The following is a 115,343-nucleotide window of genomic DNA, read 5'->3' as shown; positions in this document are numbered from 1 at the left end:
TCATTTCCTACAACAAATGGCAGGAATACAAGGCCAAGAAGAGTGTTGAGCGGGCGTTTTCCGGATCGCATGATGATGTCCTGATGAAGGCGCCTCCTGACAAGGAAAGCGTTGAAGCACCGGCGCGTCATGAGCCGAAACTGTTCGAATCTGACTCTGATGCCGAGTTTGACGCCAAGATGGCGGCATTGCCGCATGATGACATTGAGCAAAGCGCCGAGCAGAACGCGCTGGAGCCGCAGCTGAGTAATCCGGTGGCGGCGGCTCATGTTGCGAGTCCGGTCCAGCAGCCTGCTGCCGCAGTACACAGGGATTTGCCGGTCGACGAACTGATCGATTGCGCCATTCCACTTGCATTGGACGCACCGGTGCGCGGAGATAAGGTATTGCCAGCGTTGCAAAGCCTGCGTCATGTCGGCAACAAGCCGATTCATTTTATCGGCGAAGACGCGAACGGCGATTGGGAGCCGGTGGCGCATGGCGGCATCTACAGCACGCTGCTGGCCGGAGTACAGTTGGCTAACCGCACCAATCCGTTGAATGAAATCGAATATTCCGAACTGGTCAGCCGTTTGCGACAGATCGCCGACGACATAGGCGCCGAGCCGGATCTGCCTGACATGATGGAAGTGATGCACAGCGCGCGCTCCCTGCATCAATTTGTCATCGAGCACGATGCGCAGTTGGGCGTGAACATCCAGTCGAATGGCGCACCATGGGCGATCAGCACCTTGCAAGCGGCATTGACGCGGCAAGGCTTCGACGCCCGGCCGGAAGGCCGCATGGTGATGTCGGATGGCGAGGGCGGCCTGCTGTTCTCCTTGTCGACCAACGCCAGCGCAGTTGCAGAAACCACCAGCCGCCTGACCTTGCTGCTCGACGTTCCGCGCGTCGCTCCTGATCGTGACGGTTATGGCGCGATGGTAGCTTGCGGACGTTCGCTGGCTGCACGCCTTGGCGGCGTGCTGGTCGATGACAGCAACCAGCCTCTGGCAGATGTCCAACTGGCAGAAATTGCCGGCCAGGTAGATGCCTTCTACCATGAAATGGATGCCGCCGAAATCCCGGCCGGCTCAGTACGGGCCTTGCGTTTATTTAGTTAACTATGTCATCACAATCATCACATGCAGGCGGCACGGGAAGCGTTCCCGATGCCGCCGAATGGCGCTTGCGCGCGGCCTGGCTAGCGACCGAGCTGAATCGCCATAATCATTCCTACTACGTGCTGGATAATCCCTCGATTCCGGATGCGGAATACGATCTGCTGTTTCGAGAACTGCAGGCGTTGGAACAAGCGCATCCAGAGCTGAATACGCCCGATTCTCCGACCCAGCGCGTCGGTGCGGCGCCGTTGCCGCAATTTGAGCAAGTGACGCATTCGATACCGATGCTGTCCTTGGGCAATGGCTTTGAAGACAACGATATCGTTGAATTCGACCGCCGCGTCAGGGATGGCCTCGACACCCAGGTCGATAGCGAGATCGAATATGCCGCCGAACTGAAATTCGACGGCCTTGCCATCAACCTGCGCTACGAAGACGGCGTGCTGGTGCAGGCCGCCACGCGCGGCGACGGCACCACCGGAGAAAACGTCACCAGCAACATCCGCACCGTGCGCGCGATTCCCTTGCGCTTGCATACAAAGCAACCGCCGAAGGTGCTGGACGTGCGCGGCGAAGTGCTGATGTTCAAGGAGGATTTTGCCAGGCTCAACGCGCGTCAGCGCGAAGCGGAAATGAAAGAATTCGCCAATCCGCGCAACGCCGCCGCCGGCAGCTTGCGGCAACTGGATTCACGGATTACGGCGCAACGTATCTTGCGCTTCTTCGCCTACGGGATAGGGACGCTGGAAGGCGCGGCCATGCCGGCCTCGCATTCCGCATTGCTGGATTGGTACAGCGAACTAGGGCTGCCGGTATGCAAAGAGCGCAGTGTGGTCAAGGGCGCTGCCGGCTTGCTGGAATTTTTCCGCGGCATTGGCAGCAAGCGCCCGCAGCTGCCTTACGAAATCGATGGCGTGGTGTACAAAGTCAATCGCTTGCTGCAGCAACAGACCCTCGGCTTTGTGTCGCGGGCGCCGCGTTTTGCGCTGGCGCATAAATTCCCGGCGGAAGAAGCCACCACCCAGGTTCTCGGCATAGAAGTGCAGATTGGTCGGACCGGCGCGGTGACGCCGGTGGCGCGCCTGGCGCCGGTGTTTGTCGGCGGCGTCACGGTGACCAACGCTACCTTGCATAACGAAGACGAGGTGCGGCGCAAGGATATCCAGATCGGCGATACGGTCATCGTGCGCCGCGCCGGCGACGTGATTCCGGAAGTGGTGTCGTTCGTGCCGGATTTACGGCCGGCGAATGCGCAAGCGTTCGTCATGCCTAGCGCATGTCCGATTTGCGGCTCGACCATCGTCAAGCTGGAAGATGAAGCGATCGCGCGCTGCTCCGGCGGCTGGGTCAAGTGCGCCGCGCAACGCAAGGGCGGTTTGCAACATTTTGCATCGCGTCGTGCGATGGATATCGAAGGTCTGGGCGATCAGTTGATTGAGCAGATGGTCGATCGCAATATCATCACCACTGCCGCCGATCTGTATAAATTGGGCCTGTTGAAACTGGCCGAGCTGGACCGCATGGCCGACAAGTCTGCGCAAAATGTCTTGTCCGCCCTCGAAAAATCGAAGTCAACCACCTTGGGCCGCTTCATTTACGCGTTAGGCATCCGTCATGTCGGTGAGGCCACGGCAAAAGAGCTGGCGACGCATTTCGGCAGCATTGACGGCGTCATGCAAGCCTCTGAGGAACAATTGCTGGGCGTTGCCGATATCGGCCCGGTGGTGGCGCGTTCTTTGCTTGTTTTCTTTGCGGATCCGTTGAATCGGGAGTTGGTGGAGCAGTTGCGTGCAGCCGGTATTCACTGGCCGGAGAACTTGCCGGCGGAAAGCGCGTCGAAGCTCTTTGCAGGTAAGACCTTCGTGCTGACAGGCAGCTTGCCTACGCTCACACGTGATGCCGCTGCGGCTATGATTGAAGCTGCCGGCGGCAAGGTGACCGGCTCGGTTTCGAAAAAGACTAGTTATGTAGTTGCTGGCGCCGAGGCCGGTAGTAAGCTAACCAAGGCGGAAGAGCTCAGCATCCCGATCCTGGATGAAATGGCGTTCCGTACTCTTTTAGAAAACGAACAAGGAAACACAAATGGTCAAGATTAGAAAAGCTGTATTTCCTGTTGCCGGCCTGGGTAGCCGCTTTCTTCCGGCCACCAAGGCCCAGCCAAAAGAAATGCTGCCGATCGTCGATAAGCCGTTGATTCAGTATGCGGTGGAAGAAGCCGTTGCGGCGGGCATCACCGATATGGTGTTCATCACAGGCCGCAACAAGCGTGCCATCGAAGATCATTTCGACAAAGCCTACGAACTGGAAACCGAGCTGGAAGCTGCCGGCAAGGAACGTCTGCTGGATCTGGTGCAAAACGTCATCCCAAAACACATCAACTGCATTTTTATCCGCCAGTCGGAAATGCTGGGACTGGGGCATGCCGTTCTGTGCGCGCGGCCGGTGGTAGGCAACGAACCTTTTGCCGTTTTGCTGGCAGACGATTTCATGGACGTGGCTACCGGGCAGCAGCCGGTGCTGGCGCAAATGACCGATATTTTTGCGCTTGAAGGTTCCAGCATGTTGGCGGTTCAGGATGTGCCGCGCGCGGATACCAAGCAATACGGTATCGTTAGCATCGATTCGTATAAAGCCAATCTGGAAAAGGTCAACAGCATCGTTGAAAAACCGCATCCGGACCAGGCGCCGTCGACTCTGGCAGTGGTGGGGCGCTATATCCTGACCAACAAGATATTCGACCATCTGGAAGGCCTGGGTAAAGGCGCCGGCGGCGAAATCCAGCTGACCGACGGCATCGCCGCATTGATGAAAAATGAACGGGTGCTGGCTTACCGCTATGCCGGCCAGCGCTATGATTGCGGTTCCAAGCTGGGTTATCTGAAGGCGACCCTGGCAATGGGACTGAAGCATCACGAAACTGGTGCGGAATTTGCTGAGTACCTGAAGCAATTTAAATAAACTGCTTAGAGGCTGTTGCGAACACAGATGGCTAGGCGCGGATGGCCGCTCCGACGTAACAACGCCAGGTTAATTTTGCAACAGCCTCTTAAATAGACTAGATAAACCAGAGGCCAAGACCATGACCGTTCGTGAGATCCTGAAGATGGGCGATCCGCGCCTGCTGCGGCAAGCCGAGCCCGTGACAGCTTTCGGCACGCCGGAACTGGAGAACCTGATCGCCGACATGTTCGACACTATGCACGCCGTCAACGGCGCCGGTCTGGCGGCGCCGCAGATAGGCGTCAATCTGCAACTGGTGATCTTCGGTTTCAAGAACAACGTTCGCTATCCGGAGGCACCGGCGGTGCCGGAGACTGTCCTGATCAATCCGGTCCTGCGCCCCTTGTCGGAAGAGCTTGAGGACGGCTGGGAAGGTTGTTTGTCAGTACCCGGCCTGCGTGGCGTGGTGCCGCGCTGGACCCAGCTGCACTACGAGGGTGTCGACCAGCTTGGCGTGCCTATCAGCCGTGACGTCGATGGTTTTCACGCGCGCGTGGTGCAGCACGAGTGCGATCACCTGAACGGCATCTTGTATCCGATGCGTATCAAGGACTTCACGCGTTTCGGCTACACCGAAGTCCTGTTCCCGGAGCTGGATCCTAATCACGACGATTGAGCGGCTCGCGATCGAGCGGCTCACGACCGCGCGACTCACGTTGAGCAGCGCCACATCGTTTCACATCACGGCATAAAATTATTATGCTATTGAAAATAAATATTCGATAGCATATAGTGTTGCAAGAAAACCAAGCGCGAAAATTGTCGCGCTGTTTGTCATGCCGTATCCCTCACTGCCTTGCATGGCGGCGCTGCAAGCGTCGCTTCTGTTTGTGCGCCTCCCTAATAGCTGCCTCTTCTATTCGGAAAGCTTGCCCATGCACCACGCAGTAGAAACCTTCATTCAAGACCTTGCCGTGATCATGCTGATCGCCGGCGTTGTGACGGTGCTGTTCAACCGTTTCAAGCAACCGGTCGTGCTCGGCTACGTTGTCGCCGGCGTCATCATCGGGCCGCATACGCCGCCGTTTTCCCTGATTACCGATGAGCGCACGATCCAGATCCTGGCGGAGCTTGGCGTCATCTTCCTGTTGTTTTCGCTAGGGCTTGAATTCAGCCTGAAGAAGCTGGCCAAAGTCGGCGCTACCGCGTTCGTTGCGGCGCTGGCGGAGATTACGCTGATGCTGTGGGTGGGCTACGAAATCGGCATCTATTTTGGCTGGAAGCAAATGGATGCGGTATTCCTCGGCGCCATGCTGTCGGTGTCTTCCACCACCATCATCGTCAAAGCGCTCGATGAACTGGGCATGAAGCGCGAGAAGTTTGCGCAACTGATTTTCGGCATCCTGATCGTCGAAGACGTGCTGGCGATCGGCATGATCGCCTTGCTGTCGGGCGTGGCGACCAGCGGTTCGGTAGATGCCGGCGACGCCATGGTCACGATCGGCAAACTGGTCTTGTTCATGATCGTATCGCTGGTGGCCGGGATCCTGATCGTGCCGCGCCTGCTGGATTATGTGGCCCGCTTCAAGAGTAAGGAAATGCTGCTGGTGACTGTGCTCGGCCTGTGTTTCGGGTTTTGCCTGCTAGTCATGAAAATGGAATACAGCGTGGCGCTCGGCGCTTTCCTGATCGGTGCGGTGATGGCGGAGTCGCGCCACTTGCATCAGATCGAGCGCCTGATCGAGCCGGTTCGGGATATGTTCAGCGCGATTTTCTTCGTAGCGATCGGCTTGCTGTTCAATCCATCCATCCTGGCGCAGTACTGGCTGCCGATTGCAGTGATCACGATTGCGGTGGTGCTTGGCAAGGTCTTCAGCTGCGGTCTCGCCAGCTTTTTGTCCGGACAGGACGGCCGTACCTCGATGCGGGTCGGCATGGGTCTGTCGCAGATTGGCGAGTTTTCATTCATCATCGCCGCGCTGGGCGTCAGCCTCAAGGTGACTAGCGATTTTCTGTATCCGACGGTCGTAGCGGTATCGGCAGTAACCACCTTGCTGACACCTTATCTGATCAAGCTGGCCGACCCCCTTTCCAGCCGCCTGGCGCAAGCCATGCCAGAAAAATTATCGGCAGTCTTCGGCATGTACTCGACTTGGCTCGCCAGCTTGCAACCGCAGGGCGACCGCGCCGAATTGTCGCGGATAATCCGCCGTATCCTGCTACAGGTCGTGGTGAACCTCGCGCTGGTCGCCGCGATCTTCATTGTCGGCGGCTATTTTGCCGAGACGCTGGGCGGCAGCATGTCGGCCTGGGTGGCGGATCCGCAGATTCAGGATGCGATCGTGTGGGGCGGGGCGCTCCTGTTGTCGCTGCCTTTCCTGATTGCGACTTATCGCAAATTGCACGCGCTGAGCATGCTGCTGGCGGAAATCAGCGTCAAGCCGGAATGGGCCGGCTCCTACAATCATGCAGTGCGGCGCGTGATTGCGGAAGTGATTCCGGTGGTGTCGATCATCGGCATCATACTGATGATCACAGCGCTCAGCAGCCGTATCCTGCCGCCGACCAATCTGCTGATTCTGGTTCTGGTGGTCGCCGCCATACTGGTGGTGGTGCTATGGCAGCGCTTTGTCAAACTGCACTCCAGGCTGCAGATTGCTTTGCGCGAAACGCTGGAAGAGCAGCCTGACGAAAAGCACTGACAAGCTGGAAGCGGTGATTGATTTGGGAGAGTGGGCCGTCGATTGGTTAAAATAGCGGTTTTCTCTCTTTCAAGACATCGCCATGACTGCCATGACCCAGGATCAACTTAAACAAGCTGTTGCCCGCGAAGCAATTAAATACGTGGTCGACGGCCAGATTGTCGGCGTCGGCACCGGCTCCACCGCCAATTTCTTCATTGATGAGCTGGCCAAGATCAAGCACCGCATCAAGGGTGCTGTGGCGTCCTCCGAAGCGACCGCTGCCCGCCTGCGCGCGCATGACATCGAAGTGTATGACCTGAATCAGGTCGCGACCATGCCGGTCTACGTTGACGGCGCCGATGAAATCACAGCCCAAGGAGCGATGATCAAGGGCGGCGGCGCGGCGTTGACGCGCGAAAAAATCGTTGCCTCGGTGGCCGAGAAATTCATTTGTATCGCCGATGGTTCCAAGCTGGTCAAAGTGCTGGGCAAGTTTCCGCTGCCGATTGAAGTGATCCCAATGGCGCAGGCAGTCGTGGCGCGCAAGCTGATCAAGTTTGGCGGCGAGCCGCGCCTGCGTTTCAAGGATGGAATTCCGCTGATTACCGACAATGGCAATGTGATTATCGATCTAGTCGACCTGAAGATTACCGATCCGGTGGAGCTGGAGCGGCAAATCAACCAGATCACCGGCGTGGTGACGGTCGGCCTGTTTGCGCAGCAGGGCGCTAACGTCTGTTTGCTGGGCACGCCTGACGGTGTGAAGACGCTTACGTTCTAAGCGCAGCCAGGATTCTTAAAAGAAAAAGGGGAAACAATGTTTCCCCTTTTTTTATTCCTGCAGGTAACTACTGTCTACCCGTCAGGACATCAGAACTTGTGACGCAGGCCGACGCGCAAGACGTTCTGGCTGCTGTCGTCCGCCGGCGCATTGCTGTATGCGCCATTGATCACGCCTGGATTGTTGATGTCGTTGGCGCGCTGGTTGCTGTACATGGCGTACAGATCGGTGCGCTTCGACAGGAAGTAGTCGACGCCCAGGTTCAGCTGGGTTGTCTTGCCCTTGGTCGAGCCGGTGGTCTTGCGGCTGATGTCGGCGCGGTCATAGATCACGCTGGCCAGCAGGTGCAGGTTACCCGACAGGGAATAATCCACGCCCAGATCGAAGATGTTGGCTTTGGTAGCAGTAGTGATGTTGACCAGGCCGGTTGCTGTCTGTGCAGTCGCCAGCGGACGTTTGGTTTGCGACCATGCGCCGTAGATCTTGGCCGGGCCGGCTTGATAGCTGGCGCCCAGAGTGAATGTCTTGAGGTCGGTATCGCCAGCCTTGCTTGGCAGGGCGTCAGCCGCCAGCTTGGTCTGGAAATAAGCCAGGCCGATGCCGAACGGGCCGTTGGCGTAGTTGCCGCCGAGACCAAAGGCCTGGCCTGCGGAAGTCTGGCCGGCCACTTCGCCAAAGCCATAGAACAGGCTGCCGGTAAAGCCGCTCAGATTGCTGCTGTCGTAGCGGATCGAATTGTTGGTGCGCGAGCCCGAGATGCGGTCCAGGTTGTTGAAGTGGCCGCCTTTGACGCCGTTGCCGCCGAAGGTTTGCACCGAGGTGTACTTGTTGCCGATATCTTCCAGGAAATCGGTTTGACGACCGATGGTGACGGTGCCGAATCCGCCTGACAGGCCAACTACCGATTTACGGTCAAACAGGGTGCTGGCAGTGCCGAAAGAGCCGTCGTCCGCATTGAAGCCGTTTTCCAGTTGGAAAATCGCTTTCAAGCCGCCGCCCAAGTCTTCTACGCCCTTGAATCCGATACGGGAGGTCGAGAGGTCGCCGGAATCAACGCTGAAGCGGCTATTGTTCTTCGGGCCGACCTTGCTGGTGTAGGTGAGGCTGGTGTCGATCACGCCATAGATCGTGACATTGCTTTGAGCGTGTGCATTGGCGCCGATCAGGCCGAGGGCGACTAGTGCGAATACGGTCTTTTTCATTTCTTCCCTTTGATATTTATAAGTAATTTATCCTGGTGTCCGGCTAGAAGCGGATAGAAATAATTAGTTACTATTGTTACTAATTGTTACTGTCTGGACGGGCTAGATATTACCAAGCAATAAGAAAAATGCACTTATTTTTTGGAAGTTTTTTGAAAATATTTTGAAATTGAATGACGTTGGTCACTTATGTTGTTTTTTGACAGTGGTTTATGACATTTATGACTAAACATATGATTTATTCGTGTTGGCGTATAGTGGTATCTCGCTGCTGACATTGATCGCGCCGCTTTGGTACATCCGTTGCTGCCAGCAAAGCTTTGCTGGGCGCGATAACATCAGGTACTGAGCGCCTCTGCAGCGATTTCCAAGCGTTCCAGAATTGCCGTCCCACATATGAAAAAGGAAATGTCATGCTGAAAGCCGTAGGATATGCCGCGCATAATGCGCACACGCCTTTGACGCCGTTCGCCTTTGACCGCCGTTCGCCGGGGCCCCATGATGTTCAGATCGAAATCCTGTTTTGCGGAGTCTGCCACTCCGATTTGCATACTGCGCGCAACGAATGGCACAACACCGTCTATCCGGCAGTGCCAGGCCATGAAATAGTCGGCCGCGTGATCAAGGTCGGCGACCAGGTCACGCAGTTCAAGGCAGGCGACCTGGCCGGCGTCGGCTGTATGGTCGATTCTTGCCAGCACTGTCCGAGCTGCGCCGAAGGGTTGGAGCAATATTGCGAAAACGGTTTTGTCGGCACTTACAATGCGGGCGATAAACATAGCGGTGGCGTCACTTTCGGTGGCTACGCCAGTAATATCGTGGTCGACCAGAAATTTGTCCTGCACATCTCGGACAAGCTCGATCCGGCGGCAGCGGCGCCGTTGCTGTGCGCTGGGATCACCACCTTCTCGCCGTTGCGCCATTGGAAAGTCGGCAAGGGCCACAAGGTTGGCATCGTCGGGCTCGGCGGCCTCGGCCACATGGGCGTCAAGATCGCCCACGCGATGGGCGCGCATGTGGTGTTGTTTACTACTTCGCCCGGCAAGATTGACGATGCCTTGAGGCTTGGGGCCGACGAAGTGGTGATTTCGAAAGATGACGCGCAGATGGCGCAGCACGCCAACAGTTTCGATTTCATCCTCAATACCGTCGCAGCCCCGCACAATCTGGACGCGTTTTTGAATCTGCTGAAACGCGATGGCGCCATGACGCTGGTAGGCGCTCCCGCAGAGGCGCATCCGTCGCCGAATGTCTTCAACCTGATCATGAAACGGCGCACGTTGGCCGGTTCCCTGATCGGCGGCATCAAGGAAACGCAGGAAATGCTGGATTTCTGCGCCGAACACGGCATTGTCTCGGATATCGAAATGATCGCTATCCAGGATATCAATCAGGCCTACGAGAGAATGCTGAAGAGCGACGTCAAATATCGCTTTGTGATTGATATGGCGTCATTGCCTAAAGAGGCGGCAGCCGCCTGATTGAACGAACGGCCCGGCAGGGAGTTTCCTTGCCGGGCCGTTCGGATGTTGTTTCTGCAGATCAGGCAAACAGGCGTAGCACCACAGTGTTGATGGCCGCACCAGCTACGATCAGCCAGCCGAACAGGCAAGCGGCAAACAACAGGGGTTTAATGCCCGCGGTGCGTATCGATGAAAAATGGGTTGAGATGCCCAGCGCAGCCATCGCCATTGCCAGCAATACGTTATCTGCATCGTTGACCTGTGCTACCAGCGTGTGGGGCAGCAGGGCCAGTGAATTGAGCGCCACCACCGCGACAAAACCGAATGCAAACCAGGGAATCGCCAGGCGGCCGGCGCCATGTTTTTCTGCGCCGCCGGCATTCTTCGCGCCTGCCGATTTTTTTGCCACATAAGCCGACAACAACATCAGGAACGGCGCCAGCATCATCACCCGCACCATCTTTGTGATGACTGCGGTGTTGGCGGCATCGGGGCTGATGGCGCGGGCGGCAGCGACTACCTGGGCCACTTCATGTACCGTCGAGCCGGTATATATACCGTATGCCAGCGGCGACGACGCCAGGAACTGCCAATGCAGATTCAATTGATACAACAGCGGATAGAGGAAGATCGCCAGCGAACCGAATACCACCACGGTCGCCACAGCCACCGTCACCTGTGCCGGCTGGGCGCGCAGTACCGGTTCGGTTGCCATGACCGCCGCCGCGCCGCAGATGGAACTACCGGCGCCGATCAGCATGGCGGTATTGCGATCGAGCTTGAACAGGCGGGTGCCTAGCAGCAGCGCCATGCCAAAAGTCGAGCACAGTACCAACGCATCAATCAGGACGCCGCTCAGGCCGACATGGCCGATATCCTGGAAAGTCAGGCGGAAGCCATACAGGATGATGCCCAGGCGTAGCAGGTTTTGTTTGGAAAAATTGACGCCCGGCCCGCAGGCCGGCGCTATCCGCCGATAGCCTAGATTGCCGACTAGCATGCCGATGATGATCGCCAGCGTCAGGGCGCTGAAGCCATGCGCCTGCAGCCAGTCGATTTTGGCTGCAGCGATGGCGGCCGCTGCGATCATGGCGCTCAGGGTTATGCCTGCCAAGTTGGCTGGCAGTGGTGAACCTGTTTTGGGAATTTGGGCTGTGCTTGCCAGAGTCGAGGTGCTCACTATGGGCTCCAATCTTGATGCGGCGTTGAAATGCGTCGCTATGGAAACCACTATATTTAACTGAGGTTTAAAAGAAAAACAGATTAATTTTGTATAATCAACCTGTTTTGTGGGTAGGTCGCATTCTGCGATTAAAACCCATGCTCTGTCTCCTTAACCTAAGCCAAACTACGATGCGTCTTACCATCCGACAACTACAAATATTCCTGGCGGTAGCCCAATCCGGCAGCACTACTGCAGCAGCCGATCAGGTCGCGTTATCGCAATCCGCCACCAGCGCCGCATTGAATGAGCTGGAGAATTTGCTTGATTGCCGTTTGTTCGACCGTGTCGGCAAGCGTCTGATCCTTAACGACAACGGCCGTTTATTGTTGCCGCAGGCGGCGCAGGTAGTGGATGCCGCCAAGACCATCGAGCAGCAATTCCTGCTGCCAGGCATGGCGCAGGGTGGCGGTTTGCAGATTGGCTCCAGCACCACCATCGGCAGCTATCTGCTGCCATCGCTGATCGCATCCTATCGCGGGCAGCATAGCGAGTTGCAAGTGCGGGTGACGATCGCCAATACCGCCGATATCGTTGCCGCCGTGGTCAACTTTGAAGTTGATGTCGGCCTGATTGAAGGGCCTTGTCACGCGCCTGGTCTGCAGGTTGAACCATGGATACTGGATGAACTGCTGATCGTCAGTTCGCCAGAGCATCCGATCGTAAAAGATATCCGCGGCGACAAGAAGATTGGCGTGGCGCAATTGCGTGAAGCTGAATGGCTGCTGCGTGAACCTGGTTCCGGCACCCGCGAAGCAGTTGAGCAAGCCTTGCTGCCGCACCTGCATCACCTGCGGCAAAGCTGCGAATTCGGTAATTCAGAAGCGATCAAGCATGCGACTGCCGCCGGACTCGGCCTCAGTTGCCTGTCGCAGGCAGTTGTCGCCGATTTCCTGCAAAGCGGACGGCTGGTGGCCTTGAACACCACGTTACCCAGATTGCACCGGCATTTTTACCTGATCCATAGCAAACACAAAATCCTCTCGCTACGATTGATGCAATTCCTGGCTTTTTGCCGCGGCTGGTCCTGAATCGCTGGCGCTACTTCACCAAAATGCATGTTTGTATCTCATGACTGATATTGAAATGGATATCAGTTGTGCTAAAAAAGTGATTAGTAAGCTTGGCCAAGTGTTTTTACACTGGCTTCGGTATTTATTCTCTTATGAATAGCGGCGAAAGGCTGTTCGGATTAATCATCCTTTCTATTTATCAATATCTAAATAAGTATCGAAATAGCTAAATAATTCATTTGTTCGGTATCGGTAATGTTCGTAAGATAGCGAGGAAATCCACCAGGAAAGGTCTATATTTATAGTTTCTGAATTGCTGTCTGGAAAATGCGTACCCATATGTGCTTTTTTCTGCTGGCAGCCGGACTTTCCATGCAGTAGCAGTCGCTTCACCAGGTTCTGACAGAAGATCAAAATAACTAAATAACTAAAGGAGACAAGCTGTGAAAATGATTAAAACGACGATTGTTGGATTGATGATTGGCATGTTCGGCCTGGTGACACAGGCCAGCGCACAAGAGAAGGGCCTGATCGGTATCTCGATGCCAACCAAATCTTCGGCGCGCTGGATCGCCGATGGCGACAACATGGTCAAGGTGTTCAAGGAAAAGGGGTACAAGACCGATCTGCAATACGCCGAAGACGACATCCCGAACCAGCTGGCGCAGATTGAAAACATGGTGACCAAGGGCGTGAAAGTCCTGGTGATTGCGGCGATCGACGGCACCACGCTGACCAATGCCCTGCAAAAAGCCTCCGACAAAGGCGTCAAGGTCATCGCCTATGATCGCCTGATCCGCAATTCCAAGAACGTTGACTACTACGCTACCTTCGACAACTTCCAGGTTGGCGTGCTGCAGGCCAGCTACATTGAAAAAGCGCTGGGCCTGAAGGACGGCAAAGGCCCGTTCAACATCGAACTATTCGGTGGTTCGGCCGACGATAACAACGCTTTCTTTTTCTACAACGGCGCGATGTCAGTACTGCAGCCTTACATCGATAAAGGCAAGCTGGTAGTGCGCAGCAAGCAGACCGGCATGGACAAGGTTTCCACCTTGCGCTGGGATGGCGCAGTAGCACAGGCGCGCATGGACAACCTGCTCAGCGCCTATTACGGCAACGCCCATGTCGACGCGGTGCTGTCGCCGTATGACGGTATCAGTATCGGTATTTTGTCATCGCTCAAGGGCGTCGGCTACGGTACGCCTAAGCAGCCGATGCCGATCGTGACTGGCCAGGATGCAGAGGTTCCCTCGGTAAAATCGATTGTCCGCGGCGAGCAGCGCCAGACGGTATTCAAGGACACGCGCGAACTCGCCAAGGTCACCGTCGGCATGGTCGATGCGGTGCTGAGCAATAAAACGCCAACCATTAACGATACCAAGACCTATAACAATGGCGTCAAGATCGTGCCTTCTTATTTGTTGAAACCGGTCAGCGTCGATGTGTCGAACTGGAAGCCTGTACTGATCGGCAGCGGTTATTACACAGAAAGCCAGATTAAATAGTGTTGCCGCAGGGTGGGCAAACCAAGCCCGCCCTGCGAATCCGGCAATTTGCGTAAGTCCTGTTGAATAGTGGTAAGCGAGGTCATAGCAGATGGAAACCATCCTGGAAATGCGCGGGATCGGGAAGACATTCCCGGGAGTCAAAGCATTAGATAATGTGAATCTGGTAGTGCGCAGCGGGGAAATCCACGCTGTAGTAGGCGAAAACGGTGCCGGTAAATCAACCTTGATGAAAGTGCTGAGCGGGGTATATCCGCATGGTTCCTACACCGGCGATATCCACTATCAAGGCCAGACAAGACAATTCGAAGGCATCGCCGACAGCGAAGAATGCGGCATCATCATCATCCACCAAGAATTGGCCCTGGTGCCTTTGCTGTCGATAACTGAGAATATTTTCCTCGGCAATGAACAGGCCAGACATGGCGTCATCGACTGGGCCGGTTCGTATGCGAAGACTAAGGAGCTGCTGGCGAAAGTCGGCCTCAAGGAATCTCCTAGCACCCTGATCACCAACCTCGGTGTCGGCAAACAGCAACTGATTGAAATCGCCAAGGCGTTGTCCAAGGAGGTCAAGCTGCTGATACTGGATGAGCCGACCGCCAGCCTGAATGAAAGTGATAGCGACGCGCTGCTGGAGTTGTTGCTGGGGCTTAAGGCGCAAGGTATTTCCTCGATCCTGATTTCGCACAAGCTCAACGAAATTTCCAAAGTCGCCGATTCGATCACGATCCTGCGCGACGGCAGCACGGTCGACACGCTGGACTGCCACAAGGAAGCGATCAGCGAAGACCGTATCATCCAGAACATGGTGGGTCGCGAGATGGCCGACCGTTACCCCAAACGCAGTCCGCAGATCGGTGAGACCATTTTCGAGGTCAAGCAGTGGTACGTGCATCACCCGATCCATCCGGACCGGCAGGTGATCAAGGGCGTCGATTTTCATGTCAAAAAGGGCGAGATCGTTGGTATCGCCGGCCTGATGGGCGCCGGCCGCACCGAACTGGCGATGAGCATCTTCGGCCGCGCTTACGGCCAGCGCATCAGCGGCAAGGTTTTCTTGCGCGGCAAGGAAATCGATGTCAGCACTGTGCAGAAAGCCATCGACAACGGCATTGCCTATGTCACCGAGGACCGCAAAGGCTACGGCCTGATCCTCGACCAGGACATCAAGAAAAATATCACGTTGGCCAACCTCGAAGGCGTGGCAGACAAGACTGTGATCGACGAAGGACGGGAATATTCGGTCGCGGCCGATTATCGCCGCCAGCTCAAAATCCGCTGCTCGAACGTATTCCAGAAAGTATTGAACCTGTCGGGTGGCAACCAGCAAAAGGTGGTGCTCAGCAAATGGCTGTTTTCCAACCCGGATGTGCTGATATTGGATGAACCGACGCGCGGTATCGACGTCGGCGCCAAGTACGAGATCTACACCATCATCAGGCAGCTGGCGAGCGAAGGAAAGTGCATCATCATGATTTCATCGGAAATGCCGGAACTGCTAGGCATGTGCGATCGCGTCTATGTCATGAACGAAGGGAAATTCGTCGGCGAACTGACGGCTGCCGAAGCATCCCAGGAAAAAATCATGCGCGCGATTGTGCGGAATGTGAAGAACGGAGACAACTGAAATGAATAACGAAATTGCAGCGCCGGCAGCCAGCGAGAACCGGGCTCAGCCTGTGCAGGATAAAAAAGAATATGCCGGCTTCCTGAAAAACAACATGCGCGAATACGGCATGCTGATTTCCCTGGTCGTGATCATGGGATTTTTCCAGTACATGACCGACGGCACCCTGATGGAGCCGTTGAACCTGACCAACCTGGTGCTGCAGAACAGTTACATCGTCATCATGGCGCTTGGCATGCTGATGGTCATCGTGGCTGGCCATATCGATTTGTCGGTAGGCTCGGTGGTTGGCTTCATCGGCGCGCTGGCGGCGGTGCTGATCGTCAATCTGCATGTGAACTTTGTACTGGCCAGTATCCTGTGTATCCTGGCCGGTGGCGTAATCGGTGCGGCGCAGGGTTATTGGGTGGCGTTCTTCAAGATTCCTTCGTTCATCGTCACGCTGGCCGGCATGCTGGTGTTCAAGGGACTGACTCTTGCGCTGCTACAGGGGCAGTCGATCGGTCCGTTTCCCGATGATTTCCAGATGCTCAGCTCTGGCTTCATTCCAGATATGTTCAATGGCGCAAACTTGCGCGTCACCTCCTTGCTGCTGGGCGTGGTGGTCGCCGCGATCCTGATTTTCGTCAAAGTGCGGGCGCGCGCCAAGCAAATCAAGCACGGCATGGAAGATGAGCCTTATGTGTTCTTTATCATCAAAAATGCCATATTTGCTGCTGTGATCATTTTCTTCAGCTACTTGCTGGCGTCCTATAAAGGCATGCCGAATGTCCTGATCATCATGTTCCTGCTGATGGTGGTGTACACCTTCGTGGCCAACCGCACGACGATCGGACGCCGCATCTACGCGGTCGGCGGCAACGAGAAGGCAGCAAAACTGTCTGGCATCAAGACTTCCCGCGTATCGTTCTATACCTTCATCAACATGGGCATGCTGGCGGCATTGGCCGGCCTGATTTTTGCGGCTCGCCTGAATACCGCCACACCGAAAGCCGGCACCGGCTTTGAACTGGACGTGATCGCGGCTTGCTTCATTGGCGGCGCATCGGCCTCGGGCGGCGTCGGCAAGGTCATGGGCGCCGTGATCGGCGCTTTCGTGATGGGCGTGATGAACAACGGCATGTCGATCATGGGCATCGGCATCGACTATCAACAGGTGATCAAGGGCCTGGTCTTGCTGGCCGCGGTATTTGTCGACGTTTATAACAAGAATAAATAAAAGATCAAATAAAAGATTAAGTAAGCAGAGCGGCGTCCAGCGGTAAGCGGTCTGCAAGCAACGCTTTGTCATTACACAAGCAGGCATCTGTCCTGATGCGGCCGGATGTCGCCTGAATTTCAGAATTTCAAGAGGAAGCCAAAGATGACTGTCGATAAAAAGCGCCCGTTGCGTTCCGCCGAATGGTTTGGCAGCAATGACAAGAACGGCATGATGTACCGCAGCTGGATGAAAAACCAGGGTATCCCGGATCACGAGTTCCAGGGCAAGCCGATCATCGGCATCTGCAATACCTGGTCGGAGCTGACGCCTTGCAACGCCCATTTCAGAAAAATCGCCGAACACGTCAAACGCGGCATTTCCGAGGCTGGCGGCTTCCCGGTTGAATTCCCGGTATTTTCCAACGGCGAATCGAATCTGCGACCTACCGCCATGCTGACGCGCAACCTGGCCAGCATGGATGTGGAAGAATCGATCCGCGGCAATCCGATGGATGCGGTGGTGTTGCTGGTCGGCTGCGACAAGACCACGCCGGCGCTGTTGATGGGCGCGGCCAGTTGCGATGTGCCGGCGATCGTGGTGACCGGCGGCCCGATGCTCAACGGTAAGCATGAAGGCAAGGACCTCGGTTCCGGCACTGCCGTCTGGCAGCTGAGCGAAGCGGTCAAGGGCGGCCAGATCAGCATGCATCAATTCCTGGCGGCCGAAGCCGGCATGTCGCGCTCGGCCGGCACCTGCAACACCATGGGCACGGCTTCCACCATGGCTTGCATGGCCGAAGCGCTGGGCACATCGTTGCCGCATAACGCGGCGATTCCGGCAGTCGATGCACGCCGCTATGTATTGGCGCACATGTCCGGCATGCGGATTGTCGACATGGTGTGGGAAGACTTGCGGCTGTCCAAAGTCCTCACGCGCGAAGCATTTGAAAACGCCATCCGGGTCAATGCCGCGATTGGCGGTTCCACCAACGCCGTGATTCATCTGAAAGCCATCGCCGCGCGCATCGGCGTGCCGCTCGAACTTGAAGACTGGACCCGCATCGGTCGCGGCACACCGACCCTGGTCGATCTGCAGCCGTCGGGCCGTTTCCTGATGGAAGAGTTTTACTACGCCGGCGGCTTGCCGGGTGTATTGCGTCGTCTCGGCGAAGCCGGCTTGTTGCCGCACAAGGATGCGTTGACGGTCAACGGCAAATCGCTGTGGGAAAACAATCAGGACGCGCCGATCTACAACGATGAAGTGATCCGCGTCATCGACAAACCGCTGATCGCCGACGGTGGCATCTGCATCTTGCGCGGCAACCTGGCGCCGCGCGGCGCGGTGCTCAAGCCATCGGCCGCCACGCCGGAGCTGATGAAGCATCGCGGCAAGGCAGTGGTGTTCGAAGACTTCGCACACTACAAGGAACGTATCAACGATCCTGAGCTCGACGTCGACGCCAGTTCGGTACTGGTGATGAAGAACTGCGGTCCCAAGGGCTACCCCGGCATGGCGGAGGTCGGCAACATGGGTTTGCCGCCGAAATTGCTGGCGCAAGGCATCAAGGACATGGTGCGCATTTCCGATGCTCGCATGAGCGGCACAGCCTACGGCACTGTGGTCTTGCACGTAGCGCCGGAAGCGGCCGCGGGCGGTCCGCTGGGGGTTGTGGAAGACGGCGACTGGATCGAACTCGATTGCGAAGCGGGACGCTTGCATCTGGATATCAGCGATGCCGAAATGGCGCAACGCCAGATCGCCAGAACGGCGCTCAACGCGGAAACGGTGACGGCCCACAGCGGTTATCAACGGCTGTACATCGACCGTGTATTGCAAGCCGATGAAGGTTGCGATTTCGACTTCCTGGTCGGCTGCCGCGGCTCTGCCGTACCTAAACATTCTCACTGAACCGGTAGTCAGATTGGAGAAGCACATGTTGTTGGTTCAATTCAAGCAAGCCGACGGCCAGCGTCGGATCGGGGTTCTGGAGGATGAGTGCCGGAAGATCCGCGTGGTTGAGGGCTACAACTCGACCTACGGACTGGCGCAAGCGGCGATTGCCGCCGACAGTACGTTAAAAGCGCTCGCAGCAGCAGGATTGGGCGATACCGTACTGGACTACGACACAGTGGCGCAAGCCAGGCAGTTGTTGCCGCCGCTGGAGCACGGCGACAGCGCGCATTGCTACGTAACCGGCACCGGCCTCACGCATCTGGGCAGCGCCGACGGCCGCGATGCCATGCATAAGAAAATCAGCGATGTCGATACGCTGACCGACAGCATGAAAATGTTCCGGATGGGTCTGGAAGGTGGCAAGCCGGCTGCTGGTGAAGCCGGCGTCCAGCCTGAATGGTTTTACAAAGGCGATGGCAGTATCGTGCGCGCCGCCGAGCAGCCGTTGACGATGCCGCATTTTGCGCTGGATGGGGGCGAAGAACCGGAGATTGCAGCGCTGTATGTGATCGGCCCTGACGGCGATCCTTACCGGCTCGGTTTCGCCATCGGCAATGAGTTTTCCGACCACGTGACCGAACGCCAGAACTATCTGTATCTGGCGCATTCCAAACTGCGCGTATGCGCCGTCGGGCCAGCCTTGCTGGTGGGCGATTTGCCGGCGCATGTGGCCGGCATGTCGCGCATTCGCGACAGCCAGGGCCAGGTGCGTTGGGAAAAGCCGTTTGTCAGCGGCGAGGAGAATATGTCGCATACGGTCGCCAACCTGGAATATCACCATTTCAAGTATCCGCTGTTTCGCCGGCCGGGCGATGTGCATATCCATTTTTTCGGCACCGCCACCCTGAGCTGTTCCGATGGTATTCAGGTAGCGCACGGCGAAACGTTTGAGATAGACGTTGCCGCTTTTGGTCCGCCGTTGCGCAATCGCCTGGCGGTCGAGACCTTGGCTGCGCCACGGATTCATCAGTTGTAATTTTTCGATAATCATTGCCAGGAAAGCCATGAACATTACAGGCGAGTCGCTGATCGGCGCATCGAGCATCAAAGGTGGCGGCGCGGATTTCTTTGCGCTTAATCCGGCTACCGGTGCCAATCTGGAGCCGGCATTCCATACCGCAGGCAAAGCCGAAATAGATTGCGCCTGCGATCTGGCGCGGATTGCGTTCGATCCATATCGCGCGACAGATCCAGAGACGCGTGCCCGTTTCCTGGAAAGCATCGCGCACAACATCATCGAACTTGGCGACCAGCTGATTGAACGCGCCATGCAAGAAAGCGGATTGCCCAGGGCGAGGCTGGAAGGCGAGCGTGGGCGCACTGTCGGCCAGCTCAGATTGTTTGCCGAAGTACTGCGCGAAGGTTCATGGCTGGATGCCCGCATTGATCCTGCGTTGCCGGATCGCCATCCGCCGCGCGTCGATTTGCGCCTGCGCATGATTGCGCTGGGGCCGGTAGCGGTATTTGGCGCAAGTAATTTCCCCTTGGCGTTCTCGGTGGCGGGTGGCGATACCGCGTCAGTCCTGGCCGCAGGTTGCCCGGCCGTCGTCAAAGCCCATCCTGCCCATCCCGGCACCTCGGAGCTGGTTGGCAGGGCGATTCAGAAGGCGGTTGCCGCTGCGGGTTTGCCGGAAGGCGTGTTCTCGCTGCTGACGGGCATCGGCAATCAGCTTGGCGTCGCGCTGGTGCGTCATCCGGCGATCCAGGCGGTCGGTTTTACCGGCTCGCGCCAGGGCGGTTTGGCGCTGATGGCCGCCGCCGCAGCTCGCCCGCAACCAATTCCGGTCTACGCGGAAATGAGCAGCATCAATCCGGTTTTCCTGTTGCCGCATGCGCTGGCCGAGAAGACCGATGCGCTCGCCACAGGTTTTGTCGATTCCCTGGTGCTTGGCGTCGGCCAGTTCTGCACTAATCCGGGTTTGGTACTGGCGGTGGAGGGGGCTGATCTGGGACGTTTTCGCGCTGCAGCGGCGCTGCAGCTGGCGCAACGCGGTGCCGGCACCATGCTGAGCGCCGGTATTCATCACGCCTATGAACAAGGAGTCGGCCGCCTTGCCGGCAACCCACGGGCACGGCAGCTAAGCCACGGCGTGGCCACTGATGGCGCTGGCAAGGGTGTGCCGGCGTTGTTTGCCGCCAGCGGCGAGGATTTCCTGGCCGACCCTACATTGTCGGAAGAAGTATTCGGTCCGGCTTCGCTGCTGGTCGCCTGCAAGGATCTCGCCGAGATGCGGGAAGTGGCCGAGCATCTGGAAGGCCAGCTGACGGCGACCTTGCAGATGACGGACGGCGACCATGAAACCGTACGTGGTTTGCTGCCAATCCTGGAACGTAAAGTCGGGCGCATCCTGGCCAACGGCTTTCCTACCGGCGTTGAAGTTTCCTATTCGATGGTGCACGGCGGGCCGTTCCCGGCGACCTCCGACAGCCGCAGCACTTCAGTCGGCACTGCTGCGATCGCACGGTTTTTGCGACCCGTTTCGTATCAGAATATTCCGCAGGACCTGTTGCCAGTGGCAGTACAGGACGCCAATCCGCTGGCAATCTGGCAGCGTGTTAACGGGCAGCTGAAAAAATAAGCGGACGCGTTCCGCATCACATTGAACAGGAGTTGTCATGTCGGCAGTAAAGCATGTTGGAATTGAACAGCTGGCGCATTTTCCCAGCCTGAAAGGCAGGAACGTATTCGTCACCGGCGGCGGTAGCGGCATCGGCGAGGCGATTGTCAGCGCCTTTGCGGCGCAGGGCGCGCGCGTGGCTTTTGTCGATATTGAAACGGCTGCAAGCGAAGCCTTGTGCCAACGCCTGGCAGACGCGGGTCTGGTCAAGCCGCTATTCAGGCATTGCGACATCCGTGACATTCCGGCGCTGCAGGCCACCATACAGGCCTTGGCGCAAGAACTGGGGGATTTTGATGTGCTGGTCAACAATGCGGCCAATGACCAGCGTCATCAGTTGGAAGAGGTCACGCTTGAATACTGGAATGATCGCATCGCCATCAATCAGCGGCCCATGTTTTTTACCTGCCAGGCAGTCGCTCCCGGCATGCAGAAAAAGGGCGGCGGTTCGATCATCAATCTGAGCTCCATCAGCTGGCATTTGTCCAATGGCGGTTATCCGGTTTACACCACCGCCAAGGCCGCCGTGGTCGGCTTAACCCGTGGGTTGGCGCGTGATCTCGGGCCGCACAATATCCGCGTCAATACAGTCTCGCCTGGCTGGGTGATGACGGAACGGCAGATCGCCTTGTGGCTCGATGCGGCAGGCGAGGAAGACATCAAGCGCAACCAGTGCCTGCCAGGTAAATTGCAACCCTGGCATCTGGCGCGCATGGTACTGTTCCTGGCGGCGGATGACAGCGCGATGTGTACTGCGCAGGAATTCATTGTTGACGCCGGCTGGGCTTGACCGGCTCTAGGCCGTCATGTCAGATCTGGTGTCGGGTCTGGTGTCAGGTCTTGCGTTACTGATTTGAACAAGGCTTGACTCCGACGGCGCGTTAGTAAATTTGCGCCGCCACGTCACGGATCGTCTGTTGCAAGATCTTCGCGCCCGGGGACAGGATCTGCAAACGACGGGTAATAATGCCGAAGCCATCCATCTTGCATGGCAGTTCGATCGGCAGTATCGCCAGCACATTGACCTGCACATAAAAGCGCGCCACCTCCGCTGGCATCACGTGCAGGAAATCGGTCTGTTGCAGCAGGCTGCTGATCACCAGGATGGCAGTAGTGTCCACTACGTTGGACGGCGGCGCCAGGCCATCCTTGTGGAACATCATGTCGACCCGATGGCGCAGGATGCTGCCCTTGGGCGGCAGGATCCAGCCGCTATCGGCGATATCCTTCAACTGCAGGTTCGAGACATGGCGCAGAGGGTGGTCGACTCGCGCCACCGCGCATACCGGCTCATCGGACAACTCTTCATATTCAAGGTTGCGGTTGTCGTCCTGGTCCATGATGCGCGCCACCAGGAAATCCAGCGAGCCGCGCTGCAAACGTTCCAGCAGGATATTGCTGCTCTCGACCTCGACCCCGATTCTCAGCATCGGCGCCTGTTGCTTGAGCCGTGCAATCGCCGGCGGCAGCAGAACCATGCCGGGTGACAGGATCGCGCCGACATTGACCTGGCCGGACAGGCCGGATTTCAATGCGGTGATGTCGTCATGGGCATGCGACAAACTGGTCAGCGCCATCCGCGAATGGCGGATCATGGCCTCGCCGTAGATGGTCGGCCGCATGCCGCGCGGCAGTCGCTCGAACAGCAGCACATCCAGCATGTCTTCCAGGTCCTTGAGCTGCTTGGAGGCTGCCGGCTGCGTCATATTGAGCGCTTCCGCCGCGCGATGGATGTTGCGTTCTTCGTCCAGGGCAATCAGCAACAACAGCTGACGGGTTTTCAGTCGGGCACGCAGAAACCAGTTGGTGTCGTTAGTGGACATGGTCGTCTCTTTAGTTAATTTTTATATGCCGCCCTATCAGTCTTGCCGTGGTGCAGCTCGCAAAATGATACCAAACATAGTATCGATGTGGCGTAAAAATTCATTGGATGGATATCAATCGAATCCTTACTATGAGTCCAGCCTGATTCTGGTGATCGGGCGCACACATAAGAAAATAAACTCAAGGAGACGTAACATGCTTTTTGCTAAACCTACAGGCGCGCCATTCAAGGCGCTGGCTACAACGGCAGTATTCGGCTTGCTCGGCCTTGGCGCTGTATCGACCCAGGCACAGACCAATGTCACCATCTACGGCCGGGTCGATGCCGGTGTCGATTATCAAAATAACGTGGCACTCAAAGACGCCAACGGCAATTTGACCGGCGCTACCGGCAGCAAACTCGCGGCCTCCGGCAATCAGTGGGGAACCAGTATGATCGGTTTCAAGGGCAATGAAGATCTGGGCGGCGGACTCAGCGCCTTCTTCTTGCTGGAATCGGGTTTTGACGCCACCAATGGCACCACCAACGGCACCGCTTTGTTCAATCGCCGTTCGTATGTTGGCTTGAGCGGCAGCGCCGGTTCGATCAAACTGGGTAAAAACCTGTTCATCGTCAATGACGTCTGGTCTCTCGATCCTACCGGACAACAATTCATGAGTACTCAGAGCCTGGTCAACGGCCGTAGCTGGCCTGGTGCGAACAACGTGATTGAGTATCAGACGCCGACCTGGGGCGGCTTCAACGCCACGCTGCAAACCAGTCTGGGCGAACAGGCCGGTTCCACAAAAGCTGGCCGTAAAGACGGTATTTCCCTGGTCTACACGACCGGCGGCCTCGAGTTGCGCGGTATTTATGACGTGATTCGTGACGCCAACGGGCTTTACACCAATCTTTATACGGCGTCCAAGGATCTGATCGTCGGCGGCACCTACACAGCAGACAAACTGAAACTGTTTGCCGGCTACGAGAATATTTCTGCTCCTGATACCGTAGCGGCTACCGATCCGGACAAGCTCAATCACTACTGGCTCGGCGTCAACTACGCGGTGACACCAGCACTGACCTTGATCGGCGCGGCTTACCACAGCAAGCTCAATCATGACGCCGGTAGCGCCAACCTGTTTGTGCTGGGTGGTAACTACAATCTGTCGAAACGTACCTTGCTGTATGCAAGCGTCGGTACTGTGCAAAACAAGGGCAAAGCCGATTTCGCCACCGAATTCGACAACCCGCTGCCGGGACATGCACAAAGCGGCGCCTATGCGGGCATCAGTCATACTTTCTGACGATTTGCTTTAAACTGACAAGCAATACAATAACGAGGCCGGAAGGCCTCGTTATTATTTTTTTCGAGGATGTGTAATGACCATTGCAACCGCTACCGCAAGCCTGGTATTCGACGGCAAACATCAGTTGGGGGAGGGCGTGCTCTGGTGCCAGCGCACGCAATGCTTGCTGTGGACGGACATTATCGGCGCCACCTTGTGGCGGCATCATCCCGCCACCTCTGTCACGCAGAGCTGGCCGATGCCGGAACGGCTGGCGACTTTTGCGCTGACCAATGACGACGACCGGTTGTTACTGGGGCTGGCGTCGCAACTTGCCTGGTTCAATTTTTCCAGTAACGTTGTCACGCCGATTTGCGCGGTTGAAGCAGAGCTGCCGCATACCCGGGTCAATGATGGCCGTTGCGACCGCGCCGGCCGTTTTGTCTTCGGCACCAAGAATGACGCTGCCGACATGGCCGCCTGCGCCGGGTTCTATCGCCTCAATCAGGATTTGACGTTGGAACGGCTCGCGCTGCCGCCGGTAGCTATCAGCAACAGCATTTGCTTCAGTCCCGACGGCCGCGTCATGTATTACTGCGATTCGCTGAGCAAGAAGATCCACTGCTGCGACTACGATAGCGCCGCCGGCGCGGTTAGCAAGCCGCGTCTGTTTGCCGATTTGTCGGCGCAGCCTGGCGAGCCTGACGGTTCGGCCATCGATAGCGATGGTTATCTATGGAATGCACAATGGGGCGGTCACCGGGTAGTGCGTTTCGCACCCGACGGCAGCATTGAGCGCATGGTCGATGTGCCGGTGGCGCAACCTAGCTGCGTTGCTTTCGGCGGCGATAACCTGGATATTTTATATGTGACCAGCGCCCGCGAATCGATGTCGGCCGCCGCCTTGCTGGCCGAACCCGCTGCGGGCGGGGTGTTCCGCCATCAACTGGCGGACGTGCGCGGTTTGCCGGAAGCCCGGTTTGGTGGCGTGCCGGGATAGCCCGCCGCCACCCGTCCGGGGCCTACAGATAGCTGATAGTCATGATGACCGGGCTGAGCTCGGCGCCTGCGGCCGGCTTTTTGGCAAGCAAGCCCAATTGCACATCGCCCTGAAGCGCCATGCGGTAGGCGGCGGCTTCCTTGACGTCCAGCGTTTTGCCATCGCGCGTCAAGGTAATCGTTGTGTTGGCTGCGCTGGCGTTAGGACCTACACGCTGGAATGCGACATCGAAGGCGCTGCGGGAGGGACAATGGATGCCGACCTTGCCGCCATCGAAGTTGCCAGTGCTGCAAGGGGGTTCGACGATACTTCCGGTGAAATGAATGATGCCGCTGTTGGCGCCAGCCATGGCGAAGGATGAAGCTGACAGCAGGGCAGATAAAGCTGCGAGTTTTAAAATAGTGGCGTTCATTATTACCCTTTCCGTGATTGTAAAACCCGCACATGCGTTTCCACGTAGAAATAGTACTATATGGAAACTACAAGCGCCAGTGTTTCACTGTTCTTGGCAAGGGAAAACAATTTGCTTTTATGTCGAGAAAAATCCTTTTTTTATTTGTGCCGGGAGCTTCATGCCGCCAGAATGCGTCCGATCGCGGCGCTGTTGACGGCAATCTTTTCACTATCCTCATACAGCAATTCCACCCGCTGTTGCAGCGGATGCCAGGCTGGCCAGTTCTCCGGTTTTGCCTGGATGTCGCCTTCCTGTTGAACTGGAGCGGACGGCGAGGCTGCCGGCGCGTCGGGCGCAGGCACCGGCGCAGCCGGATCGAGCACAAGTTCCGCCAGTCCCAGCGTCTTGCAGACATGTGTGGTGGCGGCGTCGAGCTCCAGATTTACCGCAGCCTGCGGCATGCCTTCGGCGTTGCGTCGCAGCAGCATGCGTAGCGCGGCGACGTGCGCCATGACCAGGTAATTCTGGACGATGAACTGGTTCAGGTTTTCCACGGCGCGATGCTTGCTGACTGGCTCGTCGAGCATGCGCACCAGTGTCGATACCAGTTCCGACATGCTGTCCAGGAAGCGCTTGCGGCTAAGGCGGTAGATAAAGTCATCCAGCGCCTTGCCTTGCATTAGCTTGTTGCTGGCGTCGAGAAAGCGCTGGTTGCTTTTCAGGACGTTCTTGATCAGCTGTGGCAGCGTCCGGTATTCCCAGCTCGGCAGCACGAAACTGAAGGCGGTAGCGATCACCGCGCCGATCAGCGTATCGATCAGCCGCTCGCCGATGACCTGGCTACTGCTGGGAATGACCAGGTTGATTTGCAGCAGGATCTGCATGCTGGCGGCAATCGCAGTGTAGCGGTATTTGACATAGATGAAAGCCGGCGCCGCCACGGTGGCCATGAATAGTATCCCGAGCAAGGCTACCGGTTCATGTACGAAACGCAGGATCAGCGCGGTCGCCACGCAGCCGATCAGGGTGCCGATCAGGCGATCGCTGCGGCGTTGCTTGGTCTGGCTGAAACTGGGTTTGAGGATGATGGCGATCGTCAGCACGATCCAGTAGCCATGGCCGGCATAGGGCAGGGCGTCGGCCGCCAGTAGCCCGCAGGAAATCGCCAGCGCCGCCCGCACTGCAAAGCGGAAAGTCGGCGAATGCCAGCGCAGGTTGGCTACCAGCACGCCCAGCTGGTATTTTTGCTGAGTCAGGAACGGCGTCATGTCCTTGCCCAGCAATACCGGCAACGGTCCCTGCACGCTTTGGGTCGCGTGATGCAATTGCTGGATCATGTCGATCGCATCGACAATCTTGCCGTAGGCGGCGCGCAGGATATCCAGCGCCTCTTCCGACACCTTGCCTGCCAGGCAATCTTGCTGCAACTGCTGCAATTCGGCGTCGATCGAACGCATTTCGGCCTTGTAGCTGACGCTGGCGAAGGAGGCGCGCTTGCGTGTAACGGCGTAGGCGATCGATTCGATATCCTTGGCGGCCTTGTTGACCAGGTCGCGGAGGTAGGTCAGGACTTCAGCGTCGGCCAGGTGCTGGCGCAGGATGGCGTAATCGGTATGGGTCGACAGGATGTGTTCATACAGGTCGAACATGCCGAAGTGGACTTGCACCAGAATCGCATCTTGCTGGTTGCGCGGATCGCGCAGGATCAGGTCGCGCGATGCCTGCTGTTTCTCCGCCAGTACGATCTGCTGGCGCACCAAGGTGTTGAACTGGCTGTTGAGGTCGACATGCATGTCGTAGAAATCAGCCTTGATGTTGATATAGCGCGCCAGCTCGAACAGGGCTTCGGCCAGCACCTGCTGCTTGATGCGGCTGCGCAGGAACCATGACACTGCCATCGAATACGCCAGGTAGGCCAGGCCGCCGGCGAGGAACTGGCCGGCGTGGAAGAAGGATTGTTCCACATTGGTTGTGTTTTCCATGGCCAGGGTCATCACGAACAAGGCGGAAAACTGCAAAGGCATGGCTTTTTTGCCATACACCACCATCATGCAGGCGAGAAAAGTGACGATCACCAGCATGACGCTCAACAGCCAGTGGAAGGGGGCGCACAGGCTGATGATCAGCGTCACCACGGTACCCAGCAGTACGCTGGACAGCATCTCGTTGAATTTATGGCGCAGGGTGCTTGGCAAATCCATCAAGCTGGTCGACAAGGCGCCGATACAGACGGTCATCGCTGTCGGCAAGTCGCTGAACTGCAGCACCAGCAAAGTCAGCCCCACCACCCCGGTGGCGATACGCAAGCCCGTATAAAAATAATGACTGAATATAAAGGTGCGCAGGTCTAGGGCGTAGTGCATATGGGAGTTTTTGCGATAGCTGCCGAGGCTGAAAGTGTACCGCGTTTGCCAGGAAAATTTGAGATGGACGTGGCAAAAAAAGCATGAAATGAATTTGCGGCGCGCGTGAATGAGATTCCATCAGGATTTTTACGGCTTTTTTACACTTTGTTTACACCCACGTCCCGTCTCTTTACGACATTTTTAGAAACTTTTCTATAGCCTGTCACTACCGAAACTAACCTGTAATGAGGGTAATGATGGACCTGGTAATGGATGGAATGTATGTCGGCGCGATCGTGGCGATGTTTGTCGTCACCTGGGCGCTGGCTGTGGGCTGCAAAAAGCTGGAGGATGGTCAATGAACCCGTTTTATGTACTCGGCGCGGTAGTCACCGTCGCGCTGCTGGTGTATTTGGTCGTGGCGCTGATCAAAGCGGAGGAATTCTGACATGACCTCCCAATCCATCATGTTGTTGATTGCTTTCCTGGGGGTGCTGCTGGTATTGAGCTACCCGCTGGGGAAGTATATCGTGCAGGTCGCCGCAGGCTCCTCCGATCACGCTCCGGTCACCGGTTTCGGCTGGCTTAGTACAATTTTTAGCCGGATCGAACAATGGCTGTACCGTTGCGCCGGCATCCGCGCCAAGTCGGAAATGAACTGGAAGACTTATGCGTTGGCGCTGCTGATATTCAATACTATCGGCGCACTGGCGACTTATGGCTTGCAGCGCTTTCAGCTTTGGCTGCCGCTGAACCCGCAGCACTTTGCTAATCTTAGCCCTGACTCAGCCTTCAACACAGCTGTCAGTTTTATCAGTAACACCAACTGGCAAGGTTATTCGGGCGAAAGCGCGATGAGCTACCTGACCCAGATGCTGGTGCTGGCAGTGCAGAACTTCTTCTCTGCCGCTACCGGTATCGCGGTTGCCTTTGCCTTGATCCGCGGCTTCTCGCGTCACTCGACACAGTCGATCGGTAATTTCTGGACCGACATTACGCGTTCTACCGTATACATATTGCTGCCGCTGGCAGTGATTTTCTCGGTGTTCCTGATCAGCCAGGGCGTGATCCAGAATTTCGATTCCTACAAAGATGCAACCATCGTCCAGCCCTTGACCTATCAGCAACCGAAAGTCGGCGCCGACGGTCAACCGGTCAACGATGCAGCCGGCAAGCCGGTGCTGGAAACCATGAACACCAAGGTGCAGACCTTGCCTATGGGTCCGGTGGCATCGCAGGAAGCGATCAAGATGATCGGCACCAACGGTGGCGGCTTCTTCAACGCCAATTCAGCCCACCCCTATGAAAATCCGACGCCGTTGTCGAATTTCATGCAAATGCTGGCGATTTTCCTGATCCCTGCCGCGCTGTGCTTCACCTTCGGCTTCATGGTGGGTGATATCCGCCAGGGCTGGGCGGTGCTGGCGGCAATGACGCTCATCTTCGTCGTCATGACTTCGGTAGTGATGTATGCCGAGCAGCAATCGCACCCCGGCATGACCGCGATGGGGATCGACCAGGCGCATAGCTTGCTGCAGTCCGGCGGCAACATGGAAGGCAAGGAAAGCCGTTTCGGCATCAGCGCTTCAGCTCTGTTTGCCGCGGTAACGACAGCGGCCTCTTGCGGTGCAGTGAACGCCATGCACGATTCGTTCACCGCACTCGGCGGCCTGGTGCCTATGGCCCTGATCCAGATGGGCGAAGTAGTGTTCGGCGGCGTCGGCTCCGGCCTGTACGGCATGCTGGTGTTCGCCATCATGGCGGTGTTTATTGCCGGCCTGATGATTGGCCGTACCCCGGAATACCTGGGCAAGAAGATCCAGTCGTTTGAAATGAAAATGACGTCGATTGCCATCCTGGCGACGCCGATCCTGGTGTTGGGCGGCACCGCAATTGCGGTCATGGCGACTGCCGGCGTGGCCGGTATCTTGAATCCTGGTGCGCATGGCTTCAGTGAAATCCTGTACGCCTTCTCGTCGGCCGCCAACAACAACGGCAGCGCCTTCGGCGGCCTGTCAGCCAACACACCGTTCTATAACGTGATGCTGGCGATAGCGATGTGGTTCGGACGTTTCATCATCATCGTCACGATCCTGGCAATGGCCGGTTCGTTCGCTGCCAAGAAGCGGCTCGAGCCGAACTCCGGCACGATGCCGACCCATGGTCCGCTGTTCATTGTGCTGCTGATCGGTGTGGTGGTGCTGGTGGGCGTGTTGAACTATGTTCCGGCCTTAGCGCTTGGTCCGGTGGTTGAGCATCTGCAAATGTTTGCAAAATAAAATCATTGCGGGACAGAGGCGGCCGGCGTGGCTTTATGAGGCGCCGCAGCGCGACGAATTACCCTATCCGGGCGACTCTGTTCCCAACCAATTAAGAAGAAAGAACATCATGTCTCGCACCAATCTGACGCTCTTCGATTCCGCGCTGATGGGCCCGGCCATCGTCGCATCGTTCAAAAAACTGGCGCCGCAAACGCAATTGCGCAACCCGGTCATGTTCGTGGTTTATGTCGGCAGTATCCTGACCACGCTATTGTATTTCCAAGCCTTGGTAGGCAAGGGCGAGGCCAGTGCCGGCTTCATCCTGGCGATCTCGGTCTGGCTCTGGTTCACGGTCCTGTTCGCCAATTTCGCCGAAGCGCTGGCAGAAGGCCGCAGCAAGGCGCAAGCTGAATCGCTGCGCGCACTGAAGCAAACCGTTTCAGCTAAAAAGCTGGAAGCCGGCAGCAAGTCCAGGGGCGCGACGAGCAACTGGTCGGCCACGCCTGCCAGCAACCTGCGCAAGGGCGACGTGGTGCTGGTGGAAGCCGGCGACGTGATCCCGGTCGACGGTGAAGTCATCGAGGGTGTAGCCTCGGTCGACGAAAGCGCGATTACCGGCGAATCTGCGCCCGTGATCCGTGAATCTGGCGGCGATTTTTCCGCTGTGACCGGCGGTACCCGGATCTTGTCCGACTGGCTGGTGGTGCGGGTTACCGTCAATCCGGGTGAAGCGTTCCTGGACCGCATGATTTCGATGGTGGAAAGCGCCAAGCGCCAAAAGACGCCTAACGAAATCGCCTTGACCATCTTGCTGGTGGCGCTGACCATCGTGTTCCTGCTTGTGACGGTCACCTTGCTGCCATTCTCCTTGTTCAGCGTGACTGCCGCCAAGTTCGGGACGCCGATCACCATCACCGTATTGGTGGCTTTGCTGGTGTGTCTGATTCCAACCACCATCGGCGCTTTGTTATCCGCCATCGGTGTGGCCGGCATGAGCCGCATGATGCAAGCCAACGTAATCGCTACTTCCGGCCGTGCAGTGGAAGCTGCCGGCGACGTCGACGTGTTGTTGCTGGACAAGACCGGCACCATCACGCTGGGTAACCGCCAAGCATCGGCATTCATCCCAGCGCCTGGCATCACCGAGCAGCAACTGGCCGATGTCGCCCAGTTGGCGTCGCTGGCTGACGAAACGCCGGAAGGCCGCAGTATCGTGGTGCTGGCCAAACAGCGCTTCAATATCCGTGAACGCGAGATGACTTCCTTGCACGCCAGTTTCGTGCCGTTCACAGCGCAAACGCGGATGAGCGGTATCGATATCGGCGACGCTGGAAAAATCCGTGCAATCCGCAAGGGTTCGTCTGAAGCCTTGAAGAACTACATGACCGAACTCGGCCAGCCGTTCCCGGTGGAAGTTGCGCATAACGTCGACGACGTCGCTCGCCGCGGCAGCACGCCGCTGGTGGTGGTGGACGATGGCGTGGTGATGGGTGTGGTCGAGCTGAAGGATATCGTCAAGGGTGGCATCAAGGAGCGTTTCGCCGAGCTGCGCCGGATGGGTATCAAGACCGTCATGATCACTGGCGATAATCGCCTGACTGCCGCCTCGATTGCAGCCGAAGCCGGGGTCGACGACTTCCTGGCCGAAGCGACGCCGGAAGACAAGCTGAAACTGATTCGCAGCTATCAGTCCGAAGGCCGGTTGGTGGCGATGACCGGAGACGGCACCAACGATGCACCGGCGCTGGCGCAAGCCGACGTGGCCGTTGCCATGAACAGCGGCACGCAGGCGGCGAAGGAAGCCGGCAACATGGTCGACCTGGATTCCAATCCGACCAAGCTGCTGGAGATCGTCGAAATCGGCAAGCAGATGCTGATGACCCGCGGCGCCTTGTCGACTTTCTCGATCGCCAACGATATCGCCAAGTATTTCGCGATTATCCCGGCCGCCTTCATCACGACCTATCCGCAACTGGCGGCCTTGAATGTGATGAAACTCGCCAGCCCGTCGTCAGCGATCATGTCCGCGGTTATTTTTAACGCGCTGATTATTGTTGTATTGATCCCGCTGGCATTGAAGGGCGTGCGTTACCGTGCCGTCGGCGCTGCTTCGCTGTTGCGTCGCAACCTGCTGATCTACGGCCTGGGCGGCATCATCTTGCCCTTTATCGGTATCAAACTGATCGACATGATTCTGTCGGTCATGCATCTGGTGTAATTGGGAGTATTGAAAATGAAAACCGCATTGTCATCAACAAAATCGACAACCTCGGCAACACTGCCGCCGGCAAAACTGGCGGTCAATTCGAAAGCAACTGTGCAGGGCGGCATACTGCGTCCGGCGCTGGTGCTGTTCGTCGGACTGACCGTCCTTTGTGGCGTGATCTACCCGCTGGCCGTCACCGGCATCGGCAAGGTGGCGTTTCCTGACCAGGCCGCCGGCAGCCTGATCATGTACAACGGCACTTTGATCGGCTCGCGCCTGATTGGCCAGGAGTTCTCCGCGCCTAACTACTTCTGGGGCCGCTTGTCGGCGACCAGCCCGCAGCCGTACAATTCCCAGGCTTCCGGCGGCTCGAATTTCGGTCCGAGCAATCCGGCGCTGCTTGATGCCGTCAAGGGCCGGATCGACGCCCTCAAAGCAGCCGATCCGACCAACACGCTGCCGATCCCGGTGGATCTGGTGACGGCCTCAGGTAGTGGTCTTGACCCTGAAATCAGCCTGGCCGCCGCCAATTACCAGGCCGGACGGGTCGCACGTGAGCGCAAGCTCGACGTCGATACCGTGCATAGCCTGATCACCAGCTTGCAAAAGATGCCTAGCCTGGGCTTCCTGGGTGAGCCGCGTGTCAATGTCTTGGCATTGAATCTTGCACTGGACCGGCAACATCCAGCTGCAAACTAAGTTTTCCACCATTTCATCTTAGAGCGTTATCTGCTGGCAGGACTGACCGTACAACGTACGGTCAGCTTTGCCACGCCTGTATCTCTCCGATTTGAAATACATAACTGCAACACACCTTTGTTTTACTTGGAAATTTCATGAAGAAAATTATCTATTTTGCTGGCCTGATGACTGTTATCGGCGTTACCGCTTTGGCTGCGAATTGCTCGCAGGCTGAAGACGCTATTACCGCGGACGCTGCTGCTCCGGCGGCTACCCCAACGCCTGACAACTCGCTGACTTTCAATGCCAGCCTGGTGTCCGACTATCGTTTCCGCGGCATTTCCCAAACGCGTTTGAAACCGGCATTGCAAGGCGGCGCCGACTATAGCAACAATCCAACCGGCATCTATGTCGGCACCTGGTTGTCGACGTTGAAATGGGTCAAGGACAGCGGCGGCGACGGCAATATCGAGTGGGACATCTATGCCGGTAAAAAAGGTAATTTCACGCAAGACCTGAGCTACGATTTTGGCGTGCTGACCTACGTATATCCATCGAACGATCTGCATCCGAATGTAGACACCACGGAACTCTATGGCCAGCTCGGCTACGGTCCTGCCTACATCAAGTACTCGCAATCGGTGACCAACCTGTTCGGCGCCGCCAACAGCAAGAGCAGCGGCTACCTGGATATCGGCGCCAATATCGATGTGACCAACGGCTATACCGTCAACCTGCACGCCGGTCACCAGACCGTCAAAAACAATTCAGCTTTGAGCTATAACGACTGGAAAGTCGGTTTGACCAAGGATTTCGGCTTCCTGTCCGGCAGCGTTGCGGTGATCGGCACCGACACCAAAAACTATGTCGGACCGTCGCCTGACAGTAAAAACCTGGGCAAAACCGCGCTGGTGATATCTGCAACCAAGACCTTCTAGGAAATCGCGCTTGATGGAATTGCTTATTTGTTTACAAAACGAGCCATTAAAAGCATGAAATACACGCACAGCGCGGAAAAGCACATTGGTGATTTTTTCGTGCTGTTCGTGTTTTTCATGGACAATATATAAATATAGGTAATTTCTATCCCAGCCTTAACCAGCACTCAAAATACACCCATGTCTTCACCCAATTCAAACGGCGACTTGCGCCCTGATCCGGATGCTCTGCTAGCCCAGTTGCAGGAGCAGGAGAGCCTGGCCGGGCGCGGCAAGCTGCGCATCTATTTCGGCGCATCGGCCGGCGTGGGCAAGACATACGCCATGCTCGGCGCCGCGCATAAATTGCATAGCGAAGGGCGCGAGGTGCTGGCCGGTGTGATCGAGAGTCACGGCCGGGCAGAGACTGCGGCCATGCTGAACGGCCTGGAACTACTGCCACTGAAGCAGATCGCCTATCGCGACAAGCAATTGTCTGAGTTTGACCTGGACGCCGCATTGCAGCGCAAGCCGTCGCTGATATTGGTGGACGAACTGGCGCATTCGAATGCTTCGGGCTCGCGTCATCCGAAACGCTGGCAAGACGTCGAAGAATTGCTGAATGCCGGCATCGATGTCTTCACCACGCTGAATGTCCAGCATCTGGAAAGCCTGAACGATGTGGTGGGCGGCATCACCGGTATCCGGGTTGCGGAAACCTTGCCGGATACGGTCTTCGATGCGGCCGATGAAGTGGTGCTGGTGGATTTGCCTGCCGATGAATTGCTTAATCGCCTGAAGCTCGGCAAGGTGTACAAGCTGCCGCAAGCCGAGCGTGCTTCCCGTAATTTTTTCCGCAAAGGCAACCTGATCGCGCTGCGCGAACTGGCCTTGCGCCGCACCGCAGACCGCTTGCAGGGCGATGTCCAGGCCTACCGTATAGAAAAATCGATCGGCGCGGTGTGGCAAACCGATGCCGCGCTGCTGGCTTGTATCGGCCCTTCTCCAAGCGCGGAACATGTGGTCCGCAGCACGGCGCGGCTGGCGACCCAGCTGAATGCCGAATGGCATGCGATCTATGTCGAGACACCGAAATTGCAGCGACTCACCTCGGTCAAGCGTGAACGCATCCTGAAGACGCTCAAGCTGGCGCAGGATCTGGGCGCGACCACGGCGGTGCTGGCCGGTAACGACGTTGCAGAAGTCATGGCCAGCTATGCGCGCAGCCACAATTTTTCCAAGATCATCATCGGCCGCAGCCAGCGCCAGTTTTTCTGGCAGCCGAATCACGCCGGTCGTATCGCGGCCCAGGCCAACGATATCGACCTGATCGAAATCGGCGTGCCGCCGCCAAGCACCTGGCCCAAGGAAGAGGATGCGGCAGGGAAGAGTTTGCCGCGTTACTTGCCCAAGCAAAGCCGGATCGAATGGTGGGGTTACGGTTGGGCGTTCGGCGTATGCGTGCTGGTGACATTGCTGGCGACGCCGATCTTGCCGTTCTTCGACCTTGCCAACATCGTCATGCTGTACCTGCTGGCGGAGGTGTTGATTGCCATCCGCTTTGGCCGCGGGCCGGCGATTTTCGTGGCGCTGCTGAGCATCGCCTCTTTCGATTTTTTTTTCGTGCCGCCGCGGTTTTCTTTCGCGGTCAGCGATTTTCAATATTTGCTGACTTTCGGGGTCATGCTGGCGGTTGGTTTGACGATTACCCATTTGACCACCGGCTTGCGCTATCAGGCTCGGATCGCCTCCAACCGTGAAGCGCGCTCGCGCGCCTTGTTCGAATTCGCCAGGGCGTTGTCCGGTGTCTTGCAAACAGAGCAGATATTCGAGATCAGCCGGCAATTCCTGCAGCGCAGTTTCCAAGCCAAGACCTTGCTGTTGATCCCGGACGATGCAGGTCGCCTGCAGTTGCCACCGGTAGTGCCGGAAGATGTCGCCAATGTCGCGGCAACGCTGGACATGGGCATCGCCCAATGGGCCTTCGATAACGCCAGCAGCGCCGGCATCGGCACCGATACGCTACCGGCCAGCAATTACCTGTATCTGCCTCTGGTGGCGCCGATGCGCACTCGCGGTGTGCTGGCGATTCTGCCGCACAATCGGCGCTGGATCCTGATCCCGGAACAGCAGCAACAACTGTATACCTTCGCCACCTTGACCGCGATTGCGCTGGAGCGGGTGCACTATGTCGAAGTGGCGCAAGACGCCCTCGTGCGGATGGAGTCCGAACGTTTGCGCAATTCCTTGTTGTCAGCCTTGTCGCACGACCTGCGCACGCCGCTGACTGCTTTGATCGGCTTGTCTGAATCGCTGGTGCGCTCAAAACCGCCGTTACAGGATAACCAGCAGGTGATGGCGAGTGCATTGCATAGCGAGATGTTGCGCATGAGTGCGCTGGTCACCAATCTGCTGGACATGGCGCGTATCCAGAGCGGCGAGGTCAAACTGAATTTGCAATGGCAGCCGTTTGAAGAAGTGGTCGGCAGCGCGCTGCGCGCCAGCGGTTCTGCGCTGCTGGGACACAAGATAGAAATCAAGGTGGCGCATGAGTTGCCGTTGATCCGCTTCGATGCGGTACTGATCGAACGCGTGTTGTGCAACCTGCTGGAAAATGCCGCCAAGTACACGCCTCAGGGTTCGTATATCGTGCTGGCGGCGCTGGTCAACGGCCGCTTTCTGTCAGTCACGGTAACCGATGATGGGCCTGGGCTGCCGGCCGGAATGGAAGACGCCATATTCGAGAAGTTTACGCGCGGCGAGCGGGAATCCGCCAAGCCCGGCGTCGGTTTGGGGCTGGCGATCTGCCGCGCAATTGTGGAAGCGCATGGCGGCACCATCCGCGCCCGTAGCGGCACCGCCAGTACCGGCAGCGGCGCCGAATTCATTTTTACCATTCCACTTGGAACGCCACCCAGCATGCCCGACCCGGAAGAGCATGATCTGAGAGTAAATGCTACCGGTGACCATGCCGGCAGCGCTGGCAACATGGAGAAAGCATGACAATGCAACCGACCCCAATCGCGCTGCTGGTCGAAGACGAGCCGCAGATCCGCCGTTTTGTACGTGCTGCCCTGGAAGATGAAGGCTGGCAGATTTTTGAAGCGCCAACCATGCAGCGCGGCCTGATCGATTGCGGCACCCGCAAGCCGAACCTGGTGATTCTCGATCTCGGCCTGCCGGATGGCGACGGCATCGATTTCATCGCGGACGTGAGGAAATGGTCGCGCGTGCCTATCATCGTGCTGTCCGCACGCGTCAACGAAGCCGACAAGATCAAGGCGTTGGACGCCGGCGCCGACGATTACCTGAGCAAGCCGTTCGGCGTTGGCGAACTGCTGGCGCGGGTGCGTGCCACCTTGCGCCGCCAGCATCAGCCGCTGGCCGGCGACGATGGCTTGATCCGCTTCGGCGACGTCACGCTGGACTTGCAGGCGAGGCTGGTCACCAAGGCGCAGCAGCAGGTGCACCTGACGCCGACCGAGTACCGTTTGTTGACGGTGCTGGTAGCGAATGCGGGCAGGGTGGTGACCAACCCGCAATTGCTGAAAGAAGTATGGGGACCATCGCATTCCGAGAGCGGCCACTACTTGCGGATTTATATGGGGCACTTGCGGCAGAAACTTGAGGACGATCCGGCCCAGCCCAAGCATTTGCTGACTGAGACTGCAGTGGGGTACCGGATTCTGCTTTCCCAATAAAACCGACCTAGGCAAGCAGATCCAGACAAGCGGAGACGAAAATGACACGACCGGAATGTATAAAGAACTGGCAAGAGATTCGCGGTGCGGACGATTCGCATTATCCGGACAGCGCCGAGCTGATGTCGATCGGCTCTCCTTTCGGTAAAACTTTCGGCCTGCGGCGGCTCGGGATTCATCATGAATTGCTGCAGCCCGGACGCCGTACCTCATGGCCGCATGCGGAGAAAACCGAAGAGGAATTCGTCTACGTCATTGAAGGAACGCCTGACGTCTGGCTGGACGGCCATCTGCACCGGCTGGCGCCGGGGGACGGCGTCGGTTTCGCCACCGGCACCGGGCTGGCGCATACCTTTATCAACAATACCGAGAGCGACGTTCGGTTGCTGGTGGTGGGTGAATGCTTCCGCGCCGACAACCAGGTGATCTATCCTTTGCACCCGGAGCGCAATGCATCCATCGGCGCACAGTACTGGAGCGATGCGCCGCAAGAATCGCTAGGTCCGCATGACGGCTTGCCGGATAAATTGCGGCAATCAAACGGTCCTTTCTGAAGTGTGTATAGTTCTCAGACCACACACCATCACAGGATCATTTCATGCCAAATCGAGAACGTGTTGAAAGTTTTATAAAACTGGTTGTGCAAGGAGAGTACGTCGAGGCGATCGAGAAGTTTTACACCGAGGATGCCTCCATGCAGGAAAACCAGGAACCGCCGCGCAAAGGTATCCGCCTGCTGGTGGCGGGTGAAGAAAAGGCGCTTTCCAGTGTCAAGGAAATTCGGACGCTGGCAGCCAAGTCGTTCCTGATCGATGGCGACAGGGTCGCCATCAACTGGCTGTTTCAGATCACGGTGCCGGACGGCCGCAGCTTCCAGCAAGACGAAATCGCTTACCAGGTATGGCGCGGCGACAAGATCGTGGAAGAACAGTTTTATTACGACCCGGGCCAGCGCAAACCGGCTTAACCCGGCGATGAATGATGCAAGCTCCTGCCGGTTTTCATAATTAGGTGTAAACTACCCCCAGACAGATGCAACGCTGCTTGCATCTGTCTTTTTGTTTACCCTACGGTTATCGGCAGTGCAACGTACTCTCCTCATCCCGCTGATTGTTGCTTGTGCGCTGTTCATGGAAAACATGGACGCGACGGTGATTGCTACCTCCTTGCCAGTGCTGGCGCGCGACCTCGGACAAGATCCGCTTACCCTGAAACTTGCTTTGACCTCGTATGTGGTCGGTCTTGGCGTGTTTATTCCGATCAGCGGCTGGGTTGCCGACCGTTTCGGCGCACGCACGGTGTTCCGCTCGGCGATCCTGGTATTCCTTTGCGGCTCGCTGATGTGCGCTGTTTCCAGTTCCCTGGCCGCATTTGTCGCGGCGCGTTTCTTGCAAGGGATAGGCGGCGCCATGATGGTGCCGGTTGGCCGCATTGTGATTTTCCGCGCGGTGCCGCGTACCGAGCTGGTCAAGGCCATCAGCTACCTGACGATTCCGTCGCAACTGGGACCTGTGATCGGACCTCCGCTGGGCGGCTTCATCACTACCTATTTCCATTGGCGCTGGATTTTCCTGATCAATGTGCCGATCAGCATTCTCGGCATGTACCTCGCCAGCAAATACATCGAGAACTACCGCTCTGACGATGTGCAGCCGCTCGACATGAAGGGCTTCGTGCTGTCGGCGGTCGGCAGTACCTTGCTGATGCTGGGCTTGTCCATGATCGACGGCGAGTTGCTGGCGTCTGAATGGGCATTCGCCATGTGCGTGTTGGGCGGATTGACTCTGTATGTGTATCTGCAGCACGCCCGGCGCGAACCGTTTCCGCTACTCGATTTGCGCCTGTTGCGCATACCGACGTTCCGCGCCAGCGTGCTGGGCGGCTCGCTGTTTCGTATCGGTCTTGGGGCCGTACCATTTTTGCTGCCGTTGGCGCTGCAGGTCGGTTTCGGCATGAATGCATTTCATGCGGGAACCATTACCTGCGCCTCGGCGTTTGGCGCCATCTTCATGAAAGCAATCGGCACTTCGGTGCTGCGCCGCTACGGCTTCCGTTCCGTGTTGATCTGGAATGCGGTGCTGGCGGGCCTGGCGTTGGCCTCATACGGCCTGTTCACGCCGACCACGCCTTACCTGGTGATGATGGTAGTGGTCCTGCTGGGCGGCTTTTTTCCATCGATGCAATTTACCTGCCTCAACACCATGGCCTATGCCGATCTGGACAGTGCCGACGTCAGCCGCGCTACCAGCCTGGCCAGCGTGGTGCAGCAGATTTCCTTGGGGCTGGGAGTGACTATCGGCGGGCTGGCGGTGCATTTCTCCAGTCGCCTGCAGGGGCATTCGACTATCGTGGCCGGCGATTTCTGGCCGGCTTTCATTGTCATCGGTTTGTTCTCGATGGCATCGATTCCGGTAACCCGGCGCTTGCCGTTGAATGCCGGCGCTGCCTTGACCGGACACAAACCGGTGAACGCGTAGGTCTCTCCCGATAGAATCGTTCGAGACCTACGAAACCTGCTTAGACTTCCGCTATGCGCTTGGCGATATGTTCCAGCGCCTCTTCTACCTGGTCAACCAGAATCAGGCAAAGATCTCCCGGCGACAAATGCGACAACGCAGTATCAATGGCGATAAACTCGCCATTGATTTCTTCCGTAGCGGTGGTGCGACGGGCATTTTTCAAGCCCTCGCGCAACAAGCCCAGCACTTCGCCATCGGCACGGCCGCGCTGGCACTGGTCCTGGTACAGGATTACTTCGTCGAAGGCATCGCCAAGAATTTCAGTCTGGTGACGGATGTCGATGTCGCGGCGGTCGCCGGCGCCGCTGATGACTACTGAGCGGCGTTTGGCCGGCATGCTGTCAATCGCCTTGACCAGCGCCTGGATAGCATCCGGATTGTGGCCGTAGTCGGCGATCAGGGTGGCGCCGCGATAGTCGAAGACGTTGAAACGGCCGGGCGCAGTGGCGGCATCGTTGATAAAGCTGGCAAGACCGGCGTGTATGACATCCCAGTCCAGGTTCAAGGCCCAGGCGGCGGCGATCGCTGCCATGGCGTTTTCAATCTGGAAGCCGATTGTGCCATTGCGCGTGAGCGGAATTTCTTGCAGGAGGAACCGATGCTCTTGCTTGCCTTTGGCGGCGACAATAGCGTTACCGTCCTGGTACACCACACGATGACCTTGTGCGCGATGCGTGGTCATCAACGGATGATGAAAATCGTGCGCGAAAAAGGTGACTGAGCCGGGGCAGGACTTGGCCATGCTGGCGACCATCGGGTCGGCTGCGTTCAAGACGGCATGGCCGCCAGGTGCGACGTTTTCAACGATGACGCGTTTGACGACGCTCAGGTCTTCGACCGTGCTGATAAAACTCAGGCCGAGATGGTCGCCCATGCCGATATTGGTTACCACGGCGACGTCGCAGCGGTCGAAACCCAAGCCTTCGCGCAAGATGCCGCCGCGTGCCGTTTCAAATACGGCTGCGTCAACATCCGGATGCATCAGGACATTGCGGGCGCTGCGCGGGCCGCTGCAGTCGCCGGTGTCGATGCGTTGTTTTTCGATGTAAACGCCATCGGAATTGGTCATCCCGACGCGCAGGCCTTTACGGCCCAGCAGATGAGCGATCAGGCGCACGGTGGTCGTCTTGCCGTTGGTGCCGGCGACCGCGACCAGCGGAATGCGGCCGTTGTCACCCTCGGCAAACATGGTGGACATGATGGCGGCGCCGACCGGACGGCCTTTGCCGTAGGACGGGCTGATATGCATGCGCAGGCCGGGTGCGGCGTTGACTTCGACCACGCCGCCTTCTTGTTCTTCCAGCGGCTGGTGGACATTGTTGCAGACCACATCCACGCCGCAGATATCCAGTCCGACCATTTGAGCCGCAGCGACGGCGCGTGCGGCCATCTCAGGATGTACGTCTTCGGTGACGTCGGTGGCGGTGCCGCCGGTGCTCAGGTTGGCGTTGTTACGTAATACCACGCGTACGCCTTGCGGCGGAATCGAATCGGCGGAGTAATTCTGTTTTGCCAGCGTCGCCAGGGCGATCGCATCGAAGCGGATCTTGGTCAGCGAAGTGGCGTGGCCTTCGCCGCGCAGCGGATCGCTGTTGACCTGGTTCACCAGTTGGCTGATGGTATGCACGCCGTCGCCGATGACTTGCGGTGGATCGCGGCGGGCGGCGGCCACCAGATGATTGCCGACTACCAGCAGGCGGAAATCATGGCCGGGCAGGTAACGCTCGACGATCACTTCCGAACAAATTTTGGAGGCCACGGCAAACGCCGCAATGACCTGTTCGCGGGCAGTGATGTTGACTGCGACGCCTTTGCCTTGATTGCCATCGCGCGGTTTGAGCACTACCGGGCTGGCGATTTCCTGCGCCGCGGCCCATGCTTCTTCCGCAGTAGAGACGACGCGGCCCATCGGCACCGGCACGCCGGCGGCGTTCAACAGTTTCTTGGTCAGGTCTTTGTCTTGCGCGATGGATTCGGCGATCGCGCTGGTGTAGTTGGTTTCCGCAGCCTGGATACGGCGCTGGCGGCTGCCCCAGCCGAATTGCACCATGCTGCCGCCAGTCAGGCGACGGAACGGGATGCCGCGTGTCACCGCTGCATGGACGATGGAGCCTGTGCTTGGTCCGAGGCGGATATCTTCATCCAGTTCTTGCAGGCGCGCCAGTGCGCCGGCCAGATCGAAAGGCTGGTCAGTCAACGCCGCCAGGCACAGTTGTTGCGCCAGTTCAAACGCCAGCTGGCCGACTTCTTCTTCGCTGTATTCGACGATGACCTGATAGACGCCGGCATCCAGCGTCGGCACGGTACGGCTGAAGGTGACCGGGCAGCCCGCTTCCGATTGCAGGCCGAGCGCGGCGATTTCCAGGGCGTGCGCCATCGACACCACGCCGTTCTTGCCGGTCGCCTCCAGGAAACCCATCTGTGGGAAACGCTCACGCAGCTTGGCTTCGAAGCCGGCGATGCCTGCGATGGCGCGCTCGGCTTCGGTGCAGGACACAATGGCTTCAATAGCGGTATGTCGACTCCACAGATTGGGGCCGCGAAGTACTCGGATACGTGATACGTCCATTAACAGGATTTCCTAATTGTCTAATTATTTGCTGAAAATTTACAACTACGCCATGTCGAAAGTTTCGATCCCTGCACGTATCAGATCGTGAGAGATGTCCAGTGCCCATGCCGCCGCAACCGCTGCGAGCACGTTTTCAATCTGGAAGCTATCTTTGCTGCGGGCGATCAGCGGCACGGTCGTGATGTCAGCCAGCAGCATTTCATCCTTGCCGATGGCGAGCATGATCTGGTCATTGCGGACAAACACTGCGCGCTTTTTCTTTTCAAGGTGTTCTGCAATCACCGGCAGGGCAGGATTGATGCCAAAGAAAATCACTTCGCCGTCGCATAGCGAAGCCATGTCTGCCACCAGCTTGTCGGCGGCGTTCAGCACTGCGACGCCGGTCGGCAAGACGACATCGACCTGGGTCCGGGTGACTTTCACCATTTCCTCGGCATCGCCGATGTAATACTGCGGCAGGCTGTCGTTGGCGGCGATATTAGTGACCACACCGACCTGGCAGCGATCGTAGACCAGTCCTTCGGACAGGATCGTATCGTGGCTATTTTCAAATACCGCCGCTTCCACTGCACGGTTGATCAGCACACGTTGCGCCGATTCCCAATTTGCGCAATCGCCTTTTTCAACCTGGCGCTGAGCGAAATACAAGCCATCGCCGCAAGCCAGCCCGACGTGATTGCCGCTCAAGTGCAATTGCCATGCGATCAGGCGCGAGACGGTGGTTTTGCCGTGGGTGCCGGAGACGCCGACAATCGGAATGCGGCCATTGTCGCCGGCGGCGAACAGGTGTTCGATAATTGCTCGTCCCACCGGACGCGGCCGGCCTTCGGCCGGTTTCAGATGCATCAGCAAACCGGGGCCGGCGTTGACTTCAACAATAGCGCCGCGCTGTTCTTCCAGCGGCCGGGAAATGTCTCCCGCCACCAGGTCGACGCCTGCAATGTCCAGACCGACAACGCGCGCCGCCAGCGACGCAGCGGCGGCGACGCTTGGATGCACCAGATCGGTGACATCGATCGAGACGTTGCCGTTGCGTTGAATCAGTATTTGTTTACCGGCAGGAGGGATCGAGGCGCCGGTAAAGCCCTGGCGTTCCAGTTCTACCCGTACTACCGGTTCCTGATCCAGCAGCACTAGGCTCAGCGGACATTCTTCCAGCTCGCCGCGGCGCGGATCGGAATTGATCTGACTATTGATCAACTGCTCAATGGTTGAAGTGCCGTCGGCAATTACCGATAGCGGCTCGCCGCGCGCGGCTGCTGCAAGGCGGCCGCCGACGATCAGCAGGCGATGTTCATTGCCCGGGATGAAACGTTCGACAATCACGCTGCTGCCTTCTTCCAACGCCAGCTTGTAGGCGGTTTCGATTTCAGCGCGGGTGTTGAGGTCGATGAAAACGCCGCGGCCATGATTGGCGTCGGACGGTTTCACCACGACAGGCAGGCCGATGTCTTCGGCGGCTTCCCAGGCTTCTTCGGGACTTTCCACCAGTTGGCCTTCAGGTACAGGCACGCCGCAAGCTTGCAGCAGTGTCTTGGTCAGGTCCTTGTCGCTGGAGATGCTTTCGGCGATGGCGCTGGTCTGATCGGTTTCAGCCGTCCAGATGCGGCGCTGGCGAATGCCGTGGCCGAGTTGCACCAAGTTGCCGTCGGTCAGACGGAAAGAGGGGATGCGGCGTTCATCCGCAGCTTCGACGATGCAGGCGGTGCTGGGCCCCAGGCAGCGCGAATCGACCATCGCACGCAGTGTGGCGATAGAGGCGGGAACGTCGAACGGTTTATCTTCAATCGCCGCCATGACCAGGTCGCGGGCGGCATGCAGGGCGGCGCGGGTGACTTCTTCGTGGCGCGCGCGCACCGCTACTTTATAGACGCCGCGCACTGAGGTGCTGCGGGCTTTGCCGAAACCGCCGGGCATTCCGGCCAGGTTTTGCAATTCCAGGGTAACGTGTTCGAGAATGTGGCCGGGCCAGGTGCCGTCCTGCAGCCGTTGTACAAAGCCGCCGCGTTCGCCATAACTGCAACGGTGTTCAATCAGGGATGGTAGCCAGCCGGTCAGGCGCTGGTTAAAGCCGGGTAGTGTGTTGGAGGGGAAGTCTTCCAGTTCTCCGATGTCGATCCACGCCTCAAGGGTTGATCTATACGTCCATATATTTGGTCCGCGGAGGGACATGATACGGAGAATTTCAATGTTTTTCATGAGTCAGCAATGAGACTATAGGTGTTGGCCAAAATGGCCATGAGTTGATTCGGAACGATTGCGCGTGCCGATTTCAACACCCTGCAACAACTTCTAACGCGCTGAAGCGCGATTCGGTTTACATCGAATTACTAAAAAACAAATACTAAAAAAGATAGTGTTATTTAGTAACGAAGAGTAACGTTTCCAGAAAACCCGATAGGATATAATACTTGCGGCAGACGATGTGCGCCATTTAAGGCGATTTCACACAAAATTCCATCCGGTCCGCAAGCCTTTGTGCAGGCGGACACACCATGCCGTTTAGATGAAAAGCAACCATTTATCCCCTGTTTCCAGCACCGCTAATTATTTACTCAATAATTTGCCAGCCACTTTGCGTGCCGAAGTGATAACTCAGCTAGCTCCCGCCGAGGAAGTTCTCGCGTCTTTGGCAATCGATCTTAACGCTACCTTGCATTTTGCGCATGGACTGGTGCTGGTCACCAGCCAGCGCGTGCTGGCCAAGATGGCCGACGACAGCAACTGGCGCGAATGGCGTTACCAGCCCGGCATGAAGCTTGGCCATTACGATCATGCCGGCGTCGGCACCCTGGAGTTGCATGATGATCAACAGCAGCTGGCCAGCTGGCGGTATACGCTCGGCCTCAATCTGGAAGCGCTGCGACTGATCAAGGTATTTGATCAACAGCGCGACGACCATCTGGCAGGGCTCACGGCGCTGCGTGAAGAACAAGCGCTTTGTCCGCAATGTAAAGCGCCTTTGCCGGCCGGCAGCGACGAATGCTTGATTTGTCCGGAAAAGGGCGATGCGCCGTCCTCGACCTGGGCCTTGTTCCGGCTGGGGCGTTTTGCCAAGCCATACAAGGGTATGCTGTTGCTGGGTTTCGTGCTGATGTTGATTTCTACCGCTGCCACCTTGGTGCCGCCGTACCTGATGGGGCCGCTGATGGACAATGTGCTGATCCCTTATCAGAACGGCAAACCGATCAATGTCGACCTGGTCAAACTCTACTTGTCGGGCCTGCTGGCATCGGCGTTGGTGGCCTGGAGCCTGGGCTGGGCCCGTACTTATATATTGGCCTTGGTCAGCGAGCGCATCGGCGCCAATTTGCGCACCACTACGTACGAACATCTGTTGCGCCTGTCGCAAGAATATTTCGGCGGCAAGCGCACAGGCGATCTGATGGCGCGTATCGGTTCTGAAAGTGACCGCATTTGCGTGTTCCTGTCCTTGCATCTGCTGGACTTCGCCATTGACGTCCTGATGATCATCATGACTGCGGTGATTCTGTTCTCGATCAATCCGTGGCTGGCCTTGGTGACTCTGGTGCCGCTGCCGTTCATCGCATGGATGATCCATCTGGTGCGCGACCGCCTCAAGCACGGTTTTGAAAAGATCGACCGTATCTGGGCCGAGGTCACTAATGTCCTGGCCGACACTATTCCAGGCATCCGCGTGGTCAAGGCCTTTGCCCAGGAAAAGCGCGAAGCCACGCGTTTCCGCGACGCCAACCAGCACAACTTGCTGGTTAATGACAAGGTCAACAAGATATGGTCGCTGTTTTCGCCGACAGTGACTTTGCTGACAGAAATCGGGTTGCTGGTGGTATGGATATTCGGTATCTGGGAAGTATCCAAGAATGAGATCACGGTCGGTGTGCTGGCTTCGTTCCTGGCGTATATCAGCCGTTTCTATACCCGTCTTGATTCGATGAGCCGGATCGTCTCGGTGACGCAAAAGGCTGCAGTCGGCGCCAAGCGCATCTTTGAAATCCTCGACCATGTTTCCAGCGTTCCCGAGCCGGCCAATCCGGTCCATCTGGAAAAAGTGGAAGGCGCCATTGCGTTGCGCGATATCGGTTTCCGTTACGGCAATCGGGCGGTGATGCGCGGCGTCAACCTGGACATCAGGCCGGGTGAGATGATCGGTCTGGTCGGTCACAGCGGCTCGGGCAAGAGCACGCTGGTGAACCTGATTTGCCGTTTCTACGATGTCTCGGAAGGATCGATACGCATCGATGGTGTTGATATCCGCTCAATGCCGATTTCGGAATACCGCCGTAATATCGGGTTGGTGCTGCAAGAGCCGTTCTTGTTCTTCGGTACGATTGCCGAGAATATCTGTTACGGCAAACCGGAAGCGACGAGGGAGGAAATCGTTGCCGCAGCACGCGCCGCGCACGCCCATGAATTCATCTTGCGCCTGCCGCAGGGCTACGACTCGCTGGTCGGTGAACGCGGCCAGGCGTTGTCGGGCGGCGAACGTCAGCGTATTTCGATCGCACGCGCGCTGCTGATCGATCCGCGTATCCTGATCATGGACGAAGCCACTTCATCGGTAGATACCACGACTGAAAAAGAAATCCAGAAAGCACTCGACAACCTGGTGCAAGGCCGAACCACGATTGCTATTGCCCATCGTCTGTCGACCCTGCGCAAGGCTGACCGCTTGGTGGTGCTGGACCGTGGCCAGATCGTTGAAGTCGGCAGCCATGACGAATTGATGCTGGCTGAGGGCGCTTACTATCGCCTGTACCAGGCGCAGTTGCGCAATGCCGATGGTGAGGGCGAGCCGCAACTGGTAGACGAAGACAGCGAAGAGAATGACGAGAGCGTGGCGTAACCTATGACAACACATGATTTCACACTAAGCCACAACGCTTTTGGCCGCCTGGTCTACACCGCCGCCGATGGCGAGATGCACGAAGGCGTTGTGCCGGTACGCGCCTTTCCGATCGGCGCGCCGGATGACGGACTATCGCTGGTGAACGCGGACGGCCACGAACTGGCCTGGATCAGCCGCTTGTCGGATTTGCCGGATGACACCAGGGAGATTGTCGAAAAGGAATTGGCAAGCCGCGAGTTCATGCCGGAAATCAAGCGCATACAAAGGGTTTCCAGCTACACCTCTCCCAGCACCTGGTACGTGGAAACCAATCGCGGCGATGCTTCTTTTACGCTCAAGGGCGAAGAAGATATTCGCCGTATCGTATCGACCAGCTTGCTGATCGCCGACAGTCATGGCGTGCAATTTTTGATTCGGGATACGCTGGCGCTGGATAAGGTCAGCCGCAAGATCCTGGACCGGTTTTTGTAGAAATAGCGCGCCTCGGGTTGACGTCGCTCAACTCGAGGCGCGTTCAAATTAGAACTGCTCGTCAGCGCCCAGATAACGCCATTGTCCTTCAGGTAAATTCCCCAGCTTCACTCCGCCAATCCGCACCCGTTTCAATCCCAGTACTTTCAACCCGACCATATCGCACATGCGGCGGATCTGGCGTTTTTTACCTTCGCGCAAAGTGAAGCTCAACTGATCCTCGTTCTGCCATTTGACGATCGCTGGCTTGAGTTTTTTGCCGTCCAGCGTCAGGCCGAAATTGAGACGGCGCAGGTCGCTGTCGGGCAGTTTGTCACCCTTGGTATAGCGCACTCGCACCAGGTATTCCTTGTCGACGCTGGTTTCTTCGCCGATCAGATGCTTGGCGATACGGCCATCCTGAGTCAGTACGAGCAAACCGACCGAGTCGATGTCGAGGCGTCCGGCCGGGACCAGGCTACGTAGCTGGGTCGGATGGAACAGGGTCGGTGAGCTGTCTTCGCTCCAGCGGTTGGCTTCCTTGATCAATGCCACCGCCGGCTGGTAGCCGTCTTCGGCCTGGCCGCTGACGAAGCCTACCGGCTTGTTGATCAGAATGGTGACGCGCTTCGATTGCTCGGCGGCGGCCTGGCGTTCTACGCTAATGCGTTGGCTGGGAAGTACCTTGCTGCCGAGTTCGGAGACGACGATACCGTCGACCCGCACCCAGCCGCGCGCGATCCATTCATCGGCCTCGCGGCGCGAGCATAGCCCGAGTTCAGACATGCGTTTGGAAAGGCGTAGTGGTTCAGTCATGGGCTGCTAAAAAAATAAAATTAAAAATATCGTATATGTCGTCAGGTCAGACATGCAAGGCGTCCAGCAAATCCGTCTCTAGCTGGATTTGCAGGCGCGCATGGCTGAGTGCGTTGCCGTCGACCAGGAATACGTCTTCGACGCGCTCGCCGAGCGTCATGATCTTGGCGGTGTGCAAGTTGATCTTGTGTTTGGCCAGCACGCTGGCGACCGAGTAGAGCAGGCCGGTGCGGTCGTTTGCGGTAATCGACAGCAGGTAATAATGGCCGCGGTCGTCCGGCCGCAGATCGACTGTCGGCGTCAGCGGGAAGGTGCGCGACAGGCGCGAGAGGCGTCCGCGCGAGGCGCGGGGCAACGCGCTGTCGGCTTGCAGCAGGGCAGTCAGCTCATGTTCGATCAGGTTGATGATGTCGCGATAATGCTTGGCGAACAGCGGTGCGCTGATCAGGAAAGAGTCGAGCGCATAGCCATGCCGCGTGGTCTGGATCTTGGCATCCAGGATGCTGAAATTCTTGCTGTCGAAATAACTGCAGATGCGGATGAACAGGTCGCTTCGGTCTTTAGTGTAGACCGCAACTTGCAGCCCTTCGCCGATCGGCGCCAGGCGGCACTTGACGATCGGTATCTGGCTGTCGATCTGGTTATAGAAGGAGCGCGTTTGCCAGGCGATATCGGAAGAATCGTGACGCAGGAAATAGGCGACGTCGAGTTGCTGCCACAGGGCTTCATGGGCATCTTGCGGCAAGCCGTACAAGCGCAGGGTTTTCAGCGCTTCTTCCTGGCGGTTCTTCAGCTCGCGGTCGGCCGAAGGCGTTTCACCGCCGAGCACCCGCAAGGTCATGCGGTACAGATCTTCCAGCAGCTTGCCTTTCCAGGCATTCCATACTTTGGGGCTGGTGCCGCGGATGTCGGCCACGGTCAGCAGATAGAGGGCCGTCAGATGGCGTTCATCCTTGACGGTATCGGCAAAATGCAGGATTACGTCAGGGTCCGACAAATCCTGCTTTTGCGCCACTTGCGACATCGTCAGGTGGTGTTCGACCAGGAAAACCACCAGCGCAGTGTCTTCGGCGGCCAGTCCGTGATGCTGGCAGAAATGCAGGGCGTCTGTCATGCCCAGTTTGGAGTGATCGCCGCCACGGCCCTTGGCGATATCGTGGAACAAGGCGGCCACATACAATAGCCAGGGACGCGGGAAATTGGCGATCAGCTGGCTGCAAAACGGATATTCATGTGCGTGTTCGCTCATCGTGAAGCGGCGCACATTGCGCACCACCATCAGGATGTGCTGGTCGACGGTATAGACGTGAAACAGGTCGTGCTGCATCTGGCCGACGATGCGCCGGAAATTAGGCAGGTAGCGGCCCAGGATGCTGGTCTGGTTCATGCCGCGCAGCGCGTGGGTAATTCCTTGCGGCGCCTGGATGATCTGGATGAACAGAGAGCGGTTGACCGGATCGCGGCGGAAAGCGTTGTCGATCTTGACCCGCGCATGCCACAGCGCGCGCCGGGTGCGTGCGGTCATGTCGCGCAATTCACTGTGCTGGGCCAGCAACAGAAACAGTTCCAGCATGGCCGACGGCGTGGTCTTGAACAGGTCGTCGTAGGCAATATCGATCAGGCGGTTCAGATGGTTGAAGCGATCATTGATACGCTGCGGCACCATCGGTTGGGGAAACAGTTGTACTTCGATGTTCTGCAGCAGAATGGTGTTGAGCTGGGTCACCGCTTTGGCCGCCCAGTAATAGCGCTGCATGAGGTATTCGCTGGCGCGCCGCGTCTCGGTAGTCTGGAAACCCAGCGCTTCGGCGATCGGGGTCTGGACGTCGAACACCAGGCGATCTTCACGCCGGTTGGTATAGATGTGCAGGCGGATCCGGATATCCTTGAAGGCGCGCTCCTGGCGCGACAGCTGGCGCGCTTCGGCGGCCGTGATCAGGCCGTGCTTGGCAAGCTTGGCCCAGGATTCGCCGAGACCTGCAGCCTTGGCCACCCACAAGATCACCTGTAAGTCGCGCAGGCCGCCCGGGCTTTCCTTGCAGTTGGGCTCCAGGCTGTATGGCGTGTCTTCATACTTGACATGGCGCTGGCGCATTTCCAGAATTTTTTCCTGGAAGAATGCGCAAGGATCCATCGCCGCACTGCAACGTTCCTGTAATTGAGAGAACAGTGGTTGATTGCCGGTCACCAGCCGTGCTTCAAGCAGGCTGGTCTGCACCGTAATGTCAGCGGCGGATTCGCTCAGGCACTCGTCGACGGTGCGGATGCTGTGGCCGATTTCCAGGCCGATGTCCCAGAACAGCTGGACCAGTTGCTCCAGTCGTGGCTTCAATTCCGCATCGGGTGCTGCACCGAGCAAGATCAATACGTCGACGTCGGAGTGCGGAAACAACTCGCCGCGGCCATAACCGCCGACCGCTACCAGCGCCGTCGAGGGCGGCATGCCCAGCATTTTCCAGGCCTGGGTGAGGGCGATGTCGACGCTGCGACGCAATGCAGTCAGCAATTCGCCGGGTTTGCCGTCGGCGAGAAATGCAGAGATGATGACTTGCCGCTCGGTTCTAAGCTGCTGTTTCAGGGTCGCGGCAAGTGTCGTCATGTACGGCTTTTAAGTTTTACTGGGTGTTATCAGGCAGTGGCAGTTGCTTGCTGGATGAAGGCAGGCGGAGGTGGCGTACCTGCGGATACGGTCAGCACCTCGTAACCGGTTTCGGTCACCAGCACGGTATGTTCCCACTGTGCGGACAGGCTGCGATCCTTGGTTTTGATGGTCCAGCCGTCGCCCATTTCGCGGATATCGCGGCGGCCGGCGTTGATCATCGGCTCCACCGTGAAAATCATGCCGGCTTCCAACCGCTCGAGCGTACCCGGACGGCCATAATGCAAGACTTGCGGCTCTTCATGGAATACCTTGCCGATACCGTGGCCGCAGAATTCGCGTACGACGCTGTAGCCGGCTTTCTCGGCGTGCTGCTGAATGACGAAGCCGATATCGCCCAGATGTGCGCCCGGTTTGATCTTGGCGATGCCCAGCCACATGCATTCATAGGTGATGTCGCCCAGGCGCTTGGCCATGATCGACGGTTCGCCGACATAGAACATGCGGCTAGTGTCGCCGTGGTAGCCGTTTTTGATGATGGTAATGTCGAGATTTACGACGTCGCCGGTTTTCAATACCTTGTCGCCTGGAATGCCGTGGCAGATAACATCGTTGACCGAGGTGCAAATTGCCTTCGGGTAGGGCGTGTAGCCAGGCGGGCAATAATTGAGCGGGGCGGGAATTGAATCTTGCACGTTTGTCATGAATTCATGGCACAAGCGATCCAGCTCCCCGGTCGTCACGCCGGCCTTGACGAAAGGCGTAATGTAGTCGAGCACCTCGGAGGCAAGTTTGCCTGCGATGCGCATGCCCGCGATGTCTTCGGCGGTTTTAATGGAGATAGAAGTCATATAAAAAAAGAGATGCGAAAGAGAAATTCGAAGAAAGAATCGAAAAATAAAGGCAAATCCGCTGGCGATACCCTAAAACAGCCGGAAAAACGGGCAAAAGGGATGGGATTCATTCAGGTAACGATTATAAACGAGCAGCACAAGATGCGCTTAAAGATATGGCTCCTGGTACTTGAAGAAGTCTGTGGTTTTGGGTTACAATCTTGGGTTAGCTCGAATTGTTATCGGGTTATGTTGAAGTGCAAGTAGTTAAATTTAATGTTTTTGAATCGCGAATCCGCTCGAAAAGGGTGCTGTTTTTCCTGATGGAAAGACGGTGACTGAGCTGGTTCCAGACCCAACCCTGGAGAAAATTATGTCCGTAACAATGCGTGAAATGCTGGAAGCCGGTGTCCATTTCGGTCACCAAACCCGTTTCTGGAACCCAAAGATGGCGCCGTTCATCTTCGGTCACCGCAACAAGATTCACATCGTCAACCTGGAAAAAACCCTGGGCATGTACCAGGAGGCGATGAAGTACATCCGCCAATTGTCGTCCAATCGTGGCAACATCCTGTTTGTCGGCACCAAGCGTCAAGCGCGCGAAATCGTGGCTGCTGAAGCTGCACGTTCGGGTTCGCCTTTCGTTGACCAACGCTGGTTGGGCGGCATGCTGACCAACTTCAAGACCATCAAGACTTCTATCAAGCGCCTGAAGGAAATGGAAGCTTCGATCGAAGACGGTTCGGTTGAAAAGCTGAGCAAAAAAGAAGGCCTGATGTTCCAGCGTGAACTGATCAAGCTGCAAAAAGCCATCGGCGGCATCAAGGACATGGGCGGCATTCCTGACGCAATTTTCGTGATCGACGTTGGTTACCACAAAGGCGCGATCACTGAAGCGGCCAAGCTGGGCATCCCGGTTATCGGCGTGGTTGATACCAACCACTCGCCAGACGGCGTGACATACGTCATTCCAGGTAACGATGACTCATCCAAGGCAATCGCTTTGTACGCTCGTGGCGTTGCTGATGCAATCCTCGAAGGCCGCGCCAATGCAGTAAACGACGTAGTTGAAGCCATCAAGGGCGCAGCTGGCGACGAATTCGTTGAAGTTAACGACCAAGCTTAAGTCTTCCAAGCTTGAATTCTGATACGTCAGAATAAAAAAGGGGGCGAGGTTGCTCCCTTTTTTGTATCACCTGCATTTGTATTACCCGATTTTTACCCGAATATATTTTGAATGATGGCGCTGGAATCCCGATCGCTGGGCGCACTGCAAGGCAGTGACCGGATCGGTGAACCAGGCCAAGAGCTAGGAGAATAGTATGGCGGCAATTACAGCAGCAATGGTAGGCGAACTGCGCGCAAAGACTGATGCGCCAATGATGGAATGCAAGAAGGCGTTGACCGAAGCCAGCGGCGACATGGACAAAGCGGAAGAAATCCTGCGCGTCAAACTGGGCGGCAAGGCTTCCAAGGCTGCTTCCCGCGTGACAGCTGAAGGCGTTGTTGCAGCATACATCGCCGGCGGCGTTGGCGCCCTGGTGGAAGTCAACTGCGAAACCGACTTCGTCACCAAGAACGACGCTTTCCTGGCCTTGGCTAATGATTGCGCCAAACTGGTTGCGGAAAAGAATCCGGCTGATGTTGCTGCCTTGTCGGCTCTGCCGCTGGGCGACAGCACTGTTGATGCAACCCGCGCTGCGTTGATCGGTCTGATCGGCGAAAACATGTCGATCCGTCGTTTCACCCGTTTTGATACTACTGCCAAGCTGGTTTCCTACCTGCACGGCACACGTATTGGCGTGATGGTTGAATTTGACGGCGCTGACGACCAAGTCGGTAAAGACGTGGCGATGCACATCGCTGCGATGAAGCCGGTTTCCCTGTCTGCGGATCAGGTGCCAGCAGAACTGATCGAAAAAGAGCGTTCGGTAGCGACGTTGAAGGCGGCCGAATCCGGCAAGCCTGCCGATATCGCTGCCAAGATGATCGACGGTTCCGTGCAGAAATTCCTGAAGGAAGTTTCCTTGCTGAACCAGACTTTCGTCAAGAACGACAAGCAAACTGTTGAACAAATGCTGAAGGCAACCAATTCCAGCGTCAAATCGTTCACCATGTTTGTGGTTGGTGAAGGCATCGAGAAGAAGCAGGATGACTTCGCTGCAGAAGTTGCAGCGATGACTGCTGCGGCCAAGCAGGCGTAAGCAAGAATACGGGCCGAAAGGCCCGTTTTTTTGGCTCTGAGGAATTTTCTTCCCAGACCATGGACTAAGGATTGCCTTGCTGGACCCCCGCTCCCCAAACGGAGCGGGGAAACACAGGAAACGGCTCCGGGTAGTCTAAAAAAGAGCCTGATAGTAGATTTTGCTGCAGTTTGGCCTGACAATGGCGCTGCAGTGCTTCAGCTAGGCGTGACCATACACAATATCAATCGGAAAGCCACAAGGGGCCCAGACCATGACAAAACCAGCTTACAAGCGTGTTCTCCTGAAACTCTCCGGTGAAGCCCTGATGGGCGATGACGCCTATGGCATCAATCGGGCAACTATCGAACGCATGGTGGCAGACGTCGCCGAAGTGGCCAAATTAGGCGTAGAACTAGCGATTGTCATCGGCGGCGGCAACATTTTCCGCGGTGTGGCGCCAGGCGCGCAGGGCATGGACCGCGCTACTGCGGATTACATGGGAATGCTGGCGACGGTGATGAACTCCCTGGCGCTGGCAGATGCCATGCGTCAGATCGGCCTCACTGCACGCGTGATGTCGGCCATCAGCATCGAACAGGTAGTAGAACCATATGTGCGTCCTAAGGCGTTGCAATACCTGGAAGAAGACAAGGTTGTCATTTTTGCAGCAGGTACCGGCAATCCGTTTTTCACCACCGATACTGCAGCGGCATTGCGCGGTTCGGAGATTGGCGCGGAAATCGTCTTGAAGGCGACCAAGGTCGATGGCGTCTACAGCGCAGATCCAAACAAGGATCCAACTGCAACCCGTTATTCGCATATCACGTTTGACGAAGCCATCACCAAGCACCTGCAAGTCATGGATGCCACTGCATTTGCGCTGTGCCGTGACCAGAAGTTGCCAATCAAGGTGTTTTCGATCATCAAGCCGGGTGCGCTCAAGCGCGTCATCCTGGGTGAAGATGAAGGTACCTTGGTTCACGTATAAAATATTTGCGTAATCCGTAGTGTTTACTTTGAAAATATTGTTTAGTTAATAAAGAAAGGGGGGAGTTCTGCAAACCGTAGCGAGTGATTCACTGTTTGGTCGAGAAGCGCAGCTGTACTTTAAAGTACCGTGAGCATCGCAGACCGGACAGTGGGCCGCGCAGTAGGTTTGTAGAGCTCCCCCGATAACTCGTTTTAGAAGAGGAGAGCAGCATGAGTATTGCTGACGTGAAGAAGAACACTGATGAAAGAATGAAAAAGTCGATCGAGACTTTACGCGCCGATCTAGCCAAGGTACGCACCGGCCGTGCTCATACCGGCATTCTCGACCATATCATGGTCGATTATTATGGCAGCCCTGCCAATTTGAGCCAGGTTGCCAACGTGACTTTGATCGATGCGCGTACCATCGGTGTACAGCCGTTCGAAAAGAAAATGATTGCAGTGGTTGAAAAGGCGATCCGCGAATCCGATCTGGGCCTGAATCCATCGACCCAGGGCGAACTGGTCCGGGTGCCGACGCCGGCACTGACGGAAGAGCGCCGCAAGGAAATGGTCAAGCTGGTCAAGGGTGAAGCTGAGGATGCTAAAATTGCAATCCGCAACATCCGCCGCGATGCCAATGAGAGCTTCAAGAAGCTGGTCAAGGACAAGGAATGTTCGGAAGACGACGAGCGCCGTGCGCAGGATGACATCCAGAAGCTGACTGACAAATTCGTTGCAGAAATTGACAAGCAAGTGGTCGACAAAGAAAAAGAGATCCTGACAGTTTAACTTTTTGCGGGACAGTGCTTGATCGCCGCCAGGACTACCCTGGCGGCGATTTGCTCTATACGAGCGGCCCTTTCCCCGGTTGACTAGAGATGCTGCCTTTTATCTCTATTTTTCTCATTTCATTATTTATGGCCCATTCAAGTTCCACGCAATCGCTGCCAGCCAGCCCAACCGTACCGCGGCACGTCGCCATTATCATGGACGGCAATGGCCGCTGGGCTACCAGCCGCTTTTTACCGCGCGTTGCCGGTCACGGCAAAGGCGTTGAAGCAGTGCGGGCGGCAGTTGAAGCCTGTGCCACGCGTGGCGTCGAATACCTGACGCTGTTCGCCTTCAGTTCAGAGAACTGGCGCAGGCCTGCCGACGAAGTCTCATTGCTGATGCGTTTGTTCATGGTGGCGCTGGAGCGCGAAGTCGGCAAGATGCACGCCAATGGCATCCGCCTGAAGGTAGTTGGCGATCTGAGCCGCTTTGACGACAAATTGCAGCAGATGATTGATAACGCCGAGCGTAAAACCGCTGGCAACACGGCCATGACGGTCACAATCTGCGCCAACTATGGCGGTCGCTGGGACGTAATGCAGGCAGTGCAAAAGATGCTGGCAGCGCGCGCCGCAAGCGGTACTTCTGCAACCACAGGACAAGAAGCGGGCGAGTTTTCCGAAGGCGAACTGGCGCAGTACTTGGCGATGGCCTATGCGCCGGAGCCTGACCTGTTCATCCGCACTGGCGGCGAGCAGCGCATTTCCAATTTCCTGCTTTGGCAACTGGCCTACAGCGAACTTTACTTCACAGATACCTACTGGCCTGATTTCGGCGCAGATGAGCTGGATAAGGCGATTGCTTCTTATCAGCAGCGGGAGCGGCGTTTCGGACGCACCAGCGCGCAACTGCTTGAACAGGCTTCCTGATGTTAAGAACTCGTGTTATCACGGCCTTATTGTTGTTGGCAGTTTTGCTGCCAATTTTGTATTTCAATTATTTTCCAGCGTTCGCCGTAGTCTCGGGGCTGTTTTTCGCCGCCGCGATCTGGGAGAGCGCCAGGATATTCGGTGGCTCCGCTAAGGTTGCCTTGGGTTGGGGGCTGGCGGCGCTGGTGTTGTTTGCGACAGTGATGTATTTTGATGGCGGCCCGAATATACGGCTGCTGTTCACACTGTGCGTGGCGATCTGGTGCTTCCGTTTTGTGCCGTCCCTGGCGCTTGGGCTGCCGTCCTTGCCTAGCCTTGGCAACCGCTTGATTGCAGCGACCTACGCTATCGCCATTTTCGGCTGTTTCCTGGCGATTGTTGTATTGTTTCATTATTCGCCTTTGTATCTGTTGTCGGTACTGGTGATCGTCTGGGCCGCCGATATCGGGGCTTATTTTTCTGGCAAGGCCTTTGGCCGCCACAAGCTTGCGCCGTCCATATCTCCCGGAAAATCCTGGGAAGGCGCGATCGGCGGCTGGATCCTCGTGCTGCTGATGACAGCCGGTTTTAGCCTGACGCCAGCGTTGGCGAATACCTTTCCAATGCGCCTGCTTGCAACCTGGGGCTGGGCCGGATTGCTGGCAGTCATGACGGTCATTGTGGCCGCCAGCGTCGCCGGTGATTTGTTCGAATCGATGCTCAAGCGCCGTGCCGGCATCAAGGACAGCAGCAATCTGCTGCCTGGTCATGGCGGTGTGCTGGATCGCGTCGATGCGCTGATCCCAGTGCTGCCGTTGGCTGCTCTATTGAGTTTCTGGTTTTAGGTCGGGTATGCAAAATATTACTATTCTCGGCTCCACCGGTTCGATCGGTGTGTCGACGCTGGATGTACTGGCGCGCCATCCCGAACGCTATTCGGTGTATGCCTTGACCGCCCACAGCCGCGTGGAGCAGTTGGCGGAACAATGTCTGAAATTCATGCCTAAGGTCGCTGTGGTCGGCAGCGCGGCAGCGGCACAGCAGCTGAGTCGCTTATTGCATGCAGAGGCCCCGCATATCGAGGTGCTGTATGGTGCTGCTGCCTTGTGTCAGGTCGCTAGCGCTGACGCGTGCGATGCGGTGATGGCGGCAATCGTTGGCGCTGCGGGCCTCGAATCGACATTGGCTGCAGCCAAGGCCGGCAAAAAGGTACTGTTGGCGAACAAGGAAGCGTTGGTCATGTCAGGCCAGTTGTTCATTGACGCCATTAAGCACAGCGGCGCTGTCTTGCTGCCAATTGATAGCGAGCATAATGCGATTTTCCAGTGTCTGCCGCATAATTATCAGCGCCAGCCGTCCGCGCTTGGGGTGGAAAAAATCCTGTTGACTGCGTCCGGTGGCCCGTTCCTGACCCGGGCGGTGGATACCTTGGACACAGTAACGCCGGCAGAAGCGGTCGCCCATCCGAAATGGGTCATGGGCCGCAAGATTTCGGTCGATTCCGCCACCATGATGAACAAGGGGCTGGAAGTGATTGAGGCGCACTGGCTGTTCGGCGCCTCGGCCAGCCAGATCGAAGTGCTGATCCATCCGCAAAGCGTGATTCATTCGATGGTTTCTTATGTCGATGGCTCGGTGCTGGCGCAATTGGGCAATCCCGATATGCGGACCCCGATCGCTCACGCGTTGGCCTATCCGGAGCGGATCGCGTCCGGCGTCGGCCCGCTCGATCTGGCCATGATCGGGCAATTGCAGTTCGGCAAGCCTGACCTGCAACGTTTTCCATGCCTTAAACTCGCGTATGATGCATTAGAGGCGGGTGGTTCGGCCGCAACTATATTGAACGCCGCGAACGAAGTCGCGGTCCAAGCTTTCCTGGACGAGAAAATTGGATTTCGCATGATTGATCAGTTGATAGCGCGCACCATGGACAGCCTGCCGCTGTGCGCCGTGACGGATATTGAAATGCTGCTGGAGCAAGACCGGCTGGCGCGCGAGACCGTCGAATCTCTGATTTCCTGATCGTTCTCACCGCTCTCATCGGATAAATACATACGGCAATGGCCTTCCTGCAAACTATCCTCGCATTTGTTGTCGCACTCGGCTCCCTGGTCATCATCCACGAGCTTGGCCACTATTGGGTCGCGCGTTTGTGCGGCGTCAAGGTGCTGCGGTTTTCGGTCGGCATGGGCAAGATTGTCTACTCACGCCGTTTCGGCCCCGACCAGACCGAATGGGCTGTTTCCATCTTGCCATTGGGCGGCTACGTAAAGATGCTGGATGCCCGGGAGCAAGACGTATCGGCCATATCGCCGCAAGACATGAAGCGGGAATTTACCAGCCAGTCAGTGTGGAAACGGATGGCGATTGTTGCTGCCGGTCCTTTGGCGAATTTCCTTCTTGCTATTTTGTTATTTGCAGGTCTCTACAGCTATGGCGAGATGGAGCCGACGCCGCGAGTCCGCGCGGTGGCTGAGCAGACTGCAGCCTATCAGGCCGGTTTGCGCGGCGATGAATTGATTACCGCTGTGAACGGCGAGCCGGTCCAGACCTGGAATGAATTGCGTTGGAAAGTGATACAGGCCGTAGTCGACAAAGCGCCGGTCAAGCTCGACGTGCGGCGTTCTACGACCGGCACGGCAAGCGGCAATTTGCTGGATACCGTTACTTTGCCGATCGATAGCCTGGCTGCCAAGGACTTGGAAGGTGATTATCTCGGCAAGCTGGGCATTAAGCTGGCGCTGGGCAAAGCCGTTCTCGGGCGGGTCCTGCCCGACGGGCCGGCTATGAAGGCTGGTCTGCATGATGGCGACCTGATCACCAGCATCAATGGCGAGCCGGTGGCCGACGGGACGGCCTTGATCGCCAAGGTAAGCGCTTCGCCGGGCAAATTATTAAGTCTTGCTGGATTGCGAAATGGCAATAATTTTACTGTGGATGTCACGCCGGAAGCGCAGTCGTCAAAAAGCGGAACGATTGGCGTGATTAAAGTCGAATTGCCGATGATGCCGGAAATGGTGTTATCCAGCAGCCCGCCGCTGCAAGCGCTTGTCAAAGGTGCAAAACGGACTTGGGACAGTAGCATTCTGACCCTGAAAATGCTGGGTAAAATGATTGTCGGCGAGCTTTCCTGGAAGAATATCACCGGTCCGATCACCATTGCAGACTACGCTGGCAAGACCGCAAGTATCGGCGCTTTCAGCTATTTGAGCTTTATTGCCTTTATCAGCATCAGTCTGGGCGTCATGAATTTGCTCCCCATTCCGGTTCTAGATGGTGGTCTTTTGCTGTATTATTCGCTGGAAGTTTTGACCGGACGCCCCATTCCTGAACGGGTTGGTGCAATTGCACAACGCGCTGGCATCGGTATTTTGATGACGTTGATGATGGTCGCTATGTTTAACGACATCGTTCGGCTCCTATTTTAAACTCCTTTAAGTTCGGCTCTCTTGTCTGACAATCGTGGCGGACAAGGACATTGATAAAAAACGATCGCTAATGAAATTACATTCCGAGCATTTCCCTTTGTCGATTCTTCCCCGTCGTTTGATTGCTGCCGCCGCCTTTGCCCTGTGTTCGGGCCAAGTGATGGCGGTGCAGCCGTTTGTGGTCAAGGATATTCGCATAGAAGGTATTCAACGCACCGAGGCAGGCACTGTGTTCAGCTACCTGCCAGTGCGCGTCGGCGAAACCTTCACCGATGAAAAAGGTACCGACGCGATCAAGGCTTTGTACGCCACCGGCTTTTTCAAGGATGTCCGGATCGAAGCTGAAGGCAATGTGCTGGTGGTGATGGTGGAAGAGCGGCCGTCGATTGCCGGCGTCGACTTTTCCGGTATCAAGGAATTCGATAAAGACCAGCTGACCAAGGCGCTGAAAGAAATCGGCGTTGGCGAATCGCGTATTTTCGACAAGGCCCAGGTTGACCGCGCTGAGCAGGAACTGAAGAAACAGTACCTGTCGCGTGGACTGTATGGCATGAAAGTGACGACCACTGTCACGCCTATCGAACGCAATCGCGTCAATGTCACGTTTGCAGTGGATGAGGGTGAAGTCTCGCGGATCAAGGAAATCCGCTTTGTCGGCAATAAGGCATTTTCCGACGGCGATCTGCGCGACCAGATCAAGCTGCGTTCGCCAGGCTGGTTCACCTGGTACACCAAGGCCGACCAGTATGCAAAAGAAAAACTGCAGGCCGATATCGAAACCCTGCGCTCGTATTATCTGAATCGCGGTTATATCGAGATGCAGGTCGAATCGACCCAGGTCTCGATCACACCCGATAAGAAAGATATCTACATCACCGTCAATATCAACGAAGGTGAGAAGTACAAGGTTTCCGACATCAAGATGGAAGGCGAGATGTTTGGCCGTGAAGATGAACTCAAGGCATTGCTGGAGTTGAAAAAAGGCGATGTGTTCAACGGCGAAAAACTCAATAACAGCACCAAGAAGATGTCCGAGCGCCTGGGCAATTTCGGCTATGCGTTCGCCAACGTCAACGCCAATCCGGAACTGAACCGCGAAACCAAGGAAGTGGCATTTACCATCTTGGTTGATCCAGGCAAGCGCGTCTATGTACGCCACATCAACGTCGCCGGCAATACGAAGACTCGCGATGAAGTGGTGCGCCGTGAATTCCGTCAGTTTGAAGATTCCTGGTACGACGGTTCGAAAATCAAGTTGTCGCGTGATCGCGTTGATCGCCTTGGCTATTTCAAGGATGTCGCCATTGAAACGCCGGAAGTGCCAAACACCTCCGACCAGGTCGACATTAACATGTCGGTCACTGAAAAGCCTACCGGTAATATCCAGGTCGGCGCCGGTTTCTCGCAGACAGATAAACTGAGCCTGTCCGGTTCGATCCAGCAGCAGAATGCTTTCGGTAGCGGCAACACCATTGGTCTCGATATCAATACCAGCAGCTACTCGCGGGTGATCGCGCTGTCCCAGACCAATCCTTACTTTACCGACGACGGTATCAGTCGTACCTATGACCTGTACTATCGTACTGTGCGTCCGTCACCGTACACGACTGGTGACTACAAGGTGCGAACCATCGGTAGCGACATCAAGTTCGGCGTACCGTTTTCTGAGCTGGATACGGTATTTTTCGGCGTAGGCGTGGAGAACACCAACGTTCAGGCCGACGCGTCTAGCCCATTGCTGTATCAGCAGTATGTCAGCGATTTCGGTAACGGCGTCCTGGTGCCAAGCGGCCAGACCCTGCCTAACGGCGCCAGCTATAACATTTTGCAAAATCCGGCGACGGCAACTACCAACAGTTTCCCGCTAACCGCAGCCTGGCAGCGCGATAGCCGCGACAGCGCACTGGTGCCTACCAAGGGACGTTACCAGCGTGCCAGCCTTGAAGTATCTGCCGTTGGTACCTTGCGCTACTATCGCGCAAGCTATCAGCACCAGTACTTCCAGCCATTCTGGGGCAATGCGGCAACGCTGGCCTTGAACGGTGAAATCGACTATGGCCGCGGTATCGGCGGCAAGCCGTATCCTGTGTTCAAAAACTACTACGCGGGTGGCATCGGCACCGTGCGCGGCTTTGAGGGTTCGACCCTGGGCGTTGGCACCAACGTCGACCAGTACGGCGACTCGATGGGTGGCGCCTCGCGCTTGTTTGGCAACATGGAATTGCAATTCCCGTTCCCAGGCTCCGGCAGTGACCGCACCTTGCGCTGGTTTACCTTCCTGGACGGTGGCCAGGTTTATGCAGACAAGGCGCCGATGCAGTTGAGCGAGTTGCGTTACTCTACCGGTCTGGGTTTGAGCTGGGTGTCGCCTATCGGTCCTTTGAAGATCAGTTACGGCCATCCTTTGAACGCCAAGCCGACCGACAAGACCCAGTCATTCCAGTTCCAGTTGGGTACAGGCTTCTAAGCTCGCTGGGGTTTGCTCCGTGCAGATTCCGGCAAGAGTGGCATAATGTGCAAGTTGTATCATTTGAACTACGGAGAATAGTGTTGAAATCTCTAATTAAATCATTTACGTCATCAACATCGGCCAGTGTATTGGCGGTGTGCTTTTTGTCGGCATTGTCGGTAGCGCAGGCGCATGCGGATGAAGGCTCGAAAATAGCATTCGTCAGCAGCGAACGCATTTTGCGCGAAGCTAATCCGGCCAAGGCGGCGCAAGTCAAGATTGAAGCCGAGTTTTCCAAGCGCGACAAGGATCTGCAGGATCAAGCTGCGACCTTGAAAGCCAAGGCGGATAAGCTGGACAAGGATTCGGCAGTTATTTCTGAATCCGAGCGGGTCAAGCGTCAGCGCGAGCTGAGCGACCTGGACAAGGATTTTCAGCGCAAACAGCGTGAATTCCGTGAAGACTTGAACCAACGCCGCAATGAAGAGCTGGCGATTGTTCTTGAACGTTCCACCAAGGCTATCAAGCAGATTGCCGAAGCGGAGAAATACGATATGGTGTTTCAAGAAGGCGGTGTGTATGTAAGCCCACGTATTGATATCACCGATAAAGTATTGAAAATCCTCAATAAATAAATACATTCTGTTAAGGCCACTATGAGCATTCGGCTAAAAGAATTGGTCGAAAGCTTAGGTGGCCAATTGACAGGCGATGCGGATATCCTGATATCCGGCATTGCTCCATTGAGCGATGCCATTGCGTCGCAGATCACCTTCCTCTCGAATCCGAAATTCCGGCCTCAAGTGTCGCAGACGCAAGCTGCGGCGGTCATCTTGTCTGCGGCTGACGATGCAGCGATTGGCGCTGATTATCACGGTGCGCGCATCGTGGTTGTCAATCCCTATGCCTATTTTGCCAGGGCGGCGCAGCTTTTTGCCGTCAAAAACGCCATTCCTGTGATTCCCGGTATTCATCCAGCCGCCAGCGTCGATGCAACTGCAGTTGTCGCGGCTAGCGCATGCATTGGTCCTAATGTAGTGATCGGCAGCGGTGCAGTGATCGGCGAGCATGTCCGTATAGAGGCAGGTTGCGTGATTGGCGCGGGTGTAAGCATTGGTGCGGAAAGTTGTCTTTATCCCAATGTCACGGTCTATCACGGCTGCGAGATTGGCCGGCGTGCGATCATTCATTCTGGTGTGGTCATTGGCGCCGATGGTTTCGGTTTTGCCAACGATGGTGGGAAATGGGTCAAGATTCCGCAAACCGGCCGGGTCTTGATTGGCGACGACGTTGAAATCGGCGCCAATACCACGATAGATCGTGGCGCTCTGGCGGATACCGTGATTGAAGAAGGGGTCAAGCTGGACAACCAGATCCAGATCGCTCACAACTGCCATATTGGCGCGCATACTGCCATTGCAGCATGTGCAGGGATCGCCGGCAGCGCCAAAATCGGAAAATATTGCTCGATAGGCGGGGCTGCCATGATCCACGGCCACATCACTATCGCCGATCACGTGCATGTCTCAGCGGGGACGCTAGCCTTGCGCTCGATTTCGGAGCCGGGGCAATATACCGGCTTTTATCCGATTGCCAAGCACGGCGACTGGGAAAAATCTGCCGCCCTGGTGCGCAATCTGAATACAATGCGTGAGAAAATCCGGTCTCTGGAAAAATCCGTCAAACAGCTTAACGTACAAGATAGTCAAAAAGATAATGAATAGTCCAAACCAAACGCTAGATATCAATCAGATCAAAACCTACCTGCCGCACCGTTACCCGCTGTTGCTGGTTGATCGCGTATTGAATTGGGAAAGCGGCAAATCGATCACAGCGATCAAGAATGTCACGATCAATGAAGAGTTTTTCAACGGACATTTCCCCAACAAGCCGGTCATGCCGGGCGTGTTGACGATTGAGGCGCTGGCGCAAACCGCTGCGTTGCTGTCGTTTTTGACCGAAGGCCGCAAGCCGGATGAAAATACCGTCGTGTATTTCCTAGGCATCGACAAGGCGCGTTTCCGCCGCCCGGTCGAACCAGGCGACCAGATCAAGCTACAAGTCGAGATTGTGCGCGTGGTGCGCGGCATCTGGAAGTACAAGGCAGTCGCCAGCGTCGATGGCGAGCTCGCAGTCGAAGCCGAATTCATGTGTACTATGCGTGACGCTGTCACTCCAGGCGCCCCGGCAGACGCTAGCCCATCTGCGTGATCCGATGACGCGCATTCATCCAACGGCCGTCATCGATCCCAAGGCGGCCCTCGACAGTTCAGTGGAAGTCGGCGCTTACACGGTCATCGGACCGCATGTCGCGATTGGCGCCAACAGCAAGATCGGCCCGCATGTCGTGATTGAAGGCCACACCACAATTGGTCGCGATAATTCGATTTTCCAGTTCGGTTCGATTGGCGGCGTACCGCAAGACAAGAAATATGCCGGTGAACCGACGAGGCTGGAAATCGGCGACCGCAACACTATCCGCGAATTCGTCACCTTGAATCTCGGTACCGTGCAGGATGGCGGCGTTACGCGTATCGGTGACGATAATTGGGTCATGGCCTATGTACACGTCGCGCATGATTGCCAGATCGGCAGCAATACCACGATCGCGAATAACGCCACGCTGGCCGGACATGTGTATATTGGCGACTGGGTCTTGCTCGGCGGATTTACCACTGTGCACCAGTTTTGCCGTATCGGCGCCCATGCGATGACCGCGTTCACCGCCGCCGTCAGCCAGGATGTTCCTCCATTCGTGACCGCAGCCGGCAATCGTGCCGTACCTGCCGGCATCAATAGCGAAGGTCTGCGCCGTCGCGGTTTTAGCGGCGAGCAGATCATGGCGATCAAGCGTGCTTACCGGACCATTTATCGTTCTGGTTTGCCTTTGGAAGAGGCGATGGCGGCTTTGGCGCTGGAAGAGTCCAAGGTGCCGGATTCTGCTGAATACATCAAGCAGTTGCGTGAATTTATCGCGTCGTCTGCGCGTGGCATTATCCGCTGACATGGCGGATACCAATTCCAACGTAGCTATTGCCATGGTCGCCGGAGAATCCTCCGGCGATTTGCTGGCGAGCCGTCTTTTGTCCGGATTGCGTCCGCATCTGCCTGATGCGCGCATGTATGGCATCGGAGGTCCCAAGATGGCTGAGTATGGTTTTGTCAGCGATTGGCCGATGGAAAAATTGTCGGTCAATGGCTTGTTCGAAGTACTTGCTCACTATCGCGAACTAAAAGGCATCCAGAATTCCCTGCGCGATCGTCTTCTGGCGCAAAAGCCCAATGTCTTTATCGGCGTCGATGCACCCGACTTCAATTTCGGCCTGGAAGAGCAGTTGCGCCGTGGCGGCATCCCTACAGTTCATTTTATCGGTCCGTCGATCTGGGCCTGGCGCGGCGGTCGTATCAAGAAGATCGCGCGTGCAGCCTCGCACATGCTGGTCATTTTCCCGTTCGAAGCCGAGATTTATCGCAAGGCCGGAATACCGGTCACCTATGTCGGCCATCCGTTGGCGCAGGTGATTCCGATGGTACCGGACGTTGCGGCGGCGCGTAGCGCGCTCTGTCTGCCGTCCGACGGCAGGGTAGTGGCTATCATGCCCGGCAGCCGCATGGGCGAGCTCAAGCACAACACCATCGCCTTTGTGCAAGCCGCCAGGATATTGGCGCAACGTGATCCCGGTATGCGCTTCATCGCGCCGATGGCGGGTCAGAAGCAGCGCGCATTCTTTAGCGAGCTGATCACCCAGGCCGGTTTGCAGGACCTGCCGATCCAGATTCTGGATGGCCAGTCGCATACGGCCATGGCCGCCGCCGATGCGGTCCTTGTAGCCTCCGGCACCGCGTCGTTGGAAGTCGCCCTGTATAAAAAGCCCATGGTGATCGCTTATAAAATGATGCGCGCCAGCTGGGAAATCATGCGGCACATGAGTTACCAGCCGTGGATCGGTTTGCCGAATATACTGGCGCGAGAATTCCTTGTGCCCGAGCTGTTGCAGCACAATGCCACGCCGCAGGCGCTGGCGGATGCGCTTTGGAAGCAACTGGATGACCCGGCTCATCAGGCGATGCTGCGCCAGCGCTTTACCGACATGCATCACACTTTGCTGCGCGATACCGCCAGCGAAAGTGCGCAAGCTGTGTTGCAAGTGATTGAACAGCATAAACGTACAGCTGGATTTTCGCCGGCCCGAGCCTGATCTGCCCCTCTATTTTGAATTGCTTTGCCGTGACCTTATCCGATCCCAATCTCTCTCTCTTTTCCTACGACGGCGAAACCATTTGCGGCGTCGATGAAGCCGGTCGCGGTCCTTTGGCGGGCCCGGTATTTGCTGCTGCCGTCATTCTCGATCCGGCGCGGCCGATTACCGGTCTGCGTGATTCCAAGAAGCTCACCGCAGAACGGCGCGAGTTGCTGGCGGAGCAAATTAAAGGCAACGCGCTTGCATGGGCGATTGCCGAATGTTCCGAAGCCGAAATCGATAGCCTCAACATCTTGCAGGCAACGATGCTGGCGATGAAGCGCGCCGTGGAAGGCTTGGCGATGCTGCCGACGTTGGCGCTGATCGACGGTAATCGCTGCCCGGCGCTGAGCATTCGCTCCGAAGCCATCGTCAAGGGCGACGACAAAGTACAGGCCATATCAGCCGCATCGATTTTGGCAAAGACCGCGCGCGACGCCGCGCTGCAAGTGTTGCACGAACAATACCCACACTATGCTTTCGACCAGCACAAAGGTTATCCGACGGCGTTGCACATGGAGCGTTTGCGGCTGCACGGCGTCTCGCCTGTGCACCGTAAGTCGTATGCGCCGGTGAGGGCTTTGTTGGTTGCGGGTTCAGGCACAATGAAAGCATGAGCCAGATGAAAAGCATCACCTCCGACGCCAATCCTTTGTATAAAGAACTGAAGCAGCTTGCTACCAGTGCGCAGGCGCGCCGTAAAGCAGGACGTACCTTGCTGGACGGGATCCATCTGGCGGAAGCGTATCTGCAGCATGCCGGCAAACCGGCCTTATGCGTCGCCAGTGAAACGGCGCTGGGGCATGACGAAGCGGCAGTGCTGATCAGGCAATGCCAGGCCGAGGGTGTTCAATGCATCGTGCTGCCGGACGGGCAGTATCGGGCGCTGAGCCAGGTCGAGCACGGTGTCGGCCTGCTGTTCGTGATTGAAACGCCGAAGACAACTGTTCCGGCGGCACTGACGCAGTCCGCGGTGTTGCTCGACAATCTGCAGGATCCGGGAAATCTGGGCTCCGTCTTGCGCAGTGCCGCTGCTGCCGGCATCAAGCAAATCTATTGTTCGGAAGGTAGTGCATCTGCCTGGTCACCCAAGGTTCTGCGCGCTGGCATGGGCGCGCATTTCATCGTGGATATTTTTGAGGGCGTCGATCTGGCGGCCTTGATCGCGACGGCGCAGATACCGGTGCTGGCCACCAGTTCGTATGCGACGCAAAGCATCTACCAGGCCGATCTCAGCGGATCGCTGGCCTGGCTGTTCGGCCATGAAGGGCAGGGTGTTGCGGAGGATTTGCTGCAGCTGGCAAGCCAGCAAGTAGTGATCCCACATCGCGGTCAGATGGAATCGTTAAACGTCGCTGCTGCGGCGGCGGTCTGTTTCTTTGAGCAATTGCGCCAGACTAAATAGCCTGAATTGTAAAATTCCGAATTGACTCGAAGGTATTGCTTGGCTTGGTCGGTTGGGGACCGAGCCGCCCGGATAGGGTAATTCGTCGCAAAATTCACCTAGGCGACTCTTAAAGCCAACGCCGGCCGCCTCTGTCCCGCAAATCGTCAAAAGGTCCGTATATCCGGCTTGATATCCTGCAAAATCGTCGCCGCAATTTCTTCAATCGATTTGGTGGTCGACGACATCCAGCGAATCCCCTCGCGCCGCATGATTTTTTCCGCTTCATTCACTTCATAACGACAATTCGTCAGCGCAGCGTATTTGCTGCCCGGACGGCGCTCGTTGCGAATTTCCGATAAGCGGTCGGCGGCAATCGTCAGGCCGAAAATCTTTTGCTTGAACGGCAACAGGCCGCTTGGCAATTTATCTCGTTCAAAATCTTCCGGAATCAAAGGGTAGTTCGCTGCCTTGACGCCAAACTGCATCGCCAGGTAGAGGCTGGTTGGAGTTTTACCCGAGCGGGACACGCCCACCAGGATCACATCGGCATCTGCAAGGTTCTTGTGCGATTGGCCGTCATCATGCGCCAGTGAAAAATTAATGGCCTCGATCCGGTTCTTGTATTCGTCAGTGTTGGCGGTGTTGTGGCTGCGGCCGATGGTGTGGGTCGACTTCACGCCCAATTCTTTTTCCAGTGGCTCGACAAACGTCTGGATCAAATCCATATGCATGGCTTTGGCGTGCTGGATCACTTTCGACAGGTCGGCTTTCACCAGCGTCGAAAAAACGATGGGCAGCTTGCCATCCGCAACAAATGCCTCATTAATCTTGCGGGTTGCTTCATACGCCTTGTCCAAAGTATCGATGAAAGGCAGGCGCACCTGTTTGAAGCGCAGCTCGAACTGGGTTAGTACCGAATGGCCGAACGTCTCGGCGGTAATGCCGGTGCCGTCAGAGACAAAGAATACGGTGCGATTGGCAGGGACCAGCGGCGCAGGAGCAGCATCATGCATAATATTGTTGATAATAAAATAAGGGAGGCGAAAGCAGCAACGGCTATAGCCCGGCACGAAACCGGGACTGTATGCGCCATGGTACAGAAACTTTTAACAGAGCAGGCACTCTAGCTTGCAGTATGTAGCTTTCTGCCTTGTACGCCTTTCGGCGCTAAATTGGCATAAAATGGCAGCCAACTGAATATTTAAAGCTACCTGACGAAGAATAACAAAAAGCCAAGGGCGGCGAAGGCAATTGTGAAAATTTCTTATCATCAAACTAGAGGTTGTTATGTCCAATGCAATACAGATGGGTGCTACCCAGGGGGCGGCTTACGTCATCTCCTTTGAAAATCTGCGGATGACGGATGTCGAATCCGTCGGCGGTAAAAACGCATCACTGGGTGAAATGATCAGCCAGCTGGCCGGCGCCGGAGTTCGGGTGCCGGGTGGCTTCGCTACCACTGCGCAGGCATTCCGCGACTTCTTGTCGCATAGTGTCGACGGTGGGCCGGCTTTGGCCGACCGCATTGCCGAACGCCTGGCAACGCTGAATATTGAAGACGTACGGGCCTTGGCGCAAGCCGGTGCCGAGATCCGTCAATGGATCGTGGAAACGCCGTTCCAGCCCCGTCTGGAGCAGGAAATCAACGAGTTTTACAAGCGTCTGGTGGCTGATTCCGCCAGCGAGATGTCGTTTGCCGTGCGTTCTTCGGCGACTGCTGAGGATTTGCCGGATGCGTCATTTGCCGGGCAGCAAGAAACTTTCCTTAACGTGGTCGGCATCGACAACGTGCTGGAAGCGATGAAGCACGTGTTCGCATCCTTGTATAACGACCGCGCTATTTCCTATCGCGTGCACAAGGGTTTCACCCACGCTGAAGTGGCGTTGTCGGCTGGCGTGCAACGCATGGTCCGCTCCGATGTCGGTGCCGCCGGCGTCATGTTCACCCTGGATACCGAATCCGGCTTCAAGGATGTCGTGTTCATCACATCGAGCTATGGCCTGGGCGAAACAGTGGTGCAGGGTGCAGTCAATCCGGACGAATTCTATGTCCACAAGCCAATGCTGGAACAAGGCAAGCTGCCGATCATCCGCCGCAATATCGGCTCCAAGCTGATCAAGATGGAATTCACCGGCGAAGCCAAGGCTGGCCGCTCGGTCAAGACTGTTGATGTGCCAATCGAGTTGCGCAACCGCTATTCCCTGGACGATACCGAAATCGTCGAGCTGGCTAAATACGCCACCATCATCGAGAAGCACTATGAGCGTCCGATGGACATCGAGTGGGGTAAAGACGGCCGTGACGGCAAGTTATACATTTTGCAAGCACGTCCGGAAACAGTGAAGTCGCAGGAAAAATCGAGCGATGCGCAGCAGCGTTTCAAACTCAAGGGTATCGGCAATGTGTTGACGCACGGCCGCGCCATTGGTCAGAAAATCGGCGCCGGCCCGGTACGTGTTATTCACGATGCATCCGAAATGGAAAGAGTGCAGCCAGGCGACGTGCTGGTAGCCGATATGACCGATCCTAATTGGGAACCGGTGATGAAGCGGGCTTCGGCGATTGTCACCAACCGTGGCGGCCGTACTTGCCACGCTGCGATTATTGCGCGTGAACTTGGTGTGCCGGCAGTGGTCGGTTGCGGCGACGCGACTGATGTCCTGAAAGACGGCACGCTGGTGACTGTATCTTGCGCTGAAGGCGACGAAGGCAAGATTTACGATGGCCTGCTGGAAACCGAAGTCTCCGAAGTGGCTCGCGGTGAATTACCTGCGTTGCCGCTGAAAATCATGATGAACGTCGGTAACCCGCAACTGGCTTTCGATTTCCAGTCGATTCCAAACGGCGGCGTTGGTCTGGCGCGTCTGGAGTTTATTATCAATAACAATATTGGTGTGCACCCCCGTGCGATCCTGGAATACCCGAACATCGACGCCGACCTGAAGAAGGCGGTCGAGTCGGTCGCCCGCGGCCATGCGTCGCCGAAGGCATTCTATGTCGACAAGCTGGCTGAAGGGATTGCGACCATCGCCGCTGCGTTCTGGCCGAAAAAAGTCATCGTGCGTTTGTCTGACTTCAAGTCGAACGAATACAAGAAGCTGATCGGCGGTTCGCGCTACGAGCCGGATGAAGAAAATCCGATGCTCGGTTTCCGTGGCGCAGCGCGTTACCTGGCCAGCGATTTCGCCGAGGCATTCGAAATGGAATGCCAGGCCATGAAGCGGGTGCGTAACGACATGGGGTTGACCAACGTCGAGATCATGGTGCCTTTCGTGCGCACGCTGGGGCAAGCGGAGAAGGTCATCGGTTTGTTGGGCAAGAACGGCCTGGTGCGCGGCGAGAACGGCTTGCGCGTAATCATGATGTGCGAAGTGCCATCGAATGCGATCTTGGCCGAGCAGTTCCTGGAGTTCTTCGACGGTTTCTCGATCGGCTCCAACGATCTGACTCAGTTGACTCTGGGACTGGACCGTGATTCCGGCATGGAATTGCTGGCAGCCGATTTCGACGAACGCGATCCGGCTATCCTGGCGTTGCTGGAAAAAGTCATCGCCACCTGTATCGCCAAGGGCAAGTACGTCGGCATTTGCGGTCAGGGCCCTTCGGACCATCCGGATTTTGCCGAATGGCTGATGAAGCAGGGGATTGAATCGATTTCCCTGAATCCTGACTCGGTGATCGATACTTGGCAGAAGCTGGCGGCAGCGCAATAAATCCTGCGTCGGTTGTACGCAGCTTCTTGCTGTTGCAACCTGAATAGAAAATCCTCCCTGCTTGACTTCAAGCAGGGAGGATTTTTTTTGTTGGAGCTGGATGGAAAATTGCCAAGTAATTATTTCATCTTGGATTGATTCCAGGCAGAGAATCGAGAAAACCATCCAATGCTTCGGTGACCCGCGTAATGACACCTTCCCAGTTCCCGACCTCATCCTGCCTGAACAGTCTGGCACTCGGATACCAAGGGCTGTCTTCACGATCCAGCAGCCAGCGCCAGTCCGGCGCCCACGGCAAGAGAATCCAGACCGGCACGCCGAGGGCGCCGCTCAGGTGCGCGATGGAGGTGTCTACACTGATCACCAGGTCAAGATTGGCGACGATGGCGGCGGTATCGTCAAAGCCGTCGATGTCGGTAGCCGGCAGCCGCAGGCTTGGGGTTTGCTGCAGGAATGCGAGGTCGCTTTCCCTGACTTCTTTCTGGATGAGGAAAAAATCGGCAATGCCGGATTGCAGTATCGGAGCGAAATCCTGTAACGGCATGGAGCGTCTTTGATCGTTGGTATTGCCTGGATTCCCGGAGCAAACCAGGCCGACTTTCAATTTGCCGTTGGTGAAATCCTGCCTGCTTTTCCAGTTTTCTTTCTTCCGGCTATCTGCGCTGAGATAGGCTGGCTTGGCCGGGATAGTTGCGAGATCGGTTTTGAAGACCAGCGGCAGACTCATCAATGGTGTCTGGTAGTCGACTTCCGGTACATGCTCGCCGATGGCGATGACCTGGAAATTTCCCATGGTCTGAGCGATGTTTTTCAGGGCGGGATCGACTTCAAGAATGACCTTGGCTCCCAGTGCGGCGACGAGCGAGGCATAGCGGCAAAACTGGATGGTGTCGCCCAAGCCCTGTTCCGACCACAGCAAAATCCGCTTGCCGCTGATCGCCAGCTGTCCCAGCCACAGCGGTATCTGCGTATGGCGCGGATGGTCGGCATTCCCTTTTTTCCAGCGGTATTCGTAACTTAGCCAGCCAGCCTCGAATTGCCCCAGCACCAGTTGCGATAGCGACTGGTTAGAGAGTACGTCGGCGTAGCCGCTTTGAATGCTGAGCGCACGGCTGTAGCTAACGAGCGCCTGCTCATGGCGCTTCATGCGACTCAGGGTCAGGCCGTGATCGCCCCAGGCTTCGGCGTTGTCCGGCGCCTGCGACAGTCCTATTTCATGGTCGCTCAACGCTTCTGCATAGCGCCCCAGTTTGTGCAGGATCACAGCACGGTCCAGGCGGTATGCCGCGTTGTCCGGCGCCAGGGTTATGGCACGGTCAGCGCAAACCAGTGCATCCGGATAGCGTTCCAATTTATCCAGCGCCAGGCTTTTCTTGTACCAACCGTCTGCCATGGATGGTTGCAGCGCAAGCGCCCTTGAGCAGCAAACCAGTGCGTCTTCATAGTGCTGCAACTGGTACCACACAGCGCCCTTATGAGCCCAGCCTTCAGCGTAATCCGGCCATTGCGCCAGCGCCTGGTCGAGGCAATCCAAGGCCTCTTGATAGCGCAGCAGATTGACCAAAGCCGCTGTCTTGGCCAGCAAGATTTCCGGCTTGACATAGCCTAGGGAAAGGATGCGCTCATAAGCACCCAGAGCTGCTTCGAACTGGCCTGACTCGAATTGCGCCCGGGCCAGTTTGTAGTGCAGCGAGACATTGTCCGGGGCCACCGCCAAGGCGCGCTGGAACAGGTCAATCGCCTGCGGACGCTGGCCGGTGGCGGTGCAAATCACGCCGAGGATATGCAAAGCGTCAAAGTTCGCCGGCTGGCTTTGCAGAATGTTTTTCAGGGAACGTTCGGCATGTGCGACGTTTCCATTTTGAAAATCCTTATACGCCTGTTGAATGAGATTGATCGTGTTCATGTTTGTCGACTGAAAGCGGTTCGGCTGAAGTGTTCTGCCGATGAGCGAGATCGGAGCATAGCATTTCGTTAAATGGATGGCAGTTTTTGCCGCTGCAAATCCGCTTAAGATTAATCCCAAGTAATTACGTGTTTATTTATCAATTGGATTACACTATGCGTTCTACATAACGGAAAGCGACATATGGCTGGATGGGTGATGTGGATGTTGGCGGCAGGCGTGCTGATCGTGGCGGAGCTGGCCACTACCACCTTGTATCTTTTGATGGTGGCGATTGGCCTGGCGGTCGGCGGCGTCGCCGCGCTGATCGGCCTGGATGTGGAGTGGCAGCTGTTGACCGCTGCCGCGGTGGCCTTGGTGGCCACATACTTGTTGCGGCGGAGCCGGTTCGGCAAGCGGCCTCGCGTCAAGGCTGAGCGGGATCCCAACGTCAACCTGGATATCGGTCAATCCATCACTATCGACCAGTGGCAGCATGATGCCGCTACCGATGGCACCGGCGGCGAGTTTACCGCGCGCGTCAAATATCGCGGCGCGATGTGGGATGTCCAACTGGCGCCGACAGCGACTGCCCAGGCCGGCACGTTTTTTGTCCAGGAAGTACGCGGTAGCCGGCTGATTGTCGGCAATAGCCCGAATCTGCACTAAAACGCCTTTCGCCTCCGGCGAGCGACCCTGTTCTCAATTCAAAAGGAAAAATCATGTTTGGAAGCGTCTCGTTAATCTTGCTGGTGATCGTCGTAATATTTATCGCCAAGACGATCAAAGTGGTGCCGCAGCAGCACGCATGGGTGGTCGAACGTTTGGGTAAATATCATGCGACGCTTGGGCCAGGGTTGAATATTGTGGTGCCGTTCGTCGACCGCGTCGCCTACAAGCATGTGCTGAAGGAAATCCCGCTGGACGTGCCGCCGCAGGTTTGCATCACGCGCGACAATACGCAATTGCAGGTAGATGGCATCTTGTATTTCCAGATTACCGACGCGATGCGCGCTTCCTACGGTTCCTCCAACTACATCGCCGCCATTACCCAACTGGCGCAAACCACCTTGCGTTCGGTGATCGGTAAGATGGAGCTGGACAAGACATTTGAAGAGCGTGATCACATCAACACCACCATCGTCAGCGCCATCGACGAATCTGCCGCTAACTGGGGCGTCAAGGTGCTGCGCTATGAAATCAAGGACCTGACGCCGCCGAAGGAAATTCTGCACTCGATGCAGGCGCAGATTACTGCGGAACGTGAAAAGCGGGCGCTGATTGCCGCATCCGAAGGGCGCAAGCAAGAGCAGATCAATATCGCCACCGGTGAGCGCGAAGCCTCGATCGCCAAATCGGAAGGCGAAAAGCAGGCGTCCATCAACCGCGCTCAGGGTCAGGCCGCCGCGATCCTGTCGATTGCCGAGGCCAGCGCGGAAGCGATCCGCAAGACGGCTGCTGCGATCCAGTCGCCGGGTGGCTCCGATGCGGTGAACCTGAAGGTGGCAGAGCAGTACGTGGCGGCCTTCGGACAATTGGCAAAGACTAACAACTCGATCATCGTGCCGGCCAATTTGGGCGACATGAGCGGCTTGATTGCCACCGCCATGCAAGTTGTGAAGTCTCAGACCAAGTCTTAAACACCGCATAAAAAGACGACGCCCCGGCAAAATCAAATTTGCCGGGGCGTTTTTTTATCGAGGAAAAACACGAAAATTTTCAAAGAACGCGTTTCGTCCTTTGTTTTTTGTCTCATTGACGTTCACGGGCAGAGTCTTCGCGGTCCTTGGCGTTGTCTAGCGCCGGTGTTGCTTCATCGCCGCCTGGACTTCGCGTTCGCCATCGCGCTGGCGTTCAGTATCGCGCTTGTCATGCTGCTTTTTACCCTTGGCCAGGCCGATTTCACATTTGATGCGGCCGCGCAGATAGTGCAGGTTGATCGGCACCAGCGTATAGCCGGAACGCTCGACCTTGATGATCAGTTTCCTGATTTCTTCCGCATGCAGCAAGAGCTTGCGGGTGCGCACAGCTTCCGGGTGGACATGGCTGGAAGCGCTGAGGAGGGCGCTAATGTGGGCGCCGAACAGAAAGATTTCACCATTTCGGACAATGACGTAGGACTCTTTCAAATTGGCGCGGCCGGCGCGGATGGCTTTTACTTCCCAGCCATGCAGTTCCATGCCCGCCTCGAAACGTTCTTCAATGAAGTAATCGTGGAAGACTTTTTTGTTGTCAATAATGCTCATGTAGTAGGAAAATCGCGCAGGTCGGTTAAAATTTCAAGTTGTGATTCTATCAAACGGTTGATATTCAATGGCAGTAGTGCATAAAACGGTTCTTTTGGGGTACAGCGCAGAGCAGATGTTTGCGCTGGTCGATCGGGTGGAAGACTACCCGCAATTCCTGCCGTGGTGCGGCGGGGTGGATGTGCATGAACGCGACGCCGGCAAACTGGTGGCGACGCTCAACATACATTACCACGGTATCAAGCAATCGTTTACTACTGAAAACAGCAACACGCCGCCAAGCGCGATGCAAATGCGCCTGGTCGAAGGACCGTTCAAGCAGCTTGACGGCAACTGGAGTTTCAAGGCGCTGCGGGCTGATGCCTGCAAAATCGAATTCGACCTGCATTACGAATTTTCCAGCCGTATCTTGGAAAAGCTGATTGGTCCGGTATTCGGCATGATTGCTAATAGCTTCGTCGATTCCTTCTGTAAGCGTGCCGATGCTGTGTATGGCCATCATGAATGAAGATGTGATTTGCACCAATGCCAGCGCAGGGGGCGAGCAGTTGATCCGTATACAGGTGTGTTATGCGACATCGGCAATCCAGGCGCTGAAAACGTTGTCGGTTCCAGTCGGGACCTTGCTGCATGATGGCATCAAGCTCAGCGGTCTGCTGGAGGAGATGCGTGAAATCGATCTTAGTTGCTGGCGTGTCGGTATCTACGGCAAGTTGAAGACCTTGGATACCGTGCTGCGCGATCAGGACCGGATCGAAATCTATCGGCCGCTGATCGCAGATCCGATGGAGTCAAGGCGCAAACGCGCTGATAAAAAAGCCCGCTGAAACAGCGGGCTTTTTTGTTGTGATTTGCTGCTTTTCTTCTGCTTTATTGACAGTCGTTCAGCACTTGCCGGTTATCTGCATTTTGCTTTGCGCGCTGATCATCGTTCATGTAGGAACGCTGACCGTTGGCGTCGGTCTGGGCAATACGAGTGCCGGAATCCAGCGTACGCTGATTGGCCCGCGCACGGGCGCAGTTCTCCGCCTTGTCTGAAGCCAGCTTGGCTTCCTGAGCTGCTTTCTTGTTTTTTTCAGCCTGCTCGGCCTTGCGTTTTTGATATGCCGCGTCCTGCTCTGCGATTGTCGGGGGGGCTGCCTGGGCCGGCGCGGCTTTAGCGTCTTGCGCGCCGTCAGTCGCGCTATCGCTTGCTTCGGCGACGCCGCGCGGCAAACTCTGACCTGGCGTCTTGAGGATGCGTTTGGTTGGCACCGAGGCAGGCGGCGGCATGTCCGAATACTGTTTCACTCCCTTTTCGTCCAGCCACACAAATTGCGCCAATGCAGAGGTTGCTAGACTCAGCAAGACCAAAGTCGCGGCGGTGGAGAAAACGTGTTTCAGGCGAGTTGCATTCATTGCTATTCCTTGGGGCAGTAAGCGGATTGGTGTTTGTTGAATCGAAGCGCAGATTTCGCCATGATTCGTAAAGCGTGTCAATCAAACGGTAGTGCTTTGTGGAAATATTTTATCTGATGGGACGTAAAATCATGCGGCGTTAGGCGACTTGCACGGATTTCTGTATAATTCGCTTTTGCGCCTATAGGAAAAACTATGCGTCTACTTCAAAAAGCACTCACATTCGATGACGTGCTGTTGGTCCCAGCTTATTCGGACATCCTTCCGAAAGACACCACCCTCAAAACACGTCTGTCCCGCAATATCGATATCAACATTCCGTTGTTGTCGGCTGCGATGGATACCGTGACTGAAGCGCGCCTGGCTATCGCCATGGCGCAAGAGGGCGGCATCGGCATTATTCATAAGAACCTGACCGCGCAAGAACAGGCGCGTGAAGTCTCGCGGGTTAAGCGTTTCGAATCCGGCGTAGTGCGTGATCCGATCACGATCCCACCCAACATGCGCATCCGTGAAGTGATGGCATTGTCGGAATTGCATGGCATCAGTGGCTTCCCCGTGGTCGAAGGCAATCGCCTGGTCGGCATCATCACCAACCGCGATCTGCGCTTTGAAGAAGAGCTGGACGCGGAAGTCAGCGCCAAGATGACCCCACGCGACAAGCTGGTCTACGTCAAGGACGGCGCCGACTTGTCGGAAGCCAAACGCTTGATGAACAAGCATCGGCTGGAGCGTGTGATGGTGGTCAACGATGCGTTCGAACTGCGCGGCCTGATCACGGTCAAGGATATCCAGAAATCGACTTCTCACCCGCTGGCTTCGAAGGACAGCCAAGGCAAGCTGCGCGTAGGCGCCGCGGTCGGCGTCGGCGCTGATAACGAAGAGCGCATCGAGCTGCTGGTGAAGGCTGGCGTTGACGTTATCGTGGTTGATACGGCACACGGTCATTCCAAAGGCGTGCTGGACCGCGTCAAGTGGGTCAAGCAGAACTTCCCGCAAGTTGAAGTCATCGGCGGCAACATCGCTACCGCAGCTGCCGCCAAGGCGCTGGCAGACCATGGCGCGGATGGCGTCAAGGTAGGTATCGGTCCTGGTTCGATCTGCACCACGCGGATCGTGGCTGGCGTCGGTGTACCGCAGATTTCTGCCATCTCCAATGTGGCGCAAGCGCTCAAGGGCACAGGCATTCCATGTATCGCCGACGGCGGTATCCGCTTCTCGGGAGACATCGCCAAGGCGCTGGCCGCTGGCGCTTCGACCGTAATGATGGGCAGCATGTTTGCCGGTACAGAAGAAGCACCAGGCGAAGTGATCCTGTTCCAGGGGCGCAGCTACAAGTCGTATCGCGGCATGGGCAGCCTTGGTGCGATGTCGGACGGTTCCGCTGACCGCTACTTCCAGGATTCTGCCAACAAGGCCGACAAGTTCGTTCCTGAAGGTATTGAAGGCCGCGTACCTTACAAGGGCAGTGTCTTGACGATCTTGTATCAACTGATCGGCGGCGTGCGTTCTTCCATGGGTTACTGCGGTTGCGCGACCATCGACGAATTACGGGAAAAAGCTGAATTCGTGGAAATCACCTCCGCGGGTATGCGCGAGTCGCATGTCCATGACGTCCAGATTACCAAGGAAGCACCTAACTATCGTACCGACTGATAGGGTTTGATTCTGTCACAGGAACGCGCCACCGATGGTCATGCTATCGGTGGCGCGCGCACTTTAAGATTCTTTTTTTTTGCTAAATCAGCTACCAGGCGTCCATCATGCACTCAAAAATCCTCATTCTCGATTTCGGTTCCCAGGTTACCCAACTGATCGCACGGCGCGTGCGCGACGCTGGGGTGTTTTCCGAGGTTTATCCCTACGATGTGTCCGATGAATTCATCCGCGGCTACGGCGCTTCCGGCGTGATCCTGTCGGGCGGCCCGAACAGCGTTACCGACGGCGACACCCCGCGTGCGCCGCAAGCAGTGTTTGAACTAGGCGTGCCGGTATTCGGCATCTGCTACGGCATGCAAACCATGGCCGAGCAACTGGGCGGCAAGGTCGAGATGGGCAAGGTACGCGAATTCGGCTACGCAGAAGTGCGCGCCCGTGGCCATACTGCATTGCTGAAAGATATCAGCGATTTCGTGACGCCGGATTCGCATTCCATGCTGAAGGTCTGGATGAGCCATGGCGACAAGGTCAACCACATGCCGCCAGGCTTCAAGCTGATGGCATCGACGCCGAATTGCCCGATTGCCGGCATGGCTGATGAAGAGCGCCGGTTTTATGCAGTGCAATTCCATCCGGAAGTTACCCATACCGTCAAGGGCGAAGCGATCCTGAGCCGTTTCGTGCTCGATATCTGCGGCTGCAAACCTGACTGGAACATGCCGGATTACATCGCTGAAGCCGTGGAATCCATCCGCAAGCAGGTCGGTAGCGACGAAGTGATCCTGGGGCTATCCGGCGGCGTTGACAGCAGCGTTGCCGCAGCCCTGATCCATCGCGCCATCGGTGACCAGCTGACCTGCGTATTCGTCGACCACGGCCTGTTGCGTCTCGATGAAGGCAAGATGGTCATGGAGATGTTCGCAGAGAATCTTGGCGTCAAGGTGATCCATGTCGACGCTTCGGCACAGTTCATGGGGCACCTGGCAGGTGTCACCGATCCCGAAGCCAAGCGCAAGATCATCGGTCGCGAATTCGTCGAAGTATTCCAGGTCGAATCCGCCAAGCTGAAGAATGCTAAATGGCTGGCGCAAGGGACCATCTACCCGGACGTTATCGAAAGCGCAGGCAAAGGCAAGAACGCCGCGCACACCATCAAGAGCCATCACAACGTCGGTGGTTTGCCGGAAACCCTGAATCTGCAATTGCTGGAGCCGCTGCGCGAACTGTTCAAGGATGAAGTGCGAAAGCTGGGCGTAGCGCTTGGCCTGCCGCATTCGATGGTGTATCGCCACCCGTTCCCGGGCCCAGGCCTGGGTGTGCGCATCCTCGGCGAAGTCAAGAAAGAATTCGCCGACCTGCTGCGCCGCGCTGACGCCATCTTCATCGAAGAGCTGCGCAATACCAAGGACGACGCCGACGAATCCTGGTACGACAAGACCAGCCAGGCATTTGCGGTTTTCCTGCCGGTAAAGTCAGTCGGCGTGATGGGCGACGGCCGCACCTATGAATACGTGGTGGCCTTGCGTGCAGTACAGACGCAGGATTTCATGACAGCACATTGGGCGCATCTGCCGCATGAACTGCTGGGACGTGTGTCGAACAGGATCATTAATGAAGTGCGCGGGATTAATCGGGTGGTTTACGATATCTCGGGCAAGCCGCCTGCGACTATTGAGTGGGAATGAAAATACGTCTAGCACTCGCAAGTATACGAAAGTAGAAAATGCCTCAAAGCCCGCGTAAATGCGGGCTTTTTTGCTTTTTTTCTCCGCATTGATTGGCAGGCCGATGTATACCCAAGTACTTATTCCAGATGGCATTTGTGATGGTATTATCCACGCCGATGCCATGAGGGCCACCCAATACCATGCCATGATTTTTTTGCTTTTATGGTATTAAAAATATCTAGATCATTGATTTGAAAGAGATATTTGGCAGAAAATGCGGGTGTGTAAATCATGGTATTTCTAACTAAAAAAGGAAGAAAGCCATGTTGACCGATACCAAGCTGCGCAACTTAAAAGCAGGTGAGAAGCTTTTCAAAGTAAACGACCGTGACGGCCTCTACGTAGCAGTTACTCCAGCAGGATCGATCTCCTTCCGTTACAACTACTCGATCAATGGTAGGCAGGAGACCCTGACGTTTGGGCGCTATGGCTTGGGTGGTATTTCGCTTGCGGAAGCCCGGGAGCAGCTGGGTGAAGCCAAGAAGATGATCGCCGCCGGGAAGTCGCCAGCCAAAGAAAAGGCGCGAGACAAAGCACGAGTGAAAGGCGTGGAGACATTCGGCGCCTGGGCCGACAAATGGTTACGTGGCTACCCGATATTCCGGCGACATGCTTAGGTTGCACCGAAAAATCGGCTAATTTCAACCGCCTGCAACGAACGGCTAGGGCGCAGTTACTTGCTCTTATAACTTGCGTTGGCGCCTTCGGCTGGTTGCTGTACAAAATGCCGACTACCGCTGATGCCGCGAACGTCGCAACGGTATTGCCGGAGAATAGATGCTATTTTGAGGGAAAGATTTATTCAATCGGAAGCACGGTAAAAAATCTCTCCGGAACAGTTCAAGAATGTTTGCCCGCGACTAATCAAACACCGGCGGTGTGGTCGGCAAAGCGATCTCGATAAAAGTACAACCGAAGAAGGGGAATATTGTTGACGACACCTGCGGAATCAGATTCATATTTGCGGTTCGAAGTACTTGTGGGCAAATTGCTTGTGGCAAACGGCTATGCAAATCACGCGCATGTCGCAGCTCAACTGGGCGTTGATTTTGTCGTCGAGCTAGATCGCGTTTCGGCGCGCTGGGCAACCGAAGTTAAATTTTATCGGACTGCACGCGCTCAAATTTCGTTGATCGAATCTGCCGCCGCTAATCTCCATAAGAAGGTAAGAGTTGCGCCCGGTTTACGCGGTATGTTGATAGTGTCGTCGAATTTGCCTCCGCCTCTTAGCCGCACTCTTGAAGTGAAATATGGGATCACGATTGTTGACCGCCATATTCTGTTCTTGTGGGCGGTAAGGTTACCCGAAGTCTTCGATGAACTAAACGCAATATTGGAGGAAGTACGATCGATCGATGACGATAGCGATCAGGCCGAGGGCGCTAACGCCATCGAACGCAAGCTAGAAATAATATCCACAGTTGAGAGCGTTGAACCGCCCCCAGTTAACACGGAGGGGACTGATTTAGTTACAGAACTTCGAGCGCTGAAATCAGGCCAGAACAACCTGGCGGAAATATGAACTGCTATGTGACCGAATTCTGCGATATCTCTTTTCGAAAAGTCTTCAGGGTTGGCACTCGCAGAAGTCCACTGACGACGGACTGAATCGTTATGATTATGTGTGCCGAATCCTGCCAGCTGCCGATTTTTGGATTTTTCTAATGGATCACTTGCATAGTCGCTATATTTTGTTTGAATTCAAAAACTACAGAGAGAAGATCAAGCAAGGTCAAATACTGACGACTGAGAAATACCTGCTTGAGAAAGGTCTGCGCAAGGTCGCTATAGTCCTTTCACGTCGCGGTGCGGACGAGAACGCCTTCAAGATGACCCAAGGCGCTATGCGAGAGAGTGGCAAACTCATTCTTGTTCTGGATGACGATCAAGTGTGCAATTTGCTGGAAAGCAGGCAACGTGGGGACGATCCATCTGATCTGCTATTTGACATGGCTGACAAATTTCTACTTGGACTGCCACGATGAACTCTTAATTAATCAAGTATCGCTACGACGCGAGGTGTTATAACTGCTCATTTCAACGTCAAGGCAATCAACAATGAATGTAGAAAATTGGAAATCCGAGATGAGAGCGGTTGTTTGTGCGAAGCTGCATGCCGAACGCGACAGATTTGGTGACCGACAGCTGCTGAGATTTGATGTAGGAATTTTCCCTTGGCATGGATGGATTGAGCTTTCTCTTTTGTTCACCGAAGAGGCGCATCTTCTCAACGACGTCGCGACTTGGCCATACTACAACTTCTCAGAGCAACAAGAAGGAAAGTGGCCGCAGGTAGATGCTCTTTGCAAAGAAATGGCTGAAACTTGGAGCGCCAATTTTTTAAACTCAGAAACTTTTTTCATTGCAGTGGCTGACGTTATTCGGTCTGACGAAGTGCAAAATGCTATTGCATCCTTCAAACGTGATGAAGGATTTTGTGTGACGTTATTAAATCCAGACAACGCGAAATCACCGAACTATTATATTTAGCTTCAGATTTTTGGTGTCGGTATCGACTTAGCACTCAAGATAAGTAATACGTCACGCAGATAGATTAAAAAAAAATGGGATATCAGTGAATGGCCAGTGTGATGAAAATTTTCAGCATCGTACCCGAGAACGGATATGAGTTATGTCATCCAATAGAACAAGATGGATTTGAAAATTTCAATGCAAAGATAAATGGCATGCGTCGCGCAGCTGACTGGCAGCCAATTGCAGTAAAAATTATTCAAGAAGACGAAGATGTAAAGCTCTTAACCTCAGACGCCCCTTGGCTCGGGTCGCACGCTCTGATTCTGAGAGAAAATGCGGTAATTGCGTTACGACCGCTATTGATGGAGTTCGGAGAGCTGTTGCCCCTTACATGCGATAAAGCTGACTTGGTGGTGTTCAACCCGACAAGCGTTCTTAACGCAGTTGATGAGGACGCGTCATCCATAACGCGGTTTAGCAATGGGCGAATCATGCATATCAGCCGATACGCATTTTTTCCAGAAGTTGTTTACGGCGCTGATATTTTCAAGATTTCCAATTTGAGAGTGAGCCCTACATTCGTGAGTCAACGATTCGTAGCGCAATGGAAGTCAAGTCACCTAAGGGGTCTTGAGTTCAGAGAGGTCTAGTTTTCTGCACACAGAAAAGCACTAAAACCAATGGCCATCAACTTATGTGCATTCGCTAATTCTGTAGCGAGCGCGAAGCTCGGGATCAGGTATTTCAATGTAGGCCCATAAGCACGCTATATAAATAACGATCGGATCCACATGAATCAAATATTATTTCCGTTATTTGCAGCCATATTTTTGGTCGTTACTCCTGTCGCAGAAGCTCACCATCCATGCTTGCGCTTAAACTGCAAGGATCTACAAGAATGCAAAGAGACCGCCGAATGGATTGTTGACGCGACTGTAGTCGACATCACGCATACAGGAGGCCAGGAAGAATGTGAGACTGGTCCAAATGCCCCGATGTGCGGTTATGTCGAAAATCCGGAAATTTTGACTCTTTCTAACGTGCAAATCATCAAAGGTAAATTCGACCTTGGGCAGAACGGCGAAGCCTCAGTTTCGCGTAAAGATTCGTGTGTTTCCGGCGCATTAATGTCGATGAATGACAAACCTGAACTGGGAACTCAGGGTGAAAGAATTCGTTTTTATGGGAGTAACTTAAACCGACCTCCGTTCATACATCCTGGCTATTTCTTTGTCGAATCTATCGAGAGTCGTCATGCACCTTAGAGCTGTTAGCGGCGAAATGCAGGCATTCGCTTGTGTAGTGAATTTTATTTTTTAGCAAATCTCTTTTTTTAACTCACACTAATTCATTTTCTTTTTACTGCGGAAAAGGCTCATGAAATCGTCCCGTTTTGCAGTCGTCGGAGCTTTGCTGCTGTTCACCATTTGCCAAGCTAACGCAACGTCACAACCCGACTGCTCTGGTACCTCTCTTGCAGAAGTTCGCTCACTCGATGCGTTGCCCAATGAGATAAATACATTTCTTCATCACGATAGATACATTGAAATAGCTAGTCGCGGCGAATCGTTCAATGCGGGCGATGTCGGTGGGGGACCACATCGCCGCTTCGCAATCGCGGGCCTAAATGCAAACTGTGCAATTGTTGCCATTGAGCGTGGTGGGTGGGGATATTCCGTTGAGATCTTTGTTTTCGAGCATAAAAATACGGGGTGGCAGGGAAGGCGCGATGGTGTAATGGGCGCGGCGCCGGAAACGTTAGAAGATTTGGCGGCGCATAGGGCAAATGGCGTTGCGTACTACTGATATTTCCTTTCACGAGAAAGTTTTTGGCACGCTAAAATCAGAAACGGGAGATTTCTGCTCCCTAACCGCTTAGTAAGGATAGATGTCGATTTCAAAATTTTGGTGAAACGAATTATTATGGGCATAAAATTAGCGCCGAAGGATGAGGAACTTTACCGCAGAGTGGATGAAATTCTGCACTACATTTTGAACCCCATCGGTATGTCAGGGGTGACAGCACGACTCCTCCTTTTCAACCTTTAGATCTTATCCCGATGAAATCCTTCTTGTTGATCAGCTTTCTTTGTCTGAGTTTGAACGTCCATGCGGAAGGCTTTTGTCCGCTGGAGTACTACCACATTGGGGGAGGTATTGTGGATGGCTGCGCACCCATGCCAACTCACAACCCGCCCTGGGTTCGCGCGGAGATTCAGTGGGGAGCGATTGCGACCGATGACACGAAGGGCATCTTTGGCGCCGCTACCAATATGTCCAAGCCGGATCAGGCCTGGCAAGCGGCAATGACCGATTGCCAAGCGAAAGGCGGTTTGCAGTGCAATGTTAAGATTAATTACCACAATCAATGTGCAGCAATGATTGTCGGTGACAATAAGCATTTTTCCTTTGGCCTTACGGTAGAGGCAGCAACTCGCGCTGGAATGAAGGCATGCAGTACTAGCGATACGAATTGTCATGCTGAATACGTCGCCTGCAGCCCACCGAAGCTGATTCAGTGAAAAAAATCCAGGTCAGATCTTTCAATGACAGATGAAATCTCTCGCGCTTGAACCGGCGCTCTCAACATGTTGTTTCCCCAATGTTTCGTTGCAAGATCTGACCCCGGATCTATTCGAAAAAATGTTTGATTATTGGCTTTAAATATCCGAGCAATATGAAATTACACATCGTCTACACGGAAACCGCTGTTCTGCTTTCCAAAAAAAGCTACATATCCTGGAAGGAAATCCAGAATGATTTCTCCGAATACAAAGCGTCTCTCGGTCCTTGGTCAATCGAAGAGGTCACACTCTACTTGGACGACGAATATCCGAATATCGCAGAATCTGCAGCAACCCAAATTTCCGCGTTTTTGATATCCTCTGACCAAGTTACAGGCGTTAAATTTGACAATTGATTTTGCTGTGGCGTTGACGGCATGCTCGCAACGGCGAGAGGTACCCCACAAATTCGCCCCGCCTTAGAAGTGTGGACAATTCAACCGCGAAGGAAAAATATCCTGGTAGCGTCACTATTTGCCTTGGCACTCGCCATCGTCGCTGGTTTATGTTCGTCCTTGTTAGGTTTTAATAGAGGAATGGGTGTTTTGTTTCTTCTCTTTCTTGCAACCGGAATTGCGTGTTGGAGCATTTCTATAAATGCATGGACGCTGTTTATGACTTGTGCGACCTTTGGGCTGCCCTTTGTGATTATGGCGAGCATGGTCGGACTTGTAGTAGGTTCGTTTTTTAGGAAAGATTAAATCCCCCTGCTCTTGGAGCAGTCGCCTATGAGATGGCTAATGCTGAATGTCTCCTTTGGGGGAAGATCGACAGGCTGGTTTGGGTCGATAACCAACGGTCTTCAACCGGCCAGTCGACTGAATGCGATATCAAAGCAGTGACACGCATCCAATACATTGTTTGTCCCTGAAATAAGAAAGGAAATATATGTTAAGGCTCGGCGGACTTCTTGTGATATTCATCCCATTTATAATTTTTTTTATTGCCTATCAATAGCCTTGGCTCTCAAGTATGGCAGTCAGATAATTGGTTCCCGCGCCATGTCGGGACGACTGCCGAAAGAATTAGGGGTGCTTTGGTCGAAATCGTTTTGTGCAGGTTTAGTTGCTCTGATCGCCGGTCAAATTGCAGCAATACTCTTCTTTGCACGTCTCAAGATGCTGGTGGGCGAAGTAACGATGGGTGTAATTTATTTCTTTTTAATGACGGTTCTAAGCTTTCGAGTACTCTATCCGAAGGATTATAGTTTTTCAAACAGAATAGAGATGGTCGTAAAATCTATAATACTCAGCTTGCTTTCAATTTTTTTGGCATGCGCTGCTTCTTACGCAATTTATGACTTGCTATTCTTTTTTATTGTTTAATAACTAGATTGTGCCTCGAGATTGATAAGCTGCGCTGTCATGTGACATGACTTCTTTTGAGAAAGCTGACTGACCGGGCTGAGTCGTTCGCAGCCGGTCATATTGAACACGACGCGTCAGTGCGAGTCTGAACTTATATGCGTCATCGCGTTTAGCTGAACCGGCCATCGTTATTCTCTTTAATAATGTCCCGCCGCGCCACAATGTGCTCCCATTCTCCCTGGGCTGCGCGTCTGGCAGTCTGTTTGCTGGCATAAACGTGTTGCAGTGTTTTCGGATTGGCGGTGGCACCGGCCAATGGCTTAACATGCTTGCCGGTACCTGTCAGCGGTGCTATTTCCTGACCAGATTTTTTCGTGACAGCGTTACGCCATTTGGCGATCACCCCGGTAATGCCCGGATCCGGATCTACCTCATCTTCGCGCTCGACTTCTGCTTCTTCTGTGCGCGTTTCCAGCTCGATGCGGGTGGTAAAGCCGGCGTCACCGATGCTATGCGTCACCTTGGATGCCAGCCAATCCATGCTATCGATTGCGGCTTTGAATCCCATCACCGTTACCGGCGACTGCGGCATCAATGCCGGAATGCCGAGTGCCAGCGATAGTTCAAAACTGGATGTGCCGCGCTGGATACGGCCCCATTCTGCAAGCGCCGCGGTGCGGGCGTCGGCTTCGTCGGCATAGGTGGTGCGTAGTCGCTTGCTGTTGCCTGGCAATCCTGCCACGACACTTCGGCGCATGCTGTGCTTTTCGTCATACCAGAACACGCGCACGCCGCTGTAGCTGTCACGCTCGGCGCTGTGGAAGCGGTGATTGTCGCCTAGCTGGCGTGTGATCTGGATCACCGGCAAATCTTGTCCGGAGGCGGTCTTGCTGCGGCCCGCTGGCACAAAGATCAAGGTGTCGTTTTTGACGGTGGCGGCCGCATCGTATTTTTTGCCAAGACGGCGCAGGAAGGCGGCGTCGCTCTCGCGGGTCTGGTCGATGTGTTTTACAGGGATATTGCGCAGCGCATCGGAGACGCCGGCCATGAGCTGTTGCTTGAATGCGATCAGCTCGATGATGGCGCCCAGGGTGGTGTTGCTGTAACTGTCCTCGCGTACCTCACGGAAGGTATCAATCAGGCTTGCCGTGCGGGCGCGTAAGGTCAGCACATCCGGCGCACCGCTGTGCTCGATCTCATCCACGGTAAAGATGCCTTTGTCGACCAGGCCGGAATCGGCCCAGCCGATCTGCACATTGATTCTGGCACCCTTCGGCGGTATGGCGAGTTGACCGTCCGTATCGGACAAGGTGATGTTCAGTTCCCTGGCCGCGTTCAGGGCGTCACGCTGGATATAGATCACCGCGCCAAGGGCGGTGTCATTGACGTCCTTGATGATGTTGGCGACGTTGCCCTGGGCGCGCAGCACCAGGACACATAAAGTTAGAGCGATACCGGCCTGGCCGAGCGAAGGGTGACCGTGACCGAGTAGGATCTCCAGGGCGCAGGTACCGGTGGCCACGATCAGCAGCCATGCGATGAGGGAGATGTGAATCCGGTAGTTGGCTCTGCCGCGCCGGTATCGGAAAACTTTGGATTGATCTCGATACTGGTGTAGATCTTTTGGCGCGCCTTGTTCATGGCCACCAGTTCGGGCGTGGGTGAGATCTGCGCGAACAACGCCAACTTCTTGGCGCCGCCCAGCTCGACTTCCTCGGCCTTCAGAGCAGTCACATCGCCATAGGCTTTAAACGGGCTGTCCGGCAGTGTTCCCCGGATGTGTTCCATCCAAATGCGGGCGCCATAGAGATCAGGATTAAAGCTGGCCGCCATTTGTTCAATGAAGGCTCGGTCGATGACGCGGCCGTCGGTAGTCGATCCTTCCAGGGCGACACGGAAGAACTTCGATTTCTGTGCTGCAGGTTTGGTTGTTGGCATGGTGTCGGTAATTGGGTAAAGAGTTCGAGTACCGCCATGGTCAAGGTTGATGCGCGTGGAAACAATCGGCAGCGGGTTGATAAGGTTGTTACTGACTATCCCGATGAGGAAATGCAAACGTAATCGGTTGCGTCATCGTGACGCAAAATGATGCAATTTTTTTGGAATGTACTTACCGCAAATTCTGCTTACGGGAGAGGGCTAAAAATTGAGGTGATCATGGTAAGATTTTCTGAAAATTCTTGGGAAATCGCTGGTTTCTCCACTATTTCCGATGCCTTCTCATAGAGGCCGAATCGTGGCATTTCAAATACGCTTACCAACAACATTTAATCCGATGTCATTAACTATGCGGCAAGATGATAATGCTTGCGGGCAACTTTCTTTGGCAATGGCGCGAGCTGCGCACAATTGGGCCGAGAATGATACAGAACTGGCCGAATTCGTTGCACGTGAATTCGACCTCCATCAACTCGTCTTTTACCACGGTCATCAATCCAATCTTGAATCTATTGCCGAATCTCTGACTGAACTACACGTGTTGAAAAATGTAGTGGGCAGTAACTGCTATTTCACGTTCGCATATGAGATGACCGAGGTTGCCAAAGTGGCTGTTTCGCATCGAGAGGAAGGTCCAGACTTTCAGCATATGCTGCACTATTTTTGCTATCACTTTTCCGATTACGGTGCAGATTATTATGGCCTGAATTTTCATATCGATACACCCTTCTGCCCACAACGCGGCATGGGAGACGTGATTGATGCTCTGGCAGAGCTTGGGTATGCGCGCAGGTTGGGAGTGGGTTCGGTCGTTCAGGTTGAAAATCCCAGCTTGTCGAGTGGCTGGGCCGATAGTGTAATGATCGTGCAAAACCCAGATCCCGAAGGCTTTTCGTTTAGCGCCTCTAGGAGGCCGGAAAGGATGCAGTTCCTGGAGGGTATGGGCAAGCCGTGCTTCATCTGGACCGAGCGAATGCAGGCCATAACTGCGGATGGAATGGTTTGGGATGAGCTTGAAGGTTTCGGTGATCGTATCTAAAAGGCCCACAGTGATGTGGGCTTTTTTTGTTCCGCAATAGGCGTCTCCTTTCGATGGAGCGAACTGGAGCGCAGTCATCCCCCCTCCACGCCTGCCCGCTAAATGGGGCGCTTTTGACTCAAATTTTTTAAACTGCCGCACATAGGGAAAATGATGCTTGGGAAGCGGCTTTTTTATGCAAAAAAGTGACGCATTTTGACGCAGTTGTGGACTGAACCCTTGCGACTGGAGCAGTCACAAGGGAGCGGTCTCGCTGGGGGCCTGACAACGTACTCGCTGCCGCTGATGCGTTACACGCGCTCCGTGAAGGGCTCGGCTAATGACTTATAACGCTATGCATTGTCATCGAGCTCATCTCTCGGGATGGGCCATTCCTTGTCAAGCATCTCCAAGTAGTTGTCATTATTAACCTTTCTATGTTCAATTTGATTTTTCCCGAGCTTGTAGGGCCGCATCTCGTGATTGTGCGATCTAAGCTTGTCATAATGCCGTGTTACAGGGTCCTTGCTGTCATGACGAGCTAGCTCTTGCTTCATTGTGTTAGTAAAGTACTGCTTGGCCTCCGGGCTCAGACCCGGTTCACCCGGTTCCATGCGCCGTACAATCACACCAATCGCGCTTTTATAATTAGTCTTAGCTTCTTCGCTAATATCAGCCGAAATTATTCCGTCTTTCATTTTTCCGGCATTCTCTAGAATCATTTCGAATAACTTGTCGGTGGCATCGGCATCCGTCATTTCCGATAATTCTTTTCCAGTGTCGGTAGTGTATTTATTCGGCAGATCTCTCAATAGTTCATTCAGTGGTCGGTGTGCGTTCGATTTGTCGTCAAGCTTAATTTGAACGGCTGCTAGAATACCTTCTGTTGTCAGAAACTCTGAATTGCGTAGGCTGTAGAAATTTCCCTTACTATTTGCACCCGTAGCCATGTCCACCCCGCTCGTTCTCACAGCATCTAACTGTGGTCTTGCTTCGACGCGACTAATTCCTATCTGACCTAGACTTAAATATTCACTTAGACTGTGTACGTTCGTTCTCGAAAGTATCTGGGCATCCTCATTAACCCCAGACTGATGACCTAAATAGGTTGTGCTTTTATATCGATCGGTCAGCGCGAATAAGGCCGCTCTTTGCTGGTTGCGGTCAAGCCCTTCTTTTTGCATATCGTTAAAGAAGTGCACCTTAACACCTTTCCCTTCACCGTATTTTTCCCAATTTTGTTGCTCCAGTTCGTTAAATTTACTGCCTACAATGCTGATATCAAGCTTATCCGTCCCCTCGATTGCATCTTGTGCGTCATAAATGCCGTCTATTAAACTTTGCATGTGAGCATCGTCCGGTGTTGTATGACGATACTCTCGAGGGTCCCATTTTTTCTGAGGTGCTCGCTTGTTTATATTGATAACGATGAGCTTAGATTCTGGTTTCCGATTTTTCTCGGAAACGTCGGCGGAGAGCGATTTGTTCGCAAGGTAAGTTTTTACAGGGTCCTTTGCAATCTCGCTCTTAAACATGGCGTGTACTTTTTCGCGTACCTCAGGATTTGACATGATATTGTCGTACTCCTGGTAATGCTTTTTTACTCTCTGTTCGCCCTCCGGGTTTTTTTTATAATTATTTATATCTTTTTGGAGGCCGAAAATATAATCACGACCTTCTTCTAATTTGCCGTTTAGTGAGGATATATGTTGTTTTATAACATCAATATTGCGATTGAATGCTTCTTGTTCTGATCCCGGCGGGGGGTTATCAGAATATTCAAATACCGTGAGAGGGCGATCTTTCTGGTCAAGGAAGGCGGTATATTTATAGGCGTTCATATCTCCCCTTGCACTGTGAGGGAAATGAACTAAAGGCCTTTCGGATTTGTTGAGCTCCTTCTTGAATGCTTCAATATTTTCCTTGGAACTACGGAACGTGTCCACCCAGCCCGAACCCGCACGAAGGTTTTGCTGAAAACTTGCTCTCCCCGCATTAGGACGAGTTGCATGACCGGGAGTGTTATTGGGTAATTGCGCTGCCGCTGCCGGTCCCGCTGGCAAAGATGCCGCAGTTGAATGCGTCGTAAATGTAGGTGTGATAGTTGGAGAGTGAGGTGTAGTAGGGCCAATTGGCATGCTGACTCCAGAGAGGTATTGATTTAGAACTCGATCGGAAAATTTCCAAAGGTGTTCGTGAGTAACCTGGGAGATAGTCAAGTTCCATTAGGCGGGAGGAGATCGCGTTCTCTCTGAACTCAACAGGAGTGCTACGAATCTGTTGTCGGAAATTGTGAGAGGTTGAGTTGGCACGGGTTGCAACTATTTTCCGAATTGGCCATGTTAGCTACCTAGATTTCTTGATATGGTATTTTTCGTGGTATTTGCGGTGGCGATGATCGTAAAAGCTAATTAAACGTTGGGCATGCGGGATCAATTGATAATTGAGTGGGAATGATTAGACGTCTAGCACTGGCAAGTATACAGAAGTAGGAAATGCCTGAAAGCTCGCGTAAATGCGGGCTTTTTTGCTTTTTCGTTCTGCATTGGCAAGCAGGTTTATGTGTACCCTATATGTGTCATCGGTCCTAGGCAACACAGGGTAAATGACTTGTATTGAGCAGATTACGATCCGTTTGCGATAGCTTCGCTGTCGGAGTCGACAGGTTGTTTCAGCCATGGCGCAGACAAGCTCCAAAAAATAATCCTAGCGCCCAAATAATTCCGTCCGAAGGCTTCAAATTCTTCACGAGTAAATGGTTTTTTTGTTTCGGTATTAATATAAGTTAGCGTTGGTTCTTGCACGGCCATTGCAATCAAACTGATCTTGTCTTTGTAGCGATGAAAGAACGGATACGCATTTTTCATCTGCGCCTTTTTATTCGGAACAATGTCAGGTCCACCCAATCCGATATCGTGTTTAGCTGCATATTCAAATATGCGTCCCATATAGTTACGATCATTATTCCATTCACAGGGCCAGAAATTGACATACTGCACAACATGAGATTTTTTAAATGCTTGCCTTGCAACAGCGATATTTTTCATCTCAGCATCGAAATATTTATCGCAGCTGAAACCGGTCTTGTCGCGTTTCATGTCAATGTCGATCGCCGTTTCCGGCAAATTGACGCCGTAGACCTTGCCATCGAATTTTTTAGCTAATGCCTGCAATAATGCTTGATAGCGTGCCTGCACTGCAGGATTCCATTGCTGCGCCACCCATCCACTACCGACAGGTTTATTTTCACCTGGATTGTCGTCTTGCCGCGTTATGCCGCCGTTGTAGACTGAATCTTGCATTAAGTAGCTTGGAACGTTCTTTGCGTCAGGTAAGAAAAATCTGTCCTGTATTTGAATAAATAGTTTTTTTTGCAGGTTGTTGACGAACGCTAAATCTTTTTCAATCTGCGCAAAATCATATTGCCCCTTTGCTGGTTCAAGATCTTTCCAGTTATAGACAATTTGTATTCCACCAATATCAGGGCGGCTTAATTGCGGCTGGATCTTGGACAAATCATCGGAACTGGAATATAAGAAATTTTTCGGACCTGAAATTGATCTTACTTCGGCTCCCGCATTCGCCACTACACTCAAACAAAGCAGATAAAAAACGGTAAATTTATTCATTAATTTTCTTCCAAAAAAAAGTATCGCATTTCAGTCGAACAATTACAGGTGGAGAAGTTCCCACTTCCCACTGCGGTTGTGCTGTCGAACGCTGGGCGTTATGGACGACTTATATCCCTGATTGAGTAGAATTTATCGAAATATAATAGAGGAGGTTGCACAGTTGGGGCGTTCAGCGCCAGCGTAATCGCTAGGTCCATGGTTTCATAATTATTAAAATCGACCTCGAATCCGATGCTGGTTTTACGCTGCTCAGGGTTGCCCAACAGCCCGACCTGATGAACCGCCACCCAGGCTAAGAGCGGAGCCATGATGGCATCGGGATCGCCGCTATAGCCAGTAATGATTGCGTTCAGTTTGTACTGATAGAGAAACGATAGCGATCCGGTCCCGGTGGCAACCACGTTGTCTTCGTCGGCAAAGACCAGCAGCTTATCGGGATTTCGTTGCAAGTCAGGTTTAGCCGCGATTAAATGCTCTCTAAGGCTTTTCGGCTTGTACATGCTCTGCTTCCTGGCAATCGACCACGCTATTCACCTTGCTACGCGGCCTCTGTGCGCTCCATGGCAAGATTCAAACTGCCGTTATACTTAAGTATCTAGTTGAGCCGATAAGTCCAGTCCAGAGAAAGAGTTTGTTCTTGTTTTTTGCGAATTCCAGCCTGTTGTTCAGATTCATTTGAAGATTATTTTTTCATTGAGATCGGAGTAATGCTTGGCGGGTCGCATGTGTGCGTCCATGTTCAGTAGTTCCATTATTGCAAGTATTTGTAGTCTTAGGCAACACATCCTCAAGATTGCTTGCATTTTGTCGGTTTTGCCGTGGTTTCTGCGCTATCCAATGCTGATAACCGCCTCTATCTGTATAATCTCGCTCTTCGTTCAAAATGAACATCGCGCCGGCGTCAGCGGTTCGCGTTTGCATTTATACTGGCCTGATGGGGCAGTCGACGTCTTCGGCGGCCGTTATCCAAGGTGGCCCAGGATATATTATCCAGATGACCGCTGATGGATGAGCAGGTATTCGTTTCGCATACTTTGCCATCGATCAAACCAAGTGTTTCGCAAAAATTCTTCGTTTACGCGCTTCTCATGTCTTTGCAAAGACATGTAGTCAAGGGATGGCGGACTGGTTACCTTTATAGAGGTAGTGAAGCGAGCGGATTATCTTGGAGCGGTCGCGCTATGCCGCCTAATGGCAAATAGAAAGTACGAGTACAAAGTGACTTACAGCATCAAGGAAATTTTCTACACACTGCAAGGCGAAGGCACCCATGCCGGCCGCCCTGCGGTGTTTTGCCGTTTCAGCGGCTGCAATTTGTGGAGCGGGCGCGAAGAAGATCGTAGTACGGCGGTCTGTCAGTTTTGCGATACCGATTTTGTCGGCACCGACGGTGAGGGCGGTGGCAAGTTCAAGACGAGCGAGTTGCTCGCCGATACCATCAATGCGCTTTGGCCGACGACTTACACCGGTAGCAAGTTCGTGGTGTTCACCGGCGGCGAGCCTTTGCTGCAACTGGACACAGCGCTGGTTGAAAGCATGCACGCGGCGGGTTTTGAAATCGCCATCGAAACCAATGGCACGCTGGAGCCGCCGGCGGGCATCGACTGGATTTGCGTCAGCCCGAAAATGGGTTCGGTGCTGAAGCTGCGCAAGGGTAATGAGTTGAAAGTGGTGATCCCGCAGATCGGCCAATCACTGGCGGCATATGAATCGCTTGATTTCGACCATTTCTATGTACAAGCCATGGATGGCCCGCAACAGGCGCACAATATCCAGTTGGCGATTGAGACCTGCAAGCGCAATCCTAAATGGAAATTGAGCTTGCAAACACACAAGCTGCTGCAGATTCCCTGATCCGGCCCGATAGCTGATAACCGATTTTACCGAGAACCACCACCTATGCTCACTATTACCCGCAAACTTGAATTCGATGCCGGACACCGGATTCCCGATCACAAGAGCCAGTGCCGCAATCTGCACGGCCATCGCTACACCCTGGAAATCACGTTGGTGGGCGCCGTCATCGAAGTTGAGGGCAGCTCCGACAACGGCATGATCATGGATTTCTCCGACATCAAGACGCTCGCCAAGCAGCATCTGGTGGATGTCTGGGACCATGCTTTCCTGGTCTACGAAAAAGACACAGCGGTACGTGATTTCCTGGCCACGCTGCCTGATCACAAGACCGTCATTATCGACCGCATCCCGACTGTCGAAAATCTGGCACGCACCGCTTTCGATATTCTCAAAGCAGCTTACAAGGATCATTTCGGCACCGGCCTGCATCTGCAAAAACTGGTGCTGCATGAGACGCCTAATTGCTGGGCAGAGATTTCCGAAGATCGTTGATCCGCCGATCGCTGTTTTTTCGACTCAAGTTTATCTGTTGACTACCTATGCGTGACGCAATTTACATGCAGCAAGCCATTTCCCAGGCGCGCAATGCCTGGGCCTTGGGCGAAGTACCCGTGGGCGCGCTGGTAGTGAAGGACGGGCAGATTATCGCCACCGGCTTCAACCAGCCGATCGGTAATCACGATCCGACCGCACACGCAGAAATCATGGCCCTGCGCGCTGCCGCGACCATTCTCGGCAATTACCGCTTGCCCGGTTGCGAAATGTACGTGACGCTGGAGCCGTGTGCGATGTGCGCCGGCGCCATGTTGCATGCACGCCTGGCGCGTGTGGTGTATGGCGCCAGCGATCACAAGACTGGCGCTTGCGGCTCTGTACTCAATCTTTTCGAGCAGGAAAAATTGAATCATCACACCGAGCTGACTGCCGGTGTGCTGGCGGAGGAATGTGGCACACTACTCAAAGAATTTTTCGCCGAACGGCGACAAGCCCAGCAAAAACAATCATGACCGAAAATACCCAAGTGCAGAAGCCCGGATCCATTGGCGTGGCGGTTGTCGCCCCAGGCGGTTACGCCAACGACGAGCCGTCTTTGGCGCGCGGCATCCTGGCGCTGCAGCAGCAAGGCTGTGTGGTGTATGACTATTACGATCCGGCGGCAAAATTTCAGCGCTTTGGCGGCACCGACGCGGCGCGGGTAGAGCAGATCTATGCAGCGATCGACAACCCGCACGTGCAAATCGTGCTGGTATTGCGTGGCAGCTACGGCATGTCGCGCCTGTTGCCGTTGTTGGATTTCCGCCGTCTGGCCGCCAGCAAGAAAATCTTCGTCGGCCATAGCGACGTTACCGCGCTTCATTTGGCGTTATTTGCGCAGACCGGCGCTACCAGCCTGGCGGGGCCGATGCTATGCAGCGATTTCGGCGCCGTCGAGTTGAGCGAGTTTACGATGTCGCACTTCTGGCAATCCGTACGCCAGCCCGAGTCGACGGTGGCGGTGGCCACTGCCGGCAATCCGACGCTGCGCGTTAGCGGTACCCTGTGGGGCGGCAATTTGGCGATGCTGACCCATCTGGTCGGCACTTCCTATTTACCGCAGATCGAAGACGGCATCCTGTTCCTGGAAGATATCGGCGAGCATCCTTACCGTATCGAGCGGATGATGCTGCAACTGCAATATGCCGGCATCTTGGGGCGGCAACAGGCGATTGTGCTGGGCGATTTTTCCAATTACCGCCTCGCGGAACATGACAATGGCTATGACTTCGATGCCATGCTGGCTTATCTGCGCGCTAACATTGCGGTGCCGATCCTGACCGGCCTGCCATTCGGCCATATTCGCGACAAGGTAACGTTGCCGGTTGGCGTGCAAGCGTTGCTGGAGTCGGATGCGAACGGATTCCAGCTCACTACTCAAAACATGCTGCTGTTGGCTTCTTGAGTACGATCTTGCCCGGCCACTTAATTGATCCTTGATTGATTTCGTGGTCGATGCGGTCACAGTGCCACGGCGTTTTGCAGCCATTCCTGAAATACCTGCATGGCCTGCGTCACTTGTTTCGATTTGAGTTTCGTCAGCCAGTAGTTACCGCTGGTAATTTCAATCTCGAACGGGCGTATCAGGCGACCGTGTTGTAGCTCGCGTGTGAACATGCGGACTGGCAGCAGCGCAACGCCAGCGCCTTGCGCCGCGGCTTCCGCCATCGTCAGCGAAGAATCGAATACGCTCCCCCTCAATACCGGACAAGCCAGGCCGGCGGCGGCAAACCAGATGGCCCATTCATCGCTACGATAGGAACGCAGCAGCATCTGGCTGCCTAGGTCGGCCGGTTCGCGCAAATAAGCGCCCATTGCCGGAGTGCACATCGGCGACAGTGGCGCAGAGAGCAACGCCTCGGCATCGGTACCGTGCCAGGCGCCATCGCCAAAGCGAATCGCGTAATCCAGGCCTTCGCCGGCAATATCGACCCGGTTGTTATTGGTGAACAAGCGGAAATCGACAAATGGATGGGCTTGCTGGAACTCCCGCAAGTGCGGCAGCAGCCAGCCGACCGCGAAAGTCCCGACCGCGCCCACTGTCAGCACTTCACGCGAGCGGTTGCGGCTGTCGTGGAATTGCTCCATCACCGTGCCAATGCGACCGAAGGATTCGGCCAGCACCGGCAGCAGGGCGATACCCTCGGCGGTGAGCGCCAGCCCGCGCGGCAAGCGGCGGAAAAGCTGGATGCCCATCCGCTCTTCCAGGTTTTTCACCTGCTGACTGATAGCGGCCTGGGTCACATTCAATTCAGCGGCAGCGCGAGTGAAGCTCAGAAAGCGAGCCGATACTTCAAACGCGCGCAATGCATTCAGGGGAAGGTGCATGCGATTTTCCTATTTGACCTAATTTTTCTTATGCCTTTTGCTGGATATTGTAGCTTGAGCGGTTTGCAAGAGATAGTTATTGTGCAGCCTTGTTCATTGAGTTGGGAGTGAAAACATGAATCGACGTCAATTTGCCGGAAATCTTGGCATGGCATTCGGGGCACTGGCCATCGGTGCTTACACACAGAAATCCTGGGCTATCGCCGATAATCCCGCGGCAGCTTCAATCGTTGCGCAGCTGCGCCAGATAGAGTCTACGACCGGCGGCCGTCTCGGCGTCGCTATCTTCGACAGTCGCTCCGGGAAAACCTATGCCTACCGCGGCGATGAGCGTTTCCCGATGTGCAGCACCTTCAAATTATTGGCTTCCGCACTGGTGCTGAAGCGGGTCGATCAGGGCAAGGAGCAACTGGCCCGGCGTATTCGCTATAAGGCCAGCGATCTGGTGCCGTATTCGCCGGCGACCGAGCATCATACCGGCGGCGATGGCATGTCCGTAGGGGAATTGTGCGAAGCAGCCATTACCTTGAGCGACAATACCGCCGCCAATTTGTTACTGCAGAGTTTTGGTGGTCCGGCGCAACTGACGGCCTACATGCGTGCATCCGGCGACAAGATGACCCGGCTTGATCGTATCGAACCACATCTGAACGAATCGGCGCCGGGCGACCCGCGCGACACAACCACGCCGAATGCGATGGTGCACAGCTTGCGTGAGATCCTCTTGGGGGACAACTTATCAGCAAGTTCGCGTCAGCAGCTCACAGACTGGTTGCTGGCCAACAAGACTGGCGACAAACGCTTGCGCGCGTTGTTGCCGGCCGGTTGGCATGTCGCGGATAAAACAGGTACCGGCGATCAAGGTACGGCGAATGATATTGGCATGTTGTTGCCGCCTGGCGGCGCGCCTTTGCTGGTTGCCAGTTATCTGACTGGGACTATCAAGGCGTCGGCCGCTGCGCGCGACGCCGTGCACGCGGAAGTTGGACGTCTGGCTGCATCTTTGGTAGCGGCGGGTCCGGCAACTTAGAAGAAATTGCTTATCTGGGGCGGATTTTAGCCAAATGTGGCGGTAAGTCGTTGTTTTATATGGACTCATGCAGTGCACAAATGCGAATACTGTATAATGCCGCCACACTACCTAACCCCATGATTCAATTAAGAAAAGAACCATATTAGATGCTGTCTACCGCAAATATCACGATGCAGTTCGGCCCCAAGCCGCTGTTTGAAAACATTTCCGTCAAATTCGGCGATGGCAACCGGTATGGCCTGATCGGCGCCAACGGCTGCGGCAAGTCCACGTTCATGAAAATCCTGGGCGGCGATCTTGAGTCGTCGGCTGGCAACGTGATGCTGGACCAGAACGAGCGCCTGGGTAAATTGCGTCAGGACCAGTTTGCATTTGAAGACATGCGCGTGCTGGATGTGGTCATGATGGGCCACACTGAGATGTGGGCGGCGATGGCGGAACGCGATGCGATCTATGCTGATCCAGACGCTACCGACGACGATTACATGAAGGCGGCCGACCTGGAAGCCCGGTTCGCCGAATATGACGGCTACACCGCGGAAGCGCGCGCCGGTGAGTTGCTGCTGGGCGTAGGCGTGGCGATCGAACAGCATCAGGGCCTGATGAGCGCCGTGGCGCCGGGCTGGAAGCTGCGCGTGTTGCTGGCGCAGGCTTTGTTCTCGAATCCGGATATCCTGCTGCTGGACGAGCCGACCAATAACCTCGACATCAACACCATCCGCTGGCTGGAAGATGTGCTGAACCAGCGCAACTCCACCATGATCATCATTTCCCATGATCGCCATTTCCTGAACCAGGTATGTACCCACATGGCCGACATGGATTACGGCACATTGAAGGTCTATCCGGGCAACTACGACGACTACATGCTGGCATCGTCGCAAGCGCGTGCGCAGCAGCTGTCGGTGAATGCCAAGGCCAAGGACAAGGTCGCAGAGCTGCAGGATTTCGTGCGCCGCTTTTCGGCTAACAAATCGAAGGCGCGCCAGGCGACTTCGCGCGCCAAGCAGATTGAAAAAATCAAGGTTGAGGATGTCAAGCCATCCAGCCGCGCCAATCCGTTCGTGCGTTTCGACGGCGAGAAGAAACTGCATCGTCTGGCAGTGGAAGTACAGGGCATCAGTAAGACTTATGACCGTCCGCTGTTCAAGAATTTCAGCATCATGGTGGAAGCCGGCGAGAAAATCGCCATCATCGGCGCCAACGGCGCGGGTAAAACCACGCTGTTGCGTAGCATCGGCGGCCACGACATTTCCGGTCTCGATGCCGATAGCGGCATGGTCAAATGGGCGGAAAACGCCAATGTAGGCTACATGCCGCAAGATCCGACCGAAGACTTCGCCACCGACAAGACGCTGACCGACTGGATGGGCCAGTGGACCCAGGAAGGCGACGATGACCAGGCCGTGCGTTCCAGCCTGGGCCGTTTGCTGTTCAGCGGCGACGATGTCAAGAAATCGGTCAAGGTTCTGTCGGGTGGTGAAAAGGGCCGCATGATGTACGGTAAGCTGATGCTGGGCCGCCATAACGTGCTGCTGCTGGATGAGCCGACCAACCACATGGATATGGAGTCGATCGAGTCGCTCAACATCGCGCTGGAGAAATATGCCGGCACGCTGATTTTCGTTTCGCATGACCGAGAGTTTGTTTCTTCGCTGGCGACACGGGTGTTGGAAGTCAAGGAAAATGAAGTGGTCGACTTCCAGGGTTCTTATGAGGACTACCTGAGCAGCCAGGGCATTGAATAGATCCCGTCATCTATCTGGCGTAGCGAATAGGGTGGCTTAATAGGGCGCCTTGATGCAAAAAAGCGTGGCAGAAATTTCTGCCACGCTTTTTTATTAGCGCCCGCATGATTTCTACTGCCGTTCGCCCAGATACAGCAGCTGGTCCAGCCGGCCGCGCAGGCTGCGTGCGATTTCCTCGCCTTTGGATTTGAGTACGGCTTCCAGATAAGCCTGCCGCAACTCACGAAAGTCCTGAACGCTGCTGGCGCGTTCCACCTTCAACTGCAAGCCATAGCCACGCAGGCCGATCATGCTCTTGATGGTGTCGTTGTAGAAATGGTAGATCGCTTCAAACTGGGTTTGTCCCGGGGGAAGTATTTGCTCAGGCGGGACTGGTGCAGTGGGAGCAGTCGGGGCGACGGGGACGGCGCTTTTGGCTGCAACCGGGGGCGGTGCAACCGTAGGTGCTGCCGCAGGAGCAACCACCACAGCCGGTGCTGCAGCGTCACTGACGTCGCCACCGCTAACCTGGATCAGGCCGGCTTGCAGCAGCTCATCCAGATGTTCCTGGTTCAAACCGAGCCCGGCTACCTTGCGCAGCAATTCGTCGTTACCGGTTTTGCCATCCACCAGCAATAGCAGCGTACGCAGGCGTGGCGCGACGGTTTGTCCGCGTGTTGCTATTTCTGTACGGCCGAGCTCGGTCTTGTCGAAAATAATCATGATGTCCCTGTGTTCTTCTCATGCGTCTGAAAATGCCCAAAGCTTGACGGGCGATTTTCTGTGACAATCTTCCATGGCAATTGTGAAATAATAGTACGGCAGTTCCCTCAAAGTTGCAATACAGTAATGTTGAGGCGCGCATCGACGGATAGCGGTAGAATTCTTTCCCAAAATCCGGCCCGATAAATTGCCGCAAAATATCTTGCTGCGCCTTCTGTCGTATCATGGCGTTTTACCGCAGTTCATGTCGCTCTCATCTATCTCATCCGCAGCCATCATCACTATGCAATCCCAAGCCATCAAAACCGTTGAATTCGAGCGGCCGCAAATGGAGCTAGGCAGCAGCTGTACCTCGCATGCCTGGGCTCGCGTCCCTGAAACCCCCACGCCACAGCAGAAAACCGAACTCAAGGAGCGCATCAAACGCTTGTTGAAAGAACAGCAGGCAGTGCTGGTCGCCCATTATTATGTCGATGCCGATTTGCAGGATCTGGCCGAAGAAACCGGCGGCTGCGTTTCGGATTCTCTCGAAATGGCCCGCTTCGGCCGCGATCATCCTGCCAAGACGCTGGTGGTTGCAGGCGTCAAGTTCATGGGCGAAACCTCGAAAATCCTAAGTCCGCATAAACGTGTGCTGATGCCTGATCTGGATGCGACCTGTTCGCTTGATCTCGGTTGCCCGGCTGACGAATTTGCGGCGTTTTGCGATGCCCACCCGGACCGCACCGTCGTGGTGTACGCCAATACCAGCGCCGCCGTAAAAGCGCGCGCCGACTGGATGGTGACTTCTTCCATAGGGCTCGACATCGTCGCTCACTTGCATGCGCAAGGAAAAAAAATCCTGTGGGCGCCGGATAAGCATCTGGGTAGCTACATCCAGAAACAGACCGGCGCCGACATGCTGTTGTGGCAAGGCTCTTGCCTGGTGCATGACGAATTCAAGGGCGTCGAGCTGGAACTGTTGCGCCAGCAGCATCCGGGCGCGAAGATCCTGGTGCATCCGGAATCGCCGGAAGCGGTAGTAACGCAAGCCGATGTGGTGGGCTCCACCAGCCAGCTGATCGCCGCTGCACAGAGCCTGGATGCCGACGAATTCATCGTCGCCACCGACAACGGCATTTTGCACAAGATGCGTATGGCGGCGCCGGGCAAACGCTTTATCGACGCACCGACCGCAGGCAACAGCGCGACCTGCAAGAGCTGCGCGCATTGCCCGTGGATGGCGATGAACGGCCTGCGCAACCTAGCCGAAGTGCTGGAATCAGGCAGCAACGAAATCCACGTCGATGCCGAAACCAGCCGCAAGGCAGTCGTCTGCATCGACCGCATGCTCGATTTCGCTGCACAACGCAAAGCTAACGTGCGCCCGTCCAGCGATCTGGCGCAAGAACAAAAACTGTTTTCAGGAATTGGACCCGCATGAGTACATCTTCTAGCAACCTTAAGAACCGTTTCGCACCGTTTGACGCCGCGCTGCAAGCGGCATTCGATGACAATATCCGTATCGCACTGGCAGAAGACGTCGGCAGCGGCGACCTGACCGGTAAACTGGTCCCGGAGCAGCAGATGGTGCGCGCTCGCGTGATTGTGCGAGAAGCCGCCGTGCTGTGCGGCGCGCCCTGGTTTGACGCGGTAATGAAGCAGCTCGATACCCGTATCCGTATCGACTGGCGTTACCCCGAGGGCGACATGATGGGCGCCGACAGCGAAGTTTGCCTGATCGATGCGCCTGCCCGGGCCTTGCTGACGGCGGAGCGCGGCGCCCTGAATTTCTTGCAGCTGTTGTCAGGCGTGGCCAGCGCTACTCGCCTGTATGTCAATGCAGTGGCCAATACCAAGGCGCACATCCTGGATACCCGCAAAACCTTGCCCGGCCTGCGCCTGGCGCAAAAATACGCGGTGCGCGTCGGCGGCGGCCACAATCAGCGGCTGGCGTTGTATGACGGCATCCTGATCAAGGAAAACCATATTGCGGCTGCCGGTGGCATTCCTGCTGCGATGAAGGCTGCGCTGAGCCTGGATGCGGATGTGACGATTCAGATCGAAGTCGAGAACCTTGTGCAACTGGATGAGGCCTTGAATGCCGGCGCAGTCTCGATCTTGCTCGACAATTTCAGCCTCGACGCCATGCGCGATGCGGTCAACCTGACAGACGGCCGGGCCTTGCTGGAAGCATCCGGCGGCATCAATATGGACAGTGTGCGGGCGATCGCGGAGACCGGCGTCGACCGCATTTCGATCGGCAGCCTGACCAAGGATATCCGGGCGACCGATTATTCGCTGCGGATCATCGAGTAAATCGACTGGCTGAATGGGTGGCAAACCGCCCATTCAGCCAAAGCCCGTTCACCGCTGATCTACTGTACTTTGCCCTGGGCAAAATCCATGATCAGCCGCGTCGACAAATACAGGCGCGGCACAATGGTATTCAACAAGACATACTCGGCATCATTCGAGTGTGCGCCATAGCCGGTCAGTCCCATTCCTTCGATGACAGCGGCCTTCGATTTCAAACCGGCGAATGCCGCATCGGTGCCGCCGCCGCTGGCGACGTCGACCACTTTCATCGGCAGGTCGAGTTCTTCGTATATTTTCTTGCCATACGCTGACACCGTGCGCGACGCGGCGTTAGTTTCCAGCGGCGGCCGTCGCATTTCAAATTTCAGCTGGACCTTGGCGTTAGGAATCAATTGTTTCTTGATGCTTTCTTGCAGCTGGGTTTGCAACTGATCGAAGTCGCTCATTTTCAAGGCGCGGGCATCGGCCTGGGCGCTGGCGCTGGCAGGAATGACGTTGCGGTTGGTGCCAGCCTGGGCAACGGTCCAGTTCAGCTTCAGGCCGCGTTCTGGCTGCGACAAATTGTTCAGTTGCAGCAACTGGTGCGATAACTCATAGAGTGCATTGATCCCTTTTTCCGGTGCCGCGCCGGCATGCGAGGATTTGCCTTGCACCGTCAGATAGGCGGCGGCAATACCGCTGGTCGCCAGGCGCAACTGGCCTTGGGGACCGCCGCCTTCATAGGAAAATACCGCATCCTGCTCGGCGCCGAATTTGGTATGCAGACTGCGGCCGCCAGGCGAGCTGATTTCTTCGTCGCCGTTGATCTGCACCGTCAAGGTGTCGTAATCCTTGAAGCCGATTTTCTGCAGGATCGCAATGGTATGGAGGATGGTGGCAACTCCTTGCTTGTCGTCGGCAATGCCGAGGCCGTAGGCTTTGTCGCCGTCGACCCGGTACTGCTGGTCCTTCAGCATGCCGCGCAGGTACACCGTATCCATGTGCGCGATCAGCATGATCTTGCGCTTGCCCGTACCCTTGAACTCCGCATGGACGATCTGCCCGATTTTTTCCGGAGTGTCGCCCATGCGGTAGATCTCTGGCGCGTCCAGCAATTCCGCCTTGCCGCCGAGTTGCGCCAGACGATCGCGAATCAGCGCCGCGATCTTGGCCAGGCCTTCCAGGTCGCCGCTACCCGATTCGATATTCACCAGGTCACGCATGGTGTCCATCATCGCCGGCTTTTCTTTTTGCGCCAGTTCATAGACCGGCGCCACCGGTGCTGCCGAGGCGAAGCCAGCCGCCGCAGTCCAGACGGAAAAAATCAGCGTCTTAAGTAGTTTTGCTTTGAAAGAAGGGGATGCTTGAGTCACGTTTGTCTCCATTTTGTTATTTAACCGATTTTGCAGCTAGACGTTTTGCAGATTCGCATCGCGTGTCTCACGCATGCACAACACCGCGATCAGACTCAGGCCCGCAGCTACAGACACATACGCGCCGACATAGGCCAGCCCGCCGCGTTCCGCCAGCAATTGTGCGATATAGGGCGCAACCGAAGCTCCCAGAATCCCGCCGATGTTATAGGCGACACCGGCTCCGGTGTAGCGTACGCTGGTCGGAAACAGTTCTGGCAGAAGGGCGCCCATCGGTGCAAACGTGACGCCCATCAGGAACAGGAAGATGATCAGGAACAAAGCGATCGCAGCCGTATTGCCGCTGCCGAACAGCGGCTGCATGGTAAAGCCGGCGGCGATGGCCGCGAGCGTGCCGACGATCAGCACCGGGCGGCGACCGAAGCGGTCGCTGGCCAGCGCCGACAATGGCGTCGCCAACGCCATGAACACCACGGCCAGGCACAGCAACGCGAGGAATTCCTGGCGCGGAATATGCAAGGTGCCGACGCCGTAGGAAAGCGAGAACACGGTCGCGATATAGAACAAGGTATAGCAGACAATCATCGCCGTAGCGCCCAGCATCACTGGCCGCCAATGATCCTTGAACAGGGTCACGGCTGGCATCTTGACGCGTTCGCGTTTTTCCAGTGCCGCAGTAAACACCGGCGTTTCCGCAATTTTCAGGCGTACATACAAGCCCAGAACCACTAGCGCTGCGCTGAAAATAAACGGCACGCGCCAGCCCCAGCTCTTGAATTGTTCATCCGATAGCGTCAGGGCCAGCGCCAGGAACAGGCCGTTGGCCATCAGGAAGCCGACCGAAGGACCGAGCTGCGGAAACATGCCGTAACGACCGCGTTTTCCGGCTGGCGCATATTCAGTCGCAAGTAGCGCCGCGCCGCCCCATTCGCCACCAAGGCCGATGCCTTGCGCAAAACGTAGCACACACAACAACATAGGGGCCAGCGCGCCGATGCTGTCGTAGCCTGGCAAAAAGCCAATCAGCATGGTGGAGATCCCCATCACCAGCAGTGAAATCACGAGCGTTGATTTGCGGCCGATGCGATCGCCGAAATGACCGAATAGAAAGGCGCCGACGGGGCGCGCAATGAAGGCGATGCCAAACGTGACAAAGGCCGACAGTGCTTGCGCCGTCGGCGAGTCATGCGGAAAAAACACCGGTCCGATGACTAGCGCTGCGGCGGTTGCGTATACATAAAAATCGTAGAATTCGATGGCGGTGCCGATGAAGCTGGCAAAGATGACGCGCCTTGCGCTATTGGCTGCCGGGGTGGCGGATGTGATTTGCTGCGACGCAGTATTCATCGTTTCTCCTTATTCTGGTCTCGCCCTAAGCATAGCCGAGATGAATAAAAAACGACACAACTACGACCGCAGCTTTTCTAGTTCAAGCCGCTGGCGCCGGCAGCTGCCGTAATACGCGAACCTCGGAATCGAAGATGATCCACGCTTGTACGACGAACCCGACCAACGCCAGCACCAGGCAAGCTGCTTCACCCCAGCGGGCGCCGACCAGGCCGCCCAGCGCAGCGCCGATTGGGCGCGCGCCGGTATTGACCGTCAGGAAAATCGCCGACACCCGTCCCAGCATGGCTCCCGGTGTGACGGTCTGGCGCAGTGTGGTTGAGGTGATCACCCAGATGATAGGGCCGACGCCGAACAGAAAGAAGGACAGGGCCGCCAGTATGCCGCTTGGCACTGCAAGAGTCGCCACCATGGTGAGCGCAGCCAGCACAGAAACGGCTGGGCCGAGCTGGATCGCGCGGCCGAACGGCAGCTTCGCTACTATTCGCGGCGTCAACAAAGCGCCTAGCATCATGCCGACCCCATAGGCGCCGAGCGTTACGCCCACCTCGCCGGCGCTGAGACCAAGCTTGCGCACAGCATAGGGCACGTAGGCAGCTTGCAGCACGAACCAGGATATATTCCAGGCCACAGCGGTGAGCAGGATCGGCCGCAACAAGTTGTCGCGCCACACCATGTGCGCGCCATCGCGAAGTTCCAGCAGAGGATGACGCGGCGCAGCCGGCGCGCGCTGCGGTTCGCGCAACTGCAACAGCAACACGACGGCCGAGCCGGACAGCATGGCCGCCAGCACGAAGGCGGTGGAAGCACCGGCCCATGACGTTAGCGCACCACCCAGGGCGGGGCCGGCGGCAAAGGCAGCGCTCCGCGCCAGTTCCAGGCGGCCATTGGCTTTCGCCAGCAGTTCGCGTTCTACCAGCGCCGGGACGATGGCCGGGGCCGCGACGCTGAAGCCGACGGTGCCGACAGCGCCAATGAAGCCGAGCACCGCCAGCAATGGTATCGACAGATGGTTTAGCAGAAGCGCTGCCAGCACGCCTAGCAAAGCGAGCATGCGGAGCGCCTCGGCGGTTACCATCAGGCGCTTGCGCGAGGTACGGTCGGCCAGCAGGCCGAACGGGATAGACAGCAAAAGAAACGGCAGCGACTGCACTGCGGCCAGGGTGCCGATTTCACCCGGACCGGCGCCTAGCAGCAGCACGGCCATGATAGGCGTGGCCGCCAGGCTCAGTTGCTCGGCTGATTGCGCAGCCAGGTTGGACCAGGTGAGTGCGACCAGGGAGCGTGGGAATTTTTGACTCATGACTTTTTTTACAGTTTTTTCGATGACGGCAGTGTAGTGCCGGCGACGCCGGCAAACACTCCGTTTCCTGGCGCACAATTCGCATGCGCGCCGGATAGTGCGCTGGCTTAGCGACGTTGCGGCGTCAACACGCTGGGTAATGCCTTGGCCAGGGTTTCAGGATAATCCTGGCTATAGTGCAAGCCGCGGCTTTCGTGACGCGACAAGGCGCTTTCGACGATCAGGGAAGCGACCTGGACCAGGTTGCGTAACTCGAGCAAATCGCGGCTGATACGGAAGTGAGCGTAGTATTCGTCGATCTCTTCCTTGAGCAGGCGGATCCGGTGCTGAGCTCGCTCCAGGCGTTTGTTGGTACGCACGATGCCGACGTAATTCCACATGAAGCGCCGCAATTCGTCCCAGTTGTGGGAGATCACGACTTCTTCATCGGCGTCGATCACGCGGCTTTCATCCCAGGCCGGCAAGGCTATCGCTTTCGGCTTTTCCTGCTGCGCGATGAATTTGGCGGCGGCGCGACCGATCACCACGCATTCCAGTAATGAATTACTGGCCAGGCGATTGGCGCCATGCAGGCCGGTATAGGCGGTTTCGCCGACGGCATACAAGCCGGGCAGGTCAGTACGGCCATTGAGATCGGTGACAATGCCGCCGCAGGTGAAGTGAACTGCCGGCACCACTGGAATGGCTTGCTTGGTGATGTCGATTCCCAGTTCCAGGCAGCGTGCATAGATGGTCGGGAAATGTTCTTTCAGGAATTCCGGTGACTTGTGCGTGATGTCGAGATCGACATGGTCGAGGCCGCGCTTTTTCATTTCAAAGTCGATCGCTCGCGCAACGACATCGCGTGGCGCCAGCTCGGCGCGCTCGTCATGTGCCGGCATGAAGCGCAAGCCGGCATCGTCGCCTTCGGTATCCGGCAATTTGAGTACGCCGCCTTCGCCGCGTATCGCTTCGGTGATCAGGAAAGACTTGGCGTAAGGGTGATACAGGCAGGTCGGATGGAACTGGATGAATTCCATATTGGCGACCCGGCAACCGGCGCGCCACGCCATGGCGATACCGTCGCCGGTAGCGCTGTCGGGATTGGTGGTGTACAGGTAGACCTTGCCGGCGCCGCCGGTGGCCAGCACCGTGTGGCTAGCGGATAAAGTAAGCACCTTGCCGGTCTTGACGTTCTTGGCGTACAGACCGAGGCAGCGCGGACCGCTTTTGTCGGCGTCGCCGGTGGCTACCTTCTTCGAGGTGATCAGGTCAATCGCGTAATGGTCTTCCAGCAACGTGATATTGGGATGGGCGCGCACTTTCTGCTCCAGCGTCACCTGCACCGCATGGCCGGTGGCGTCGGCGGCATGGATGATGCGGCGCTGGCTGTGGCCGCCTTCACGGGTCAGATGGAAGCCCATTTCAGCGCTGGCGTCAGGCGTGAACGGTACCCCTTGTTCAATCAGCCATTCGATCGCGGCCTTGCCGTTTTCAACGATAAAGCGGGTCGCGCTTTCGTCGCACAGGCCGGCGCCTGCGATCAGCGTGTCGTTGATGTGCTGTTCATGGCTGTCGCCGGAATCAAGCACAGCGGCGATGCCGCCCTGGGCCCAGTTGCTGGCGCCGTCGAGCAGCGCGCGTTTGGAGATGACTGCGACCTTGTTGGTTTCAGCGAGGTGCAGGGCGACTGACAGGCCGGCAAGCCCGCTACCGATAATGGCGACATCAAATTTCATGGCGAATGATTGGTTATTGTTTTATAGGATCGCCATGATGGCGACGTCTCTGTTGCTGTTTGCTGCTGTTTGCTCGAAACTTATCCGCGAAAAATACGCAATGCACGAAAAAGTGGTTTTTGAATTTCTTCTGGTGCTTCTCGTGCTCCTTGTATTTCTCACGCCTTTCGCGGACAAGGTCGTTACCGCTTAAATATCAGTTGCCGCTTATTCAGCGATAACCGGTTTCACTTTGGCCGCCGCCTGCTTGGCGCGGATACGTGCAGTCTCTACATCATCCGCAGTGGCCAGCGCCACACCCATGCGGCGGCGGGCGAAGGATTCCGGTTTGCCGAACAGGCGGATATCCGCGCCTGGAACGCGCAGCGCATCCGCCACGCATTCAAAGCCAATTCCCTTGGCGTCATGCTGGCCATAGATCACTGCTGAAGCCGCCGGGCTACGCAATGCAACGTTGACTGGCAAGCCGAGGATGGCCTTGGCGTGCAACTCGAATTCGCTTTGCTGCTGGCTAGCCATGGTGACCATGCCGGTATCATGCGGGCGCGGGCTGACTTCGGAAAACCAGACCATTTCATTCTTGACGAATAGCTCAACCCCGAACAAGCCCAGGCCGCCCAGGTTATCGGTTACCTTCTTGGCGATATCGCGGGCCTTGAGCAAGGCTTCCGGATGCATGGGATGCGGTTGCCAGGATTCGACATAGTCGCCTTGCACCTGGACGTGGCCGATCGGTTCGCAGAAGTGGGTGGCGACGCTACCGTCTGCTTGCAGCGCTCGCACTGTCAACAAGGTGATTTCGTAGTCGAAATCGATAAAACCTTCGACGATCACACGGCCTGCATCGACCCGGCCGCCGGCTGCGGCATAAGCCCAGGCGGCTTCCACTTCATCGGCGCTGTCGATTTTCGACTGGCCTTTGCCAGAAGACGACATCACCGGCTTGATCACGCAAGGAAAACCGATCACCGAGCAAGCGGCTTTCAGTTCATCCAGGTTATTGGCAAAGCGGTAAGGCGAAGTCGCCAGCGCCAGCGTTTCGCCGGCCAGGCGACGGATGCCTTCGCGGTTCATGGTCAGCCAGGCGGCGCGGGCGGTTGGGATCACGGTGACTTTACCGGCGGCTTCCAGCGCCACCAGGGTTTCAGTCGCGATCGCCTCGATTTCAGGAACCACCAGGTCCGGCTGCTCCAGCGCAATCAGCGCTTCCAAAGCGGCGCCATCGGTCATGTTGATCACGTGCGAACGATGTGCAACCTGATGGCCGGGCGCATTAGGATAGCGATCGACGGCGATGACTTCGACGCCCAGGCGTTGCAGCGAAATAATGACTTCCTTGCCGAGCTCGCCGGAGCCCAGCAGCATGACCTTGGTGGCGGAAGAGGAAAGCGGAGTACCTAATCTGGTTGGTGTCTTCATATTGGAAAGTTACGGCGAAGCGGGAAGCAACGCAATTGTCATTGATAAGTGAGATGGATGGTGGCAGCGACGATACGTATGAGGAGGGCTTCTTGTTTAAGTACGGCTGGCTACGGGTTAGATCATGGTTATCTGCTGCCAACGCCCGACAATAGCAAATATCGGGCCGCATGGACAGTTGGCAAAATGAAAAAAGCCGCCAGAATCATCTGGCGGCTTTTTTTACGCTGCTCAGGCATAGCCGTAAGGATATGCCATATTTTTCAAGAGCGCTCGGTCTGGTAGATATCGTTGTCCTTGGTTTCCTTGACAAACAGCATGCCGATGACGAAAGTTGCGGCGGCAATCACGATCGGATACCACAGGCCGTAGTAGATGTCGCCCTTGAAGGCAACCAGAGCGAAAGCTGTGGTTGGCAGCAAACCGCCGAACCAGCCGTTGCCGATGTGGTAAGGCATGGACATCGAAGTGTAGCGAATACGGGTAGGGAACATTTCCACCAGCATTGCTGCAATCGGGCCATACACCATGGTGACGTAGATCACCAGGATGAACAGAAGCAGCAGCACCATCGGTTTGTTCATCTGCTCGGGATCAGCCTTGCTTGGATAGCCTGCACCCTTGATATCACCGGCCAGCTCTGTCGAGAATGCTTTATCTTTGGCGGCAGCGTCTTCCTTGGACAGACCGTTCGCATCGTACGAGGTGAGGATTTTTTCACCGATCTTGATGGTGGCGACCGAACCCGGTGCGCCAGCCACGTTCTCGTAGTTCACCGATGCCGCCGATAGCTTGGCCTTGGCGATATCGCAAGACGAGGTGAATTTCTTGGTGCCGGTCGGGTTGAACTGGAACTGGCAGGTAGCTGGATCGGCAGTGACGATCACCGGTGCATTTTTCAGCGCTGCTTCCAATACCGGATTGGCGTAATGGGTCAAGCCGGAAAAGATCGGGAAATAGGTCAGCGCCGCAATCAGGCAGCCCGCCATGATGATTGGCTTGCGGCCGATTTTATCGGACAGGGAACCGAAAATCACAAAAAACGGTGTGGCAAGCAATAACGCCAGCGCGATCAGGATATTGGCGGTAGACATATCTACTTTGAGCGACTGGGTCAGGAAGAACAAGGCATAGAACTGCCCTGTGTACCAGACCACAGCCTGGCCGGCGGTCAAGCCGATCAGCGCAAGAATCACGATTTTCAGGTTTTTCCACTGGCCGAAGGCTTCAGTCAGCGGTGCCTTGGAAGTCTTGCCTTCTGCCTTCATACGCGCAAACGCCGGCGATTCATTCATCGACAGGCGAATCCATACTGACACTGCCAGCAGGACAACGGAAAGCAGGAAAGGAATACGCCAGCCCCATGCCGAGAAGGCTTCTTCGCCGACCGCGACGCGTACGCCCAGGATTACCAGCAATGACAGGAACAGGCCCATTGTCGCTGTAGTCTGAATCCAGGAAGTGAATGCCCCGCGTTTGTCGTTAGGCGCATGTTCTGCGACATAAGTGGCGGCGCCACCGTACTCGCCACCCAGCGCCAGGCCTTGCAAGATGCGCAGGGTAATCAGGATGATCGGTGCGGCAATCCCGATCGTGGCGTAGTTTGGCAAGATCCCGACAATGAAGGTCGACGCCCCCATGATCAGGATCGTCACCAGGAAAGTAAATTTACGGCCAATCATGTCTCCCAGACGGCCAAATACCAGAGCGCCGAAAGGCCGCACGATAAAGCCGGCGGCAAATGCCAGCAGTGCGAAGATGAAGCCGGTGTTGGGATCGGTGCCGGAAAAGAACTGCTTGGCGATGATTGCCGCCAGCGATCCGTACAGATAGAAGTCATACCATTCAAATACGGTGCCGAGGGATGAGGCAAAAATAACCTTGCGCTCTTCTGCGGTAATGCCGCGGTTAGCAGGTTTAACTCCCCCTGCGGTAGGTTGTAGTGTGGCCATGCTGGTCTCCTAGATTATTTATATTTGGTACAGCTAGTCTGAGTGTGCGACCCGAACCTTACGTGGGACTTGCTTGAAACTTACAGAAACTTACACAGGGGAAATATGGGAGGGGCAAGTTGCCGCCTGTTAAGTTTGACAGCTGTGCCGATTTCTTCAGAGCGTTAAAATTACTCCGTCTTCTACACTCTCCCCGAGTTTGGATTCAGCCCGTGACCGCAAGGTATCACGGGCTTTTTTTTGCCTGTGCCTGTGCTTGTCTTGTACTGGCACCAAGGAATAATGCAAAAGCTCATGTGGCCGTCATGCGGCTGTCATGTTGGGTGGGTAAAATGCGTAGTGTTGACTTAGTGCTCACTCATAAGGCTGAATCCAGCCGGATAAATGCCTTTCGAAGGGTGTCTTGCGCATCGACAGGTTGGCCGGTAGCCTCGATCACCGGCACCAGATATGGCTCGTCAAATAAACCCGCTACCGTAAGGTGTGCGGGTTTTTGCATTGACGTCACCGATGTCCGACGGACGGTCAGCCGGCGCTATAATGTTTGACCACCCGCTCGACGGTGAAATCATTCACGATAAAGCCATGCCATTTTCTGCAGATGTTGCAACCGAGGCAATTTTGCCGCCAATGCCTGACTCTCTTAGTCATGTCGGTATGCGTTATGTCATTGGTGCCGGCCAGCTGACGCAGTTGAAAGCAGAAGGCATTGTTTTGCCAGGTGCCTTGGCGAATGCGGTGCTGAAGCGCCAGGTGGAATTCGCCGCCGGCCGCTTTTGCGCGCGTCAGGCTCTGCAAAAACTTGGCTATGGCAGCGTGGCGACGCTGGCGATCGGCGAGCATCGTGCGCCAGTCTGGCCCGAGGGATATCTGGGCTCCATCAGCCATGGCGATGGTCAGGCAATGGCGGTTGCGGCGCGCAGCCAGGAATGGCGCGCGCTAGGTATCGATATCGAAACCGTACTCACCAATGCGGCTGCGCAACCGCTGGTTGAACACCTGATGACAGCGGCCGAACTGGCCATCGGCACTGCTGCCGGCATGACGCTGGAGCGCTGGCTGAGTCTGGTTTTCTCGGCCAAGGAAAGTCTGTTCAAGGCGTTGTATCCGTTTGTCGGCCGTTATTTCGACTTTCTGGATGCCGAAGTGTGCGAGTTGGATCAGAAGCAATCCAGCCTCATGCTAAGGCTGGCGAGCAGCTTGTCGCCGCAATGCGTCAAGGGCAGCGAGTACTGCATCCGCTACCGTTATTCAATGAATAATGTCGCTACGCTTTGTCTATTTTGAGCATCTGACTGATAGCTGAGAGCGACT

The 115,343-nt window shown here is 55.8% G+C and carries 98 protein-coding genes and 2 pseudogenes (1 of these 100 running past the window's edge); 72 read left to right on the top strand and 28 right to left on the bottom strand.

Annotation, left to right across the window (positions count from 1 at the left end; translation table 11 throughout):
* The 6 genes from LT85_RS17155 to rpiA all read left to right on the top strand — a co-directional run.
* Positions 1–1,103 carry the 3' portion of a cell division protein ZipA C-terminal FtsZ-binding domain-containing protein gene (locus LT85_RS17155; RefSeq protein WP_038491155.1) on the top strand. The gene continues 55 nt to the left of window position 1, outside the view, so only the last 1,103 of its 1,158 coding nucleotides appear in the window; its start codon lies off the left edge, out of view; it ends in the stop codon at positions 1,101–1,103.
* A 2-nt stretch (positions 1,104–1,105) separates the two neighbouring features.
* Complete coding sequence (gene ligA / locus LT85_RS17150; protein ID WP_038491152.1) at positions 1,106–3,199, top strand: NAD-dependent DNA ligase LigA; 2,094 nt, start codon at positions 1,106–1,108, stop codon at positions 3,197–3,199.
* On the top strand, positions 3,186–4,061 hold the full coding sequence (gene galU / locus LT85_RS17145) for a UTP--glucose-1-phosphate uridylyltransferase GalU (RefSeq protein ID WP_038491149.1): 876 nt from the start codon (positions 3,186–3,188) through the stop codon (positions 4,059–4,061). Before ligA ends, galU begins: the two co-directional genes overlap by 14 nt.
* Positions 4,062–4,182: 121 nt before the next feature.
* On the top strand, positions 4,183–4,719 hold the full coding sequence (gene def, locus LT85_RS17140) for a peptide deformylase (protein ID WP_038491146.1): 537 nt from the start codon (positions 4,183–4,185) through the stop codon (positions 4,717–4,719).
* A gap of 259 nt (positions 4,720–4,978) precedes the next feature.
* A complete protein-coding gene (locus LT85_RS17135; protein WP_038496624.1) occupies positions 4,979–6,745 on the top strand; it encodes a cation:proton antiporter in 1,767 nt (588 codons plus the stop codon).
* 91 nt (positions 6,746–6,836) lie between these two features.
* Complete coding sequence (rpiA, locus tag LT85_RS17130) at positions 6,837–7,508, top strand: ribose-5-phosphate isomerase RpiA (RefSeq protein WP_038496621.1); 672 nt, start codon at positions 6,837–6,839, stop codon at positions 7,506–7,508.
* An 89-nt stretch (positions 7,509–7,597) separates the two neighbouring features.
* On the opposite strand, the gene LT85_RS17125 is transcribed toward rpiA, so the two are convergent.
* Positions 7,598–8,710: a porin gene (locus LT85_RS17125; RefSeq protein WP_038491144.1), complete on the bottom strand. Its 1,113-nt coding sequence runs from the start codon at positions 8,708–8,710 to the stop codon at positions 7,598–7,600.
* A gap of 413 nt (positions 8,711–9,123) precedes the next feature.
* Between LT85_RS17125 and LT85_RS17120 the strand changes: the two genes are divergently transcribed.
* A complete protein-coding gene (locus tag LT85_RS17120) occupies positions 9,124–10,191 on the top strand; it encodes an NAD(P)-dependent alcohol dehydrogenase (RefSeq protein WP_038491141.1) in 1,068 nt (355 codons plus the stop codon).
* A gap of 61 nt (positions 10,192–10,252) precedes the next feature.
* On the opposite strand, the gene LT85_RS17115 is transcribed toward LT85_RS17120, so the two are convergent.
* Positions 10,253–11,353, bottom strand: a complete 1,101-nt coding sequence (locus LT85_RS17115) for a YeiH family protein (RefSeq protein WP_216595022.1) — start codon at positions 11,351–11,353, stop codon at positions 10,253–10,255.
* A 173-nt stretch (positions 11,354–11,526) separates the two neighbouring features.
* Here LT85_RS17115 and LT85_RS17110 point away from each other — a divergent pair, with 173 nt between their 5' ends.
* The 8 genes from LT85_RS17110 to LT85_RS17075 all read left to right on the top strand — a co-directional run bounded on the left by LT85_RS17110 (position 11,527) and on the right by LT85_RS17075 (position 22,108).
* Positions 11,527–12,426: a LysR family transcriptional regulator gene (locus LT85_RS17110; protein WP_038491138.1), complete on the top strand. Its 900-nt coding sequence runs from the start codon at positions 11,527–11,529 to the stop codon at positions 12,424–12,426.
* A 431-nt stretch (positions 12,427–12,857) separates the two neighbouring features.
* A complete protein-coding gene (gene chvE / locus LT85_RS17105) occupies positions 12,858–13,916 on the top strand; it encodes a multiple monosaccharide ABC transporter substrate-binding protein (protein ID WP_038491135.1) in 1,059 nt (352 codons plus the stop codon).
* Positions 13,917–14,007: 91 nt separating this feature from the next.
* Positions 14,008–15,546 carry a multiple monosaccharide ABC transporter ATP-binding protein gene (gene mmsA, locus LT85_RS17100; RefSeq protein ID WP_038491132.1) on the top strand — a complete coding sequence of 513 codons (1,539 nt, stop codon included), beginning with the start codon at positions 14,008–14,010 and terminating at the stop codon, positions 15,544–15,546.
* Position 15,547: 1 nt separating this feature from the next.
* On the top strand, positions 15,548–16,765 hold the full coding sequence (gene mmsB / locus LT85_RS17095) for a multiple monosaccharide ABC transporter permease (RefSeq protein ID WP_156117566.1): 1,218 nt from the start codon (positions 15,548–15,550) through the stop codon (positions 16,763–16,765).
* 144 nt (positions 16,766–16,909) lie between these two features.
* Positions 16,910–18,655, top strand: a complete 1,746-nt coding sequence (locus tag LT85_RS17090; protein ID WP_038491129.1) for an IlvD/Edd family dehydratase — start codon at positions 16,910–16,912, stop codon at positions 18,653–18,655.
* A 25-nt stretch (positions 18,656–18,680) separates the two neighbouring features.
* Positions 18,681–19,676, top strand: coding sequence for an AraD1 family protein (gene araD1, locus LT85_RS17085; RefSeq protein ID WP_038491126.1), 996 nt, complete (start codon positions 18,681–18,683; stop codon positions 19,674–19,676).
* A gap of 28 nt (positions 19,677–19,704) precedes the next feature.
* Positions 19,705–21,279, top strand: coding sequence for an aldehyde dehydrogenase (NADP(+)) (locus tag LT85_RS17080; RefSeq protein ID WP_038491123.1), 1,575 nt, complete (start codon positions 19,705–19,707; stop codon positions 21,277–21,279).
* A gap of 37 nt (positions 21,280–21,316) precedes the next feature.
* Positions 21,317–22,108 (top strand): SDR family NAD(P)-dependent oxidoreductase, encoded by a 792-nt coding sequence (locus tag LT85_RS17075; protein WP_038491121.1) that lies wholly within the window; start codon positions 21,317–21,319, stop codon positions 22,106–22,108.
* A 91-nt stretch (positions 22,109–22,199) separates the two neighbouring features.
* On the opposite strand, the gene LT85_RS17070 is transcribed toward LT85_RS17075, so the two are convergent.
* Positions 22,200–23,141, bottom strand: coding sequence for a LysR family transcriptional regulator (locus LT85_RS17070; RefSeq protein ID WP_038491118.1), 942 nt, complete (start codon positions 23,139–23,141; stop codon positions 22,200–22,202).
* A 196-nt stretch (positions 23,142–23,337) separates the two neighbouring features.
* On the opposite strand from LT85_RS17070, the gene LT85_RS17065 reads away from it, so the two are divergent.
* Both LT85_RS17065 and LT85_RS17060 read left to right on the top strand, forming a co-directional pair.
* The gene (locus LT85_RS17065) at positions 23,338–24,429 is read left to right on the top strand and encodes a porin (RefSeq protein WP_038491115.1); all 1,092 of its coding nucleotides are present in this window, start codon (positions 23,338–23,340) and stop codon (positions 24,427–24,429) included.
* 76 nt (positions 24,430–24,505) lie between these two features.
* A complete protein-coding gene (locus tag LT85_RS17060; protein ID WP_038491112.1) occupies positions 24,506–25,411 on the top strand; it encodes an SMP-30/gluconolactonase/LRE family protein in 906 nt (301 codons plus the stop codon).
* A gap of 22 nt (positions 25,412–25,433) precedes the next feature.
* Here the strand turns inward: LT85_RS17060 and LT85_RS25525 are convergent, their stop codons facing one another.
* Together LT85_RS25525 and LT85_RS17050 are read right to left on the bottom strand one after the other, a co-directional pair.
* Positions 25,434–25,823 (bottom strand): hypothetical protein, encoded by a 390-nt coding sequence (locus tag LT85_RS25525; RefSeq protein WP_052135276.1) that lies wholly within the window; start codon positions 25,821–25,823, stop codon positions 25,434–25,436.
* A gap of 158 nt (positions 25,824–25,981) precedes the next feature.
* A complete protein-coding gene (locus LT85_RS17050; RefSeq protein WP_038491109.1) occupies positions 25,982–28,168 on the bottom strand; it encodes an FUSC family membrane protein in 2,187 nt (728 codons plus the stop codon).
* Positions 28,169–28,508: 340 nt separating this feature from the next.
* On the opposite strand from LT85_RS17050, the gene kdpF reads away from it, so the two are divergent.
* From kdpF to LT85_RS17000, 10 genes are all read left to right on the top strand, one after another.
* Entirely contained in the window at positions 28,509–28,598 is a 90-nt protein-coding gene (gene kdpF / locus LT85_RS17045; protein ID WP_038491105.1) for a K(+)-transporting ATPase subunit F, read from the top strand.
* A gap of 1 nt (position 28,599) precedes the next feature.
* Positions 28,600–30,429 carry a potassium-transporting ATPase subunit KdpA gene (gene kdpA, locus LT85_RS17040; RefSeq protein WP_038491103.1) on the top strand — a complete coding sequence of 610 codons (1,830 nt, stop codon included), beginning with the start codon at positions 28,600–28,602 and terminating at the stop codon, positions 30,427–30,429.
* 109 nt (positions 30,430–30,538) lie between these two features.
* Positions 30,539–32,629 (top strand): potassium-transporting ATPase subunit KdpB, encoded by a 2,091-nt coding sequence (gene kdpB, locus LT85_RS17035; RefSeq protein ID WP_038491100.1) that lies wholly within the window; start codon positions 30,539–30,541, stop codon positions 32,627–32,629.
* 15 nt (positions 32,630–32,644) lie between these two features.
* Positions 32,645–33,316 carry a potassium-transporting ATPase subunit KdpC gene (gene kdpC, locus LT85_RS17030; protein WP_081992477.1) on the top strand — a complete coding sequence of 224 codons (672 nt, stop codon included), beginning with the start codon at positions 32,645–32,647 and terminating at the stop codon, positions 33,314–33,316.
* Positions 33,317–33,453: 137 nt separating this feature from the next.
* Complete coding sequence (locus tag LT85_RS17025; RefSeq protein WP_038491097.1) at positions 33,454–34,236, top strand: TorF family putative porin; 783 nt, start codon at positions 33,454–33,456, stop codon at positions 34,234–34,236.
* Between the two features lie 180 nt (positions 34,237–34,416).
* Complete coding sequence (gene kdpD, locus LT85_RS17020; protein ID WP_038491094.1) at positions 34,417–37,218, top strand: two-component system sensor histidine kinase KdpD; 2,802 nt, start codon at positions 34,417–34,419, stop codon at positions 37,216–37,218.
* A gap of 2 nt (positions 37,219–37,220) precedes the next feature.
* Positions 37,221–37,916 carry a two-component system response regulator KdpE gene (gene kdpE, locus LT85_RS17015; RefSeq protein WP_038496609.1) on the top strand — a complete coding sequence of 232 codons (696 nt, stop codon included), beginning with the start codon at positions 37,221–37,223 and terminating at the stop codon, positions 37,914–37,916.
* 41 nt (positions 37,917–37,957) lie between these two features.
* Positions 37,958–38,470, top strand: coding sequence for a cupin domain-containing protein (locus LT85_RS17010; RefSeq protein ID WP_038491092.1), 513 nt, complete (start codon positions 37,958–37,960; stop codon positions 38,468–38,470).
* A gap of 44 nt (positions 38,471–38,514) precedes the next feature.
* Positions 38,515–38,883 carry a nuclear transport factor 2 family protein gene (locus tag LT85_RS17005; protein WP_038491089.1) on the top strand — a complete coding sequence of 123 codons (369 nt, stop codon included), beginning with the start codon at positions 38,515–38,517 and terminating at the stop codon, positions 38,881–38,883.
* Positions 38,884–38,998: 115 nt separating this feature from the next.
* Positions 38,999–40,393: an MFS transporter gene (locus LT85_RS17000; protein ID WP_172656996.1), complete on the top strand. Its 1,395-nt coding sequence runs from the start codon at positions 38,999–39,001 to the stop codon at positions 40,391–40,393.
* 40 nt (positions 40,394–40,433) lie between these two features.
* Here LT85_RS17000 and cphA (LT85_RS16995) read toward each other — a convergent pair whose 3' ends face one another.
* Positions 40,434–43,004 carry a cyanophycin synthetase gene (gene cphA, locus LT85_RS16995; RefSeq protein ID WP_038491084.1) on the bottom strand — a complete coding sequence of 857 codons (2,571 nt, stop codon included), beginning with the start codon at positions 43,002–43,004 and terminating at the stop codon, positions 40,434–40,436.
* Positions 43,005–43,049: 45 nt separating this feature from the next.
* Positions 43,050–45,206 (bottom strand): cyanophycin synthetase, encoded by a 2,157-nt coding sequence (gene cphA / locus LT85_RS16990; RefSeq protein ID WP_038491081.1) that lies wholly within the window; start codon positions 45,204–45,206, stop codon positions 43,050–43,052.
* Positions 45,207–45,513: 307 nt separating this feature from the next.
* Between cphA (LT85_RS16990) and LT85_RS16985 the strand changes: the two genes are divergently transcribed.
* The gene (locus LT85_RS16985) at positions 45,514–47,832 is read left to right on the top strand and encodes an ABC transporter ATP-binding protein (protein WP_038491078.1); all 2,319 of its coding nucleotides are present in this window, start codon (positions 45,514–45,516) and stop codon (positions 47,830–47,832) included.
* 3 nt (positions 47,833–47,835) lie between these two features.
* Positions 47,836–48,306 carry a DUF1854 domain-containing protein gene (locus LT85_RS16980; RefSeq protein WP_038491075.1) on the top strand — a complete coding sequence of 157 codons (471 nt, stop codon included), beginning with the start codon at positions 47,836–47,838 and terminating at the stop codon, positions 48,304–48,306.
* A gap of 48 nt (positions 48,307–48,354) precedes the next feature.
* Here the strand turns inward: LT85_RS16980 and LT85_RS16975 are convergent, their stop codons facing one another.
* From LT85_RS16975 to map, 3 genes are read right to left on the bottom strand one after another with little or no spacing between them, the layout of a single operon-like run.
* Entirely contained in the window at positions 48,355–49,101 is a 747-nt protein-coding gene (locus LT85_RS16975) for a pseudouridine synthase (protein ID WP_038491072.1), read from the bottom strand.
* Positions 49,102–49,147: 46 nt separating this feature from the next.
* Positions 49,148–51,700, bottom strand: coding sequence for a [protein-PII] uridylyltransferase (locus LT85_RS16970; RefSeq protein ID WP_038491070.1), 2,553 nt, complete (start codon positions 51,698–51,700; stop codon positions 49,148–49,150).
* A 29-nt stretch (positions 51,701–51,729) separates the two neighbouring features.
* Complete coding sequence (gene map / locus LT85_RS16965) at positions 51,730–52,551, bottom strand: type I methionyl aminopeptidase (RefSeq protein WP_038491067.1); 822 nt, start codon at positions 52,549–52,551, stop codon at positions 51,730–51,732.
* 355 nt (positions 52,552–52,906) lie between these two features.
* Between map and rpsB the strand changes: the two genes are divergently transcribed.
* The 16 genes from rpsB (at position 52,907) to LT85_RS16880 (ending at position 68,893) form a co-directional block, all read left to right on the top strand.
* The gene (gene rpsB / locus LT85_RS16955) at positions 52,907–53,659 is read left to right on the top strand and encodes a 30S ribosomal protein S2 (protein ID WP_014005317.1); all 753 of its coding nucleotides are present in this window, start codon (positions 52,907–52,909) and stop codon (positions 53,657–53,659) included.
* Positions 53,660–53,855: 196 nt separating this feature from the next.
* Positions 53,856–54,737, top strand: coding sequence for a translation elongation factor Ts (tsf, locus tag LT85_RS16950; protein ID WP_038491059.1), 882 nt, complete (start codon positions 53,856–53,858; stop codon positions 54,735–54,737).
* A 253-nt stretch (positions 54,738–54,990) separates the two neighbouring features.
* Positions 54,991–55,707, top strand: a complete 717-nt coding sequence (pyrH, locus tag LT85_RS16945) for a UMP kinase (protein ID WP_038491057.1) — start codon at positions 54,991–54,993, stop codon at positions 55,705–55,707.
* 212 nt (positions 55,708–55,919) lie between these two features.
* Positions 55,920–56,480: a ribosome recycling factor gene (gene frr, locus LT85_RS16940; RefSeq protein ID WP_038491054.1), complete on the top strand. Its 561-nt coding sequence runs from the start codon at positions 55,920–55,922 to the stop codon at positions 56,478–56,480.
* A 128-nt stretch (positions 56,481–56,608) separates the two neighbouring features.
* Positions 56,609–57,391, top strand: a complete 783-nt coding sequence (gene uppS, locus LT85_RS16935) for a polyprenyl diphosphate synthase (protein WP_038491051.1) — start codon at positions 56,609–56,611, stop codon at positions 57,389–57,391.
* Complete coding sequence (locus LT85_RS16930; RefSeq protein WP_038491049.1) at positions 57,391–58,215, top strand: phosphatidate cytidylyltransferase; 825 nt, start codon at positions 57,391–57,393, stop codon at positions 58,213–58,215. The genes uppS and LT85_RS16930 overlap by 1 nt, the downstream gene beginning before the upstream one ends.
* 7 nt (positions 58,216–58,222) lie before the next feature.
* Positions 58,223–59,392, top strand: coding sequence for a 1-deoxy-D-xylulose-5-phosphate reductoisomerase (gene ispC / locus LT85_RS16925; protein ID WP_038491047.1), 1,170 nt, complete (start codon positions 58,223–58,225; stop codon positions 59,390–59,392).
* A gap of 38 nt (positions 59,393–59,430) precedes the next feature.
* Positions 59,431–60,798, top strand: a complete 1,368-nt coding sequence (rseP, locus tag LT85_RS16920; protein WP_038491044.1) for an RIP metalloprotease RseP — start codon at positions 59,431–59,433, stop codon at positions 60,796–60,798.
* Positions 60,799–60,868: 70 nt separating this feature from the next.
* Positions 60,869–63,265, top strand: a complete 2,397-nt coding sequence (gene bamA / locus LT85_RS16915; RefSeq protein ID WP_038491042.1) for an outer membrane protein assembly factor BamA — start codon at positions 60,869–60,871, stop codon at positions 63,263–63,265.
* A gap of 83 nt (positions 63,266–63,348) precedes the next feature.
* Complete coding sequence (locus LT85_RS16910) at positions 63,349–63,882, top strand: OmpH family outer membrane protein (RefSeq protein WP_038491039.1); 534 nt, start codon at positions 63,349–63,351, stop codon at positions 63,880–63,882.
* A gap of 21 nt (positions 63,883–63,903) precedes the next feature.
* On the top strand, positions 63,904–64,971 hold the full coding sequence (lpxD, locus tag LT85_RS16905; RefSeq protein ID WP_038491037.1) for a UDP-3-O-(3-hydroxymyristoyl)glucosamine N-acyltransferase: 1,068 nt from the start codon (positions 63,904–63,906) through the stop codon (positions 64,969–64,971).
* Positions 64,964–65,458: a 3-hydroxyacyl-ACP dehydratase FabZ gene (fabZ, locus tag LT85_RS16900; RefSeq protein WP_038491032.1), complete on the top strand. Its 495-nt coding sequence runs from the start codon at positions 64,964–64,966 to the stop codon at positions 65,456–65,458. The genes lpxD and fabZ overlap by 8 nt, the downstream gene beginning before the upstream one ends.
* Before the next feature lie 4 nt (positions 65,459–65,462).
* Entirely contained in the window at positions 65,463–66,251 is a 789-nt protein-coding gene (lpxA, locus tag LT85_RS16895) for an acyl-ACP--UDP-N-acetylglucosamine O-acyltransferase (protein ID WP_038491029.1), read from the top strand.
* Position 66,252: 1 nt separating this feature from the next.
* Positions 66,253–67,446 carry a lipid-A-disaccharide synthase gene (lpxB, locus tag LT85_RS16890; RefSeq protein WP_038491026.1) on the top strand — a complete coding sequence of 398 codons (1,194 nt, stop codon included), beginning with the start codon at positions 66,253–66,255 and terminating at the stop codon, positions 67,444–67,446.
* 29 nt (positions 67,447–67,475) lie between these two features.
* On the top strand, positions 67,476–68,105 hold the full coding sequence (gene rnhB / locus LT85_RS16885; protein ID WP_038496606.1) for a ribonuclease HII: 630 nt from the start codon (positions 67,476–67,478) through the stop codon (positions 68,103–68,105).
* A 5-nt stretch (positions 68,106–68,110) separates the two neighbouring features.
* Positions 68,111–68,893, top strand: a complete 783-nt coding sequence (locus LT85_RS16880) for a TrmH family RNA methyltransferase (RefSeq protein ID WP_038496603.1) — start codon at positions 68,111–68,113, stop codon at positions 68,891–68,893.
* A 146-nt stretch (positions 68,894–69,039) separates the two neighbouring features.
* Here the strand turns inward: LT85_RS16880 and ppsR are convergent, their stop codons facing one another.
* Positions 69,040–69,888, bottom strand: a complete 849-nt coding sequence (gene ppsR / locus LT85_RS16875) for a posphoenolpyruvate synthetase regulatory kinase/phosphorylase PpsR (RefSeq protein WP_038491023.1) — start codon at positions 69,886–69,888, stop codon at positions 69,040–69,042.
* A 343-nt stretch (positions 69,889–70,231) separates the two neighbouring features.
* Between ppsR and ppsA the strand changes: the two genes are divergently transcribed.
* Entirely contained in the window at positions 70,232–72,589 is a 2,358-nt protein-coding gene (ppsA, locus tag LT85_RS16870; RefSeq protein WP_038496600.1) for a phosphoenolpyruvate synthase, read from the top strand.
* Between the two features lie 124 nt (positions 72,590–72,713).
* Here the strand turns inward: ppsA and LT85_RS16865 are convergent, their stop codons facing one another.
* Positions 72,714–74,495, bottom strand: a complete 1,782-nt coding sequence (locus LT85_RS16865; protein ID WP_052135275.1) for a tetratricopeptide repeat protein — start codon at positions 74,493–74,495, stop codon at positions 72,714–72,716.
* Between the two features lie 183 nt (positions 74,496–74,678).
* On the opposite strand from LT85_RS16865, the gene LT85_RS16860 reads away from it, so the two are divergent.
* A complete protein-coding gene (locus LT85_RS16860; protein WP_038491020.1) occupies positions 74,679–75,143 on the top strand; it encodes an NfeD family protein in 465 nt (154 codons plus the stop codon).
* 53 nt (positions 75,144–75,196) lie between these two features.
* A complete protein-coding gene (locus LT85_RS16855) occupies positions 75,197–76,114 on the top strand; it encodes an SPFH domain-containing protein (RefSeq protein ID WP_038491017.1) in 918 nt (305 codons plus the stop codon).
* Positions 76,115–76,270: 156 nt separating this feature from the next.
* Here the strand turns inward: LT85_RS16855 and smpB are convergent, their stop codons facing one another.
* Positions 76,271–76,720, bottom strand: a complete 450-nt coding sequence (smpB, locus tag LT85_RS16850; protein ID WP_038491015.1) for an SsrA-binding protein SmpB — start codon at positions 76,718–76,720, stop codon at positions 76,271–76,273.
* A 67-nt stretch (positions 76,721–76,787) separates the two neighbouring features.
* Between smpB and LT85_RS16845 the strand changes: the two genes are divergently transcribed.
* On the top strand, positions 76,788–77,228 hold the full coding sequence (locus LT85_RS16845; protein WP_038491012.1) for a type II toxin-antitoxin system RatA family toxin: 441 nt from the start codon (positions 76,788–76,790) through the stop codon (positions 77,226–77,228).
* Positions 77,221–77,547: an RnfH family protein gene (locus tag LT85_RS16840; RefSeq protein WP_052135548.1), complete on the top strand. Its 327-nt coding sequence runs from the start codon at positions 77,221–77,223 to the stop codon at positions 77,545–77,547. Before LT85_RS16845 ends, LT85_RS16840 begins: the two co-directional genes overlap by 8 nt.
* Before the next feature lie 43 nt (positions 77,548–77,590).
* Here the strand turns inward: LT85_RS16840 and LT85_RS16835 are convergent, their stop codons facing one another.
* A complete protein-coding gene (locus tag LT85_RS16835) occupies positions 77,591–78,118 on the bottom strand; it encodes a DUF4124 domain-containing protein (RefSeq protein WP_038491009.1) in 528 nt (175 codons plus the stop codon).
* A 195-nt stretch (positions 78,119–78,313) separates the two neighbouring features.
* Here LT85_RS16835 and guaB point away from each other — a divergent pair, with 195 nt between their 5' ends.
* The 11 genes and pseudogenes from guaB (at position 78,314) to LT85_RS16775 (ending at position 87,868) form a co-directional block, all read left to right on the top strand.
* Positions 78,314–79,774 (top strand): IMP dehydrogenase, encoded by a 1,461-nt coding sequence (guaB, locus tag LT85_RS16830; RefSeq protein WP_038491005.1) that lies wholly within the window; start codon positions 78,314–78,316, stop codon positions 79,772–79,774.
* 107 nt (positions 79,775–79,881) lie between these two features.
* On the top strand, positions 79,882–81,462 hold the full coding sequence (gene guaA / locus LT85_RS16825) for a glutamine-hydrolyzing GMP synthase (RefSeq protein ID WP_038491002.1): 1,581 nt from the start codon (positions 79,882–79,884) through the stop codon (positions 81,460–81,462).
* 305 nt (positions 81,463–81,767) lie between these two features.
* Positions 81,768–82,097 (top strand): annotated as a pseudogene (locus tag LT85_RS16820) (Arm DNA-binding domain-containing protein); the annotation flags it as partial.
* Between the two features lie 338 nt (positions 82,098–82,435).
* The gene (locus LT85_RS16815) at positions 82,436–83,026 is read left to right on the top strand and encodes a restriction endonuclease (protein WP_172656995.1); all 591 of its coding nucleotides are present in this window, start codon (positions 82,436–82,438) and stop codon (positions 83,024–83,026) included.
* 142 nt (positions 83,027–83,168) lie between these two features.
* Positions 83,169–83,489: a hypothetical protein gene (locus LT85_RS16810; RefSeq protein WP_038490995.1), complete on the top strand. Its 321-nt coding sequence runs from the start codon at positions 83,169–83,171 to the stop codon at positions 83,487–83,489.
* A gap of 73 nt (positions 83,490–83,562) precedes the next feature.
* The gene (locus LT85_RS16805; RefSeq protein ID WP_038490993.1) at positions 83,563–83,994 is read left to right on the top strand and encodes a hypothetical protein; all 432 of its coding nucleotides are present in this window, start codon (positions 83,563–83,565) and stop codon (positions 83,992–83,994) included.
* Positions 83,995–84,083: 89 nt separating this feature from the next.
* Positions 84,084–84,629, top strand: a complete 546-nt coding sequence (locus tag LT85_RS16800) for an imm11 family protein (RefSeq protein ID WP_038490990.1) — start codon at positions 84,084–84,086, stop codon at positions 84,627–84,629.
* Between the two features lie 141 nt (positions 84,630–84,770).
* Complete coding sequence (locus LT85_RS26690) at positions 84,771–85,244, top strand: hypothetical protein (protein ID WP_156117565.1); 474 nt, start codon at positions 84,771–84,773, stop codon at positions 85,242–85,244.
* Between the two features lie 112 nt (positions 85,245–85,356).
* Positions 85,357–85,785, top strand: a complete 429-nt coding sequence (locus LT85_RS16795; RefSeq protein ID WP_038490987.1) for a hypothetical protein — start codon at positions 85,357–85,359, stop codon at positions 85,783–85,785.
* A 254-nt stretch (positions 85,786–86,039) separates the two neighbouring features.
* Positions 86,040–86,501, top strand: a complete 462-nt coding sequence (locus LT85_RS16790; RefSeq protein WP_081992468.1) for a DUF4189 domain-containing protein — start codon at positions 86,040–86,042, stop codon at positions 86,499–86,501.
* 899 nt (positions 86,502–87,400) lie between these two features.
* On the top strand, positions 87,401–87,868 hold the full coding sequence (locus tag LT85_RS16775) for a hypothetical protein (protein ID WP_156117564.1): 468 nt from the start codon (positions 87,401–87,403) through the stop codon (positions 87,866–87,868).
* Positions 87,869–88,019: 151 nt separating this feature from the next.
* On the opposite strand, the gene LT85_RS16770 is transcribed toward LT85_RS16775, so the two are convergent.
* Positions 88,020–89,390, bottom strand: coding sequence for a contractile injection system protein, VgrG/Pvc8 family (locus tag LT85_RS16770; RefSeq protein WP_367379810.1), 1,371 nt, complete (start codon positions 89,388–89,390; stop codon positions 88,020–88,022).
* Between the two features lie 29 nt (positions 89,391–89,419).
* Positions 89,420–89,788, bottom strand: a pseudogene (locus LT85_RS16765) (GPO family capsid scaffolding protein); the annotation flags it as partial.
* A 298-nt stretch (positions 89,789–90,086) separates the two neighbouring features.
* Between LT85_RS16765 and LT85_RS16760 the strand changes: the two are divergent.
* On the top strand, positions 90,087–90,827 hold the full coding sequence (locus LT85_RS16760) for a hypothetical protein (protein WP_156117562.1): 741 nt from the start codon (positions 90,087–90,089) through the stop codon (positions 90,825–90,827).
* A gap of 332 nt (positions 90,828–91,159) precedes the next feature.
* Here the strand turns inward: LT85_RS16760 and LT85_RS16755 are convergent, their stop codons facing one another.
* The 3 genes from LT85_RS16755 to LT85_RS16745 form a co-directional block, all read right to left on the bottom strand.
* Positions 91,160–92,944: a hypothetical protein gene (locus LT85_RS16755; protein WP_156117561.1), complete on the bottom strand. Its 1,785-nt coding sequence runs from the start codon at positions 92,942–92,944 to the stop codon at positions 91,160–91,162.
* Positions 92,945–93,430: 486 nt separating this feature from the next.
* A complete protein-coding gene (locus LT85_RS16750; protein WP_052135272.1) occupies positions 93,431–94,435 on the bottom strand; it encodes a hypothetical protein in 1,005 nt (334 codons plus the stop codon).
* Positions 94,436–94,533: 98 nt separating this feature from the next.
* A complete protein-coding gene (locus LT85_RS16745; RefSeq protein WP_052135271.1) occupies positions 94,534–94,938 on the bottom strand; it encodes a phage tail protein in 405 nt (134 codons plus the stop codon).
* Between the two features lie 718 nt (positions 94,939–95,656).
* Between LT85_RS16745 and queE the strand changes: the two genes are divergently transcribed.
* From queE to ldcA, 4 genes are read left to right on the top strand one after another with little or no spacing between them, the layout of a single operon-like run.
* Positions 95,657–96,292, top strand: coding sequence for a 7-carboxy-7-deazaguanine synthase (gene queE, locus LT85_RS16740; RefSeq protein WP_038496576.1), 636 nt, complete (start codon positions 95,657–95,659; stop codon positions 96,290–96,292).
* Positions 96,293–96,337: 45 nt separating this feature from the next.
* Positions 96,338–96,787, top strand: coding sequence for a 6-carboxytetrahydropterin synthase QueD (queD, locus tag LT85_RS16735; protein ID WP_038490933.1), 450 nt, complete (start codon positions 96,338–96,340; stop codon positions 96,785–96,787).
* 47 nt (positions 96,788–96,834) lie between these two features.
* Positions 96,835–97,302, top strand: a complete 468-nt coding sequence (tadA, locus tag LT85_RS16730; protein ID WP_038490930.1) for a tRNA adenosine(34) deaminase TadA — start codon at positions 96,835–96,837, stop codon at positions 97,300–97,302.
* Positions 97,299–98,234, top strand: a complete 936-nt coding sequence (gene ldcA, locus LT85_RS16725; protein WP_038490927.1) for a muramoyltetrapeptide carboxypeptidase — start codon at positions 97,299–97,301, stop codon at positions 98,232–98,234. The genes tadA and ldcA overlap by 4 nt, the downstream gene beginning before the upstream one ends.
* 56 nt (positions 98,235–98,290) lie before the next feature.
* Here the strand turns inward: ldcA and LT85_RS16720 are convergent, their stop codons facing one another.
* Positions 98,291–99,157 carry a LysR family transcriptional regulator gene (locus tag LT85_RS16720; protein ID WP_038490924.1) on the bottom strand — a complete coding sequence of 289 codons (867 nt, stop codon included), beginning with the start codon at positions 99,155–99,157 and terminating at the stop codon, positions 98,291–98,293.
* A 115-nt stretch (positions 99,158–99,272) separates the two neighbouring features.
* Between LT85_RS16720 and bla the strand changes: the two genes are divergently transcribed.
* Positions 99,273–100,187, top strand: a complete 915-nt coding sequence (bla, locus tag LT85_RS16715) for a class A beta-lactamase (RefSeq protein ID WP_038490921.1) — start codon at positions 99,273–99,275, stop codon at positions 100,185–100,187.
* A gap of 149 nt (positions 100,188–100,336) precedes the next feature.
* Positions 100,337–101,938, top strand: a complete 1,602-nt coding sequence (locus tag LT85_RS16710; RefSeq protein ID WP_038490919.1) for an ABC-F family ATPase — start codon at positions 100,337–100,339, stop codon at positions 101,936–101,938.
* Positions 101,939–102,049: 111 nt separating this feature from the next.
* Here the strand turns inward: LT85_RS16710 and LT85_RS16705 are convergent, their stop codons facing one another.
* The gene (locus tag LT85_RS16705) at positions 102,050–102,640 is read right to left on the bottom strand and encodes a hypothetical protein (protein ID WP_038490917.1); all 591 of its coding nucleotides are present in this window, start codon (positions 102,638–102,640) and stop codon (positions 102,050–102,052) included.
* A 283-nt stretch (positions 102,641–102,923) separates the two neighbouring features.
* Here LT85_RS16705 and nadA point away from each other — a divergent pair, with 283 nt between their 5' ends.
* Both nadA and nadC read left to right on the top strand, forming a co-directional pair.
* Positions 102,924–104,063, top strand: a complete 1,140-nt coding sequence (gene nadA, locus LT85_RS16700; RefSeq protein WP_038490914.1) for a quinolinate synthase NadA — start codon at positions 102,924–102,926, stop codon at positions 104,061–104,063.
* Positions 104,060–104,938, top strand: a complete 879-nt coding sequence (gene nadC, locus LT85_RS16695; protein WP_038490911.1) for a carboxylating nicotinate-nucleotide diphosphorylase — start codon at positions 104,060–104,062, stop codon at positions 104,936–104,938. Before nadA ends, nadC begins: the two co-directional genes overlap by 4 nt.
* Positions 104,939–104,997: 59 nt before the next feature.
* On the opposite strand, the gene LT85_RS16690 is transcribed toward nadC, so the two are convergent.
* From LT85_RS16690 to nadB, 4 genes are all read right to left on the bottom strand, one after another.
* On the bottom strand, positions 104,998–106,245 hold the full coding sequence (locus LT85_RS16690) for a M20/M25/M40 family metallo-hydrolase (RefSeq protein WP_437177301.1): 1,248 nt from the start codon (positions 106,243–106,245) through the stop codon (positions 104,998–105,000).
* 81 nt (positions 106,246–106,326) lie between these two features.
* Positions 106,327–107,637, bottom strand: coding sequence for an MFS transporter (locus tag LT85_RS16685; RefSeq protein ID WP_038490908.1), 1,311 nt, complete (start codon positions 107,635–107,637; stop codon positions 106,327–106,329).
* 82 nt (positions 107,638–107,719) lie between these two features.
* On the bottom strand, positions 107,720–108,940 hold the full coding sequence (locus LT85_RS16680) for an MFS transporter (protein ID WP_038490906.1): 1,221 nt from the start codon (positions 108,938–108,940) through the stop codon (positions 107,720–107,722).
* Between the two features lie 107 nt (positions 108,941–109,047).
* Positions 109,048–110,658: an L-aspartate oxidase gene (gene nadB / locus LT85_RS16675; RefSeq protein ID WP_038490903.1), complete on the bottom strand. Its 1,611-nt coding sequence runs from the start codon at positions 110,656–110,658 to the stop codon at positions 109,048–109,050.
* On the opposite strand from nadB, the gene LT85_RS16670 reads away from it, so the two are divergent.
* Positions 110,657–110,851 (top strand): hypothetical protein, encoded by a 195-nt coding sequence (locus LT85_RS16670; RefSeq protein ID WP_038490901.1) that lies wholly within the window; start codon positions 110,657–110,659, stop codon positions 110,849–110,851. The genes nadB and LT85_RS16670 overlap by 2 nt on opposite strands.
* Positions 110,852–110,865: 14 nt before the next feature.
* Here LT85_RS16670 and purT read toward each other — a convergent pair whose 3' ends face one another.
* From purT to LT85_RS26685, 3 genes are all read right to left on the bottom strand, one after another.
* A complete protein-coding gene (gene purT, locus LT85_RS16665; protein ID WP_038490898.1) occupies positions 110,866–112,077 on the bottom strand; it encodes a formate-dependent phosphoribosylglycinamide formyltransferase in 1,212 nt (403 codons plus the stop codon).
* 263 nt (positions 112,078–112,340) lie between these two features.
* Positions 112,341–114,029, bottom strand: a complete 1,689-nt coding sequence (locus tag LT85_RS16660; RefSeq protein WP_038490895.1) for an MFS transporter — start codon at positions 114,027–114,029, stop codon at positions 112,341–112,343.
* A gap of 358 nt (positions 114,030–114,387) precedes the next feature.
* Positions 114,388–114,528: a hypothetical protein gene (locus LT85_RS26685; RefSeq protein WP_156117559.1), complete on the bottom strand. Its 141-nt coding sequence runs from the start codon at positions 114,526–114,528 to the stop codon at positions 114,388–114,390.
* Positions 114,529–114,569: 41 nt separating this feature from the next.
* Between LT85_RS26685 and LT85_RS16655 the strand changes: the two genes are divergently transcribed.
* Positions 114,570–115,316 carry a 4'-phosphopantetheinyl transferase family protein gene (locus LT85_RS16655; protein WP_052135269.1) on the top strand — a complete coding sequence of 249 codons (747 nt, stop codon included), beginning with the start codon at positions 114,570–114,572 and terminating at the stop codon, positions 115,314–115,316.
* Positions 115,317–115,343 lie beyond the last annotated feature (27 nt).

The sequence above is a fragment of the Collimonas arenae genome, from assembly GCF_000786695.1.
GTDB lineage: Bacteria > Pseudomonadota > Gammaproteobacteria > Burkholderiales > Burkholderiaceae_D > Collimonas > Collimonas arenae_A.
This window is presented reverse-complemented; position numbering and strand designations above follow the sequence as displayed.

Excerpts from the sequence above, each read along its gene's own strand:
- LT85_RS16980 (WP_038491075.1), top strand. The coding sequence starts at position 47,836 with ATGACAACACATGATTTCACACTAAGCCACAACGCTTTTGGCCGCCTG.
- LT85_RS16860 (WP_038491020.1), top strand. The coding sequence starts at position 74,679 with ATGGCTGGATGGGTGATGTGGATGTTGGCGGCAGGCGTGCTGATCGTG.
- bamA (WP_038491042.1), top strand. The coding sequence starts at position 60,869 with ATGAAATTACATTCCGAGCATTTCCCTTTGTCGATTCTTCCCCGTCGT.
- nadC (WP_038490911.1), top strand. The coding sequence starts at position 104,060 with ATGAGTACATCTTCTAGCAACCTTAAGAACCGTTTCGCACCGTTTGAC.
- LT85_RS16670 (WP_038490901.1), top strand. The coding sequence starts at position 110,657 with ATGGCGAATGATTGGTTATTGTTTTATAGGATCGCCATGATGGCGACG.
- LT85_RS16845 (WP_038491012.1), top strand. The coding sequence starts at position 76,788 with ATGGCAGTAGTGCATAAAACGGTTCTTTTGGGGTACAGCGCAGAGCAG.
- LT85_RS17120 (WP_038491141.1), top strand. The coding sequence starts at position 9,124 with ATGCTGAAAGCCGTAGGATATGCCGCGCATAATGCGCACACGCCTTTG.
- rpiA (WP_038496621.1), top strand. The coding sequence starts at position 6,837 with ATGACCCAGGATCAACTTAAACAAGCTGTTGCCCGCGAAGCAATTAAA.
- LT85_RS17080 (WP_038491123.1), top strand. The coding sequence starts at position 19,705 with ATGAACATTACAGGCGAGTCGCTGATCGGCGCATCGAGCATCAAAGGT.
- LT85_RS16720 (WP_038490924.1), bottom strand. The coding sequence starts at position 99,157 with ATGCACCTTCCCCTGAATGCATTGCGCGCGTTTGAAGTATCGGCTCGC.
- galU (WP_038491149.1), top strand. The coding sequence starts at position 3,186 with ATGGTCAAGATTAGAAAAGCTGTATTTCCTGTTGCCGGCCTGGGTAGC.
- lpxA (WP_038491029.1), top strand. The coding sequence starts at position 65,463 with ATGACGCGCATTCATCCAACGGCCGTCATCGATCCCAAGGCGGCCCTC.
- chvE (WP_038491135.1), top strand. The coding sequence starts at position 12,858 with ATGATTAAAACGACGATTGTTGGATTGATGATTGGCATGTTCGGCCTG.
- LT85_RS16680 (WP_038490906.1), bottom strand. The coding sequence starts at position 108,940 with ATGAGTCAAAAATTCCCACGCTCCCTGGTCGCACTCACCTGGTCCAAC.
- nadA (WP_038490914.1), top strand. The coding sequence starts at position 102,924 with ATGCAATCCCAAGCCATCAAAACCGTTGAATTCGAGCGGCCGCAAATG.
- LT85_RS16790 (WP_081992468.1), top strand. The coding sequence starts at position 86,040 with ATGAAATCCTTCTTGTTGATCAGCTTTCTTTGTCTGAGTTTGAACGTC.
- LT85_RS17060 (WP_038491112.1), top strand. The coding sequence starts at position 24,506 with ATGACCATTGCAACCGCTACCGCAAGCCTGGTATTCGACGGCAAACAT.
- rseP (WP_038491044.1), top strand. The coding sequence starts at position 59,431 with ATGGCCTTCCTGCAAACTATCCTCGCATTTGTTGTCGCACTCGGCTCC.
- LT85_RS16975 (WP_038491072.1), bottom strand. The coding sequence starts at position 49,101 with ATGACTGAACCACTACGCCTTTCCAAACGCATGTCTGAACTCGGGCTA.
- LT85_RS16805 (WP_038490993.1), top strand. The coding sequence starts at position 83,563 with ATGAATGTAGAAAATTGGAAATCCGAGATGAGAGCGGTTGTTTGTGCG.
- ldcA (WP_038490927.1), top strand. The coding sequence starts at position 97,299 with ATGACCGAAAATACCCAAGTGCAGAAGCCCGGATCCATTGGCGTGGCG.
- fabZ (WP_038491032.1), top strand. The coding sequence starts at position 64,964 with ATGAATAGTCCAAACCAAACGCTAGATATCAATCAGATCAAAACCTAC.
- LT85_RS17075 (WP_038491121.1), top strand. The coding sequence starts at position 21,317 with ATGTCGGCAGTAAAGCATGTTGGAATTGAACAGCTGGCGCATTTTCCC.
- ppsA (WP_038496600.1), top strand. The coding sequence starts at position 70,232 with ATGACGGATGTCGAATCCGTCGGCGGTAAAAACGCATCACTGGGTGAA.
- ispC (WP_038491047.1), top strand. The coding sequence starts at position 58,223 with ATGCAAAATATTACTATTCTCGGCTCCACCGGTTCGATCGGTGTGTCG.
- LT85_RS16800 (WP_038490990.1), top strand. The coding sequence starts at position 84,084 with ATGGCCAGTGTGATGAAAATTTTCAGCATCGTACCCGAGAACGGATAT.
- map (WP_038491067.1), bottom strand. The coding sequence starts at position 52,551 with ATGACTTCTATCTCCATTAAAACCGCCGAAGACATCGCGGGCATGCGC.
- kdpD (WP_038491094.1), top strand. The coding sequence starts at position 34,417 with ATGTCTTCACCCAATTCAAACGGCGACTTGCGCCCTGATCCGGATGCT.
- tadA (WP_038490930.1), top strand. The coding sequence starts at position 96,835 with ATGCGTGACGCAATTTACATGCAGCAAGCCATTTCCCAGGCGCGCAAT.
- LT85_RS17010 (WP_038491092.1), top strand. The coding sequence starts at position 37,958 with ATGACACGACCGGAATGTATAAAGAACTGGCAAGAGATTCGCGGTGCG.
- LT85_RS16880 (WP_038496603.1), top strand. The coding sequence starts at position 68,111 with ATGAAAAGCATCACCTCCGACGCCAATCCTTTGTATAAAGAACTGAAG.
- LT85_RS16705 (WP_038490917.1), bottom strand. The coding sequence starts at position 102,640 with ATGATTATTTTCGACAAGACCGAGCTCGGCCGTACAGAAATAGCAACA.
- LT85_RS16710 (WP_038490919.1), top strand. The coding sequence starts at position 100,337 with ATGCTGTCTACCGCAAATATCACGATGCAGTTCGGCCCCAAGCCGCTG.
- pyrH (WP_038491057.1), top strand. The coding sequence starts at position 54,991 with ATGACAAAACCAGCTTACAAGCGTGTTCTCCTGAAACTCTCCGGTGAA.
- LT85_RS16755 (WP_156117561.1), bottom strand. The coding sequence starts at position 92,944 with ATGCCAATTGGCCCTACTACACCTCACTCTCCAACTATCACACCTACA.
- LT85_RS25525 (WP_052135276.1), bottom strand. The coding sequence starts at position 25,823 with ATGAACGCCACTATTTTAAAACTCGCAGCTTTATCTGCCCTGCTGTCA.
- def (WP_038491146.1), top strand. The coding sequence starts at position 4,183 with ATGACCGTTCGTGAGATCCTGAAGATGGGCGATCCGCGCCTGCTGCGG.
- LT85_RS16840 (WP_052135548.1), top strand. The coding sequence starts at position 77,221 with ATGAATGAAGATGTGATTTGCACCAATGCCAGCGCAGGGGGCGAGCAG.
- nadB (WP_038490903.1), bottom strand. The coding sequence starts at position 110,658 with ATGAAATTTGATGTCGCCATTATCGGTAGCGGGCTTGCCGGCCTGTCA.
- uppS (WP_038491051.1), top strand. The coding sequence starts at position 56,609 with ATGGCCCATTCAAGTTCCACGCAATCGCTGCCAGCCAGCCCAACCGTA.
- smpB (WP_038491015.1), bottom strand. The coding sequence starts at position 76,720 with ATGAGCATTATTGACAACAAAAAAGTCTTCCACGATTACTTCATTGAA.
- LT85_RS16855 (WP_038491017.1), top strand. The coding sequence starts at position 75,197 with ATGTTTGGAAGCGTCTCGTTAATCTTGCTGGTGATCGTCGTAATATTT.
- tsf (WP_038491059.1), top strand. The coding sequence starts at position 53,856 with ATGGCGGCAATTACAGCAGCAATGGTAGGCGAACTGCGCGCAAAGACT.
- kdpF (WP_038491105.1), top strand. The coding sequence starts at position 28,509 with ATGAACCCGTTTTATGTACTCGGCGCGGTAGTCACCGTCGCGCTGCTG.
- LT85_RS16685 (WP_038490908.1), bottom strand. The coding sequence starts at position 107,637 with ATGAATACTGCGTCGCAGCAAATCACATCCGCCACCCCGGCAGCCAAT.
- araD1 (WP_038491126.1), top strand. The coding sequence starts at position 18,681 with ATGTTGTTGGTTCAATTCAAGCAAGCCGACGGCCAGCGTCGGATCGGG.
- LT85_RS17135 (WP_038496624.1), top strand. The coding sequence starts at position 4,979 with ATGCACCACGCAGTAGAAACCTTCATTCAAGACCTTGCCGTGATCATG.
- LT85_RS16795 (WP_038490987.1), top strand. The coding sequence starts at position 85,357 with ATGAAATCGTCCCGTTTTGCAGTCGTCGGAGCTTTGCTGCTGTTCACC.
- LT85_RS17005 (WP_038491089.1), top strand. The coding sequence starts at position 38,515 with ATGCCAAATCGAGAACGTGTTGAAAGTTTTATAAAACTGGTTGTGCAA.
- lpxD (WP_038491037.1), top strand. The coding sequence starts at position 63,904 with ATGAGCATTCGGCTAAAAGAATTGGTCGAAAGCTTAGGTGGCCAATTG.
- mmsA (WP_038491132.1), top strand. The coding sequence starts at position 14,008 with ATGGAAACCATCCTGGAAATGCGCGGGATCGGGAAGACATTCCCGGGA.
- LT85_RS16865 (WP_052135275.1), bottom strand. The coding sequence starts at position 74,495 with ATGAACACGATCAATCTCATTCAACAGGCGTATAAGGATTTTCAAAAT.
- guaA (WP_038491002.1), top strand. The coding sequence starts at position 79,882 with ATGCACTCAAAAATCCTCATTCTCGATTTCGGTTCCCAGGTTACCCAA.
- kdpC (WP_081992477.1), top strand. The coding sequence starts at position 32,645 with ATGAAAACCGCATTGTCATCAACAAAATCGACAACCTCGGCAACACTG.
- LT85_RS17090 (WP_038491129.1), top strand. The coding sequence starts at position 16,910 with ATGACTGTCGATAAAAAGCGCCCGTTGCGTTCCGCCGAATGGTTTGGC.
- cphA (WP_038491081.1), bottom strand. The coding sequence starts at position 45,206 with ATGAAAAACATTGAAATTCTCCGTATCATGTCCCTCCGCGGACCAAAT.
- LT85_RS17070 (WP_038491118.1), bottom strand. The coding sequence starts at position 23,141 with ATGTCCACTAACGACACCAACTGGTTTCTGCGTGCCCGACTGAAAACC.
- LT85_RS16930 (WP_038491049.1), top strand. The coding sequence starts at position 57,391 with ATGTTAAGAACTCGTGTTATCACGGCCTTATTGTTGTTGGCAGTTTTG.
- ppsR (WP_038491023.1), bottom strand. The coding sequence starts at position 69,888 with ATGCATGATGCTGCTCCTGCGCCGCTGGTCCCTGCCAATCGCACCGTA.
- rpsB (WP_014005317.1), top strand. The coding sequence starts at position 52,907 with ATGTCCGTAACAATGCGTGAAATGCTGGAAGCCGGTGTCCATTTCGGT.
- lpxB (WP_038491026.1), top strand. The coding sequence starts at position 66,253 with ATGGCGGATACCAATTCCAACGTAGCTATTGCCATGGTCGCCGGAGAA.
- LT85_RS16970 (WP_038491070.1), bottom strand. The coding sequence starts at position 51,700 with ATGACGACACTTGCCGCGACCCTGAAACAGCAGCTTAGAACCGAGCGG.
- frr (WP_038491054.1), top strand. The coding sequence starts at position 55,920 with ATGAGTATTGCTGACGTGAAGAAGAACACTGATGAAAGAATGAAAAAG.
- guaB (WP_038491005.1), top strand. The coding sequence starts at position 78,314 with ATGCGTCTACTTCAAAAAGCACTCACATTCGATGACGTGCTGTTGGTC.
- LT85_RS26685 (WP_156117559.1), bottom strand. The coding sequence starts at position 114,528 with ATGCAAAAACCCGCACACCTTACGGTAGCGGGTTTATTTGACGAGCCA.
- LT85_RS16660 (WP_038490895.1), bottom strand. The coding sequence starts at position 114,029 with ATGGCCACACTACAACCTACCGCAGGGGGAGTTAAACCTGCTAACCGC.
- LT85_RS17050 (WP_038491109.1), bottom strand. The coding sequence starts at position 28,168 with ATGCACTACGCCCTAGACCTGCGCACCTTTATATTCAGTCATTATTTT.
- kdpB (WP_038491100.1), top strand. The coding sequence starts at position 30,539 with ATGTCTCGCACCAATCTGACGCTCTTCGATTCCGCGCTGATGGGCCCG.
- cphA (WP_038491084.1), bottom strand. The coding sequence starts at position 43,004 with ATGGACGTATCACGTATCCGAGTACTTCGCGGCCCCAATCTGTGGAGT.
- LT85_RS16745 (WP_052135271.1), bottom strand. The coding sequence starts at position 94,938 with ATGTACAAGCCGAAAAGCCTTAGAGAGCATTTAATCGCGGCTAAACCT.
- ligA (WP_038491152.1), top strand. The coding sequence starts at position 1,106 with ATGTCATCACAATCATCACATGCAGGCGGCACGGGAAGCGTTCCCGAT.
- LT85_RS16835 (WP_038491009.1), bottom strand. The coding sequence starts at position 78,118 with ATGAATGCAACTCGCCTGAAACACGTTTTCTCCACCGCCGCGACTTTG.
- LT85_RS16810 (WP_038490995.1), top strand. The coding sequence starts at position 83,169 with ATGGATCACTTGCATAGTCGCTATATTTTGTTTGAATTCAAAAACTAC.
- kdpA (WP_038491103.1), top strand. The coding sequence starts at position 28,600 with ATGACCTCCCAATCCATCATGTTGTTGATTGCTTTCCTGGGGGTGCTG.
- LT85_RS17065 (WP_038491115.1), top strand. The coding sequence starts at position 23,338 with ATGCTTTTTGCTAAACCTACAGGCGCGCCATTCAAGGCGCTGGCTACA.
- purT (WP_038490898.1), bottom strand. The coding sequence starts at position 112,077 with ATGAAGACACCAACCAGATTAGGTACTCCGCTTTCCTCTTCCGCCACC.
- LT85_RS17125 (WP_038491144.1), bottom strand. The coding sequence starts at position 8,710 with ATGAAAAAGACCGTATTCGCACTAGTCGCCCTCGGCCTGATCGGCGCC.
- LT85_RS16655 (WP_052135269.1), top strand. The coding sequence starts at position 114,570 with ATGTTTGACCACCCGCTCGACGGTGAAATCATTCACGATAAAGCCATG.
- kdpE (WP_038496609.1), top strand. The coding sequence starts at position 37,221 with ATGCAACCGACCCCAATCGCGCTGCTGGTCGAAGACGAGCCGCAGATC.
- LT85_RS16750 (WP_052135272.1), bottom strand. The coding sequence starts at position 94,435 with ATGAATAAATTTACCGTTTTTTATCTGCTTTGTTTGAGTGTAGTGGCG.
- mmsB (WP_156117566.1), top strand. The coding sequence starts at position 15,548 with ATGAATAACGAAATTGCAGCGCCGGCAGCCAGCGAGAACCGGGCTCAG.
- LT85_RS17110 (WP_038491138.1), top strand. The coding sequence starts at position 11,527 with ATGCGTCTTACCATCCGACAACTACAAATATTCCTGGCGGTAGCCCAA.
- LT85_RS26690 (WP_156117565.1), top strand. The coding sequence starts at position 84,771 with ATGAATCAAATATTATTTCCGTTATTTGCAGCCATATTTTTGGTCGTT.
- bla (WP_038490921.1), top strand. The coding sequence starts at position 99,273 with ATGAATCGACGTCAATTTGCCGGAAATCTTGGCATGGCATTCGGGGCA.
- queD (WP_038490933.1), top strand. The coding sequence starts at position 96,338 with ATGCTCACTATTACCCGCAAACTTGAATTCGATGCCGGACACCGGATT.
- LT85_RS16985 (WP_038491078.1), top strand. The coding sequence starts at position 45,514 with ATGAAAAGCAACCATTTATCCCCTGTTTCCAGCACCGCTAATTATTTA.
- LT85_RS17025 (WP_038491097.1), top strand. The coding sequence starts at position 33,454 with ATGAAGAAAATTATCTATTTTGCTGGCCTGATGACTGTTATCGGCGTT.